This is a genomic window from Shinella sp. WSC3-e, assembly GCF_945994535.1.
GTDB classification, from domain to species: Bacteria; Pseudomonadota; Alphaproteobacteria; order Rhizobiales; family Rhizobiaceae; genus Shinella; species Shinella yambaruensis.
In genome coordinates this window covers 3,846,157-3,932,500 of sequence record NZ_OZ000530.1, presented here as the reverse complement: position 1 = coordinate 3,932,500, position 86,344 = coordinate 3,846,157, and the positions used below count along the sequence as shown (strand labels likewise).

78 protein-coding genes and 2 pseudogenes (2 of these 80 running past the window's edge) are annotated in these 86,344 nt (G+C 65.6%); 38 read left to right on the top strand and 42 right to left on the bottom strand.

Annotation, left to right across the window (positions count from 1 at the left end):
* The 3 genes from hrpB to AABF56_RS19250 form a co-directional block, all read left to right on the top strand.
* Positions 1-1,367 carry the 3' portion of an ATP-dependent helicase HrpB gene (gene hrpB, locus AABF56_RS19260; RefSeq protein ID WP_272807180.1) on the top strand. Its footprint begins 1,102 nt before the window's first position, so the window shows 1,367 of its 2,469 coding nt (coding positions 1,103-2,469); its start codon lies off the left edge, out of view; its stop codon occupies positions 1,365-1,367.
* Positions 1,368-1,578: 211 nt separating this feature from the next.
* On the top strand, positions 1,579-2,880 hold the full coding sequence (locus AABF56_RS19255; RefSeq protein WP_244770814.1) for an ActS/PrrB/RegB family redox-sensitive histidine kinase: 1,302 nt from the start codon (positions 1,579-1,581) through the stop codon (positions 2,878-2,880).
* A gap of 77 nt (positions 2,881-2,957) precedes the next feature.
* Positions 2,958-3,527, top strand: coding sequence for an ActR/PrrA/RegA family redox response regulator transcription factor (locus AABF56_RS19250; RefSeq protein WP_272807179.1), 570 nt, complete (start codon positions 2,958-2,960; stop codon positions 3,525-3,527).
* 105 nt (positions 3,528-3,632) lie between these two features.
* Here AABF56_RS19250 and AABF56_RS19245 read toward each other — a convergent pair whose 3' ends face one another.
* A complete protein-coding gene (locus tag AABF56_RS19245) occupies positions 3,633-4,163 on the bottom strand; it encodes an MmcB family DNA repair protein (RefSeq protein WP_272807178.1) in 531 nt (176 codons plus the stop codon).
* A 367-nt stretch (positions 4,164-4,530) separates the two neighbouring features.
* Between AABF56_RS19245 and AABF56_RS19240 the strand changes: the two genes are divergently transcribed.
* Complete coding sequence (locus AABF56_RS19240) at positions 4,531-5,193, top strand: L,D-transpeptidase (RefSeq protein WP_272807177.1); 663 nt, start codon at positions 4,531-4,533, stop codon at positions 5,191-5,193.
* Positions 5,194-5,448: 255 nt separating this feature from the next.
* On the opposite strand, the gene AABF56_RS19235 is transcribed toward AABF56_RS19240, so the two are convergent.
* Positions 5,449-7,611, bottom strand: coding sequence for a malate synthase G (locus tag AABF56_RS19235; RefSeq protein ID WP_272807176.1), 2,163 nt, complete (start codon positions 7,609-7,611; stop codon positions 5,449-5,451).
* Positions 7,612-7,796: 185 nt separating this feature from the next.
* Positions 7,797-9,803: a hydantoinase/oxoprolinase family protein gene (locus AABF56_RS19230; RefSeq protein ID WP_272807175.1), complete on the bottom strand. Its 2,007-nt coding sequence runs from the start codon at positions 9,801-9,803 to the stop codon at positions 7,797-7,799.
* Between the two features lie 140 nt (positions 9,804-9,943).
* On the opposite strand from AABF56_RS19230, the gene AABF56_RS19225 reads away from it, so the two are divergent.
* A complete protein-coding gene (locus AABF56_RS19225; RefSeq protein WP_272807174.1) occupies positions 9,944-10,498 on the top strand; it encodes a hypothetical protein in 555 nt (184 codons plus the stop codon).
* A 146-nt stretch (positions 10,499-10,644) separates the two neighbouring features.
* Here the strand turns inward: AABF56_RS19225 and AABF56_RS19220 are convergent, their stop codons facing one another.
* The 4 genes from AABF56_RS19220 to hslV all read right to left on the bottom strand — a co-directional run bounded on the left by AABF56_RS19220 (position 10,645) and on the right by hslV (position 14,165).
* Positions 10,645-11,592: a DUF1402 family protein gene (locus tag AABF56_RS19220; RefSeq protein ID WP_272807173.1), complete on the bottom strand. Its 948-nt coding sequence runs from the start codon at positions 11,590-11,592 to the stop codon at positions 10,645-10,647.
* A 176-nt stretch (positions 11,593-11,768) separates the two neighbouring features.
* Entirely contained in the window at positions 11,769-13,079 is a 1,311-nt protein-coding gene (gene hslU / locus AABF56_RS19215) for an ATP-dependent protease ATPase subunit HslU (protein WP_244770806.1), read from the bottom strand.
* Positions 13,076-13,618, bottom strand: a complete 543-nt coding sequence (locus tag AABF56_RS19210; protein ID WP_272807172.1) for a GNAT family N-acetyltransferase — start codon at positions 13,616-13,618, stop codon at positions 13,076-13,078. Before AABF56_RS19210 ends, hslU begins: the two co-directional genes overlap by 4 nt.
* Positions 13,608-14,165: an ATP-dependent protease subunit HslV gene (gene hslV, locus AABF56_RS19205; protein WP_244770804.1), complete on the bottom strand. Its 558-nt coding sequence runs from the start codon at positions 14,163-14,165 to the stop codon at positions 13,608-13,610. Before hslV ends, AABF56_RS19210 begins: the two co-directional genes overlap by 11 nt.
* A 1,089-nt stretch (positions 14,166-15,254) precedes the next feature.
* Between hslV and hisB the strand changes: the two genes are divergently transcribed.
* The 4 genes from hisB to hisA all read left to right on the top strand — a co-directional run bounded on the left by hisB (position 15,255) and on the right by hisA (position 17,776).
* Entirely contained in the window at positions 15,255-15,848 is a 594-nt protein-coding gene (gene hisB / locus AABF56_RS19200; protein WP_244770803.1) for an imidazoleglycerol-phosphate dehydratase HisB, read from the top strand.
* Positions 15,849-15,919: 71 nt separating this feature from the next.
* Positions 15,920-16,390, top strand: a complete 471-nt coding sequence (locus tag AABF56_RS19195) for a DUF2628 domain-containing protein (protein ID WP_272807171.1) — start codon at positions 15,920-15,922, stop codon at positions 16,388-16,390.
* 2 nt (positions 16,391-16,392) lie between these two features.
* Positions 16,393-17,034: an imidazole glycerol phosphate synthase subunit HisH gene (gene hisH, locus AABF56_RS19190; RefSeq protein WP_272807170.1), complete on the top strand. Its 642-nt coding sequence runs from the start codon at positions 16,393-16,395 to the stop codon at positions 17,032-17,034.
* 1 nt (position 17,035) lies between these two features.
* Positions 17,036-17,776, top strand: coding sequence for a 1-(5-phosphoribosyl)-5-[(5-phosphoribosylamino)methylideneamino]imidazole-4-carboxamide isomerase (gene hisA, locus AABF56_RS19185; RefSeq protein WP_272807169.1), 741 nt, complete (start codon positions 17,036-17,038; stop codon positions 17,774-17,776).
* A 135-nt stretch (positions 17,777-17,911) separates the two neighbouring features.
* Here the strand turns inward: hisA and AABF56_RS19180 are convergent, their stop codons facing one another.
* Positions 17,912-18,649, bottom strand: a complete 738-nt coding sequence (locus AABF56_RS19180) for a DUF3800 domain-containing protein (protein WP_244770798.1) — start codon at positions 18,647-18,649, stop codon at positions 17,912-17,914.
* 263 nt (positions 18,650-18,912) lie between these two features.
* On the opposite strand from AABF56_RS19180, the gene hisF reads away from it, so the two are divergent.
* Genes hisF through coaA form a run of 3 tightly spaced genes read left to right on the top strand, consistent with a single transcriptional unit; the run spans position 18,913 to position 21,015 of the window.
* The gene (gene hisF, locus AABF56_RS19175; RefSeq protein WP_244770797.1) at positions 18,913-19,689 is read left to right on the top strand and encodes an imidazole glycerol phosphate synthase subunit HisF; all 777 of its coding nucleotides are present in this window, start codon (positions 18,913-18,915) and stop codon (positions 19,687-19,689) included.
* A gap of 10 nt (positions 19,690-19,699) precedes the next feature.
* The gene (locus tag AABF56_RS19170; protein WP_244770796.1) at positions 19,700-20,020 is read left to right on the top strand and encodes a phosphoribosyl-ATP diphosphatase; all 321 of its coding nucleotides are present in this window, start codon (positions 19,700-19,702) and stop codon (positions 20,018-20,020) included.
* The gene (coaA, locus tag AABF56_RS19165; protein WP_244770795.1) at positions 20,020-21,015 is read left to right on the top strand and encodes a type I pantothenate kinase; all 996 of its coding nucleotides are present in this window, start codon (positions 20,020-20,022) and stop codon (positions 21,013-21,015) included. Before AABF56_RS19170 ends, coaA begins: the two co-directional genes overlap by 1 nt.
* A gap of 37 nt (positions 21,016-21,052) precedes the next feature.
* Here the strand turns inward: coaA and AABF56_RS19160 are convergent, their stop codons facing one another.
* The 4 genes from AABF56_RS19160 to AABF56_RS19145 form a co-directional block, all read right to left on the bottom strand.
* Positions 21,053-21,670 carry an alpha-ketoglutarate-dependent dioxygenase AlkB family protein gene (locus AABF56_RS19160; protein ID WP_272807168.1) on the bottom strand — a complete coding sequence of 206 codons (618 nt, stop codon included), beginning with the start codon at positions 21,668-21,670 and terminating at the stop codon, positions 21,053-21,055.
* Between the two features lie 6 nt (positions 21,671-21,676).
* Entirely contained in the window at positions 21,677-22,192 is a 516-nt protein-coding gene (lysM, locus tag AABF56_RS19155; protein WP_272807167.1) for a peptidoglycan-binding protein LysM, read from the bottom strand.
* 107 nt (positions 22,193-22,299) lie between these two features.
* A complete protein-coding gene (arfB, locus tag AABF56_RS19150; protein ID WP_064332012.1) occupies positions 22,300-22,734 on the bottom strand; it encodes an alternative ribosome rescue aminoacyl-tRNA hydrolase ArfB in 435 nt (144 codons plus the stop codon).
* A gap of 127 nt (positions 22,735-22,861) precedes the next feature.
* On the bottom strand, positions 22,862-24,472 hold the full coding sequence (locus tag AABF56_RS19145; RefSeq protein ID WP_272807166.1) for a phosphoenolpyruvate carboxykinase: 1,611 nt from the start codon (positions 24,470-24,472) through the stop codon (positions 22,862-22,864).
* Positions 24,473-24,784: 312 nt separating this feature from the next.
* Here AABF56_RS19145 and AABF56_RS19140 point away from each other — a divergent pair, with 312 nt between their 5' ends.
* The 12 genes from AABF56_RS19140 (at position 24,785) to trxA (ending at position 42,579) form a co-directional block, all read left to right on the top strand.
* Positions 24,785-25,516, top strand: coding sequence for a response regulator transcription factor (locus AABF56_RS19140; protein ID WP_064332010.1), 732 nt, complete (start codon positions 24,785-24,787; stop codon positions 25,514-25,516).
* Between the two features lie 97 nt (positions 25,517-25,613).
* Positions 25,614-27,410, top strand: a complete 1,797-nt coding sequence (locus AABF56_RS19135) for a sensor histidine kinase (protein WP_244770821.1) — start codon at positions 25,614-25,616, stop codon at positions 27,408-27,410.
* A 148-nt stretch (positions 27,411-27,558) separates the two neighbouring features.
* Positions 27,559-28,020, top strand: coding sequence for an HPr kinase/phosphorylase (locus AABF56_RS19130; protein ID WP_272807165.1), 462 nt, complete (start codon positions 27,559-27,561; stop codon positions 28,018-28,020).
* A 150-nt stretch (positions 28,021-28,170) separates the two neighbouring features.
* Positions 28,171-28,572, top strand: coding sequence for a PTS sugar transporter subunit IIA (locus AABF56_RS19125; RefSeq protein ID WP_064332008.1), 402 nt, complete (start codon positions 28,171-28,173; stop codon positions 28,570-28,572).
* Positions 28,573-28,587: 15 nt separating this feature from the next.
* Entirely contained in the window at positions 28,588-28,860 is a 273-nt protein-coding gene (locus AABF56_RS19120) for an HPr family phosphocarrier protein (protein WP_023514719.1), read from the top strand.
* 155 nt (positions 28,861-29,015) lie between these two features.
* A complete protein-coding gene (ahcY, locus tag AABF56_RS19115; protein WP_272807164.1) occupies positions 29,016-30,416 on the top strand; it encodes an adenosylhomocysteinase in 1,401 nt (466 codons plus the stop codon).
* Positions 30,417-30,706: 290 nt separating this feature from the next.
* On the top strand, positions 30,707-33,160 hold the full coding sequence (locus tag AABF56_RS19110; protein ID WP_272807163.1) for a PAS domain-containing sensor histidine kinase: 2,454 nt from the start codon (positions 30,707-30,709) through the stop codon (positions 33,158-33,160).
* Between the two features lie 6 nt (positions 33,161-33,166).
* Positions 33,167-34,663 (top strand): tRNA (adenosine(37)-N6)-threonylcarbamoyltransferase complex ATPase subunit type 1 TsaE, encoded by a 1,497-nt coding sequence (gene tsaE, locus AABF56_RS19105; protein ID WP_244770786.1) that lies wholly within the window; start codon positions 33,167-33,169, stop codon positions 34,661-34,663.
* Between the two features lie 13 nt (positions 34,664-34,676).
* Positions 34,677-35,411 (top strand): nucleotidyltransferase family protein, encoded by a 735-nt coding sequence (locus tag AABF56_RS19100; protein WP_272807162.1) that lies wholly within the window; start codon positions 34,677-34,679, stop codon positions 35,409-35,411.
* On the top strand, positions 35,408-38,590 hold the full coding sequence (addB, locus tag AABF56_RS19095) for a double-strand break repair protein AddB (RefSeq protein ID WP_272807161.1): 3,183 nt from the start codon (positions 35,408-35,410) through the stop codon (positions 38,588-38,590). Before AABF56_RS19100 ends, addB begins: the two co-directional genes overlap by 4 nt.
* The gene (gene addA, locus AABF56_RS19090; protein ID WP_272807160.1) at positions 38,583-42,140 is read left to right on the top strand and encodes a double-strand break repair helicase AddA; all 3,558 of its coding nucleotides are present in this window, start codon (positions 38,583-38,585) and stop codon (positions 42,138-42,140) included. The genes addB and addA overlap by 8 nt, the downstream gene beginning before the upstream one ends.
* A 118-nt stretch (positions 42,141-42,258) precedes the next feature.
* On the top strand, positions 42,259-42,579 hold the full coding sequence (trxA, locus tag AABF56_RS19085) for a thioredoxin (RefSeq protein ID WP_023513835.1): 321 nt from the start codon (positions 42,259-42,261) through the stop codon (positions 42,577-42,579).
* Between the two features lie 54 nt (positions 42,580-42,633).
* Here trxA and AABF56_RS19080 read toward each other — a convergent pair whose 3' ends face one another.
* The 5 genes from AABF56_RS19080 to AABF56_RS19060 all read right to left on the bottom strand — a co-directional run bounded on the left by AABF56_RS19080 (position 42,634) and on the right by AABF56_RS19060 (position 47,733).
* Positions 42,634-43,977 (bottom strand): bifunctional folylpolyglutamate synthase/dihydrofolate synthase, encoded by a 1,344-nt coding sequence (locus AABF56_RS19080; protein ID WP_272807159.1) that lies wholly within the window; start codon positions 43,975-43,977, stop codon positions 42,634-42,636.
* Between the two features lie 22 nt (positions 43,978-43,999).
* Complete coding sequence (accD, locus tag AABF56_RS19075) at positions 44,000-44,902, bottom strand: acetyl-CoA carboxylase, carboxyltransferase subunit beta (protein WP_244770781.1); 903 nt, start codon at positions 44,900-44,902, stop codon at positions 44,000-44,002.
* Positions 44,903-44,991: 89 nt separating this feature from the next.
* The gene (gene trpA / locus AABF56_RS19070) at positions 44,992-45,831 is read right to left on the bottom strand and encodes a tryptophan synthase subunit alpha (protein ID WP_272807158.1); all 840 of its coding nucleotides are present in this window, start codon (positions 45,829-45,831) and stop codon (positions 44,992-44,994) included.
* Between the two features lies 1 nt (position 45,832).
* Positions 45,833-47,053 (bottom strand): tryptophan synthase subunit beta, encoded by a 1,221-nt coding sequence (trpB, locus tag AABF56_RS19065; RefSeq protein ID WP_272807157.1) that lies wholly within the window; start codon positions 47,051-47,053, stop codon positions 45,833-45,835.
* Positions 47,050-47,733, bottom strand: coding sequence for a phosphoribosylanthranilate isomerase (locus AABF56_RS19060; protein ID WP_272807156.1), 684 nt, complete (start codon positions 47,731-47,733; stop codon positions 47,050-47,052). The genes trpB and AABF56_RS19060 overlap by 4 nt, the downstream gene beginning before the upstream one ends.
* 130 nt (positions 47,734-47,863) lie before the next feature.
* On the opposite strand from AABF56_RS19060, the gene AABF56_RS19055 reads away from it, so the two are divergent.
* Positions 47,864-48,061, top strand: coding sequence for a YqaE/Pmp3 family membrane protein (locus AABF56_RS19055; protein ID WP_064331995.1), 198 nt, complete (start codon positions 47,864-47,866; stop codon positions 48,059-48,061).
* Between the two features lie 2 nt (positions 48,062-48,063).
* Here the strand turns inward: AABF56_RS19055 and AABF56_RS19050 are convergent, their stop codons facing one another.
* The 9 genes from AABF56_RS19050 to AABF56_RS19010 form a co-directional block, all read right to left on the bottom strand.
* Positions 48,064-48,825, bottom strand: a complete 762-nt coding sequence (locus AABF56_RS19050) for a M48 family metallopeptidase (protein ID WP_272807155.1) — start codon at positions 48,823-48,825, stop codon at positions 48,064-48,066.
* 219 nt (positions 48,826-49,044) lie between these two features.
* Positions 49,045-49,479 (bottom strand): DUF2852 domain-containing protein, encoded by a 435-nt coding sequence (locus AABF56_RS19045; RefSeq protein ID WP_244770776.1) that lies wholly within the window; start codon positions 49,477-49,479, stop codon positions 49,045-49,047.
* Between the two features lie 128 nt (positions 49,480-49,607).
* The gene (phaZ, locus tag AABF56_RS19040) at positions 49,608-50,900 is read right to left on the bottom strand and encodes a polyhydroxyalkanoate depolymerase (RefSeq protein ID WP_272807154.1); all 1,293 of its coding nucleotides are present in this window, start codon (positions 50,898-50,900) and stop codon (positions 49,608-49,610) included.
* A gap of 178 nt (positions 50,901-51,078) precedes the next feature.
* The gene (locus AABF56_RS19035; protein ID WP_272807153.1) at positions 51,079-52,101 is read right to left on the bottom strand and encodes a zinc-binding alcohol dehydrogenase family protein; all 1,023 of its coding nucleotides are present in this window, start codon (positions 52,099-52,101) and stop codon (positions 51,079-51,081) included.
* A gap of 1 nt (position 52,102) precedes the next feature.
* Positions 52,103-53,077, bottom strand: coding sequence for an ABC transporter permease (locus AABF56_RS19030; protein ID WP_244770773.1), 975 nt, complete (start codon positions 53,075-53,077; stop codon positions 52,103-52,105).
* A 26-nt stretch (positions 53,078-53,103) separates the two neighbouring features.
* Positions 53,104-54,657, bottom strand: a complete 1,554-nt coding sequence (locus tag AABF56_RS19025) for a sugar ABC transporter ATP-binding protein (RefSeq protein WP_272807152.1) — start codon at positions 54,655-54,657, stop codon at positions 53,104-53,106.
* An 88-nt stretch (positions 54,658-54,745) separates the two neighbouring features.
* Positions 54,746-55,732, bottom strand: coding sequence for an ABC transporter substrate-binding protein (locus AABF56_RS19020; RefSeq protein ID WP_244770771.1), 987 nt, complete (start codon positions 55,730-55,732; stop codon positions 54,746-54,748).
* A gap of 210 nt (positions 55,733-55,942) precedes the next feature.
* Entirely contained in the window at positions 55,943-56,389 is a 447-nt protein-coding gene (locus tag AABF56_RS19015) for an RbsD/FucU family protein (protein ID WP_272807151.1), read from the bottom strand.
* Positions 56,390-56,415: 26 nt separating this feature from the next.
* Positions 56,416-57,435, bottom strand: a complete 1,020-nt coding sequence (locus AABF56_RS19010) for an aldo/keto reductase (RefSeq protein ID WP_272807150.1) — start codon at positions 57,433-57,435, stop codon at positions 56,416-56,418.
* Positions 57,436-57,628: 193 nt separating this feature from the next.
* On the opposite strand from AABF56_RS19010, the gene AABF56_RS19005 reads away from it, so the two are divergent.
* Both AABF56_RS19005 and AABF56_RS19000 read left to right on the top strand, forming a co-directional pair.
* A complete protein-coding gene (locus tag AABF56_RS19005) occupies positions 57,629-58,507 on the top strand; it encodes a GntR family transcriptional regulator (protein WP_272807149.1) in 879 nt (292 codons plus the stop codon).
* Between the two features lie 10 nt (positions 58,508-58,517).
* Positions 58,518-59,624, top strand: a complete 1,107-nt coding sequence (locus tag AABF56_RS19000) for a mannitol dehydrogenase family protein (protein WP_272807148.1) — start codon at positions 58,518-58,520, stop codon at positions 59,622-59,624.
* A gap of 76 nt (positions 59,625-59,700) precedes the next feature.
* Here the strand turns inward: AABF56_RS19000 and AABF56_RS18995 are convergent, their stop codons facing one another.
* Both AABF56_RS18995 and gabD read right to left on the bottom strand, forming a co-directional pair.
* A complete protein-coding gene (locus AABF56_RS18995; protein ID WP_244770766.1) occupies positions 59,701-60,501 on the bottom strand; it encodes an aldolase/citrate lyase family protein in 801 nt (266 codons plus the stop codon).
* A gap of 63 nt (positions 60,502-60,564) precedes the next feature.
* Positions 60,565-62,016: an NADP-dependent succinate-semialdehyde dehydrogenase gene (gabD, locus tag AABF56_RS18990; protein WP_272807147.1), complete on the bottom strand. Its 1,452-nt coding sequence runs from the start codon at positions 62,014-62,016 to the stop codon at positions 60,565-60,567.
* Positions 62,017-62,176: 160 nt separating this feature from the next.
* On the opposite strand from gabD, the gene AABF56_RS18985 reads away from it, so the two are divergent.
* Positions 62,177-62,770 (top strand): nitroreductase family protein, encoded by a 594-nt coding sequence (locus tag AABF56_RS18985; RefSeq protein ID WP_272807146.1) that lies wholly within the window; start codon positions 62,177-62,179, stop codon positions 62,768-62,770.
* Between the two features lie 132 nt (positions 62,771-62,902).
* Here the strand turns inward: AABF56_RS18985 and gyrB are convergent, their stop codons facing one another.
* The 6 genes and pseudogenes from gyrB to AABF56_RS18960 all read right to left on the bottom strand — a co-directional run bounded on the left by gyrB (position 62,903) and on the right by AABF56_RS18960 (position 68,233).
* Positions 62,903-65,335: a DNA topoisomerase (ATP-hydrolyzing) subunit B gene (gyrB, locus tag AABF56_RS18980; RefSeq protein ID WP_272807145.1), complete on the bottom strand. Its 2,433-nt coding sequence runs from the start codon at positions 65,333-65,335 to the stop codon at positions 62,903-62,905.
* Positions 65,336-65,468: 133 nt separating this feature from the next.
* Positions 65,469-65,849: a helix-turn-helix domain-containing protein gene (locus tag AABF56_RS18975; RefSeq protein WP_244770762.1), complete on the bottom strand. Its 381-nt coding sequence runs from the start codon at positions 65,847-65,849 to the stop codon at positions 65,469-65,471.
* Positions 65,846-66,190: pseudogene (locus AABF56_RS37785) on the bottom strand (Smr/MutS family protein); the annotation flags it as partial. The pseudogene AABF56_RS37785 and the gene AABF56_RS18975, both read right to left, overlap by 4 nt.
* A gap of 119 nt (positions 66,191-66,309) precedes the next feature.
* Positions 66,310-66,412, bottom strand: a pseudogene (locus tag AABF56_RS37780) (Smr/MutS family protein); the annotation flags it as partial.
* Positions 66,399-67,514, bottom strand: coding sequence for a murein transglycosylase A (gene mltA / locus AABF56_RS18965; RefSeq protein ID WP_272807143.1), 1,116 nt, complete (start codon positions 67,512-67,514; stop codon positions 66,399-66,401). The pseudogene AABF56_RS37780 and the gene mltA, both read right to left, overlap by 14 nt.
* A gap of 14 nt (positions 67,515-67,528) precedes the next feature.
* Positions 67,529-68,233 carry a Tim44/TimA family putative adaptor protein gene (locus AABF56_RS18960; RefSeq protein ID WP_244770759.1) on the bottom strand — a complete coding sequence of 235 codons (705 nt, stop codon included), beginning with the start codon at positions 68,231-68,233 and terminating at the stop codon, positions 67,529-67,531.
* Positions 68,234-68,387: 154 nt separating this feature from the next.
* On the opposite strand from AABF56_RS18960, the gene AABF56_RS18955 reads away from it, so the two are divergent.
* Together AABF56_RS18955 and secB are read left to right on the top strand one after the other, a co-directional pair.
* On the top strand, positions 68,388-68,846 hold the full coding sequence (locus AABF56_RS18955; RefSeq protein WP_244770758.1) for an FxsA family protein: 459 nt from the start codon (positions 68,388-68,390) through the stop codon (positions 68,844-68,846).
* A gap of 69 nt (positions 68,847-68,915) precedes the next feature.
* Positions 68,916-69,392 (top strand): protein-export chaperone SecB, encoded by a 477-nt coding sequence (gene secB / locus AABF56_RS18950; RefSeq protein ID WP_244770757.1) that lies wholly within the window; start codon positions 68,916-68,918, stop codon positions 69,390-69,392.
* Between the two features lie 83 nt (positions 69,393-69,475).
* Here secB and dnaQ read toward each other — a convergent pair whose 3' ends face one another.
* The 5 genes from dnaQ to AABF56_RS18925 are packed head-to-tail and all read right to left on the bottom strand — an operon-like array spanning position 69,476 to position 73,062.
* Complete coding sequence (gene dnaQ, locus AABF56_RS18945) at positions 69,476-70,180, bottom strand: DNA polymerase III subunit epsilon (RefSeq protein ID WP_272807142.1); 705 nt, start codon at positions 70,178-70,180, stop codon at positions 69,476-69,478.
* The gene (gene coaE / locus AABF56_RS18940; protein WP_272807141.1) at positions 70,180-70,770 is read right to left on the bottom strand and encodes a dephospho-CoA kinase; all 591 of its coding nucleotides are present in this window, start codon (positions 70,768-70,770) and stop codon (positions 70,180-70,182) included. Before coaE ends, dnaQ begins: the two co-directional genes overlap by 1 nt.
* Complete coding sequence (locus AABF56_RS18935) at positions 70,767-71,627, bottom strand: shikimate dehydrogenase (RefSeq protein WP_272807140.1); 861 nt, start codon at positions 71,625-71,627, stop codon at positions 70,767-70,769. Before AABF56_RS18935 ends, coaE begins: the two co-directional genes overlap by 4 nt.
* Complete coding sequence (locus tag AABF56_RS18930; protein WP_244770753.1) at positions 71,620-72,216, bottom strand: Maf-like protein; 597 nt, start codon at positions 72,214-72,216, stop codon at positions 71,620-71,622. The genes AABF56_RS18935 and AABF56_RS18930 overlap by 8 nt, the downstream gene beginning before the upstream one ends.
* 24 nt (positions 72,217-72,240) lie before the next feature.
* Complete coding sequence (locus tag AABF56_RS18925) at positions 72,241-73,062, bottom strand: pyruvate, water dikinase regulatory protein (RefSeq protein ID WP_244770752.1); 822 nt, start codon at positions 73,060-73,062, stop codon at positions 72,241-72,243.
* A 405-nt stretch (positions 73,063-73,467) separates the two neighbouring features.
* Between AABF56_RS18925 and hemE the strand changes: the two genes are divergently transcribed.
* The 8 genes from hemE (at position 73,468) to AABF56_RS18885 (ending at position 82,251) form a co-directional block, all read left to right on the top strand.
* Positions 73,468-74,502, top strand: coding sequence for a uroporphyrinogen decarboxylase (gene hemE, locus AABF56_RS18920; RefSeq protein WP_272807139.1), 1,035 nt, complete (start codon positions 73,468-73,470; stop codon positions 74,500-74,502).
* Entirely contained in the window at positions 74,499-75,038 is a 540-nt protein-coding gene (gene hemJ, locus AABF56_RS18915) for a protoporphyrinogen oxidase HemJ (RefSeq protein ID WP_272807138.1), read from the top strand. The genes hemE and hemJ overlap by 4 nt, the downstream gene beginning before the upstream one ends.
* 186 nt (positions 75,039-75,224) lie before the next feature.
* Positions 75,225-76,490, top strand: a complete 1,266-nt coding sequence (rho, locus tag AABF56_RS18910; RefSeq protein WP_024271281.1) for a transcription termination factor Rho — start codon at positions 75,225-75,227, stop codon at positions 76,488-76,490.
* A 124-nt stretch (positions 76,491-76,614) separates the two neighbouring features.
* Positions 76,615-77,940 (top strand): tRNA uridine-5-carboxymethylaminomethyl(34) synthesis GTPase MnmE, encoded by a 1,326-nt coding sequence (gene mnmE, locus AABF56_RS18905; RefSeq protein WP_272807137.1) that lies wholly within the window; start codon positions 76,615-76,617, stop codon positions 77,938-77,940.
* Between the two features lie 66 nt (positions 77,941-78,006).
* Complete coding sequence (gene mnmG, locus AABF56_RS18900) at positions 78,007-79,896, top strand: tRNA uridine-5-carboxymethylaminomethyl(34) synthesis enzyme MnmG (protein WP_272807136.1); 1,890 nt, start codon at positions 78,007-78,009, stop codon at positions 79,894-79,896.
* Positions 79,893-80,528: a 16S rRNA (guanine(527)-N(7))-methyltransferase RsmG gene (locus AABF56_RS18895; RefSeq protein WP_272807135.1), complete on the top strand. Its 636-nt coding sequence runs from the start codon at positions 79,893-79,895 to the stop codon at positions 80,526-80,528. The genes mnmG and AABF56_RS18895 overlap by 4 nt, the downstream gene beginning before the upstream one ends.
* A 13-nt stretch (positions 80,529-80,541) precedes the next feature.
* Positions 80,542-81,336, top strand: a complete 795-nt coding sequence (locus tag AABF56_RS18890) for a ParA family protein (protein ID WP_272807134.1) — start codon at positions 80,542-80,544, stop codon at positions 81,334-81,336.
* Positions 81,337-81,360: 24 nt separating this feature from the next.
* Positions 81,361-82,251 carry a ParB/RepB/Spo0J family partition protein gene (locus AABF56_RS18885; RefSeq protein ID WP_272807133.1) on the top strand — a complete coding sequence of 297 codons (891 nt, stop codon included), beginning with the start codon at positions 81,361-81,363 and terminating at the stop codon, positions 82,249-82,251.
* 15 nt (positions 82,252-82,266) lie between these two features.
* Here the strand turns inward: AABF56_RS18885 and holA are convergent, their stop codons facing one another.
* The 3 genes in view from holA to leuS are tightly spaced (at most 7 nt apart) and all read right to left on the bottom strand, a layout consistent with a single transcriptional unit that may run on beyond the window.
* Positions 82,267-83,301 carry a DNA polymerase III subunit delta gene (gene holA / locus AABF56_RS18880; RefSeq protein ID WP_272807132.1) on the bottom strand — a complete coding sequence of 345 codons (1,035 nt, stop codon included), beginning with the start codon at positions 83,299-83,301 and terminating at the stop codon, positions 82,267-82,269.
* A gap of 7 nt (positions 83,302-83,308) precedes the next feature.
* A complete protein-coding gene (lptE, locus tag AABF56_RS18875) occupies positions 83,309-83,833 on the bottom strand; it encodes an LPS assembly lipoprotein LptE (RefSeq protein WP_244770743.1) in 525 nt (174 codons plus the stop codon).
* Positions 83,820-86,344 carry the 3' portion of a leucine--tRNA ligase gene (gene leuS / locus AABF56_RS18870; RefSeq protein ID WP_272807131.1) on the bottom strand. Its footprint extends 106 nt past the window's final position, so 2,525 of the gene's 2,631 nt are visible here — the last part of the coding sequence; its start codon lies off the right edge, out of view; its stop codon occupies positions 83,820-83,822. Before leuS ends, lptE begins: the two co-directional genes overlap by 14 nt.

Below are 86,344 nucleotides of genomic sequence, written 5' to 3'. Positions count from 1 at the left end.
TCATGCTCGACCTCGCCCATTGGGGCGTCGGCGATCCGGCCGCGCTGAAACTCGTCGACCAGCCGCCCGCCGCCGCGGTGGAGGAGGCGCGCAGCCTCCTGCGCCTGCTCGGCGCGCTCGACGAGCACGGCGCACTGACGCCGGCGGGAAAACGCATCCGCACCCTCGCACTGCCGCCGCGGCTCGCCGCGATGATCCTTCATGCCGCGGAGGACGGCGAGCAGGTCGCGGCCGCGCGGCTCGCCGTGCTCCTGACCGAGCAGGGCCTCGGCGGGACGGCTGTCGATATCGAGGAGCGCCTGCGCCGCTTCGCCAGCGAACGCGGCGAACGGGCCGAGGCGGCGCGGCGGCTGGCGCAGCGCATGGCCGAAGGGTTCGGCGCGGCGAAGGGCGGCGCCACGCCGCCGGCCGGCGCCTTGCTGCTGCATGCCTTTCCCGATCGCGTCGCCCTGCAGCGGGGCGGCCGGGGACGGTTCGTCATGGCGAACGGGCGCGGGGCGGAGCTGCCGGAGACCGAGCGGCTCGCCGGCGCGGAGATGATCGTCGTCGCCGACCTCACCGGACAGGCCGGGCGGCAGCGCATTCTCGCCGCGGCGGAGATCGACCGCGCGGATGTCGAGGCGGAGCTCGTTGCCAGCATCGTGCGGGAGGACCAGTGCGTCTTCGACCGGGCAAGCCGCCAGGTGCGCGCCCGCCGGGTCGTCCGCCTCGGGGCGATGATCCTGGAGGAAACGCCGCTTGTCCGCCCGAGCGGCCCGAAGGCGGCGCTGGCGCTCGCCGACGGGGTGCGCCAGCTCGGCCTTGCCGTGCTGCCGTTTTCCCGCGAGGCGGCGCAGCTGCGCGACCGCATCGGCTTCCTCCACCGCTCGATCGGCGCGCCCTGGCCGGATACCGGCGACGACGCGCTGCTGGCAACGCTCGACAGCTGGTTCGTGCCGTTCCAGGAAAACACCCGCGGCCTCGAGGAGGTGAAGCCGGCCAGCCTGCAGGAAGGGCTGATGGCGCTGGTGCCCTACGAGGTGCAGCGCGATCTCGCCCGGCTGGCGCCCACCCATTTCGAGGCGCCGACCGGCCAGCGCCACCCGATCCGCTATGACGGCGACGAGCCGGTGCTGGCGATCCGCGTGCAGGAGCTCTTCGGGCTGAAGCAGCATCCGGCCGTGGCGGGCGGGCGGCTGCCGCTGCTGCTCGAGCTCCACTCCCCGGCGCACCGGCTGATCCAGACGACGCGCGACCTGCCCGGCTTCTGGGCCGGCTCGTGGCGCGACGTCCGGGCGGACATGCGCGGGCGCTATCCGAAGCACCCCTGGCCGGAGGATCCGGCGGACGCCCTGCCGACGACGCGCGCCAAGCCGCGCGGGACCTGACAAGCGCGATTTCCGGCGCGTGCCGGAGGTTTCGCGCCGAGAATTGCGGAAAAACAAATCGCTCCCGGCGTTTTCACGGTTTAGGAAAGGCACTAAGCATTTCCAGCCGGAGCGAAGTCGCTTCGGCGTCGGATAATGCGGAATCTAGAGCATTTCCGACCGGAGTTCACCGGAAATGCTCTCGCGGGTTCGCGAACGGAAGGACGGCGGGATGACGGGTTACCAGGACATCGACTTCGAAGGCTCCGGCCGGCGCCTGCGCCTCGAGACGATCATCCGGCTGCGCTGGCTGGCGGTGGCCGGCCAGTCGATCACGGTCATCGTCGTCGGGCTGTGGCTCGATTTCCCGCTGCCGCTGATGCCGGCCGCCGTGCTGATCGCGCTGCTCGCGGCGGTGAACTTCTTTCTCGCCGTGCGCTTCTCGCCGACGCACCGGCTGACGCCGGCGGCCGCCTTCCGGCTGCTCGCCTTCGACCTGTGCCAGCTGACGGCGCTGCTCTTCATCACCGGCGGTCTTGCCAATCCCTTCGCGCCGCTCGTCTGCGTGCCCGTCATCATCTCCTCCTCGCTACAGCCGATCCGCTTCAGCCTGCCGCTCGGGCTGCTCTCGGTGCTCGGCATCACGGCGCTCGCCTTCACGCCCTTCCCGCTACCGTGGTTTCCCGGCACCGTGCTCGTCGTGCCGCCGATCCTGACGGCCGGCTTCTGGTTCGCCATCGTCTCGACCACGGCCTTTGCAGCCTTCTATTCCTACCGCGTGTCGCAGGAGGCGGCGGAGCTTTCCGATGCGCTGGCGGCGACCGAACTCATCCTCCAGCGCGAGAAGCACCTTTCCCAGCTCGACGGCCTGGCGGCGGCGGCGGCGCATGAGCTCGGCACGCCGCTCGCCACGATCAGCGTCGTGGCGCGCGAGATGGAGCGCGAGCTCGGCACGGACGACCGCTTCAAGGAGGACGTGCAGCTCCTGCGCAGCCAGAGCGAGCGTTGCCGCGACATCCTGCGCCGCCTCACCACGCTTTCGGCGGCGGACGAGGCGCATATGCGGGTGCTGCCGCTCTCCTCGCTGCTGGAGGAGGTGCTGGCGCCGCATCGCGAATTCGGCATCCGCCTCAACCTCGTCGAAATCGGCGAGCGCGAGAACGAGCCGGTCGGCAACCGCAATCCCGGCATTCTCTACGGCCTCGGCAACCTGCTCGAAAACGCCGTCGACCATGCGCGCGAGGAGGTGACCATCACCGTCAGCCACACGGCGGAGCGAGTGACCATCGTCATCGAGGACGACGGCGACGGCTATGCGGCGGACATCCTGCAGCGCATCGGCGATCCCTATGTCACCAAGCGCCAGCGCGACGAGCGGGCCGGCGGGCTGGGGCTGGGGCTGTTCATCGCCAAGACGCTGCTGGAACGCTCCGGCGCGAAACTGACCTTTGCCAACCGCACCGGCGACCGGCCGGGCGCGCGCGTGTCGGTCGATTGGCCGCGGGCGCGCATGGAGGCCAAGACCGCAAAATGACTTTACCCGCCCCGGCTTACGGGCGATAAGCTGATCCTCATCAAGTATGGATGACATTCGGCCACGAAAGACGAAAAATGGCAGAAAACACCGACCCCCACGCCGCAGCCGACGATATCGGGCCTGATCCTTCCCTTCTCCTCGTCGATGACGACGCGCCGTTCCTGCGCCGCCTTGCGCGCGCCATGGAGACGCGCGGCTTTACCGTCGACACGGCCGAATCGGTCGCCGAGGGCATCGCCAAGGCCAAGACCAACCCGCCGAAATTCGCCGTGGTCGATCTCCGGCTCGGCGACGGCAGCGGCCTCGACGTGATCGCCGCCATCCGCCAGCGCCGCGACGACACGCGCATCATCATGCTGACCGGCTACGGCAACATCGCGACGGCCGTGAACGCGGTGAAGCTCGGCGCGGTCGATTATCTCGCCAAGCCGGCGGATGCCGACGACATCTTCGCCGCGCTGACGCAACGCCCGGGCGAGAAGGTGGAGCTGCCGGAAAACCCGATGTCGGCGGACCGCGTGCGCTGGGAACACATCCAGCGCGTCTATGAAATGTGCGACCGCAACGTCTCCGAGACGGCCCGCCGCCTCAACATGCACCGCCGCACGCTGCAGCGCATCCTCGCCAAGCGCGCGCCGAAGTAAGAACGTCTCCGGCCGCCTCATCGGGCGCCTCGCGCCACCTTCTCCCCGCCGGGGAGAAGGAAAGAGGAGATGCCGGCACCCTCAGCAAGCTGTTTCAGACGGACATCACGCCGGCTCGTCGCGCTTTCCCGAGACGATAGCGGACATGTCCGGCCCGCCGCCCCGCGTGTCGGCGGCGAATTCCGCCAGCAGCAGCCGGCCCGCGGCGACGCGGGCGAAGGCGAAGGTGACGGATTTTCGCGTCGGCGGCGGCAGCCGGTGCTCCGGCGCCTCGCGCAGGATATGCGCGCCGTAGCCGTCGGAGAGGATCAGGCCGCAATCCTCCGGGAAGATGTCGAGCGGCACGCCCTTGTGCGTGGCGAAGAACAGCCGGTCCGAATGGCGGCGGTAGTCCGGCCATTTGCGGTCCACCCGGAAATCCTCGATCGACGTCTTGATCTCGACGATCCAGATCTCGCCCCGGTCGGAGAGGCTGATGAGGTCGGCGCGCCGGCCGCTCGCCAGCGTCAGTTCGGGCAATACCGCATGGCGCATCTCCGTCAGCATGCGCTGCACGCCGCGGCGCACCATCATCGCACGGTCGGACTGGCGTCCGTCGATCAGCGGATTGTCGTTGTGAATGGAAACGATCGTCATGGGTCAACCTCGGCGAATCGCATTCTACCCGCAAATGCGCGCCGCGAAAAAGTTAAGGGCGCTCGCTGATTCGAACGGCGCGAAAGATTTCCTTAACCGTGCCCCGCGGTTCCTGTGCGGCTTCGGGCCAGCGCTGCGGAAGACCATTGAACGGGCCGGAAAGGCGTGCTTGTCCTGTTCCGGACGCGGCGAAAGCGCCGGGCGGGCAGGTCTGTTGTTGCAAAAAAACAATCACCGGCCTTTTTGCTCAAGCGCAGGCCCGCGCCGGAGCGCACAGACTTGCATTGACCGGTTTAATCGAAAATAAACCATGATCGATGAAAGTTCCGCGGCTCGGAACTTCTTAATTTCCTATCAAGAGACTCACATGCGTTTCCGCAATGCCCTCCTTCTGTGCGGCCTCGCAGCGGCCGTCACGCTCGCCGGCTGCTCCTCCTCCTCGACCTCGCTTCCGGGCGAAAAGGTGGCGACCAACGCCATCTTCACATCGGAATATGGCCCTGTTGAGGACAACGGCTACGCCCTGCCGGGAGTCCCGATCAGCAAGGTGAACACCCGGTTCCACCGCCAGATCGTCGACTACGCGACCAGGGAAAAGCCCGGCACGATCGTCGTCAACACGCCGAACCGCTTCCTTTATTATGTGCTGCCCGGCGGCAAGGCCGTGCGCTACGGCATCGGCGTCGGCAAGGCGGGCTTCGCCTGGCAGGGCGAGGCCTACATCGCCTGGAAGCAGGAATGGCCGACCTGGCATCCGCCGGAAGAAATGGCCGCCCGCCGTCCGGACGTCGCCCGCTACGTCAAGGAAGGCATGGGCCCGGGCCTGAAGAACCCGCTCGGCGCGCGCGCCCTCTATCTCTTCAACGAGAAGGGCCAGGACACGCTGTTCCGCCTGCACGGCACGCCGGAATGGGCCTCCATCGGCACGGCCGCCTCGTCGGGCTGCATCCGCCTGATGAACCAGGACATCATCGACCTCTACAAGCGCGTGCGTCCCGGCAAGGGCGCCCGCGTCGTCGTCCAGCAGTAAGCGGAAAAGATCCGCTTAGGAAAGAAGCCGCCGGATCGCTCCGGCGGCTTCTTTTGTTTTTGCTTTGCAGCGCCCCCTGATGGGCAGCACTCCGGCCTCCCCACCGCCGTCATCCTCGGCCTTGAGCCGAGGATCCACCGCCGTGCCCGGAGCGTGGATGGTCGGGTCAAGCCCGACCATGACGGAAGAGAGGTTCGAGAAATCTTGCCGCGGGCCGATAAGAGCCGTCGGAACCACCAGCCTACGGCTTTTGCATCAGGCCGCGGCGGCCTTCAGCTCCAGGCGGCGGCGGTGCAGGACCGGCTCGGTGTAGCCGTTCGGCTGTTCGCGGCCCTTCAGCACGAGGTCGAGCGCCGCCTGGTAGGCGACCGAGCCGTCGAAATTGCCGGCCATCGGGCGATAGAGCGGGTCGCCGGCATTCTGCCCGTCGACGACGGCGGCCATGCGCTGCATCGTCTCCTCGATCTGGCCTTCCGTCACGACGCCGTGATGCAGCCAGTTGGCCATGTGCTGGGCGGAGATGCGCAGCGTGGCGCGGTCCTCCATCAGGCCGACATCGTTGATGTCCGGCACCTTGGAGCAGCCGACGCCCTGGTCGACCCAACGCACGACATAGCCGAGGATGCCCTGGGCATTGTTGTCGAGCTCGCGCTGGATCTCCTCCGGCGTCCAGTTCGGCCGGACGGCGACCGGCACCGAGAGGATGTCGGAGAGTTTCGCGCGCGGGCGGGAGCGAAGCGCGGCCTGCACCTCGGCGACATTGACCTTGTGGTAGTGCGTCGCATGCAGCGTCGCGGCCGTCGGCGAGGGAACCCAGGCGGTGTTGGCGCCGGCCTTGGGATGGGCGATCTTCTGCTCGAGCATCGCCGCCATCAGGTCGGGCATGGCCCACATGCCCTTGCCGATCTGCGCATGGCCGGACAGGCCGCATGCAAGGCCGATATCGACGTTCCAGTTCTCGTAGGCGGAAATCCAGGCGGCCTGCTTCATGTCGCCCTTGCGGATCATCGGACCCGCCTCCATCGAGGTGTGGATCTCGTCGCCCGTGCGGTCGAGGAAGCCCGTGTTGATGAAGACGACGCGCTCCCTGGCCGCGCGGATGCATTCCTTGAGGTTGACCGTCGTGCGGCGCTCCTCGTCCATGATGCCCATCTTCATGGTGTTGGGCGCCATGCCGATGGCGGCCTCGACGCGGCCGAACAGCTTTGCCGCGAAGGCGACCTCTTCCGGCCCGTGCATCTTCGGCTTGACGACATACATCGAACCTTCGCGCGAATTCTTGCGGCGACCGTTCGGGCCGACGTCGTGCAGCGCGATCAGCCCCGTCACCATGGCGTCCATGATGCCCTCCGGCACCTCGTTGCCGTCGCGGTCGCGGATCGCCGGATTGGTCATGAGGTGGCCGACATTGCGCACCAGCATCAGCGAACGGCACTTGACCTCGAAGGGCGAGCCGTCCGGCGCGGTATAGGTGAAGTCGCTGTAGAGCTTGCGCTCGACCGTCTCGCCGCCCTTCTGGAAGGTCTCCTTCAGGTCGCCCTTCATCAGGCCGAGCCAGTTGCGGTAGACGAGGACCTTGTCCTCGGCATCGACGGCCGCGACCGAATCCTCGCAGTCCATGATCGTCGTCAGCGCCGCCTCGACATTGACGCCGGCAATGCCCGCCGGATCGGTCTTGCCGATCTGCCAGTCGCGGTTGATCAGGATCTCGATGCCGAGGCCGTTGTTCTTGAGCAGGACATGGCGCCAGCCGTCCTTGCCTTCCGCATGGCCGGCATACTGTTCCGGCCGCTTCAGCGAAACGGCGCGGTCGCCGGCGGCAAGGCGCAGCTCCGCCCCCGCCTCGATGCCGGTGAGGTCGGCCCAGCGGGCGCCTTCCAGCGGAACCGCCTCGTCGAGGAAGGCCTTGGCCCAGGCGATGACCTTCTCGCCGCGCTTGGGATTGTAGCCCTTGCCCTTTTCCGCGCCGTCCGTTTCCGGGATCGCATCCGTGCCGTAGAGCGCATCGTAGAGCGAGCCCCAGCGCGCATTGGCCGCGTTCAGCGCATAGCGCGCATTCATGACGGGAACGACGAGCTGCGGGCCGGCGAGGCTGGCGATCTCGGGATCGACATTGTCGGTCGTCACCTTGAAGTCGTCGCCCTCCGGCAGGAGGTAGCCGATCTCGCGCAGGAAGGCCTCGTAGGCCGCCATGTCCGCCGGCGCGCCGTTGGCGCGATACCAGGCGTCGATCTTCTCCTGCAGCGCGTCGCGCTTGGCCAGCAGCGCGCGGTTTTCCGGCGCAAGGTCGTGCACGATGGCGGAGAACTCATCGAAGAAACGCGCAGCGTCCACGCCCGTGCCGGGAAGCGCCTCCGTGACGATGAAATCATAAAGGTCGCGGTCGATCGAAAGACCGGCTTTCTCGATATAGGTCATGTAAAAACTCCGAATGACGGGACGAGGGGGGAGTATCCCGAATGCTGCCACTTTCCGGAGACGGGCATGCATAGTCAATTCGGCAATGACATAAAGAATTTATTCCCGTTCGGATAAAATCATACGATAGGCACGCGATAACCGCCCCGAAAGGCGGCCAGGCGGGGCCGAAAGACGGAAGAACGTCAGCTCTCGTGCGCGATGCGCGGCCGGCCGCTGGCGATCGCCGTGAAGCGCGCCTCCATGAGCTTGCGGCGGCCCTCCACCTCCGGCGCGTCGATCTCCTCGGTGAGCGTCACCGCCGGCTCGTCCGCGCCGTTGATCCGCGCGGCGGTGAGCGCCGCCGTCATGGCCCGCTCCTTCGCCAGCGCGAAGGCCTCGCCTTCGTCGATGAAGCGCACGCTCTCGCCCGTGCCGCCGACGATGAAGATGCCCTCTTCCGGCATGGTCACGAACACCGTGACCATGCTGCGCACCTGGCCGACCACGGCGCCGACCGCATTGGCAACGCCGGCGTCCGCGGGGATGGCCGATTCGGCGCCGAGCATGTCGGCGATGGCGGGATAATAGACCGGCGCCGAGGCGCCGAGGCCAACGAGCGGCCGGTCGAGCGCGACGCGGAACTGCACGATGCCGGGCACGCGGTGCAGCGCGCGGTCGATCGTCAGCGAGTTGACCGGATCGATCGCCCCCGCCCCGTCGTCGGCAAGGCAGGCCGACAGGATGACATCGGCCGACTGCCGGGTGAGGCGATCGACGAGGACGCGCGCCAGCGCCTCGGGGCTGTCGGCGATCGGCCGGCCGGAACCGTCCCGCGTGCGGGCGGCGATCTCCAGCCCGAGGCGGGCGGCCGCCGCATCCCACTGGCCCTGCCCGCCGAGCACATGCATGGCGTCGGACGGCGTGATGCCGCAGATATGCACGAGGCTGCGGGCGACCAGCCGGTCGAGCGTCACCTTCTGCAGCATGGTGGCGAGCAGCCCTTCCAGCGGCAGCGGCACCATGCCGATCTTCTCGTAGAGCGCCTGTTCCTGCGGCTGGAGGCCGCTCGCCAGCCGCTCCGGCACGCCGGTGCGCACGGCGAAGCGGCCGTCGTGCCGCCCGGCATGGGGCGCGCGCAGCTGGCGCTCCAGCACCGGGACGATCGCGCCCGGATGCAGCGCCGAGGCAAGGCTCAGCGGCATGAAGCGGCGCGGCCCGAGTTCGATCTTCGCCTTGAGGCCGCGGTCGTTGATGCGCACCTCCGAATCGCCGCCGAGGCCGAAGGTGCGCATGGCGACCGCCTCGACCATGGTGCGATAGCCGCCGACGACGGCGCCTTCCGCGTCGAGCTTCGGCCGCCCGCCGTCGAGCACCGCCACGTCCGTCGTCGTGCCGCCGATATCGGAGACGACGGCATTGTCGAGTCCGGTCAGGTGCCGCGCGCCGACGAGGCTGGCCGCCGGGCCGGACAGGATCGTCTCGATCGGCCGCAGCCGCGCCTCGGCCGCCGAGATCAGCGCCCCGTCGCCGCGCACCACCATCATCGGCACATGGATGCGGCGCCGGTCGAGATAGTCCTCGCAGGCGCCGATCAGCCGGTCGATCATCGAGACGAGGCGGGCATTGAGCAGCGTCGTCAGCGCCCGGCGCGGCCCGCCGAGCTTGGAGGAGAGTTCGTGGCTGCAGGTGACGGGCAGGTGCGAGACCTCGCGGATGCGCGCGCGCACCCGCTCCTCGTGCGCCGGGTTGCGCACGGCGAAATAGCCGGCGACGGCGAAGGAGGAGACGGTCTCGGCCAGGACCGGCAGGGCGTCGTCGAGCGCCGTCATGTCGAGCGCCGTCTCGTCGCCATGCACATTGTGCCCGCCGGGCAGGAACAGCACGGGATCGTTGCCGAGCGCATCGGCAAGGCCGTCGCGCTTCAGGTCCTCGGGGCTAAAGCCGATCATCACCAGGCCGGCGCGGCCGCCCTGCCCTTCCACCAGCGCGTTGGTCGCCAGCGTGGTGGAGAGCGAGACGAGGCCGATCGCCGAAACGGGGGCCTTGGCCGCCTCCAGCACCGCTTCGACGGCGCCGGAAATGCCGACCGAGAGATCGTGGCGGGTGGTGAGCGCCTTGGCGCGGGCGACGACGCCGGCGGTTTCACTGTAGAGCACGGCGTCCGTGTAGGTGCCGCCGGTATCGATGCCGAGTAACAAATGGTCTGCCACGAGAATTCTTCCGTACCGCCCGCCGTCTCTTTTCAAAGCGCGCCGTGAATGGTGTTATTGCCTATGGTGTTATGACATGTCCGCGCCGAATGCCACCATTCCACCGGCGGCATGCGATGAAAGAACGAGGAGCCTATCCAGTGATCGACCCCACCCTGCGAAAGCCGTTTCTGGCCGCCCTTTTCCTTGGCGCCGCGCTTCTGGCCGGCAGCCAGCCCGCAACCGCCCAGGAAGACGATGACGAGGAGCAATACCAGGCGCAGATCCCGGATGTCTCGATCTACAAGGCGATGCTGGATGCCAACAAGCAGACGGGCTGGGTGCAGTTCCGCAACTTCGCCGACCAGCAGCTCATCTATTTCACGAGCCTGCAGACCATGCATTGCCGCCTGTCGGAGATCCGCTACTCGATCAACAACGACACGCTGGACCAGCGCTTCCCGCTGGCCAAATGCGATCCCGAACTGCCGTTCAACCTGCCCTCGGACGACACGCAGAACTGGATCTATATCAACCTGAAGCCGGGCGAGGCGGAAACCATCGCCGTCCAGGCGGTCTGGGACGACGGCAGCGGCAGCGAGATCGTCGTCTACCAGCCCTGCAAGAACCCGGAAGCGACCTGCGCCTCGATCAAGACGATCAAGAAGGCGAAGAAGCGGGTCGACGAGCCCTCGCCCGCAACGCCAGTCCGCTAGCGGGTTGCAGAAGACGGCGCGGATGATCCCGAGCTTCGAGGGCGGGCGGGACCGGCTCGTCTTGGCGAACGTGAACCGGGAGGCAGGCCAGATTCGGAGCGAGGCCCGCAGGCTTGCAGCGGCCTTTCGCCGGGTGCTGCGAAAAACTACAGCAGACCCTCAAGTTCCGCCAGCTTGTCGTTGATCAGCCAGCCGTAATAGTTCTCTTCCGGCCAGGTCACCTCGCCCGCGGCGCGGCGCGCGGCAAAGGCGGCAGCGCGCGCATCGGGATTGCCGATATTGTAGAGCGTCGCCGTCACGCCGGGATTCTTCGAAATATCGACGCCGGCGATCTTCCTGTAGGCGTCGATCGAGCGGCGGATCGAGGCGGCCATGTAGGCAAGCGAGATGTCGGGATCCATGATCGCCTGGTAGACGCCGGCCGCATCCTTCTCGTCGAGACGGTCATAGCCGGAAATGCGCGCCACGTCGTCGGTCAGCGTCAGCGCCGTCAGCGGGTTGATCTGGCCGAGGCCGAAGGTCTGGCCGGCATAGAAGGGCTGGAAGAACACCGCGCTGAAGCGGTTGTTCGGGAAGGACGTGCCGCCGACCGTGCGGCCCTTGAAGGTCTTGTTCCAGACCGTCTCGCGGCAGGTCCAGAGGGCGTAGGAGCCCTTCTTGTCCGCGCATTTGGCAAATTCCGGCCGGTCGACGAAATCGGCGACGTTCTCGCCGTCATAGGCGAAGCGGAACGAGCCGGTATAGGACGCCGCCTTCACATAGTAGCTCTGCAGGCGGTCATAGGCATCGACATTGTAGGTGTGCTCGCCGACGATCGCGCCGACCATGTGGATGGGGGCGATGCCGTACTTGCCCGCCACCGCCTTGATCTTGCCGGTCAGCTGGCGATCGTTGGCGATGAGATCGCGCACCTTCTCGTATTTGGCGTCGAAGGAGGTCTTGCCCGCCTTGGTGCGGCGCGTGGAGGCACCCGGGATCTGCGGCTGCTCGGCATTGCGGTTGCCGGCGGGCACCATGTCGATGGCCAGCGCCAGCGTCTGGTCCTGAACAAAAAGGGCGGCTGCAAGGGCAAGCACGGAAATGAGCTGTCGCACGGGTCCGGTTCCGTCTTCTCGTGATGTCGGCATGGCGAGACCGATGCAACGCAAACATGTCGGAATGATGCCAAAACGCGTGCAATGCCTAGGCCGCACGGTCCCTTCTGTCGAGAGGCCCCGCCTGCAAAAGTCCGGCACCGGCGGCCGCAAGAGCGGCCACCGGTGCGGAAACGTCACAGAATGTAGCGCGACAGGTCGGTATTGGCCGCAAGCGCCCCGACATGCTTCTTCACATAGTCGGCGTCGATGAGGAGCTTGTTGCCGCCCTTGTCCGGCGCCTCGAAGGAGATCTCGTCGAGCACCCGCTCCATCACCGTCTGCAGCCGCCGCGCGCCGATGTTCTCGACGCTCGCATTGAGCTGCACCGCCACATCGGCCAGCGCGTCGATGCCGTCCTCGGTGAAGTCGAGCTCGACGCTTTCCGTCGCCATCAGCGCCTTGTACTGCCGGATGAGGCTCGCCTCCGTCTCCGTGAGGATGCGACGGAAGTCCTCCTTGGTCAGCGCGCGCAGCTCGACGCGGATCGGCAGGCGGCCCTGCAGCTCGGGCAGGAGATCCGAGGGCTTGGAGACATGGAAGGCGCCGGAGGCGATGAAGAGGATGTGATCCGTCTTGACCGGCCCGTATTTGGTGGCGACCGTCGTGCCCTCGACGAGCGGCAGGAGGTCGCGCTGCACGCCCTCGCGGGACACACCCGCGCCCATGCCGCCGTCGCGCGCGGCGATCTTGTCGATCTCGTCGATGAAGACGATGCCGTCGTTCTCCGCCGAGCGGATGGCCTCGCGCTGGATCTGCTCGTTGTCGAGCAGCTTGTCGGATTCGTCGTCGATCAGGATCTTGTAGGAATCCTTGACCGTCGTCTTCACCTTCTTGGTGCGCCCGCCCATCGCCTTGCCGAACATCTCGGAAAGGTTGAGAACGCCGATATTGGCGCCGGGCATGCCGGGGATCTCGAAACCGCCGGGCAGGCCGCCGCCCGTATCGGCGACGTCGATCTCGATGTCCTTGTCGTCCAGCTCGTTGCCCCGCAGCTTCCTGCGGAAACTGTCGCGCGTCGCCGGCGAGGCCGTCGCGCCGACGAGCGCGTCGAGCACCCGTTCCTCGGCATTCGCATGGGCCTTGGCCGTCACCTCGGCACGCTTCTTCTCGCGCACCAGGCCGATGCCGACCTCGACGAGGTCGCGCACGATCTGCTCGACATCGCGGCCGACATAGCCGACCTCGGTGAACTTGGTAGCCTCGACCTTAACGAAGGGCGCGCCGGCGAGCTTGGCGAGGCGCCGGGAGATCTCAGTCTTGCCGACGCCGGTCGGGCCGATCATCAGGATGTTCTTCGGCATCACCTCGTCGCGCAGGTCCGGTTCCAGCTGGTGGCGGCGCCAGCGGTTGCGCAGCGCGATGGCGACGGCGCGCTTGGCGTCGTGCTGGCCGATGATGTAGCGGTCGAGTTCGGAAACGATCTCGCGGGGGGAAAAGTTGGTCATGATGTCTCGTTCGCTTTCGGGTCGAATTGCATGATCAGCACGTCGTCGCCGGTGCGGCCCAGGAGCTTTTCCACCGGCCGGAAGCCGGCTTTTTCATAGGCGCGAACCGCACGGGCGTTGGCGGGATCGGGATCGATGATGATGGTCTCGTGGCCGAGGCCGCGAAGACGGGCGACGAAGGCGATGAGCGCCGCCGAGCCGATGCCGGTGGAGAGCCTGTCCACCTCGCCGATCGAAAGATCGACGCCGACGGCCTCCTGCGGCAGCTCGAGAAGCCAGGGATTGTCCTTCGTCCACGCCTCGTTCTGGTGATGGCCGAGAAACCAGTATTGTATGTAGCCGACCGGCTTTCCGTCGAGCATGATGAGGAAGGGACGGGTCGTGTCCTTTCCCTCCACCATGTCGCGGATGAAGCCGAGCTCCTCTTCCGGATCGCCCCACCATTCGCGCATGTGCGGCCTGTTCAGCCATGCGTGAAGCAGCGGGTAGTGCCCTTCCCCGACGGGTGAAAAGCCGATCCGGGCGGGATCAATCGGCATCCAGCGTCTCCACCACGACATTCTGGTTGGTGTAGACGCAGATGTCGCCGGCGATCTGCATGGCGCGGCGCGCGATCTCTTCCGCCGACTTGTCCGTGTCCATCAGCGCCCGGGCCGCGGCATAGGCATAGTTGCCGCCCGAGCCGATCGCCATGGTGCCGTGTTCCGGCTCCAGCACGTCGCCATTGCCGGTCAGCGCCAGGGTGACGGACTTGTCGGCGACCAGCATCATCGCCTCGAGGCGGCGCAGATAGCGGTCGGTGCGCCAGTCCTTGGCAAGCTCGACGGCCGCGCGCATCAGCTGGTCAGGATATTGCTCGAGCTTGGCTTCGAGCCGTTCGAGCAGCGTGAAGGCATCGGCCGTCGCGCCGGCGAAACCGGCGATCACGTCGCCCTTGGCAAGGCGGCGGACCTTGCGCGCATTGCCCTTCATCACGGTCTGGCCAAGGCTCACCTGGCCGTCGCCCGCCATCACCACCTTGCCGTCCTTGCGGACGGTGATGATCGTCGTGGCGTGCATGGAAGCGTAGGGATTGTGTTCACTCATTCGATAGACCTCAAAGGCCCTTTTGGGGCGGGGACGCCGCCTGCGCGGCGGCTTCGTTGTGTCCTATGTAAGCAGCGGTTTGAAGATTGCAAACAGAGGGTGAGCCGATGGCGAAAGGGCCTGAAGCAACAAGGACGTGCGCAAGCCCACGAAAGACAAGGCCCCCGCCAAAGCCTCCCGATCTTCGATACGCAAGTGAAGCACGGCGACAGCGCGAAGAAGAAGTGAACTGCGGCGGCGAACGGGAACGTCGGCCGCGTCGGCCAATGACGGTGCCGCCCCTCACCCTAACCCTCTCCCCGCAAGCGGGGAGAGGGGACTTGCCCCACTGAGCGTGAGAGGGGTGGAAACCATCCCGGCATATCCCTTCGCCCCGCTTGCGGGGAGAAGGTGGCGGCAGCCGGATGAGGGGCGAATCACGCCGTTCGCGGCGCTTTTCCAGAAAAGTCCCGGACCGATTTTCCCCACCCCCCAAAACACACCTTATCCTGGCCTTCCTTCTGCCGCCGGACGGATCGCGTAACGTGTCGATGCGGGCGGGAGGAGGCGCTTTCGATTTCCGCCGAAACGTACGGCGGGAACGAAAGAGGCGTGGAGCGTCGTGGTGATCCATGGCCTTTCCCGTGCTCACGGGATCGGGCCGGCGGGTGAGCGCGGCGTCAGAGGCTTCCCCCTTCCCCGGGTCGCGGGGTCGGCTTGGGTCCGCCATGCAAGCAGGATGGCAGCGCCTGTCCCCGAAAAGTGCGGAACGCGGTTTTCGGAAAAGGCACAGGCGCCAACAAACTGCGCAGCGAAGCCCTACCATGCCTGAAGGAGGATGAGACCGCCTCCGAAGAACGCCTGGGCCGCGCGAAAGCGAAGCCGCACCATACCCATTTCCAGAGGCAACGCTTTCGCGCGGTTCTCCGGACGAGGGCAATTCCGGCAAAAGCGCGAAGCGGTTTGGGTCGGAATTGCGAAAACAACGACGTTCCATCACCCCGGCGGCGCGCCGCGCGGGCCGTTTCCCCTTGCGCCGGAAACCCTCGAAAGACTGGCCTTTTGTGAAGAGCCCTGTTAAGGAGCGGCGACACTCTACCGGAGACAGCAATGAGCCGCACTGCCAGCGTTTCGCGCAAGACGAACGAGACCTCCGTCGCCGTCACCGTCAATATCGACGGCACCGGCACGTCGAGCATTTCGACGGGTGTCGGTTTCTTCGATCATATGCTCGACCAGCTGTCGCGCCATTCGCTCATCGACATGGACATCAAGACCGAGGGTGACCTCCATGTCGACGACCACCATACCGTTGAAGACACCGGCATCGCCATCGGCCAGGCCATCGCCAAGGCGCTCGGCGACCGGCGCGGCATCACGCGCTACGCCTCGCTCGACCTTGCCATGGACGAGACGATGACCCGCGCCGCCGTGGACGTGTCGGGCCGGCCCTTCCTCGTCTGGAACGTCGCCTTCTCCGCCCCGAAGATCGGCAGCTTCGACACCGAGCTGGTGCGCGAGTTCTTCAACGCGCTCGCCCAGCACGCCGGCATCACGCTGCATATCCAGAACATCTACGGCGCGAACAACCATCATATCTCGGAGACCTGCTTCAAGGCCGTCGCGCGCGTGCTGCGCACCGCGACCGAGATCGATCCCCGCCAGGCGGGCCGCGTTCCCTCGACGAAGGGTTCGCTGGCCTGAAGCAATTCCAGCAGAAGTGTGCAGCGGTTTTGCATCCGGGATTGCATAGGAAATAATAGCTGGAGGCCGTCATGGCCACGTTCCTCGTTCTGATACCGCCGGGCGCTGCGTCCGGAGACGAAAAAGCCCGGATCATCCGGGACCGCTTTTCCTGGATCGCGCTCTTCCTGCCGGTCCTCTGGCTGCTCTGGCATCGCGCCTGGCTCGCCGCCGCGCTCGCCTTCGCCGTGCAGTCGCTCGGCTCGGCCGTCGCCGATCATCCGCTCTTCGGCCTTGCCGGCCTCGGCATCTGCCTTGCCACCAATCTCCTCGTCGCGCTCGAAGGCCCCTCGATGGTCGTCGCCGGCCTCACGCGCCGCGGCTGGACGGTCGATGCGGTGATCACGGCCGACGACCGCGCCACCGCCGAGGAGATCTACTACATGCAAACCCCGGCCGGCGAGGCAGGGGCGCGTGAAAGCGTCCTCCTGCCGGCCTCCGAAACCTCCCCGCGCCGGCACGCTCCCATGCTCGGCCTCGTCGGTTTCAAGGAAGGACGCTGAGAATGCGCGTTGCAATCATCGACTACGGCTCGGGCAACCTGCGCTCGGCCACCAAGGCCTTCGAGCGCGCCGCCCGCGAGGCCGGCATTGCCGCCGAAATCGACCTCACCGACAAGGCCGAGCGCGTCGCCGCCGCCGACCGCATCGTGCTGCCCGGCGTCGGCGCCTATGCCGACTGCCGCCGCGGCCTCGACGCCGTGCCCGGCATGGTCGAGGCGCTTCGCGACACCGTCGAGGCGAAGGCCCGGCCCTTCCTCGGCATCTGCGTCGGCATGCAGCTCATGTCCTCGCGCGGCCTCGAAAAGACCATCACGGAAGGCCTCGGCTGGATCAGCGGCGACGTCGTCCGGATGACGCCGGACGATCCGGCGCTGAAGATTCCGCAGATCGGCTGGAACACGCTCACCCGCCGATACGCGCACCCGCTCTTCGAGGGCATCCCGGAGACGCTGCACGCCTATTTCGTGCACTCCTACCACCTCGCCGCCGAAAACCCGGACGACGTGGTCGCGACCGTCGACTATGGCGGCCCGATGACCGCCTTCGTCGCGAGCGGCAACAAGGCGGGCGCACAGTTCCATCCGGAAAAGAGCCAGGCGCTCGGCCTTTCCCTCATCAGCAATTTCCTGCGCTGGAAGCCCTGACATGATCCTCTTTCCCGCCATCGACCTGAAGGACGGCCAGTGCGTTCGCCTGAAACTCGGCGACATGGACCAGGCCACCGTCTACAATCCCGATCCGGCCGCCCAGGCGAAAGCCTTCGAGGACCAGGGCTTCGAATGGCTGCACGTCGTCGATCTCAACGGCGCCTTCGCGGGGGAAAGCGTCAACGGCGCCGCCGTCGACGCCATCCTCAAGGCGACGAAGAACCCCGTGCAGCTCGGCGGCGGCATCCGCACGCTCGACCATATCGAAAGCTGGCTGTCGCGCGGGCTTTCCCGCGTCATCCTCGGCACGGTCGCCGTGCGCGATCCGGCGCTGGTCATCGAGGCCTGCAAAAAATTCCCCGGCAAGGTCGCCGTCGGCATCGACGCCAAGGGCGGCAAGGTGGCCGTAGAGGGCTGGGCGGAGGCGTCCGAACTCGGCGTCATCGAGCTTGCCAGGAAATTCGAGGGCGCCGGCGTCGCCGCGATCATCTACACCGACATCGACCGCGACGGCATCCTGACCGGCATCAACTGGACCTCGACGCTGGAACTCGCCGACACCGTCGCCATCCCCGTCATCGCCTCCGGGGGCCTTGCCTCGATGGACGACATCCGCCGCCTCGTCGCCCCCGACGCCCGCAAGCTCGAAGGCGCGATTTCCGGCCGGGCGCTCTATGACGGGCGCATCGATCCCGCGGAAGCGCTCGCCATGATCCGCAACGCCAGATTGGCTAAGTGATTCGTAGGACTCGTTTTTTCGCGTTTGTCAATATAACCTTGACGTTCGCAGTTTGTTCGACTATATTTAGATTAAATGGACAGGGGGTTGTTCCCAGTCGGCGTCTGGCCTCGGTTTATCCGAGGCCTTTCGCTTTCAGGGAAATGTTTTGAGCCCGTAGCCTTTCACCAGCCCTGTTGCACTTCTGCGAAACTTACGCTGGATGATGTCATAGGCCCGGTTCGGCTGATTTGGGCGCAGTTCGGCCAACCCAATCGGGCGGGCGATCAAATCAGAAATCTGAAGTCCGCTTGAATTCGCCGCTTTATCCAGAAACTGGATATCAAGGCAGTTGATCTTTATTCCCTTAAAGTTTCCGCCATCACAGATTCGGCGAAACTCCAGTTCTATCGAAGCGTCTTCCTTTTTTCCCCGCCTCTCAAATATGCAGTATGTTGTGCGTTCGGCCTGTCCTTTTTCGATGAGGAAGCGGTGGAGACGTTCAAGGCAAAACTGCAAGCTCATCTCATAAGGATTGTCCGGCGTCCTGTATCGCCCGTTCAATTTTTCCTTATTGATAACCGTTGCGATCACAGTGAACTCCGACTCGCTGATGAGCGTGTTCACATCACTGTGGAATCGAGCGCGCTTTTCTTCATTCTGCAGAAACTTGAAAGGCACCTGCTGCTGCCGAATCTCGCGTTCATGAAACACCACCGCATCATGGCCAAACCAGCGGAACTTCAATCGCTGAAAATTAGGGACTGTGTGTGTGACATAGCTTTCTTTTTCGAATATGCAGAACGCCAAAACAAATATCGGATAGTGCGGGGATATTTGCGCGAGATTGTGATCCCCACTTTCGTCGATGTAGACAATGTAGTCACTAAACATTCGCCTGGCCCACTACAATCAGCGCGAGAGTAGCAGATACAATATGACCCTCAAAGCCCGTGTCATCCCCTCCCTCGACGTGAAGGACGACCCGCGACGCCCGCAGCCGCAGCGCGGCGAGGACGCGCAAAGCAAAAAGAAGGAGGCCGTCCTTTGACCCTCAAGGCCCGCGTCATCCCCTGCCTCGACGTGAAGGACGGCTCGCGACGCCCGCAGCCGCAGCGCGGCGAGGACGCGCAAGACAAAAAGAAGGAGGTCGTCCTTTGACCCTCAAGGCCCGCGTCATCCCCTGCCTCGATGTGAAGGACGGCCGTGTCGTCAAGGGCGTCAGCTTCGTCAATCTGGTCGATGCCGGCGATCCGGTGGAATCGGCAAAGGCCTATGACGCCGCCGGGGCCGACGAACTCTGCTTCCTCGACATCACCGCCTCCTCCGACAACCGCGACACGATCTTCGACGTCGTGGCGCGCACGGCCGACCATTGCTTCATGCCGCTCACCGTCGGCGGCGGCGTGCGCTCGGTTGCCGATATCCGCAAGCTGCTGCTTGCCGGGGCCGACAAGGTGTCGATCAACTCGGCCGCCGTCGCCAATCCGGATTTCGTGGCGGAAGCCGCCGACAAGTTCGGCAACCAGTGCATCGTCGTCTCGATCGATTCGAAGAAGGTTTCGCAGGAAGGCGAGGAAGACCGCTGGGAGATTTTCACCCATGGCGGCCGCAAGCCGACCGGCATCGACGCCGTCGCTTTCGCGGAAAAGATGGTGGAGCGCGGCGCGGGCGAACTGCTGCTCACCTCGATGGACCGCGACGGCCAGAAGGGCGGCTACGACATCGCGCTGACCCGCACCATCGCCGACCGCGTCTGCGTGCCGGTCATCGCCTCGGGCGGCGTCGGCACGCTCGACCACCTCGTCGAGGGCGTGCGCGACGGGCATGCGACGGCGGTGCTCGCCGCCTCCATCTTCCACTTCGGCACCTACACCGTCGGCGAAGCCAAGCGCTACATGGCCGAGCATGGCATCGCCATGCGGCTCGACTGAGGAGAGGCACATGAGCACCTTCACCCTTGCCGATCTCGAACGCATCGTCGACGCCCGCGCCGCGGCCGATCCGTCGGAAAGCTGGACGGCGAAGCTCGTTGCCGCCGGACAGCAGAAAGCGGCAAAAAAGCTCGGAGAAGAGGCCGTCGAGACCGTTATCGCCGCGATCGAGGGCGAAAAGGCCGCCTTGACGAGCGAAACGGCCGATTTGCTCTATCATCTGATCGTCGTATTGAAAATCGGCGGCGTCCCGTTACAAGATGTCATGGGGGAGCTGGAGCGGCGGACAAGCCAGTCCGGCCTAGCGGAGAAGGCCAGCCGGAAGAGTTGATGATCCAGGCAGTGCGCGACAAGAACCAGACGGATATTCCGGACGATTTCGGCAATCACGACTATTCTCCCTACCGCTTCTTCCCGGCAGACGAATGGGCGCGCTTCCGCGCCGATACGCCGCTGACGCTGACTGCCGACGAGGTGCAGCGGCTGCGCTCGCTGGGCGACCCGATCGATCTCAACGAAGTCAGGCGCATCTATCTGTCGCTGTCGCGCCTGCTGTCGGCCCATGTCGAATCCTCGCAGATGCTCTTCGAGCAGCGCAAGCGCTTCCTCAGCCTCTCGGACGAGGCGAAGACGCCCTATGTCATCGGCATCGCCGGCTCGGTCGCGGTCGGCAAGTCCACCACCGCGCGCATCCTGATGGAACTGCTGTCGCGCTGGCCGTCCAGCCCCAAGGTCGACCTCGTGACGACCGACGGCTTCCTCTATCCGAACGCGGTGCTCCAGCGCGAGAACCTGATGGAGCGCAAGGGGTTCCCGGAAAGCTACGACATCGGCGCGCTGTTGCGCTTCCTCTCGGCCATCAAGGCCGGCAAGAAGGACGTCAAGGCACCGACCTATTCGCACCTCACCTATGACGTGCTGCCCAACACCTTCCGCACCATTGACCGGCCGGACATCCTGATCTTCGAGGGCATCAACGTCCTGCAGTCGCGCAACCTGCCGGCGGACGGCAAGATCGTGCCGATGGTCTCCGATTTCTTCGATTTCTCGATCTATATCGACGCCGAGGAGACGCTGATCCATGCCTGGTACGTGGAGCGCTTCATGCGCCTTCGGGAAACCGCCTTCCGCAACCCGGATTCCTATTTCCATCGCTACGCGACGATCAGCGAAAAGGAAGCGCTTGCGATCGCGGAAAACCTCTGGCGCAACATCAACCTGAAGAACCTGCACCAGAACATCCTGCCGACCCGCCCGCGCGCCGACCTCATCCTGCAGAAGGGCCGGAACCACCTCATCGAGACGGTGGCGCTGCGCAAGCTCTAGTCGTTTTAACCTAATTCCGGACGCAAAACCAAGCCGGCTACGGATTGACCCGGCGAAGCGTCAGGTTGATGCGTCCGGCATTCTTCAACAGCGTCGACGTGCCCGGATAGATCCGGTCGACCCCGTGAAAGATCAGCCGGCTTTCGCCACCGAACACGAAGACGTCGCCGCTCGCAAGACGGAACGACCGCGTCGGATCGCTGCGTGAAACACCGCCGACACGAAACAGGCACTGGTCGCCCAGCGAGACGGACACGACGGGCGCGGCAAATTCGGTCTCGTCCCGGTCCTGGTGCAGGCCCATCCTGGCGTCCGGATCGTAGAAATTGACGAGGCAAGCCTCCGGCGGCTTCTCGAAGCCGGAAACCTCGTTCCACAGGGCAAGAAGCGCATCGGGAATGGCGGGCCAGGGACGGCCGGTCTCGGGATGGACAGGCTGGTAACGATAGCCACCCGCCTTGTCCGTCACCCAGCCGAGCGGGCCGCAATTGGTCATGCGCACCGACATCGGCTTGCCGGTTCTCGGCATGCGCGGCACGAAGAGCGGCGCTTCGACCACGACCTGCCGAATTGCGGCGACGAGGGCTTCCTGCGCCGGACGGTCGAAATGGCCGGGGAAGTAGCAAAGCCCCGGGGCGAGACCGCGCTCAGCCATGCGCGCTCACGCTTCCGCCAGATCCGGGATGCGCAGCACCTGGCCGGGATAGATCTTGTCCGGATGGGTCAGCATCGGCCGGTTGGCGTCGAAGATCAGCGTGTGCCTGGCGCCCTTGCCCTTGCCGTAGTGGGATTCGGCGATCTTCCAGAGATTGTCGCCCTTCTTGACCGTGTAGAGGGTCGGCGCCTGTGCGGGCGTTGCGGCCTCGGCCAGCGCGGTCATGTCGGCCTGGCCGGGCTTGAGGCCGGAATCGGCCGGCACGACCTTGAGGTCGGCGGCCTCCACCCTGGAAATGCCGAGCGTGTTGCCGACGGCGATCACCGCCTTCTCGAAGGCCGTCTGGTCGGCCACGACACCCTTCAGCACGCATTTGTCGCCCTCGACGGAGACTTCGACATTCTGCGTGCCGAGATCGAAGGAATCGAGCTCCTTCTTGACCGCCGCCGCTTCCGGCGCTTCGTCGTCGCCACCGATGCCGAGCTTCTTGCCGGCGGTCTTGATGAAGCTGAAGAGACCCATGGCTACCTCCCTGGTCTTCCTGCCTGGTTTTCCGAACTAAAGCAGAGCCCTTCCGCAAAGGAAAGATTCCGTTTCACGCTCACCGGTAAACGGCCGGGTTGCGGCAATCATTCGCCGCCGGGCTTGGCCCGCATGCGCTTGACGTCCGACCGGCCCGACTTTTCCTTGAGCCGGCGTTCGACCGAACCTTTTGTCGGCTTCGTCTTCTTGCGCACCGGCGGCGGCGGTTCGGCCGCCTTGAGGATCAGCTCCTTCAGCCGTTCGCGCGCATCCTCCCGGTTGCGCTCCTGGCTGCGGAAGCGGTTCGCCTCGATCATCAGCACGCCGTCCTTGGAGACCTTGCGGCCGGCCAGCCTTTCCGCATTGGCCTTCACCCGATCGCTGAGCGAGGGCGAGTTGCGCAGGTCGAAGAAGAGCTGCACGGCCGTCGAGACCTTGTTGACGTTCTGCCCGCCCGGACCGCCCGCCAGCACGAACTGCTCGGTCAGCTCCCAGCCGGCGATCGTGATGGAACTCTTGATGTAGAGGGGCGCGCTGGCCATGGAAATTCCTTTCCCGGCCGTTTTAACCGGCACCGGGCAAAACGGGAAGCCGCCGCCAAAGACGAAAACGCAGACGAAAAACCCGGCCTCAAGGGCCGGGTTTCACGTGAATCATCGCCGATGCACCTTATTCGGCAGCGACCTTCAGGCCCGGCGCGGCATCGCGCACGCCGCCGTCCACATGGTCCTCGAACTTCTCGAAGTTCGTAATGAACATGTCGACGAGCTTGCGGGCCTGCTTGTCATAGGCAGCGCCGTTGGCCCAGGTCGAGCGCGGATCGAGGATCTTCGTGTCGACGCCCGGCACCGAAACGGGGACCTGGAAGCCGAAATTGTCGTCGCGGCGGAAGAGCGCATCCTTCAGGGAGCCGTCCAGCGCGCTGGCGAGCAGGGTGCGCGTCGCCTTGATCGGCATGCGGCGGCCTTCGCCATAGGCGCCGCCCGTCCAGCCGGTGTTGACCAGCCAGCAATCGACGCCGTGCTCGGCAATCAGCTCCTTCAAAAGGTTACCGTAGACCGCCGGGTGGCGCGGCATGAAAGGCGCGCCGAAGCAGGTCGAGAAGGTGGCTTCCGGCTCGGTCACACCGCGTTCCGTGCCGGCGACCTTGGCGGTGTAGCCGGAAAGGAAGTGGTACATGGCCTGGTCGGGCGTCAGCTTGGCGATCGGCGGCATGACGCCGAAGGCATCGGCCGTCAGCATGATGATCGTCTTCGGATGCGGCGCGCGGCCGGTCTCGCTGGCATTCGGGATGAAATCCAGCGGATAGGCGCAGCGGGTGTTTTCCGTCAGCGAGCCGTCGTTGAAATCCGGAACGCCGTTGGCGTCGAGCACGACGTTCTCCAGAACGGAGCCGAAACGCTGCGTCGTCGCGTAGATCTCCGGCTCGGCCTCGGCCGAAAGGCGGATCGCCTTGGCATAGCAGCCGCCTTCGAAGTTGAAGATGCCGTTTTCGCCCCAGCCGTGCTCGTCGTCGCCGACCAGCGTGCGGCTCGGATCGGCCGACAGGGTCGTCTTGCCGGTGCCGGAGAGGCCGAAGAACACGGCCGCGTCACCATCCGGGCCGACATTGGCCGAGCAGTGCATCGGCATGACCTTTTCCGAGGGCAGCAGCCAGTTGAGCACGGTGAAGACCGACTTCTTCATCTCGCCGGCATAGAAAGTGCCCGCGATCAGCACGATGCCGCGCGTCAGGTCGCAGGCGATCATGGTTTCCGTGCGGGCGCCGTGGCGCTCCGGATCGGCCTTGAAGGTCGGCAGGTCGATGATCGTCAGCTTCGGCACGAAGGTCGCAAGATCCTTCTCTTCCGGGCGGATGAGCAGGTTGCGGATGAACAGCGAATGCCAGGCGAGTTCCGTGACGACGCGGGTCGGCAGGGCGTAATCGGCATCGGCGCCGCCGACGAGATCCTGCACGAAGAGGTCGCGGGCGGCCGCATGGGCCAGCATGTCGGCGTGCAGCACATCGAAATGCTCGCGCGAGACGGCCTTGTTGTTGTCCCACCAGATGGCGCCCTCGGTGTTTTCGTCGCGCACGACGAACTTGTCCTTGGGCGAGCGGCCGGTGTGCTGGCCGGTGAGGGCGCGAAGGGCGCCATGGGCCGTCTTGACCGCTTCCCCGCGACCGAGGGCCTCTTCATAGAGAGCCTCTGCTGCAAAGTTGTACCGGACCGTACCGTCGGTGTGGATACCCATCGCGGTGAGCCCCTGAGCGGGGTTGCGAACGCCAAGTTCCTGCATGGTCCAGTTTTCCTCCAAGGCGACAAGACTGGTGTGAATTTTGCGGGAACCTAATGCGCGGCTGTCACAAAGACAAGAGGAAAATAGAAATTAGGCAATGATATCAATTAATTAATCGATTTAAACAATTATGTGACTTTTTTAATCGTTTGAATAATCGATTTAAAAATGACTCGGCCGGCCGGCCCGAAACGTCTCCCTTTATCTTCGCCACAATTTGTTCCACCTTTATCCCCAGGAAGGCGCATCACATCCAGGACAGGAAACGATCCGAGGTCGGGAAAGGCGCCGATGAATATGGAGACTAGCAGGATGCAGACGATCGCACTCGTTGACGACGACCGGAATATTCTGACATCCGTGTCGATCGCTCTGGAGGCCGAAGGCTACAAGGTGGAGACCTATACGGACGGCGCCTCGGCGCTCGACGGCCTTCTTGCCCGTCCGCCGCATCTTGCGATCTTCGACATCAAGATGCCGCGCATGGATGGCATGGAACTGCTGCGCCGGCTGCGCCAGAAATCCGATATCCCCGTCATCTTCCTCACCTCGAAGGACGAGGAGATCGACGAACTGTTCGGCCTGAAGATGGGCGCGGACGACTTCATCACCAAGCCGTTCTCGCAGCGCCTGCTGGTCGAGCGCGTCAAGGCGATCCTGCGCCGGGCCTCGAGCCGCGAGGCCGCCGCCTCCGCCGGGGCCGCCGGCAGCACGGCGAAGGCCGGGGAAGTGGCGGCCCGCTCGCTGGAGCGCGGCCAGCTCGTCATGGACCAGGAGCGCCATACCTGCACCTGGAAGGGCGAGCCGGTGACGTTGACCGTGACCGAATTCCTCATCCTGCACTCGCTGGCGCAACGCCCCGGCGTGGTGAAGAGCCGCGATTCGCTGATGGACGCGGCCTATGACGAGCAGGTCTATGTCGACGACCGCACCATCGACAGCCACATCAAGCGGCTGCGCAAGAAGTTCAAGATGGTCGACACCGACTTCGACATGATCGAAACGCTCTACGGCGTCGGCTATCGGTTCCGCGAGACCGCATAACGCGATTTCGCTTGCATGGACCGCGGCGGCGATGGCATGCCGCGGTCAGGCGGCACCATGCCGCCGGCATGAAGGATGAAGCCGCTTGTTGCAGACAATGTCGGAAAAAGACGGGCCGGAAAAGGATGGGGAAGACGTCGAGGGCCGGCCTGCGCCGCGATCCCTGCGCCGCCGCTGGACCCATCCCTTCACGCTCGCCCGGCGCATCTTCGGCAATGCCGTCTTTTCGAGCCTGACGCGCCGCATCCTGTTCTTCAACCTCGTCGCGCTCGTCGTGCTCGTCGCGGGCATCCTCTATCTCAACCAGTTCCGCGAGGGGCTGATCGATGCGCGCGTCGAGAGCCTCCTGACCCAGGGCGAGATCATCGCAGGCGCGATCTCCGCCTCCGCCTCCGTCGACACCAACTCGATCACCATCGACCCGGAAAAGCTGCTGGAACTGCAGGCCGGCCAGAGCATCACGCCGCTGCCGAACGACGAAGACCTCGAATTCCCGATCAATCCGGAGCGCGTCGCGCCCGTGCTGAGAAGGCTGATCTCGCCGACCCGCACCCGCGCGCGCATCTATGACACGGACGCCAACCTGCTGCTCGATTCGCGGCACCTCTACACGCAGGGCCAGGTGCTGCGCTTCGACCTGCCGCCGGTGGAGCCGGAGAGCACCAGCCTCATCGAGCGCATGAACGTCTGGTTCAACCGCATCCTCCAGCCGAGCAACCTGCCGCAGTACAAGGAAGCGCCCGGCGGCGACGGCTCGATCTATCCGGAAGTGATGAACGCGCTGACCGGCGTGCGCGGCGCGGTCGTGCGCGTCAACGACAAGGGCGAGCTGATCGTCTCGGTCGCCGTGCCCGTGCAGCGGTTTCGCGCCGTGCTCGGCGTCTTGCTGCTCTCCACCCAGGCGGGCGACATCGACAAGATCGTCCATGCCGAACGGCTTGCCATCATGCGCGTCGCGGGCGTCGCCGGCCTCGTCAACATCGCGCTGTCGCTGCTGCTCTCCAGCACCATCGCCAATCCGCTGCGCCGGCTTGCGGCGGCGGCGATCCGCGTGCGGCGCGGGGCGAAGGAGCGCGAGGAGATCCCCGACTTCTCGGTGCGCCAGGACGAGATCGGCAACCTTTCGATTGCACTGCGCCAGATGACGAACGCGCTCTACGACCGCATCGACGCGATCGAGAGCTTCGCCGCCGATGTCAGCCACGAGCTGAAGAACCCGCTGACCTCGCTGCGCAGCGCCGTCGAGACGCTTCCGCTCGCGCGCACGGACGAATCGAAGAAGCGCCTCCTCGACATCATCCAGCACGACGTGCGCCGGCTCGACCGCCTGATCAGCGACATCTCGGACGCGTCCCGCCTCGATGCCGAGCTTGCCCGCAGCGATGCCCGCACCGTCGACCTCGAAAAGCTGCTTGGCGACCTCATCGACATTTCCCGCCAGGTCAACACGCGCAAGAAGCCGGTCACCCTCGATTTCGTGGTGGACCGCAAGGACAATCCGAAGGCGAAATTCGAGATATCGGGCTACGAGCTGCGCATAGGCCAGATCGTCACCAACCTCATCGAGAATGCCCGCTCCTTCGTGCCGGATCCCGGCGGGCGCATCGTCGTGCGCCTGTCGCGCGGGCGGAACGACCGCTGCATCATCCAGGTCGAGGACAACGGCCCCGGCATCCAGGCGGAAAACATCGACCGCATCTTCGAGCGGTTCTACACGGACCGCCCCGCCACCGAGGATTTCGGCCAGAATTCCGGCCTCGGCCTTTCCATCTCGCGGCAGATCGCCGAGGCGCATGGCGGCACGCTGAAGGCCGACAACATCGTCGACAAGGCGACCGGGGAACTGGCCGGCGCCCGCTTCACGCTGTCGCTGCCGACCGGCAACCAGAAATGAGCGGGGTTTCGCGGGCAAAGACGACCCCTGCGGGGAGAGCCACCCCTCATCCCGCTGCCGCGACCTTCTCCCCGCGTGCGGGGAGAAGGGGGGTGTTGCGTCGGTTTCCCAAGGCAGTGGCCCTTGTCGCGGCAGCGGGATGAGGGGCATGCCGAACGCAGCGCCCGTCAACCTCCATGCCACCGCCATCGTCATCGGCACGACGGGGCTTCTGTTCGTCGGCCCCTCCGGCACCGGAAAAAGCGCCGTCGCGCTCCACTGCATCGAGGAGGCCCGCGCCCGCGGCCTTTTCGCCGCCCTGATCAGCGACGACCAGGTTTTCATCATCGAAGCGAACGGCCGGCTCATCGCGCGTGCACCCAAAAGCATCGCCGGCCTGGCGGAGATCCGCGGGGCCGGGATCGTGCCGGTGGGGACGATCGAAGCGGCGGTTCTGACCCGGGCGATCCGGCCGATCGAACCGCCTTTCGCCGAGCGCCTGCCGCCGGAAGGGGAAACCGTCGCGGTCCTGCCGTCGTTCTTGCTGCCGCTTACCCGGCTGCCGCTCTTGCCCGGCGTGAGCGCTTTTTCGACCTTGGCCGCAATTCACCCGGAAATCCTGAAGAGTTGACCCCAAAAGCCCCGTCAAAAAGCGGAATCGGGCATTTTGGGCTTGCACTTGGTCTTTTCATTGACATGATGGCCACCCCAACGGTGGACGAAATTGCTGCATTGCGGTATTCCGCCGTCCGTTTGAGTTGGGAAACTGGAGCGACTGCTGATGATCGGACTGGTGCTTGTCACCCATGGCAAGCTTGCGGAGGAATTCCGGCACGCCCTTGAACATGTCGTTGGTCCGCAAAAGGCGATCGAGACCGTCTGCATCGGCCCCGAGGACGACATGGACCAGCGCCGCCAGGATATCCTGGAAGCGGTGATGAAGGCCGACCAGGGCCATGGCGTCATCATCCTCACCGACATGTTCGGCGGCACCCCCTCGAACCTCGCCATTTCCGTGATGAGCGGCGACGGCATCGAGGTGATCGCCGGCGTGAACCTTCCCATGCTGATCAAGCTTGCCGGCATCCGCGGCGAGAACAACATGGAGAAGGCGCTGATCGACGCCTCCGAGGCCGGCCGCAAATATATCAACGTGGCAAGCCGCGTCTTGAGCGGCAAATAAGGTTCTCCGCCCTCCATGACCGTCTCGAAAGAGCTCCTCATCATCAACAAGCGCGGCCTGCACGCCCGCGCCTCGGCGAAATTCGTCCAGACGGTCGACGGCTACGACGCCGAGGTCACCGTCTCCAAGGACGGCATGACGGTGGGCGGCACCTCGATCATGGGCCTGATGATGCTCGCCGCCAGCCCCGGCTGTTCCGTGCTGGTGACGGCGGTCGGCGTCCAGGCCCGCGAGGTGCTCGACGCGCTCGATGCGCTGGTGGCCGATCGTTTCGGCGAAGAAATGTAGGCCACGTGTCGATATAAGGATATAAAGACTTCTTTATATCCTGTTGCTCCAGCCGGCGTTTCCTGATAGGAAGCGCCATCACGAACAGGATCTGTTCGTTCCACGCATGTGCGCAGGCATCTTCACGACGCACGTGCCAAAAGGCTGGAGACCCCATGACCACCACGCAGGACTACCACGTTGCCGACATCGCGCTCGCCGATTTCGGCCGCAAGGAAATTCAGATCGCCGAAACGGAAATGCCGGGCCTGATGGCCTGCCGCGAAGAATTCGGTGCGTCCAAGCCGCTGAAGGGCGCACGCATCACCGGCTCGCTGCACATGACGATCCAGACCGCCGTGCTCATCGAGACGCTGGTCGCGCTCGGCGCGGACGTGCGCTGGGCCTCGTGCAACATCTTCTCCACGCAGGACCACGCCGCCGCCGCGATCGCCGCCGCCGGCATCCCGGTCTATGCCGTGAAGGGTGAGACGCTCACCGAATACTGGGAATACACCGACAAGATCTTCCAGTGGGCCGATGGCGGCTTCTCCAACATGATCCTTGACGACGGCGGCGACGCCACCATGTACATCCTGCTCGGCGCGCGCGCCGAAGCCGGCGAGAACGTGCTGGTCAACCCCGGCTCGGAAGAAGAGGAAATCCTCTTCGCGCAGATCAAGAAGCGCCTCGCCGCCTCCCCGGGCTGGTTCACCAAGCAGCGCGACGCCATCAGGGGCGTGACCGAAGAGACCACCACCGGCGTCAACCGTCTCTACCAGCTCCAGCAGAAGGGCCTGCTGCCCTTCCCGGCGATCAACGTCAACGACTCGGTCACCAAGTCGAAGTTCGACAACAAGTACGGCTGCAAGGAATCGCTGGTCGACGGCATCCGCCGCGGCACCGACGTCATGATGGCCGGCAAGGTCGCCGTGGTCTGCGGCTATGGCGACGTGGGCAAGGGCTCCGCCGCCTCGCTGCGCGGCGCCGGCGCGCGCGTGAAGGTGACGGAAATCGACCCGATCTGCGCCCTTCAGGCCGCCATGGACGGTTTCGAGGTCGTGCAGCTCGAGGATGTCGTCTCCTCCGCCGACATCTTCATCACCACCACCGGCAACAAGGACGTCATCCGCCTCGAGCATATGCGCGAGATGAAGGACATGGCGATCGTCGGCAATATCGGCCACTTCGACAACGAGATCCAGGTCGCCTCGCTCAAGAACCTCAAGTGGACCAACATCAAGCCGCAGGTCGACATGATCGAGTTCCCGAAGGGCAACCGCATGATCCTTCTGTCGGAAGGCCGCCTCTTGAACCTCGGCAACGCCACCGGCCACCCGTCCTTCGTGATGTCCGCCTCCTTCTCCAACCAGGTCCTCGCCCAGATCGAGCTCTTCACCAAGGGCGAGATCTACAAGAACGAGGTCTACGTGCTGCCCAAGCAGCTCGACGAGAAGGTCGCCCGCCTGCACCTTGCCAAGCTCGGCGCGCGCCTGACGGAACTCTCCGAGGAGCAGGCCGGCTATATCGGCGTGACGACCCAGGGTCCGTTCAAGGCCGAACACTACAGATACTGATCCTTACCCGGGTTATCCACAACATCTAGGGGCTGCGCGCTTGACAAGGCGCGCAGCTTCTTTTTTGGGCGCGTCCCTTCCCGACGATTCTGGAAACAAGTATCGTTTAAAGCATTGATTCGGCGTGCAGATGCGGACCCTTCGCGCCGGATTGGGATGTCTTGTCGATCAGGCGGCAAACGGACGGAGACATACCGGGGATGATGGCGGACAGAAAACGAGGCCGTTCCGGGCAGGCTTTTGCCGTGCCGGAGCGGAACAGGGCGCATTCGCTTGCGCAGAATAAATTTATGGTTAACGAATGGTTTACACGCGGCAGGCGTCGTCTCGTATCGGCACTGTCGGCCGGCTCGGCGCTGACGGCCCTTGCCGGCCCGGCGCACGCCGCCGGCCCCTATCTCGCCACCACGGAGATCGTCACCGTTTCCATGCTGCTCGGCGTGATGTCGGCAGCGATGGTCTCGGCGATCTGGATGATCCGCCAGCGCGGCCGCATGGAGGCGGAAAGCCGCGAACTGAAGGCGCATCTTTCCGACGCCCGCCACAACGTTTCCCGCCTGCAGGCACTGATCGGCGACAAGGACCGGCGCATCGTCGTCTGGGACGGCCTTTCGGAGAAGCCGGAATTCCTGGGCCAGCTGCCGGCGGAGACCGGCGCGCCGCAGGCCGATCGCGATTTTCTCGCCTTCGGCCGCTGGCTGAAGCCCACCTCCGCCGCCGAGATCGAGCGCGCCGTGGAGCGGCTGCGCTCGCAGGCGCAGAGTTTCGACCTGATCCTCGAAACGAGCCGCGAGGAAGTGCTGGAAGCGCAGGGCCGCGTTTCCGGCGGCCAGGCCTTCGTGCGCTTCGTGGCGCTGAACAATCTGCGCGCGGAAGCCGCCGAACTGAAGCTGGAGCGCGACAGGCTGGTCCAGGCGCTCACCACGCTGCAGGGCCTGCTCGACCAGATCGACCTGCCCGTCTGGCAGCGCGCCGCCGACGGCTCGCTTGCCTGGGTGAACGAGGCCTATGCCGAGGCCGTCGAGGCCAGGGACGCCGCCGCCGCCGTCACCGAGGGCCGCGAGCTTCTCCCCACCATCGCGCGCGAAAAAATCCGCGCCGCCAGCACCTATGACGCGCCGTTCCGCGACAAGATCTCCACCGTCGTGCACGGCAACCGCAGCTTCTTCGACGTCGTCGATGCGCGCAGCCCGACGGGCTCGGCCGGCATCGCCGTCAATGTCTCCGATATCGAGGCGGTGCGCGAGGAACTGGTGCGCACGCTGAAGAGCCATGCCGAGACGCTCGATCATCTCGCGACCCCTGTCGCCATCTTCGACGGCGAGCAGCGGCTGCAGTTCTACAACCAGGCCTTCCAGCGCATGTGGGAGATCGACACGGCTTTCCTCGAAGGCAAGCCCGGCAATGGCGAACTGCTCGACCGCCTTCGCGCCGGCGGAAAGCTGCCGGAACAGCTCAACTGGAAACAGTGGAAGGACAACGCGCTTTCCGTCTACCGCGCCATCGACACGCAGACCGACCTCTGGCACCTGCCGAACGGCCAGACGCTGCGCGTCTTCGCCACCGCACGCCCGCAGGGCGGCGCGACCTGGGTCTTCGAGAACCTGACGGAAAAGGTCGATCTCGAAACGCGCTACAACACGCTGGTGCAGGTGCAGGACGAGACGATCGACCACCTCGCCGAGGGCGTCGCCGTGTTCAGCCCGGACGGGCGCATCCGCCTCTCCAACCCGGCCTTCCGCGCGCTCTGGGGCATCAGCGAGGCCGAGGCGAAATCCGGCACCCATATCCGCGCCATCGAGCAGGCCTGCGCGCCGTCCTACGACAAGCCGGACGGCTGGAAGCGCTTCGCCCATATCATCACCAGCTTCGACGACGAGCGCCCCTCCTGCCAGGGCGTGCTGGAGCTGCGCACCGGCCTGGTGCTCGACTTCGCCGTCATCCCGCTTTCCAACGCCCAGACGATGCTGACCTTCGTCAACATCACCGACAGCGTGCGCGTCAGCCGGGCCCTCACCGAAAAGAACGAGGCGCTGCGCAAGGCCGATGCGCTGAAGAACGATTTCGTCCAGCACGTCTCCTACGAGCTGCGCTCGCCGCTAACCAACATCATCGGCTTCGCCGATCTCCTGAAGACGCCGACCATGGGCGAGCTCAACGAGCGGCAGGCCGAATATGTCGACCATATCGCGACATCATCGGCGGTGCTGCTGACCATCGTCAACGACATCCTCGACCTTGCCACCGTCGATGCCGGCATCATGGAGCTCGACTACAGCGAGATCAACCTGACGGACCTGCTCGACGACGTCTCCATGCAGTTCGCCGACCGGCTGCACGAGGCGCAGGTGACGTTGGAAATCACCGCCCCCGACAATCTCGGCACCATCGTCGCCGACCAGCAGCGCCTCAAGCAGATCCTGATAAAACTACTGAGCAATGCCGCGAATTTCGCGCCGGAAGGCAGCTCGATCGGCCTCAAGTGCTGGCGCGAGGGCGCCGACCTCGTCTTCACCGTTTCCGACCGCGGGCCGGGCATTCCGCAGGACGTGCTGCAGACGGTGTTCGATCGCTTCGAAAGCCACGGCCGGCGCGGCGGCGCGGGCCTCGGCCTCTCGATCGTCGAGAGCTTCGTCAGCCTGCACCACGGCACCGTCACCATCGACAGCCGCGAGGGGCGCGGCACGGATGTCACCTGCCGCATCCCGTCTGCGACGATGACCTCCTTCGCCGCGGCGGAATAGGCCCGGATGGCGCTCGACCTCTTCCTTCCCGACGAAGCCGCCACCATCCGCTTCGGCGAGGACATGGCGCTCGGCCTGAAGCGCGGCGACTATGTCGCGCTGTCGGGCGATCTCGGCGCCGGCAAATCGACCTTTTCCCGCGCGCTGATCCGGGCGATCGCCGGCGACGCCGATCTCGAAGTGCCGAGCCCGACCTTCACGCTGGTTCAGAGCTACGACCTGCGCATCCCCGTCGCCCATTTCGACCTCTACCGCATCGCCGATGCCGCGGAGATCGACGAACTCGGCTTCGACGAAGCGCTCTCCGACGGCATCTGCCTCGTCGAATGGCCGGAAAAGGGTTTTGGCGCGCTGCCGGCGGACGGCATCACGCTCACCTTCCTGCATGAGGGGGACGGGCGGCGCGTCACCATCGACGCCCCGGCACCGGCGCTGGCGCGCATTCGCCGCTCGCTGGCGATCCGCGCCTTTCTCGACGAAGCCGGCTACCGAAATGCGGTGCGCCGCCACCTGACGGGCGACGCCTCGGTGCGTGCCTATGAGCATGTCGATGCCGGCGGCGCGCGTTTGGTGCTGATGGATTCGCCGCGCCACGCGCCGGGGCCGATCCTTGCCCATGGCAAATACTACCAGCAGATCGCCCATATCGCCGAGGACGTGAAACCCTTCATCGCCGTCGGCCGCTATCTCGTCGCCCGCGGCCTGCGCGCCCCGGCCATCCATGCGATGGATATCGAGCAAGGCATCATCCTGATCGAGGACCTCGGCAGCGCAGGCGTGCTCGACGAAAACGGGGTGCCGATCGCCGAGCGCTACCGCGAAAGCGCCGCCTGCCTTGCGCATCTGCACGGGGAGGCCGCTGAGCGGGACCTTCCCGTCGCCGGCGACATCGTGCACCGCGTGCCGGACTTCGACCGCGACGCCATGCAGATCGAGGTGAGCCTTCTCACCGACTGGTACCTGCCCTACAAGCGTGGCACGCCGGCAAGCGAGGACGAGCGCCGCGGCTATGTCGCCCTGTGGGACGGACTGATCGACAGCCTTGCCGCCGCCGAGCACAATCTGCTGCTGCGCGACTTCCACTCGCCGAACATCATCTGGCGGCCGGAAGCGACCGGCACCGACCGGGTCGGCATCATCGATTTCCAGGATGCGATGATCGGCCCCTCGGCCTATGACGTCGCCTCGCTGGTGCAGGATGCGCGCGTCGACATGCCGGAGGGCGTGGCGGAAAGCGTGCTCGACCATTACCTGTCGCTGCGGGCTGCGGAGCCCGGCTTTAACCGGGACCGTTTCCTGCGCGACTGGCACGTCATGGCTGCGCAGCGCAACTGCAAGCTCGTCGGCCTCTGGGTGCGGCTGATGCAGCGCGACGGCAAGCCGGCCTATATGCGCCACATGCCGCGCACCCTGCGCAATCTGGAACGGGCGCTCGCCCATCCCGACCTCGCCCCCTTGCGCGAGTGGTGCGAAAAGGCTGGAATCCTCGCGACCGAATCATGATCGCGAGCAGCCGATGAAGATCGAAGACGCCATGGTGCTGGCCGCCGGCCTCGGCACCCGCCTGCGCCCCATCACCGACACGATGCCCAAGCCCCTGGTGCCGGTCGCCGGCAAGGCGATGATCGACTACGGGCTCGATGCGCTGGCGGAGGCCGGCGTCAAGCGCGCGGTCGTCAACGTGCACCATTTCGCCGACCAGATGATCGCGCATCTTGCCGGCCGCGCGGTGCCGCAGATCATCCTCTCCGACGAGACGGAGCGCCTGATGAATTCCGGCGGCGGGCTGGCCAAGGGCCTGAAACTGCTTGGCCGCGACCCCGTCTTCGTGATGAATGCCGACCTCTTCTGGATCGGCGAGAAGCCCGGCGAGCCGAGCAATCTCGAACGGCTGGCGGAGGCCTTCGACCCCCAGCGCATGGACATGCTGCTGCTCTGCGTGAAGCTGGAGGACACGACCGGCCACAACGGCAAGAAGGATTTCTCCATGGACACCGACGGGCGGCTGGCGCGCTACCGGGAGGGCGACGGAACAGCCTTCGTCTATGCCGGCGCCATCGCCATGATGCCGGCCCTCTTCGACGACGCGCCCGAGGACGCCTTCAACCTCAACATCTATTTCGACCGGGCGATCGAAAACGGCCGCCTCTACGGCATCGTGATGGACGGCCACTGGATCACCGTCGGCACGCCGGAGGCGATCGGCGCGGCGGAAGCCGTCATCGGCGCGGCGCGCGAGGCGGCGGCGTGACGCGCGCGCGGGGGCGCATCTATTCCATCCCGGCGAGCCTGCCTTTCTTGAGGACGACCGCCCAGAGCCTTGTCGACGGCCGGCTCGTGCCCGGCTTCACCTATGATCCCGCCGACCCGCTGGCGCTGGCCGACGTCACGATCTATGTGCCGACCCGTCGCTCGGCCCGCGTGCTGCGCTCGGAATTCGTCGATCTCTTCGGCGGGCGCTCGGCCATCCTGCCGGTCATCCGCGCGCTCGGCGAGACGGACGACGACAGCGGCTTCTTCGACGAGGCGGCGCCGGCGCTGCTCGACATGGCCGAGCCGCTGTCCGGCCCGGCGCGCCTTCTCGAACTCGCCCGCCTCGTGCTCGCCTGGCGCAACCAGCTGCCCGCGGCCGTCACCTCCGTGCATGTGGAAAGCCCGCTCGTCGCGCCCGCGAGCCCCGCCGATGCCGTCTGGCTTGCCCGCAACCTCGCCGAGATCATCGACGCGATGGAGACGGAAGAGCTCGACTGGCTGGCGCTCGACAATCTCGACGTCTCCAACCATGCGCTCTGGTGGCAGCTCACCGCCGAATTTTTAAAGATCGCCAGCGAATTCTGGCCGGCGCGGCTGACGGAGCTCAACCGTTCCTCCCCGTCGCTGCGGCGCAACGCGACGCTGCATGCCGAGACGGAACGCTACCGCGCCACGCCGCCCGCCGGCCCCGTCATCATCGCCGGCTCGACCGGCTCCATTCCCGCGACCGCCGGCCTGATCGCGGCCGTGGCGGACCTGCCGAACGGCGTCGTCATCCTGCCGGGGCTCGATCGCTTCATGTCCGACGCCGAATGGCTGCTCGTCGGCCATCAGACCGGCACCGACGGCGCCCCGAAGCCCGATGCCGCCGCCCGCAGCCATCCGCAATACGGCCTCCACCGCCTGCTTGCCCGCATGGGCTGCACGCGCGCGGATGTCGAATTGCTCGGCACGCCGCCCGAAGCGCTGGAATATCGCTCGCAGATCCTCTCCAGCGCCTTCCTGCCGACGCAGGCGACGGCCGGCTGGGGCGAGGTTCGCGGCGCGCTCGATGCGGGCCGGCTGGCCGAGGCCTTCGAGGCCGTGTCGCTCGTCGAGGCGGCCAACGAGCGGGAAGAAGCGGTGGCGATCGCCATTGCGCTGCGCCTGGCGCTGGAGGATGGCGAGGACGCCCAGGCGGCGCTGATCACGCCCGACCGCAAGCTCGGCCGGCGCGTGGCGGCGGAGCTTGCCCGATTCGGCATCGAGGCGGACGATTCGGCCGGCACGCCCTTGCTCTCGACTCTGCAGGGCACGCTCCTGCGCCTCCTTACCGAGGCGGCGCTGCGGCCGGGCGACCCGGTGCCGCTCGTCGCGCTGCTGAAACACCCGCTTGCCCGCTTCGGCCTGCCCGTGGCGGACCTTGCCGAGGCCGTCACGGCGCTGGAGCTGACGGCGCTGCGCGGCGGCACGGCCGAGATCGACATTTCCACGCTCGAACCGCTGCTCGAGGCCGCCCTTGCCCGGCAGGCGCAGGACCGCCACCCGCCGGAATGGCGCACGGCGCTTTCCGAGGCCGCAATCCCGCTTGCCCGCGACCTCGCCCGCCGTATCGCAGAAGCCGTCGAGCCGCTTGCCGGCGCGCTCGTGCAGGAAAGCCGCACGGGCCGGCGCTTTTCCTCGAAGCTCGCGGTCTCCGACTGGTCGGAACGGACGGGACGCGCGCTCGAGGCGGTGGCGGTGGACGAGCACGGCAACCTTGCCGCCCTCTGGTCCGGCGAGGCGGGCGACAGCCTGGCGAACCTCTTCAAGAGCGTGATCGAGACGGACGGGCAGATCGAGGCCGACGGGCCGCAATGGTGCGACATCATCGAGGCCCTGGCGGCCAGCGAAAGCGTCAAGCCGCGCTCCATGCGCCATCCGCGCGTCTTCATCTTCGGCGCGCTCGAATCGCGCCTGCAGAGCGTCGACACCGTGGTGATCGGCGGGCTCAACGAAGGCACCTGGCCGGGGCAGGCGGCGAACGACGCCTTCCTGTCGCGTGTCATGAAGGTGGAGATCGGCCTGGAGCCGCCGGAACGGCGCATCGGCCAGCTCGGCCACGACCTGCAGATGGCCGCGGCCGCGCCGAAACTGGTGCTGACGCGGGCACTGCGCAACGGCACCGCGCCGACCGTCGCCTCGCGCTGGCTGCAGCGGCTGATCGCCGTCGGCGGCCCCACCCTTGCCGCCGACCTCAAGGCGCGCGGAAGGAACCTCATCGACTGGGCGAACGCCATCGACCGCAGCCCGCCCGTGCCGAATGCGCGCCGCCCGGCGCCGCATCCGCCGGCCGAGCTGCAGCCGAGGAAATACTCCTTCAGCGAGGTGGGGCGTCTCCGGCGCGATCCCTATGCGATCTATGCCCGCCATATCCTGCGCCTCGATCCGATCGCGCCCTTCAATCTCGATCCGGGGCCGGCCGAGCGCGGCTCGCTCTACCACCGCATCGTCGACCGCTTCGTGCGCGAAGAGGCGAGCGGCGAGCCCTTCACCCTCATCGGCCACATCCTTGCGGAAGAATTCGACGCCGTCGCCCTGCCCCCGCATATCGACGCCGTCTGGCGGTCGCGCTTTGCCGCCGTCGCCCGCGCCTTCGTCCACTGGCACCTGGAGCGGGCGGGCGGCGTGTATGAGAGCCTGACGGAGGTGCCGGCCTCGCTCGACCTTTCGGTCGGCGGCATCCGCCTGACCGGCATCGCCGACCGCATCGACATCCTGCCGGACGGCAGCGCCGACCTTCTCGACTACAAGACCGGCAGCACGCCGTCGCTGAAGGTGGCGCGGGCGCTGCTCGATCCGCAGCTCGCGCTGGAGGCGGCGGCGATCCGGCGCGGCGCCTTCCGCGGGCCGGGGCTTCGCGAGCCGGCGAACCTTCTCTATGTGCGCCTCAAACCCGGCGAACGGTTCAAGGCCGAACAGGTGAACAACGAGCATGCCAAATCGGCGAACGTCACGCCGAAATCCGCCATCGAGCTTGCCGAGGAAGCCCTGACGGAGCTGGAAAAGCTGCTGACGGGCCTCATCGAGGGCCGCTACGGCTTCGCCTCCCGGCTCATTCCCGAACAGGAACGGGACTATGGCGGGGAATACGACCACCTGGCGCGCGTCGCCGAATGGTCCTCGGCGGAAAGCAACGGGGAGGGCGAGGATGCTTGACGAAGACCGGCCCGCCTCCGCCGAGCCCGCCGCCTGGCTGAGCTGGACCACGCAGAAACAGGCGGCGGCCTCCGATCCCGCGCGCTCGGCCTGGGTTTCGGCCAATGCCGGCTCGGGCAAGACCCATGTGCTGACGCAGCGCGTGATCCGCCTGCTTCTCGCCGGCTGCCGGCCCTCCGCCATCCTCTGCCTCACCTATACCAAGGCCGCGGCTTCCGAGATGTCGAACCGCGTCTTCGAGCGGCTGGCCGAATGGGCGACGCTCTCCGACGAAGCGCTGACCGAGCGCGTGGCGGCGATCGAGGGCAAGGAGCCGGACCTGTTCAAGCTCGCCGAGGCGCGCCGGCTCTTCGCCCGCGCGCTCGAAACGCCGGGCGGGCTGAAGATCCAGACGATCCACGCCTTCTGCGAGGCGCTGCTGCACCAGTTCCCGCTGGAAGCCAATGTCGCCGGCCACTTCTCCGTGCTCGACGACCGGGCCGCCGCCGTGCTGCTGGCCGATGCGCGCCGCACGCTGCTGACGGCGACGACGAACGAGGACGACAGCACGCTCGCCGCCGCCTTCGCCACCGTGCTCGACATTGCCGACGACACCGGGCTGGAGCGGCTGATCGCCGATATCGTGGCGAGCCGCGGACCGATCCGCGACTTCCTGGACGGCGCCGCGAAGGCGGATGGCGTGGAGGCCGTGCTGCGCCGGGAAACCGGGCTCGACACGCACGAGACGGCGGACGACATCCTCGCCGCCTTCTGGCCGCTCGACGGTTTGCAGGGCGCGGTGCTCGATTCCTATCTCGCGGCGGCGGAGAGCCTTGGCAGCGACACGGTCAAGGCCACCGCCGCGGGCCTGCGCGGCGTGGCCCGGCTGGCCGATGCCGAGGCCCGGCGCGCCGCGCTGCATGATCTCTTCTTCACCGGTGCCGGCGCGCCGCGCAGCCTCGACCGGTCGTTCCTGTCGAAGAAGGTTCGCGACAGTGCGCCCCACCTCGAAGCCGCGCTTCTGGCCGCCCAGGCGCATGTGATCGCCTGCGACGACCGGCTACGGCGGTTCCGCATGTACGAGGCGACGCACGCGGCGCTTATCATCGCCGAACGGCTGATCGGCGACTACGAGGACCTGAAGCGTGCGCGCAGCCTGCTCGACTTCGACGACCTGATCGACCGCACCGCGCGGCTGCTCACGCGCGAGCGGGTGAGCGCCTGGGTGCACTACAAGCTCGACCAGGGCATCGACCACATCCTCGTCGACGAGGCGCAGGACACCAGCCCGCGGCAATGGCAGATCGTCAAATCGCTGACGGACGATTTCTTCGCCGGCGAAACGGCGCGGGACCGGGAGCGCACGATCTTCGCCGTCGGCGACGAGAAGCAGTCGATCTATTCCTTCCAGGGCGCCCGGCCGGAGCGTTTCGCCGAGGAGGGCCGCGCGGTTCTTCGCCGCACGCAGGCGGCGAAAGCCGCCTTCAGCCCCATCCGGCTGCTGCTTTCCTTCCGCTCGACGCGCGAGGTGCTCTCGGCCGTCGACCAGGTCTTTCTCGACCCCGCCAATGCGCGCGGGCTGACGCCGGACGGCAGCGAGATCGTGCACGCCTCCAACCGCGGGCGCGAGCCGGGCGCGGTCGATATCTGGGAGGTGATCGCCGCCCCGCCGGGGCTCGACGAGGAGGACTGGACCGCGCCCTTCGACGCGGTGGCCGAGGAGGCGCCGATCAACGTGCTGGCCCGGCGCATCGCCGATATGCTCGCGGCCTGGATCGGCCGGGAGACGGTGACGGAAAAGGGCAAGACACGGCCGATGGCGGCCGGCGACGTCATCGTTCTGGTGCGCAAGCGCGATGCCTTCGTCAATGCGCTGACGCGCACGCTGAAGCAACGGCACAACCTGCCCGTCGCCGGCGCCGACCGGCTGGTGCTGACGAAGCACATCGCCGTGCAGGACCTGATGGCGCTCGGCCGCTTCGCCGTGCTGCCGGAGGACGACCTTTCGCTGGCCGCGCTGCTGAAGAGCCCGCTGTTCAACCTCGATGAGGAGGCACTGTTCGCGCTGGCGGCGCGGCGCGGCGAAAAACAGGGGCTCTGGCCGCGGCTTGTCGCGGCGGCGGAAGAGGACGCAGCGCTGGCCGGCATCGTGCGGCGGCTGAGGGAGATGCTGCGCGATGCGCGGGGCCAGGCCGTGCACGATTTCTATGCGCGCATCCTGGGTGCCGGCGGCGGGCGGCGGGCCTTCCTCGCCCGGCTCGGGACGGAAGCCGGCGAGATCATCGACGAGTTCCTGACATTCGCGCTGGAGCAGGAGGAGAACGGCCTGCCGGGCCTGCAGGCTTTCGTCTCCACGCTGGAGCTCGAAGCCCCGACCGTCAAGCGCGAGCAGGACAAGGCGCGCGGCGAGATCCGCATCATGACGGTGCATGCCGCCAAGGGCCTGGAGGCGCCGGTCGTCTTTCTCGTCGACGGCGGGGCGAAACCCTTCAGCCCCAGCCACATGCCGCATCTGCGCTTCCTTACGGCGCCCGGCCTTGCCGGCGGCCTGCCGGCCTGGCTGCCGCTCAAGGACCTCGGCAACGCGCTGACGGCGGCCGATGCGGAGCGCATCAAGGCCGGCGCGGAGGAGGAATACCGCCGCCTGCTCTACGTGGCGATGACACGCGCGGCGGACCGCCTCGTCGTCTGCGGCTATCGCGGCCGGCTGGAGAACAAGGACACCTGGCATCAGATGATCACGGCGGCGCTTTCTGCCGATGGCGCGCGGTGCGTTGAAAGGACCTTCTCGACGGCGGGCGAGAGCTGGCCGGGATTTGCCTGGCGCGAGGCCGGCGCGGCGACCCTGGAGGCGGTCACCGCGGCTCCTGCCGAGGAGAGAGCGGCGATCGCGCTTCCGGAAGCTCTGGACCGGCCCCTGCCGCCGCAGAAATCGCTGCCCCGGCCGCTCAGCCCCTCGGGCGCGGCGGCGGTGATCGAGACGGATGCGGCGGACCTCCTGGTGCCTTCGGCGCTCTTCGGCCGGAAGGGCGGCATTCCCGGCGCCGGCCTTGCCATGGAGCGGGGACGCATCCTGCACCGTTTCCTCCAGGTCCTGCCCGCCTTTAATGCCGCGGAACGGCCGGCGGCGGCGCGGCGCTATCTCGAACGGGCGGCCGCCCACTGGCCGGAAAGCGCACGGACCTCGCTGGTCGAAGCGGCGCTCGTGGTGATCGGCGACGGGGACCTCGCCGCGATCTTTTCGCCCGCGGCGCGGGCGGAAGTGTCGATCATGGGCACGCTGACGCTCGGCAGCCGGGACTATGCGGTCTCCGGCCGTATCGACCGCATGGCGATCACCGATGCGGCTGTCGAGATCGTCGATTTCAAGACGAACCGCGTGCCGCCGGCCTCGCTAGCCGACATTCCCTTCGAGCACCGGGCGCAGCTTGCGATCTACCGCGCGATCCTCGCGCCGCTCTATCCAGAGCGGGAAATCCGCTGCGGGCTGATCTACACGGAAGCGGCAAAAACCTATTGGCTGGACGCCGGCCTGATGGAGGCGAGCCTTGCCGAACTCGCCTCGAAGTGAGATACCGGACGGGACGGCCGATCGCCCCGCGGGGCGCCGGCAGAGCGGTGCCGGGCCTTGAAAGCGGCCCGCACCTGCATCACATTGGGTACAACGATCACCATCCAAGGAGAGCCTCATGGCTACCGTAAAAGTCGACCAGTCCAACTTCCAGGCTGAAGTTCTCAATTCCGCAGAGCCGGTCATCGTCGATTTCTGGGCTGAATGGTGCGGCCCGTGCAAGATGATCGCCCCCGCGCTCGAGGAAATCTCGACGGAACTCGCCGGCAAGGTGAAGGTCGCCAAGCTGAACATCGACGAGAATCCGGAACTGGCCGCCCAGTACGGCGTGCGCTCCATTCCGACGCTCGCCATGTTCAAGGGCGGCGAAGTCGCCGACATCAAGGTCGGCGCCGCGCCGAAGACGGCCCTTTCGAGCTGGATCTCCAGCGCCGCCTGACCGGCCGCGCGATTTGACCCGATCAAGCCCGGCTTCGGCCGGGCTTTTTCGTGCTCAGGTGGGGGGCGTGCCGTTGTCGGCGAGAACGTCGCCGACGAGATAGAGCGAACCGCCGATCAGGATGCGCGGCGGCACCTCGTCCTCCTCGGTGATGCGGGCGATTTCGGCGAGCGCATCGGCAACGGTCGACAGCGGCTGGGCCTCCAGGCCGGCGCGTGCCGCGTCATCGGCAAGCGCCACGGGATCGAGACCGGCATCGGAGCCGCGGATCGGCACGGTGAAGACCCGTTCGGCGAGGCCGCCGAAGGGCTCGAAATAGCCGACCGGATCCTTGGTGTTGATCATGCCGGTGACGAGAAAGAGCGGGCGCGGCTCGCGCTCCTCGAAATTCGCCATGGTCTCGGCGATGACCTGGCCGGCACCGGGATTGTGCCCGCCATCGACCCAGATCTCGCTGCCGCGCGGGGCAAGCCGCAGGAGCGCGCCGTCCGTCAGCCGTTGCAGGCGGCCCGGCCATTCGACCCGGCCGAGGCCCTGCTCCAGCGCCCGTTCGGAAACGGCAAAGCCGGCGGCCTTGACGGCGCGGATCGCCGCGGCGGCATTGGCATATTGATGGCGGCCGGGCAGGCGCGGCAGCGGCAGGTCGGCAAGGCCGAATTCGTCCTGGTAGACGAGCCGGCCGAATTCCTCATGGGCCATGAAATCCTGGCCGTAGACGGCATGCGGGCAGCCGAGCCGCTCGGCGGTCTCGATCAGCACGTCGCGGGCCGCCTCTTCCGACTGGTAGCCGATGACGACCGGCGCGCCGCGCTTCATGATGCCGGCCTTTTCCGCCGCGATCAGCTCGACGCGGTCGCCGAGATAGGCCTGGTGGTCGAGCGAGATCGGCATGATGACGGAAACGGCCGGGCGCGGGATGACGTTGGTCGCATCGAAACGGCCGCCGAGGCCGACCTCGATGATCGCCACGTCGGCCGGATGTTCGGAGAAGAGCAGGAAGGTGACGGCGGTCAGGATCTCGAAGACGGTGATCTTCTCGCCGCCATTGGCCTCCGCCACGCGGCGCACCGCATCGGCCAGCACGGCATCGCCGACCAGCGCCCCGCGCTCGCCCTTGACGGCGAGACGATAGCGCTCGTGCCAGTTGACGAGATGGGGGGAGGTGTGGACGTGGACGCCGAGGCCCTCGGCCTCCAGGATCGCGCGGCAGAAAGCCGTGACGGAGCCCTTGCCGTTGGTGCCGGCCACATGGATGACCGGCGGCAGTTTCAGGTGCGGATCGCCGAGCGCGGCAAGCAGCCGCGTGATGCGGTCCAGCGAAAGATCGAACCCCTTGGGATGGAGACCGAGAAGCTTCTCGATCTCCGCTGCCGCTTCGCTGGCCGTTACCATGGTCATGCCGCCCTCCGCCGGTCCGCGCCTACTGGGCCGCGATGGCGACCGCGTCATTGGTGACGGACGCGGTCGCCGGCTTCTTCGTGAGGATCTTCAGAAGGCGGGCGAGCGTATCGGGAATGTCATGGCGCTTGACGACGAGGTCGACCATGCCGTGCTCCAGGAGGTATTCCGAGGTCTGGAAACCTTCGGGCAGCTTTTCACGGATCGTCTGCTCGATGACGCGCTTGCCGGCAAAGCAGATCTCGGCGCCCGGCTCGGCAAGGTGGATGTCGCCCAGCATGGCGTAGGAGGCCGTCACGCCGCCTGTCGTCGGGTTGGTGAGCACGACGATATAGGGCTGGCCGGCTTCCTTCAGCATTTCCACGGCGACCGTGGTGCGCGGCAGCTGCATCAGCGAAAGGATGCCTTCCTGCATGCGCGCGCCGCCCGAGGCGGGGAACATGACGAGCGGGCACTTTTCGGCGATCGCCCGCTCGAAGGCCTTGATGATCGCCTCGCCCGCGGCGATGCCGAGCGAACCGCCCATGAAGTTGAACTCGTGCACGACGGCGACGATCTTGACACCGCGCATCCTGCCGACGCCGGCGACGATCGTGTCCTCGAGGTCGGTCTTGGCGCGGCTGTCCTTCAGGCGGTCGGTGTATTTCTTCGAATCGCGGAACTTCAGCGGGTCCTGCGCGACCTTCGGCTGCTGCAGGGCCTCATAGACGCCATCGTCGAAGAGGTCCTTGAGGCGGGCCTTGGCCGGCATCTTCATGTGGTAGCCCGAGGCGGGAATGACCCACTTGTTCTCCTCGAGATCGCGGTGGAACACCATCTCGCCGGTTTCCGGGCACTTGATCCAGAGATTTTCGGGAACATCCCGGTTGGGGCGGCCGAGCATCGAGTTGATCTTCGGCCGAACGTAATTCGTGATCCAGTTCACGCTCTAGTCTCCCGTTAATCTGCGCAATCCCGGGAAAACCGCATCATGCTTTCCCCGGCATCGCCTTTATCCGTTCCCATGTGGGAATTTCACTCCGCTGCCGCAAGGCGCGCGCCGCGCACGCCCGAGGCGAGGCTCATCACCAGCGTCTCGACGCCGGCGACGGTGGCGGCGCTTGCCGTGCCGTCCGCGGTGAGGCTGGAGGCGATCTGGTTGACGATCGCGGTACCCACGACGACACCGTCCGCCGAGGCGCCGATGGCGCGGGCATGCTCCGCCGTCTTGACGCCGAAGCCGACGCAGACCGGCAGCTTCGTATGCGCCTTGATGCGGCCGACCGCGCCGCCGATCAACGCGGGATCCGGCAGGGCCGAGCCGGTGATGCCGTTCATCGAGACGTAGTAGACGAAGCCGGACGTGTTCCTCAGGACGGCCGGCAGGCGCTTCTCGTCCGTCGTCGGCGTCGCGAGGCGAATGAAGTTGATGCCCTTGGCGAGCGCCGGCAGGCAGAGCTCGTCGTCCATTTCCGGCGGCAGGTCGACGACGATGAGGCCGTCGATGCCGGCCTCCAGCGCCTCGTCGAGGAAACGCTCGACGCCGTAGATGTAGATCGGATTGTAGTAGCCCATCAGCACGATCGGCGTCGCGTCGTCGTCCTTGCGGAAATCACGGGCCATCTGCAGCGTCTTGGCCAGCGTCTGGCCACCCTTCAGCGCGCGCTGGCCGGCGAGCTGGATGGCCGGGCCGTCGGCCATCGGGTCGGAGAAGGGCATGCCGAGCTCGATGACGTCGGAGCCGGCCTTCGGCAGCGCCTTCATGATCTCCAGCGAACTGGCATAATCCGGATCGCCACCCATGAAATAAGTGACGAGGGCCGGGCGGCCTTCGGCGGCGAGATCCGCGAAGCGTTTGTCCATGCGTGCGGTCATCTTAGAGCTCCATGCCGAGGATCTTGCCGACGGTGAAGATATCCTTGTCGCCGCGGCCGGAGAGGTTCATCAGGATGATCTGGTCCTTGCCCATCTTGGGCGCCCGCTTGATCACCTCGGCGACGGCATGGCTCGGCTCCAGCGCCGGGATGATGCCTTCAAGCCGGGTAAGGAGCTGGAAGGCTTCCAGCGCTTCCTCGTCCATGATCGGCACATATTCGGCGCGGCCGATTTGGTGCAGCCAGGCGTGCTCCGGGCCGATGCCGGGATAGTCGAGGCCGGCGGAGATCGAATGGCCTTCCTTGATCTGGCCGTCGGCATCCTGCAGCAGATAGGTGCGGTTGCCGTGCAGAACGCCCGGCGAGCCGGCAGTGAGCGAGGCACAGTGCTCGTCGCCGTCAAGCCCCTTGCCGCCCGCTTCGACGCCGACGATCCGGACGTTCGCGTCGTCGAGGAAGGGGTGGAAGATGCCGATGGCATTGGAGCCGCCGCCGACGGCCGCGACCACCATATCCGGCAGGCGGCCTTCGGCTTCCAGCAGCTGCTCGCGGGCTTCCGTGCCGATCACGGCCTGGAAGTCGCGCACCAGCTCCGGATAGGGATGCGGGCCGGCGGCGGTGCCGATCAGGTAGTAGGTGTCCTCAACATTGGTAACCCAGTCGCGCAGCGCCTCGTTCATGGCGTCCTTCAGCGTGCCGTGGCCGGCGGTGACCGGGCGCACCTCGGCACCGAGCAGCTTCATGCGGAAGACGTTGGGCGCCTGGCGCTCGACATCCGTCGCGCCCATGTAGACGACGCAGGGGAAGCCGAAGCGCGCGGCGACGGTGGCCGAGGCCACGCCATGCTGGCCGGCGCCGGTTTCCGCGATGATGCGCGTCTTGCCCATGCGCTTGGCGAGAAGGATCTGGCCGATGCAGTTGTTGATCTTGTGCGAGCCGGTGTGGTTCAGCTCCTCGCGCTTGAAATAGATCTTCGCGCCGCCGAGATGCTGCGTCAGGCGCTCGGCATAATAGAGCGGGCTCGGGCGGCCGATATAATGCGCGCCGAGTTGCTTCAGTTCCGCCTGGAAGGCCGGATCGGTCTTGGCCTTGTTCCACTCATCCTGAAGATCGAGGATCAGCGGCATCAGGGTTTCGGCGACGAAACGACCGCCGAAAATGCCGAAACGGCCGTCCTCGTCCGGACCCTCGCGGTACGAATTCAGGTTGGGTGACTGGTTCACTTGCCTCTCCCTGCGGCGGTCTGGCGTTCCGCTTCCCGTGCCGCTTCAAAAAATGCGTCCATCAGGCCGAGGTCCTTGACGCCCGGGGCGCTCTCGACCCCGGAACTGGCGTCGATGCCCGGCGCGCCGGTCAGCCTTACGGCCTCGGCGAGGTTATCCTTGTTCAACCCACCGGAAAGCATGTAATCGACGCTTCCGTCAAGCAAATGCATGAGCGTCCAGTCGAAGGAGACGCCGTTGCCGCCCGGAAGCTCGGAGCCCGCCGGGGGCTTGGCATCGAAGAGGAACCGGTCGGCGATGCCGATATAGGGATCGATCTTCTTCAGATCGTCCGCCTCGCGCACCGAAAAGGCCTTCATGACGGGCAGGCCGTAGACAGCCTTGACGTTCAGCACGCGCTCCGGGCTTTCGCTGCCGTGCAGTTGAAGGATGTCCGGCGAGAGCTGGTCGACGATCTCGTCGAGGTCGTCATTGTCGGCATTCACCGTGACGGCGACGATCTTCACCCGGCCGCGCACCCGATCCGCGAGGCGCCCGGCGTCGGACGGCTCGATGTTGCGCGGGCTCTTGGGAAAGAAGATGAAGCCGATATGGGTGGCGCCGAGCGCCACGGCCCTGTCGACGGCCTCTTCGGTCTTCAGCCCGCAGATTTTGATGTCGAGTGGCGTTTCACGTTTCATGGGCGCAGGCAGTCGCACGAATCACCGGAAGAGTCGAGCCGAAAGACGGCGCCCAGGCCTCGGGAAGCGCCACCCTTGCGCCCGCTTCGAACGAGCCCATATGGAGGGGAACTGTAGTCTGGAGGTCCCCATGCGGCTCATCATCGCCATCCTTCTGCCCTTTCTCGTGTTCTTCACCATCGGGCGGCCGATTGCCGGCATCATCTGCCTCATCCTGCAGATCACGCTGATCGGCTGGCTGCCGGCGGCCATCTGGGCGGTCTATGCGCTGGGGCAGTACAATACGGACAAGAAGATCCGCGAGGCGCTGGCCGATCGCGGCCGCTGAATTCAGCCGAAATCGACCGCGTGCAGCAGGCTGCCATTGCGCTTCAGCCAGCGCTTGGCATCGGCGGTCGTCGGGCAAAGCTGGTCGCACAGCGCCCAGAAGGCCGGGCTGTGGTTCATTTCCTTAAGATGCGCCACCTCGTGGGCGGCGAGATAATCGATCACGCCGGGCGGCGCCATGGCGATGCGCCAGGAGAAGCTGAGCGCACCATCCGCCGAGCAGGACCCCCAGCGGCTGCGGGTATCGCGCAGCGTCAGCGACTTCACGCGCTTGCCGATGCGGCCGGCATGCACGGCGACAAGGCGTTCCAGCTCCAGCCGGGCCTCCTTCTTCAGGAAATCGCAGATGCGGCGGGGAATGCTCTCCTCCATGCCGCCGACGCGCAGCACCGCCTCGTCGTCGATGACCAGGGCCTCCGTCAGGCCGCGCAACCGGCCGGTCGCCTCGATGCGATGGGAGACGCCGCGGATCATCACATAGCCGCCGTCCATGAGCTCGTTCGTCGTGCGGAACCTGGCGAGCTTCGTCATCAGCCAGCCTTGGTGGCGATCGAGGAAATCGCGGATCTCGCGCTCGGCAATGCCGCTCGGCACCGTCATGCGCAGCGCCCGCCCACCCGGCTCGATACGCAGGGTGAGCCGCGTCGCGCGAAAATCCCGCCTTATGGTGAGCGGCAAGCGCTTGCCGTTGACGTCCATTTCGCGCCGCTCCGGCGGAGGCGGCGTCTTCAGGGCCTTTCTGGGCTTGCGAAGCGAGGGGAACATGCTGCCTTTCATAGCCGATTCGGCCGAAACTGAAACGCCCCGACGAAAAACCGGCGCTCAAGGCGCCGGTCTTTTCCAGGGTCGCGATCCCTTACTCCTCCGTCATCCTCGGGCTCGACCCGAGGATCCACCAGCCGGCGGCATGGATGGTCGGGTCAAGCCCGACCATGACGGAGGGTGTGGGGACGGAATGCCCTATCTCCACGCGGTATCGTCCGCTCAGGTCGCCGGGAAACCCGGCACGTCGCCCTGGCCCTTGGCGCGGCGTTCGCGCATGAAGCGGTCGAATTCCTCCTGGTCCTTGGCGCGGCGAAGCTCGCGGACGTAGGAGTCGAATTCCTCGCGCATCTCGTCGAGCTTGCGGCGTTCCTCGTCGAGGCGGGAGAGTTCGGCATCACGCCAGTCGTCGAAGGCGACGTTGCCGGTGGCGCCGCGGAAGGCGGAACCGGCGCGGCGGCCGAACTTGCCGCGGCAGGAGGCAAACATGCCGTCGACGGTGTCGTTGGCGTCTTTCTTGAAGGATTTCAGACGGTCGCCGAAGATGATGTAGGCGAGCATGGCAAGGCCGAGCGGCCAGAACACCACGAAGCCGAGCACCATCAGGGCGATGGTCGCAGGCGTCCAGTCCGGACGAATAAGCGCTGACTGGTTCATGTGCAATCTTCCTCACGATCGGCGGAAACCACCCTGGTTTCCGGTGAATCCGATGTGGGCAGAGCGCGGATCGCGTTCAAGACAATGCACCGACAATTCGGGCAAGTGCCTGAAAGCGGACCAAAAAATCAGGCGCCCGCGCCAGCCTTGCCGCCCTTGATGACGCGCGGCGTCACGGGCTTTGCCTTTTCGCCGCGGCCATGCTCGCCGATGAAGGACAGGATGCGCGGGGCGATCTCCCGGCGGAAGCGCGAGCCGTTGAAGACGCCGTAATGGCCGACATCCGGCTGCATGTAGTGCATGCGCATGTGGTCGGGGATGTTGGTGCAGATCGTCTGCGCCGCCTTCGTCTGGCCGACGCCGGAGATGTCGTCGTTCTCGCCCTCGACGGTGAGCAGCGCCACCTTGCGGATCGCCGTCGTATCGACCGGGCGCGAGCGGTGCATCATCTCGCCCTTCGGCAGCGCGTGCTTCATGAACACGGTCTCGACCGTCTGGAGGTAGAACTCGGCGGTGAGATCCATGACGGCAAGATATTCGTCATAGAAGTCGCGGTGCTTTTCGGCCGCATCGCCGTCGTTCTTGACGAGATGGGCGAAGAATTCCTTGTGGGCGATGACATGGCGGTCGAGATTCATCGACATGAAGCCCGACAGCTGCAGGAAGCCCGGATAGACCATGCGCATGAAACCGGGCTGCGGCCACGGCACGGGCATGATGACATTGTCGCGGAACCATTCGATCGGCTTTTCTTCCGCCAGCTTGTTGACGGCGGTCGGGTTGATGCGCGTGTCGATCGGCCCGCCCATCAGCGTCATGGTGGAGGGCGACAGCGGATCGTTGTCGGCTTCCATGACCGCGACGGCGGCCAGCACCGGCACCGCCGGCTGGCAGACGGCGATGACATGGGTATCCGGCCCCAGCGCGTGCAGCATCTGGATGACGTAGTCGATATAATCGTCGAGATCGAAGCCGCCGTCCGACAGCGGCACCATGCGCGCATCCACCCAGTCGGTGATGTGGACCTCCGCATGCGGCAGTAGCGCCTCGACCGTGCCGCGCAGCAACGTCGCATAGTGACCGGACATCGGCGCGACGATCAGGATCTTCGGGTCCTTGCGGTGGCCGGCCGGCAGACAGCGCTCGAAATGGACGAGATTGCAGAAGGGGCGCTGCCAGACGACCTTTTCATGCACGGAAACGCTCTGGCCGTCGATAAGGGTGGTCGGAAGGTCGAAATCGGGCTTGCCGTAGCGCCGGGTGCTGCGCTCCAGCACTTCGAAACCGGCGGCCATGGTGCGGCCGAAATAGGTGTGGGTGAGCGGATTGAGCGGGTTGCGGAAGGCGAGACGCATCTGGTCCGCCATGGCGCGCCAGGGTGCCATCACCGCATGGTTGAGTTCGTAGAGCTGATAATACATCGGACGCGATACCCCATTCTGGGTGCGGGGCTCAGAGCCCTCTGCACCGTGTCACCCCGGTTTCCGCAGATGCGAAAAGACTAGCATGTTTTCGCTGCGTGGCAACACGCCGCATGGACATCCTAAACCTGTGAACCTTTCGCGGGCATGAACGGATTTCAGGCTTTTCATCGCGGTTTCAGCTTTCAGGCGATATGCGCACGACGGCCTTGATGAGACCCGATTTTTCGGTCGCCCAGCGGGCAAGGTCGACCGGGACGCGCTCGAGCGTGGTGCGATGGGTCACCAGCGCCTCGACCGGCACGCGGCCCGCGCGGATGTTCGCCATCACATGCTCGAAATCGGCACGCGTGGCATTGCGGCTGCCGATCAGCATCATCTCGCGCTTGTGGAACTCGGGATCGGAAAAGCGGATGTCCTCCTTCACCACGGAAACGAGCACGAGCGCGCCGCCATGGGCGACATGGTGGAAGGCCGCCTCGATGGATTGCGCATAACCCGTCGCGTCGAAGACGGCGTCGAAGCCTTCGCCGCCGGTGGCCGCCAGCACCGCCTCGGCCGCACCGGGGCCGGCAAGGATGCCCTTTGCCAGGCCGAAGCGCTCCGCCGCCATGGCGAGCCGCTCGGCTGAGGTGTCCATCAGGGTGACGTCATGGCCGGCGATGCGCGAGAAGAGCGCCGTGCCGAGGCCGATCGGGCCGGCGCCGATGACGAGGGCGCGCGAACCGGCCGGGGCCAGAGACCGGCGCACCGCATGGGCGCCGATCGCCAGGAACTCCACCGTCGCCGCCGCCTCCAGCGACAGGCCGTCGGCCGGATAGAGATTGTCCGCCGGCAGCAGGATCTCCTCGCAGAAGGCGCCGTCCGTGTGCACGCCGAGCACGCGGATCGCCGTGCAGCAGTTCGGCTTGCCCTGCCGGCAGGCGACGCAGGTGCCGCAGGAGAGATAGGGGTTCACGACCACAGGCGCCCCGGCGGCGAGCGGGCTCGTGCCGGGATCGAGGATGGTCGCCGAGACCTCGTGGCCCATCACCCGGGGATATTCGAGGAACGGATGCTTGCCCTCGAAGATATGATAATCGGTGCCGCAGATGCCGACATGGCTGACGGCGACGCGCACCCAGCCCTCCGGCAGGCCGGCCGGGTTCTCGCGCTCGGCAGCCTCCAGGCGGCCGGGTTCCACACAGACGACAGCTTTCATCTCAACGGCTTCCGCGGCGGCGCAGCTGGTCGAAATAGACGATGACGATGATCAGAAGGCCCGTGATGATGCGCTGCCAGAAGGAGTTGATGTTGAGGAGGTTCGCGCCGTTGTTGATGGTGGCGAGGATGAAGGCGCCGAGCAGCGGCCCGTGCACCGAGCCGACCGCGCCGAAGAGGCTGGTGCCGCCGATGACGGAGGAGGCGATGGCCTGCAGCTCCCAGCCCTCCGCCTGCGTGGCATTGCCGATGCCGATGCGCGAGGCGAGCAACAGGCCGACGAAGGCGGCGCAGGTGGCCGACAGGATATAGGCGAGATAGATGGTGCGGTCGACATTGACGCCGGAAAGCCGCGCCGCCTCCTTGTTCGAGCCGACCGCGAAGAGATAGCGCCCCCAGCGCGAGAGATGCAGGAAGACGAAGGCGGGGATGGCCACCAGGATGACCATCCAGAACAGGCTGGGCACGCCGAGGAAATCGGCGCGGGAGAAGTTCGTAAAGCCTTCGTGGCTGATCGAGATCGTCGCGCCGTTGGTGATGAGCAGGCCGATGCCGCGCAGCGAGGTCAGCGTCGCCAGCGTGATGATGAAGGGCGGCAGGCCCATGCGCACGATGCCGAAGCCATGGAAGGCGCCGATGGCGACGCCGATCAGCAGCGTCAGGATGATCGACAGCCAGAGCGGCACGCCCGCCTGCAGCAGCCAGGCGACGATGACGCTGGTGAAGCCGACGATGGCCCCGACGGAGAGGTCGATGCCGGCCGTGATGATGACGAAGGTCTGGCCGACCGCCAGGATCGCCGTCATCGCCCCCTGACGCAGGAGGTTGCTGATGTTGTTCGGCGTCCAGAAGGCATTGGTGGAGACGCCCAGCAGCAGCCAGAGGAACAGCAGCAGCCCGAGAAGGGTCAGGCCGAGCAGGATGTTCGTGCCCTTCTTGGGTGCGGGTGCGCTTTCCGTCGTCGTGTCCACGCTCATGTTCTTCTCCCTTTTTCGCGCGGCGGTTAGATGCCGATGGCCTGGGTCAGGACGTCCTCATGGGTGGCCGCCCGGTGGTCGTGGCTGGCGACGAGCCGGCCGCCCCTGAAGACGTGCAGCCGGTCGGCCAGTTCATAGACTTCCGGCAGATAGGACGAGATGAGGATGATGCCGGCGCCCTGCTTCAGGAGTTCGCCGAACAGGCGGTAGATCTCCGCCTTGGTGCCGACGTCGACCCCGACGGTCGGCTCGTCGAAGATGAACAGCCGCGCGCCATGGCTCAGCCACTTGCCGATGACGATCTTCTGCTGGTTGCCGCCGGACATGGCGGAGGCGAGCACACGGCGCGACGGCGTCTTGATGCGCAGGTCGCGGATCTGCCGGTCGGCGTTGGCGGCCTCGTCGCCGCGGCGGATCGTCAGGCCCGAACTCAGCCTCCTGAAGACCGGCAGGTTGATGTTGAGGCCGATCGGCAGGTTGAGGCAGAGCCCCTGGTCGCGGCGGCTTTCCGGGGCGAGCGCGATGCCGAGCTCCATCGCCTGGCGCTCGTTGCGGATATCGACCTTCGCCCCGTCCCAGAAGATCTCGCCGGCCGAGACCGGCTGGCGGCCATAGAGGCCGAGGGCGAACTCGCTGCGGCCGGCGCCGATGAGGCCGTAGAGGCCGACGATCTCGCCGGCGCGCACCGACAGCGACACGTCGTTGAAACCCGGTCCGGACAGGCCGCGCGTCTCGACGATGACTTTGCCGGCCGGCACCTTCTCCTTGTGGTAGATCTGCTCGATCGAGCGGTTGATCATCAGCGCGATCAGCTCGTTCTCGTTGGTCTCGCTTATGAGGCGCGTGCCGACATGGGCGCCGTCGCGCAGCACCGAGACGCGGTCGGCCAGCTCGAAGACCTCCTCCATGCGATGGCTGATATAGACGATCGTCACGCCCTGGTCGCGTAGCCGGCGAATGAGCCGGAAGAGCTGGGCGGATTCCTGGCGCGTCAGATAGGCGGTCGGCTCGTCGAAGATGAGGAAGCGGATGCCGCGCATGGCGGCCTTGGCAGTGGCGACCAGCTGCTGCTGGCCGATGGTGAGGCTGCCGAGAAGGGCGGCGGCCGGCAGCTGGAAGCCGAGATCGTCGAGCACCGCCTGGGCCGCGCGCTCCATCGCCGCCTTGCGCATCAGGCCGTAGCGGTTCATCTCGTCGCCGAGGAACATGTTGGCGGCCACGGAAAGATGCGGGCAGAGCACGACCTCCTGGTGCACGGCATTGATGCCGCGGGAAATCGCCTCGTTCGGGGTGGCGAGCTGCACGGGCTTGCCGCACCAGAAGACCTCGCCCGCCGTGCGGCGGATGACGCCGGTCAGGAGCTTGATGAGGGTGGACTTGCCGGCGCCGTTCTCGCCGACGATGGCATGGATCTCGCCGGCGAGGAACGTGACCGTCGCCGGTTTCAGCGCTTCCACGAGGCCGTATTTCTTCTGCAGTCCACGCAGTTCGAGGATGGGCGCGCCGCGCGGCACCGCTTCGGATTCGGCGAGCTTGGCCTCGTCTTCATGCCGATGGCTGAGCTCTTCAAGGCTGCTCATCGCTGTCTCCTCCCGACTGCGTGGAAAGCGTCCCGCCCGGATCATGCGGCCCGGGCGGGCGGATCGTCAAACGCTTCGCGGGAAGCGGTCAGATCTTCGGATTGAGCAGGGCGTCGATCTTCGGATCGGCCATGTTCTCCTGGGTCACCAGGTTCGCGCCCGTGTCGACGAAGGCTTCGACCTTCTCGCCCTTGGAGACCGCGAGCGCCGTTTTCACGCCGTCATAGCCCATGCGGTAGGGATCCTGCACGACGAGGCCGGCCAGAACACCTTCCTTGAGGAAGCCGACGGTCTTTTCATCCGAATCGAAGCCGATGACCTTGATCTTGTCGCCGAGCTTGTTTTCCGCGATCGCCTGGCCGACGCCCTGCGCCATGATGAGGTTGGAGGCAAAGACACCGACGAGGTTCGGATTGGCGGTGATGAGGTCGGTCATCATGTTGAGGCCGGTGGTGGCCTGGCCGTCCGCATACTTGTCCGCCACCACGGTCAGGCCCGGATATTTCGTCTTGACCTGGTCGAGGAAGCCCTCGCGGCGCTGGTCGAGCGAGCCGACGCCCGGCAGGCTGGTGATGATGGCGATCTCGCCCTCTTCCTTGCCCGTGGCGGCCTTGATCGCCGCGGCAAGCCCGTCTGCCGCGATGCGGCCGCCCTGGACGTTGTCCGTCGTCAGGAACGAGGTAAAGGCCTTGGAATCGGCGCCCGAATCGATGCCGATGATCGGCACGGACTTGGCCGCCTCGTCGACCGGCTTGCCGAGTGCCTTGAATTCCGTCGGCGAGATGACGACGGCGGCCGGCCCGCCGGCCACGGCGTTTTCGAGGATGCTGATCTGGCCGTTGATGTCGGATTCCGATTGCGCGCCGAGTTCCGGCACGTTGACGCCGAGATCCTTGCCGGCCGCGCGCGCGCCGGCGAGCACGATCTGCCAGTAGAAGGACGTCGTGTCCTTGACGATGATCGGGATGGTGACGTCCTGCGCGAGGGACGCGGCAGGGCTCATGGTGGCGAGGACTGCGGCACCCGCGAGCGCCGTGAAGGCGCGGCGAGACAGAAGCGATCTTACAATGCTCATCAGGTTTCTCCTCTCAAATGCTTCCCGTTCCTGTTGGGATCGCGTCGCGGGAAGCGGGCAACTCGATCTTTTATCGATAAAAAACATTTTGCAGGCAGGCTACACCTCCCTGCCTTTGCTGGCAAGCGAGGGCGTTTTTCCGAAAATGCTGCGCTCGAAACTGCTCCAGTCCATGCCATCCGTCCTCCCAAACGATGGCCGCCGGGGCGGCTAGACCTGAAATACCTCGTGCGGGTGCACGACACCCTTCTTCAGAATGATATTGCCATAGAGGCGGAACTCCGTCGTGGCGACGATATAGGCCGCCTTCCTCGCCATCTCGTAGAAGGCGAAGCGCTCGACCGCGTGCACCGTGAAATCGCCGGCCAGCCGGTGGACGAGATCCTGGAAGGTCGCGCAGACCTCGGGCACCGCCGCGGGATCGCCGACGACCTCCATGCGCCAGGCGGCCTGCGGCACGAAGGTATCGAGCGGCATATGCGCGAGGATCGCCTCGGTGATCGACACGGCATCGACCCCGTCGGCCCGGATGACCCTCGGGCCGAGGAAACTCGACGGGAAATTGGCGTCGGCGATGACGATGTCGTCGCCATGGCCCATGGTCCGGATGGCGTGCAGCAGATCCGGCCCGAGCAGCGGATGAATGCCTTTCAACATGCCCTGGCGATCCTCCCAGATCGAAATCATTGCCGGACGGCGTTTTCCCCGAGGTCCGGCGCGACCACTGTATGCGGCTCGAAAGCCGGGTAAATGTCCTGCGGCAGGTCCATGCGTGCCAATGCCATGTTGCGGCGCAGGCTCTCCGGCTTCGCGGTGCCGATCAGCACCGAGGCGACGGCCGGGTGGCTCAGCGGAAACCGGAGCGCCGGCGCGGCGAGCGGCACGCCCCCTTGCTGCGCGATCGCCATCATCGCGCCGACCCTGGCCGCGACATCGGACGTTGCCGGCATGTAGTCGAAATGCGCGCCCTCCACCGGTCCCGTCGCCAGGATGCCGGAATTGAACACGCCGCCGACCACCAGGGAAGTGCCCCTCTTCCCGCACAGCGGCAGCAGGTCCGCGACAGCCGAGCGGTCGAGCAGCGTGTAGCGGCCCGCCAGCAGGATGCAGTCGAGGTCGGCGTTCCCGAGCACGTCGAGGCAGACCGGCACCTCGTTGACACCGAGCCCATAGGCCTTGATGACGCCCGACGCCTTCAGTTCCTCCAGCGCCTTCAGGCCGGTCTCAAGCAGCTGGCGCAAATGGAAGGCGTTGCGCTCGGCACCGTGCGTGTAGACGCCGATATCGTGCACATAGAGAATATCGATGCGGTTCAGCCCGAGTCGGGCATGGCTGAGCTCGACGGAGCGCATGATGCCGTCATAGCTGTAGTCGTAGCGCACGTCGAAGGGCAGCGGATCGACATAGCCGTAGCTCGGCACCTTGTCGTCGGCGACGGGAACCATGATACGGCCGACCTTGCTGGACAGCACCCAGCTGCCTTTCGGCTTGTCGCGCAGGAAATCGCCGGCGCGGCGTTCCGCGAGGCCGAAACCGTACCAGGGCGCGGTGTCGAAATAGCGCAGGCCCTCGTCCCAGGCAGCCTGAAGCGTTTCCATCGCCGCGTCACGCGGGCAGGCCCGGTAGAGACCGCCAAGCGCCGCTGTGCCGAAGCCGAATTCGGTCACAGCCAGGCCCGTCCTGCCGATGGTGCGCGTCTTCATTGAGCCTCCCCGCCGGCGTCCTCCCGCCGACGTTTTGTCTTTTATCGACAATAGACAGATTGCCGTCAATGGGTAATATGCGGGAAGGAGGAAACGGGGGGATGACGACGCCGGCGCTTCGGGCGGCCCGCGTCCGGCCTTTCGCCCGGTCAGCCCGCAAGGGACGCAACAGACCAGAGAACCGGCAGCACCCATGGCCAAGCAGAACACCGTCTTCAAGGACGCCTTCAATCGCTGCCTGAAGCTCCTGGAGCAGACGGCAAACCTGCCCTCGGAGCCGGAACTCGGCACCACGCTCGGCGTCAGCCGCACGACCGTTCGCGCGATCCTGACCCGGCTGGAGGAGGTCGGCCTTCTCACCTGGGAGAAGCGGCGCAAGGTCGTGCTGCGCAAGCCGCTCGCCGCCGATTATTTTCCGACCGAGGAAACGGATTCGCTCTCCGAGATCATCGAACGCAGCTTCATGCGACGGATTCTTGCCGGCGGCGCCGAGCCGGGCATGCAGATCAACGAACTGGAACTCGCCCGCGAGATCGGCATCGGCACGACGAGCGTGCGCGAATTCCTCATCCGCTTCAGCCGCTTCGGCCTGATCGAGAAACGACCGAACAGCCATTGGGTGCTGAAGGGCTTCACGCGGGACTTCGCATTGGAGCTGACCGAAGTGCGCGAGATGTTCGAGCTGCGCTCGGCCACCGCCTTCGCCCGCCTGCCGGAGGATCATCCGGCCTGGCGGGAACTCGAGGCGATCGAGGCGGTACACCACGCGATCCTCGCCGATATCGAAAACCGCTACCGGGATTTCTCCGAGCTCGACGAGCGCTTCCACCTCCTCGTGCACCGGGCCTCGAAGAACCGCTTCATCGTCGATTTCTACGACGTCATCGCCATCGTCTTCCACTACCACTACCAGTGGAACAAGACGAATGCCCGCGAGCGCAATGCCCGGGCCCTGGAAGAGCACCTTGCCTATATCGCGGCATTGCGCTCGCGCGATCCGATCGAGATCGAGCTGGCCTGCCGGCAGCATCTGAAATCCGCGCGCGAAACGCTCCTGCAATCGATCAACTGACGAGGACGGCATGGGCACGCCCATCCTGCAATTCGGGACCAGCCGCTTCCTGCAGGCCCATGCGGACCTCTTCATCGGCGAGGCGCTGGAGAGGGGCGAAGCGCTCGGCCGCATCACGGTCGTCCAGACCACGGGCGCCCCGGAGCGCGCGGGCCGGCTTGCCGCGCTCGCGGCGCCGGGCGGCTATCCGGTGATCGTGCGCGGACGCAAGGACGGGCACGCCATCGATTGCGAGCAACGGGTCACCAGCGTTGCGCGCGCGCTTTCGGCGGCAAACGACTGGGACGCGGTGCGGCAGGTCTTTCGCGAGGAGACCGAGGTCGTGCTCTCCAATACCGGCGACACCGGCTACGCAGTGGGGCCGGACGACCTTGCCGGTGCCGTCCCCGCTTCCTTTCCCGGCAAGCTGCTGGCGCTTCTGCACGACCGTTTTTCGGCGAACCGGCGCGGGCTGACCCTCCTGCCCTGCGAACTCGTTTCCCGCAACGGCGACGTGCTGAAGCGGCTGATCCTCGACCTGCAAGCCGATCGTTACCCGGAGTCCGATTTTCGAAGCTGGCTGTGCGAAAGCGTGATCTGGGGCAATACGCTGGTCGACCGGATCGTCTCAGAACCGCTGGAGCCGGCCGGGGCCATCGCGGAACCCTATGCGCTCTGGGCAATCGAGAACCAGCCGGGCCTGACGGCGCCGTGCAGACACGCGGCCATTCTGCTCGTCGACGACCTGACGCCCCATGAAAAGCTCAAGCTGCACATCCTCAATCTCGGCCATACGGTGCTGGCGGACATCTGGATGACGGAGGACAGGCCGGCGGAGGAGACGGTGAGGGCCATTCTCGGCGATGCCGGCGTGCAGCAGAGGCTTCTGGCGATCTACAGCGAGGAGGTCGTGCCCGGCTTTGCCGACCGGGGGCTCGGCAGGGAAGCGGAAGCCTATGTCGCTGCGACCCTGGAGCGCTTCGACAATCCCTTCCTTGAGCACCGCCTCGGCGACATCGCCAGCCACCATGCGGAAAAGCGCGTTCGCCGCATCGGCGACTTCATGGCCTGGACGCCGGGCGTGCCGATGCCGAGGCTGGCGGCGATCGCGGGAGCGGTTCCGGTGAAGTCCGGTTGAGCAATACTGGTATAAATTATTGTTCTTGCTGTATTTCCAGCCGAATCGGTGCATTCGGCCGGAGATGCGGACACGGTCAGTAGCCGCCGCCGCGCTTTTCCGTCCCCTCTTCGCCGAGGAAGGTGCGGCGCAGGGCCCCGGCGGCCGATACGAGGCAATTGACGTCGGTGCCGATCGCCATGAAATCCGCACCGAGATCGCGGTAGACCGCCGCTTGCGGCAGCGACACCGTCATGATGCCCCGCGCCTTGCCGTGGGCCTTCGTGCGCGCGAAGATGTGGGTGATCGCCGCAAGCACCTCCGGCGCGCCGGGATTGCCGAGGAGGCCCATGTCCGCGGCAAGATCCGACGGGCCGATGAAGATGCCGTCGACGCCCTCCACCGCCGCGATCTCGTCGATCGCCGCAAGGCCGGCCCGGCTTTCGACCTGCACGATGAGGCAGATCTCGTCATTGGCGGTCGTCAGATAATCCGGCGTGCGGTTGAAGTCGCTCGCGCGGCCGAGGCCGGCGCCGACGCCGCGGATGCCGTGCGGCGGATAGCGCACCGCGCGCACCAGCGCCTCGGCCTCGGCCGCCGATTCGACCATCGGGATGAGGAAGGTCTGGGCGCCCTGGTCGAGCAGCTGCTTCAGGACCCAGGCCTCGCCCATCGGCGGACGGACCATGGCATGGGTCGGCGAGCGGTGCAGCGCCCCGATCTGCGCGCTGATCAGCGGCATGTCGTTCGGCCCGTGCTCACCGTCGATCAGCAGCCAGTCATAGCCGCTGCCGGACAGGATTTCCGCCGCATAGGCGCTGCCGAGCGCCGCCCACAGGCCGAGCTGGAACCGGCCTTCGCGGAGCGCGGCCTTGAAGGTGTTTTTCGGTGCTGCCACGATTTTCCCTCTCAAACGAAACCGGCCGGACGATGCCGGCCGGGTCTTCCCTGTCCCCTGACCTCAGGCGATGCCGCCGAGGCAGACATATTTGATCTCGGTGAACTCCTCGATGCCGTATTTCGAGCCCTCGCGGCCGAGGCCGGAAAGCTTGACGCCGCCGAACGGCGCTTCCGCCGTCGAGATCAGACCGGTATTGACGCCGACCATGCCGTATTCCAGCGCCTCGGCGACGCGGAAGACCCGCGACAGCTCCTTGGCGTAGAAATAGGAGGCAAGACCGAATTCCGTGTCGTTCGCCTGGGCGATGACGTCGTCCTCATCCTTGAAGCGGAAGAGCGGTGCGACCGGGCCGAAGGTCTCCTCGCGGGCGACGGCCATGTCGGGCGTCACGTCGGCAATGACGGTCGCCTCGTAGAAAGTGCCGCCGAGCGCATGGCGCTTGCCGCCCTGCACCACGCGGCCACCCTTCTTCACCGCGTCGGAAACGTGCTCCTCGACCTTTTCGAGCGCCGCCTGGTCGATCAGCGGGCCGAGCACGACGCCGTCGTCGAAGCCGTTGCCGGTCTTCAGCTTGCCGACCGCGACGGCGAGCTTTTCGGAAAAGGCGTCATAGACGGCATCCTGCACATAGATGCGGTTGGCGCAGACGCAGGTCTGGCCGTTGTTGCGGAATTTTGCGATCAGCGCGCCTTCGACGGCCGCATCGAGATCGGCGTCGTCGAAGACGATGAAGGGGGCGTTGCCGCCGAGCTCCAGGCCGAGCTTCTTGATGGTGGGGGCGCACTGCTTGTAGAGCTCGGCGCCGATTTCCGTCGAACCGGTGAAGGTGAGCTTGCGCACGGTCGGGTTGGCCGTGAGCTCCGCGCCGATCTCGCGGGCAGAGCCCGTGATGACCGAGAAGAGTCCGGCGGGAAGGCCCGCGCGCTCGGCAAGGACGGCGATGGCGATGGCCGAGAACGGCGTCTGCGAGGCGGGCTTCAGCACCATGGCGCAGCCGGCGGCGAAGGCCGGGCCGGCCTTGCGGGTGATCATGGCGTTCGGGAAGTTCCAGGGCGTGATCGCCGCGACGACGCCGATCGGCTGCTTCATCACGAGGATGCGCTTGTCCTTCTGGTGGCCGGGCACGATGTCGCCGTAGAGGCGGCGGGCTTCTTCGGCGAACCATTCGACGAAGCTTGCGCCATAGACGATCTCGCCGGTGGACTCGGCCAGCGGCTTGCCCTGCTCCATCGTCAGGATGCGGCCGAGATCGTCCTTGTTCTCGATCATCAGCTCGAACCATTTTCTGAGCACGGCCGAGCGTTCCTTGGCCGTGCGGGCGGCCCATCCCTTCTGGGCGGCGGCGGCGGCGTCGATCGCCTCCTTCGTCTCCCTGGCGCCGAGCTTCGGCACATGGCCGACAAGCTCGCCCGTTGCCGGGTTCTTCACGGCGATGCCGCTGCCATCCGCCTCGATCCAGCGGGTGCCAACGAGGACTGCCTGGCGCAGCAGGCTCGGGTCTTTGAGGCTCATCGGATATCTCCCATTTCGCGATGCCGTTTCTCACATGTCGGAAGGGTTATATTGCGTCCCCCACCGGTTCGACAATGCGACAGGAACGCGATTTTACCGCTTCGCGCGACGCGCCGCCGGGTCTAAGGTCGGCCGGCCAAACTGACATTCGAGGCTTGCAATGACCCATCCGACCGGCCGCACCGCGGACCACGCCATCGACCCCATCTATCTCGACCGCTGGTCGCCCCGCGCCTTCACCGGCGAGGCGATGCCGCACGAAACGCTGCTTTCGCTGTTCGAGGCGGCCCGCTGGGCACCGTCCGCCGCCAACGGCCAGCCCTGGCGCTTCGTCTACGGCCATCGCGGCACCGAGGCCTTCGAGCGGATCTACAACACGCTGGACGAGGGCAACCGCCGCTGGGCGGACAAGGCCGCCGTGCTGGCCGTGATCATCTCGCAGACCCACCGCCAGAACGCCGCCGGTGAAATGCGCCCGGCCTATACCCACGCCTTCGACACCGGCGCCGCCTGGGCCTATCTTGCGCTCGAGGCGACGCGCGCCGGCTACCATGCCCACGGCATGGGCGGCATCGACCGGGAGAAGGCGCGGGAGGTCCTCGGCATTCCGGAAGGTTTCCGCGTGGAAGCGGCGCTTGCGATCGGCAAGATCGCCCCGAAGGAGTCGCTGCCCGAGGACCTCATGAAGCGCGAGGTGCCGAGCGGGCGCAAGAAGGTGGAAGAGTTCGTCTCCGAAGGGCAATTCGTGCCCTGAAGCGGCTTGCAATGGGCGCACGGCCGCCTAAGCCCCATCCATTTTCGTCATCCTCGGGCTTGACCCGAGGATGACGGAGGAGAGGGCAATATCTTCCCGATAAAGAGCGCCGCCTTTCGGCGGCTCCCTTGCCTAGATATCGAGGTTGGCGACGCTGAGGGCGTTTTCCTGGATGAAGTCGCGGCGCGGCTCCACCTCGTCGCCCATCAGGCGGGCGAAGAGGCCGTCGGCATCCGTCGCATCGGACACCCGCACCTGCAGCAGCGAACGCACGTTCGGATCGAGCGTCGTTTCCCAGAGCTGCTCGGCATTCATCTCGCCAAGCCCCTTGTAGCGCTGCATGGAAAGCCCCTTGCGGCCGGCGGCGAAGACGGCGTCGAGCAGGGCGCGCGGGCCGGAAATCTCGACCTGGCCATCCTTGCGGCGCAGGACCGGCGGCGGCGTATAGATTTCCTGGAAGCGGGCGGAAAGCTGGTCGATATGGCGGGCATCGGACGAGCCGATCAGCGCCATGTCGATATGCGCGAATTCCTTGACGCCGCGCACCATGCGCTCGAAGCGCAGGCCGCCGTCCGTGGCGACGGATCCGGTCCAGCCGCGCTCCGTCTCCTCGGCGATGAGATCGAGCCGGCGGGCGACCTCTTCCGCCTTGGCGGCATAGGCCTCGCGGTCGTGGCTGAGCTCAAGATTGAGCGCGCCGGCAATGGCCGCCTGCTCGATGATCGCGCGATTGTAGCGCGAATGCAGGCCGTCGAGCAGCGTGCGCAGGCGCAGCGCGTCCTGGATCAGCTCCAGGATGTCCTGGCCGGCACGCACTTCGCCGGAGCTGAGCTCCAGCGCCGCATCGTCGAGGCCGACGGCGACGAGGTAATCCTCCAGCGCCTTCTCGTTCTTCAGGTACTGGCTCGATTTGCCGCGCGCCACCTTATAAAGCGGCGGCTGGGCGATGTAGAGATGGCCGCGCTCGATCAGCTCCGGCATCTGCCGGAAGAAGAAGGTGAGCAGCAGGGTGCGGATATGCGCGCCGTCGACGTCCGCGTCCGTCATGATGATGATCTTGTGGTAGCGCAGCTTGTCGGCGTTGAACTCGTCCTTGCCGATCGAGGTGCCGAGCGCGGTGATCAGCGTGCCGATCTCCTGGCTGGAGAGCATCTTGTCGAAACGCGCGCGCTCGACATTGAGGATTTTTCCGCGCAGCGGCAGGATGGCCTGGTTCTCGCGCGAGCGGCCCTGCTTGGCCGAACCGCCGGCCGAATCGCCCTCGACGAGGAAGAGTTCGGATTTCGCGGGATCGCGCTCGGAGCAGTCGGCAAGCTTGCCGGGCAGCGAGGAAATGTCGAGCGCGCCCTTGCGCCGTGTCAATTCACGCGCCTTGCGCGCGGCCTCGCGGGCTGCGGCGGCCTCGACGACCTTGCCGACAAGCGTCCTGGCATCGGCGGGGTGTTCCTCGAACCAGGTGGAGAGCGCCTCGTTGACGAGGTTTTCCACGGCCGGGCGGACTTCGGAGGAAACCAGCTTGTCCTTGGTCTGCGAGGAGAATTTCGGATCGGGAACCTTGACCGACAGCACCGCCGTCAGGCCTTCGCGGCAGTCCTCGCCCTGCAGCGTCACCTTCTCCTTCTTGGTGATGCCGGACGTATCGGCATAGGAGACGACCTGGCGGGTCAGCGCGCCGCGGAAGCCCGCCATGTGCGTGCCGCCGTCGCGCTGGGGGATGTTGTTGGTGAAGCAGAGCACATTCTCGTGGTAGCTGTCGTTCCACCACATCGCGACCTCGACGGTGATGCCGTCCTTCTCGCCCCGGATGGCGATGGGCTTGGAGACCAGCGGCTTCTTCGCCCGGTCGAGATAGGTCACGAAGGCTTCAAGGCCGCCCTCGTACATCAGTTCGTCCTGCTTGATATCCGAATGGCGGCGATCGGTGAGCAGGATGCGCACGCCGGAATTCAGGAAGGCGAGCTCGCGCAGGCGGTGCTCCAGCGTCGCATAGTTGAAGTCGATGTTCGAGAAGGTGTCGGTCGAGGGCAGGAAGGTCACTTCCGTACCGGTCTCGCTGCCGCAGTCGCCGGTCACCGCCAGCGGGCCGTCGGCCACGCCATGGGTGAAGCTCATCTCGTGGATCTTGCCGCCGCGGCGGATCTTCAGCTTCAGCTTGACCGAAAGCGCATTCACCACCGAGACGCCGACGCCGTGCAGGCCGCCGGAAACCTTATAGGAGTTCTGGTCGAATTTGCCGCCGGCATGGAGCTGGGTCATGATGACCTCGGCGGCGGAGACGCCCTCTTCCTTGTGGATATCGGTCGGGATGCCGCGGCCGTTGTCGGTCACCGTCACGGACCCGTCCGGATTGAGCGTGACCGTCACGATGTCCGCATGGCCGGCAAGCGCCTCGTCGATCGCGTTGTCGACGACCTCGTAGACCATGTGGTGCAGGCCCGAGCCGTCATCGGTATCGCCGATATACATGCCGGGGCGCTTGCGCACCGCATCAAGCCCCTTGAGGACCTTGATCGAATCTGCGCCGTACTCGGCCGGGCCGTTTTCGGTCTCGGGTGTGTCAGTCATTCAAACGTCTTTCCAGGGTTCTTTCGGAAGGCAGGAAGCGCGGCGAATCACGGCTTTCCAAGTCCTTGAATATAGGGATTTTGCCCTCAAGTTCCAAATCAGGGAGAGGGCAAACACGGCAGAATTCAGGGGATCAGCCGGGTTTTACCCGGTTATTGCATGCTTTTTCCAGAATACCGGCAAGACGGCGCACCGTCTCGGGCGGCAGGTCGCGGATTTCCGCCGAAAGCCGGTTGGCGAAGGCGGTGTATTCCGGCGGCAGGCCGGCCGTATCCACCACGACGCGCGGATCGGAAATCCGGGCAATGCGGAACAGTTCCTCGGCCTCGTCCCAGATGACGTTGAAGTAACCCGCCACGCGCTGGAGGAAATCGAAGCTCGGCGTGCCGCGCTTGCCGTTCTCCAGCGCCGAGAGATAGGCGGGACTGACGCCGAGCGCCCTGGCCATGTCCTTCTGCGAAACGCCCTTGCGATCGCGCAGGTGCCGTACGGCCTTGCCGAAGGGTGTCGTCATCGTTTTTCTCCCGGGTGCCGGGCAAGCCGGACATAGAGCGCCCCGTCGCCGCCGTGGTTGCGCGCCGCCGGCTCGTAGGAGGAGATCAGCGGCCGGAACTCCGGCAGGGAGAACCACAGCGGCACCGCCCGCTTCAAGGCGCCGTCGCTGCCGAGCGAGGTGCCCTTGCCGGTGATCACGAGCACGTGGCGCAGGCCCCGCTCGTGCGCCCGGATGAGAAAGCCGAGCAGGAAGCCGTGCGCCTCGCTCTGGATCATGCCGTGCAGGTCGATGCGCGCTTCCAGCGCCAGGCGGCCCTTGGCGATCTTGCGCTTGACCGGGCGCTCCAGCGGATGGTGCCGGGTCTCCTTGTCGCGGCCGATGGTGAGCGCGATACCTTCGGCGGGCGGGGCGGACTTCATCTTCTTCGGTTCCGGCTCGGGCTTCTTCCCGGCCTCCGGCTTTTCAAAGGCGGCCTCGAACTCCGTCAGGGCGTCGAGCCTGCCCGGCAGTGCACGCGTGCTGCGCGCCACCTTGCCCCAGAGGATACGGTCCTCGCTCGAGAGCGTCTTATCCTTCGGCATGGAGGTATCGCTCCGCCGCTGCCTTCGGCACGAGGATATGGAAGGTCGCCGCATTGCGCACATGGCCGGCCAGCGCGCCCGCCGCATCGCCCGAACCGGTGAAGATATCGCCGCGCGCCGGGCCGACGATCGCCGTTCCGGTGTCGAGCGCCAGCATCAGGCGGCGGAAGGGCTTGCCGCCATCCATATGGGTGAGGCTGTCGCTCGAAATGAAGAAGGGCAGGCCGAAGGTATGGATCAGCCGGTCGACCGCCAGCGAACGGCCGGCGACGAGCGGCACTTTCGCCGCGGCGATCGGGCCGAGCGACAGATCCGCGACCTCGGCCTCCTTGAAGAAGATGAAGGAGCGGTTGTGCCAGAGCACGGCGTCGACCTGATCCTCGTTGCGGGCCAGCCAGTCACGGATCGAAGCCATGGAGACGGTTGCCGCGTCGATCTCGCCGCGGTCGATCAGCAGCTTGCCGATCGCGGAAAAGGGATGGCCGCTCTTGGCGGCGTAGGTGATTCGCCTGACCGACCCGTCCGGATAGACGAGCCGCACGGCGCCCTGCACATGGGCGAAGAAGACGTCCACCTTCGAGCGGGCATAGGCGATCTCCAGCCCGCGGCCGGCAAGATAGCCACGCTCGATCTCGCCGCGATCGGGATGCTCGACGATCCCGCCGGCCGTCTTGAGCCCGAACGCAAAACCCGGCGGAAAACCGGCCGGGCGATTGTCCTCGTCGATATCGACCAGATCCTCCGGCCGGGCGTAGAAGGGGTGGCGGAACGCGGCGTCCGGCTCCGCCCGCACGGCGACTTCCGGCTCGTAGAAGGCCGTGACGAAACCGGGCGAGCCGTCCGCCTTCTCGATGAGGAAGGGCACGCACTGCGCCTCGAAGAAGGCGCGCACCGCGGCGGGACCTTCCGGCTTCTCGTCGGCCGCCGCATCCAGCAACGCCAGAAGCTCGCCGGCGGTGATGCCGAGCGAGCCCGTCCTGTAGGGTTTTACGGTGCGGATGTGATCGCGACAGCGGGCCATTGCCGAAAGAAGCGCTGTCGGATCATCCTCGTTCCAGCCGGGAAGCGCCGAAAACCGGGCCGGAACCAGGCGATAGTCCATTGGCCTTGCCTCGCTCAGCCTTCCGATTCGGTGGCGATCAGCTTCCAGTTCGGATCGCGCGAACGGATGTCGCGGGCGAAGGTCCACAGGTCGTTGACCTCGGCCACCGTTTCCGCATCGCCCTCGATCAGCGTGCCGGCCTTGTCATAGGTGGCGGAGATCAGCTGGCTGACGATGCGCAGCGTCACATTCGCCTCGCTGTCCTTGACCTCGGCGCTGACGATATCGGCCTTCTCGATGCCGACGAAGCTGGAGCGGACGACCTCGCCGTTTCTCTCGCGTTCCGAGATGGCCGCGTCGAAGCCTTCATAGACCTCGCGCGACAGGAGGTTCTTCAATGCCTTGCGGTCGCCGTCGGCAAAGGCGACGACGATCATTTCATAGGCCATGCGGGCGCCGTTGACGAACTCCTTCGGGTTGAAGGACGGGTCGACCTTGACGATCTGGCGAAGCTGCTCGTTGAGCGGGGTGCCCGGTGCGGCAAAGCCATCGACGGACGCATAGGGATTTTCCTCCTCGTCCGTCCCATCCCGCCGCGGCAGCGTGACCACCTTGCCGCGATCGGCCGAATCAGCCTCGCTGGCGGTCTCGCGCTTGGAATAGGGATCGAAGGGCGGGCGCTCGCTGCCGGTGCGCCGGCCGAGCACGCTGCGCAACTGCAGGAAGATGACCACCGCAGCCACCAGGAAAAAAATCGTTACAAAGTCGAATGAGCCCATTATCGATCCGCAGCCGTTTTCGTTTTTCTTGTTCCTTTCCCATATAGTCCGCAAAACCGGATCATTCAAATGGCGATGACGTGAATGCGATGAAGGCACGCCCAAACAGCGCCGGCAGTATCGGTCCGCGCTAAACTGTGCGACAGTGAAGGCCATGCTGCGACGTCTCATTCCCCTCTTCATTCTCCTGCTGCCGCTGGCGGAAATCGCCTGTTTCATTCTTGTCGGGCGGCGCATCGGCCTTTTTGCCACCCTGTCGCTGGTCGTGCTTTCGGCCGTCGCCGGCATCGTGCTGATGCGCATCCAGGGTTTCGGCGTGCTTGCCCGGTTGCGCCAGGCCGGCCAGGACGGCCGCGCGCCGGGCAAGGAAATGCTCGATGCCGCGATGATCATGATCGCCGGCATCCTGTTGCTGATTCCCGGCTTCCTCACCGATATCGTGGGGCTCGCCCTGTTTCTGCCGCCCGTCCGCACGTTCCTCTGGAACCGGCTGATGCGCAACATCGTGGTCGTCGACATCGGCGGCACGCACCCCGGCAACCGGCCGCAGACAGGCCCCCAGCGCACCATCGATCTAGACGAAAGCGACTTTCATCGCGACGGCCGGCCGTGACGGCGGGTTGTAAGCCCGGGGCCGAAATGCTAGATGGCCTGACTTTCCAGAGTCCCCGAGGATACTTTCATGACCGACGCAGCAACCGAGAACAACGCCGCGAGCCCCTCGCTCAACATCCTGGCGCAGTATGTGAAGGACTTCTCCTTCGAAAACCCGGGTGCACCGCGGTCGCTCCAGGCCCGTGACAAGGCGCCGGCGATCAACATCAGCGTCAACGTCAATGCAAACCCGCTCTCCGAGACGGACTTCGACGTCATCCTTTCGCTGAACGCGGAAGCCAAGGACGGCGACAAGATGCTCTTCAACGCCGAACTCGCCTATGGCGGCGTCTTCCGCGTCGCGGGCTTCCCGCAGGAACACATGCTCCCGGTGCTCTTCATCGAGTGCCCGCGCCTGCTCTTCCCCTTCGCCCGCCAGATCATCGCCGACGCGACCCGCAACGGCGGTTTCCCGCCGCTGATGATCGATCCGATCGATTTCGCGCAGATGTTCACCCAGCGCATGGCCGAAGAACAGGTCAAGGCCAAGGTCAACGCCAACTGAGGCGACCACCGGCTTTCAACGAAAACGCCCGGCCACCTGGTGACCGGGCGTTTTCTTTTGCTTTTTGAAAAGCTGGGCCAGGTTCACGCGCCGTATTTCGCCCAGATCGCCTTGTCGCCCATCTTCTGCACCATGGTGGCATGGGCGGCGCGCTCTTCCTCGGAAAGGCGGGGCGCAAGCGGCTTCGGCCTGACGCCCAGCGGCAGGACGACATCGTCCTCAGCCTCGACCAGCGTCCGCCGGCCGCTCTCGGCCATGCCGAGCCCGAGCGCCGCCTGCCGGCCGCCGATCATCTCGATATAGACCTCGGCCAGAAGCTCGGAGTCGAGCAGGGCGCCGTGTTTCGTGCGATGCGAATTGTCGATGCCGTAGCGCCGGCAGAGCGCATCGAGCGAGTTCGGCCCCATAGGATGCTTGCGGCGCGCCAGCGCCAGCGTGTCCGTCACCTTCTCCTGCAGGACCGGCGGCAGGCCGATGCGCTCGAACTCGGCGTTGATGAAGCCCATGTCGAAGTTGGCATTGTGCGCCACCCAGCGGGCATCGCCGAAGAAATCGAGGATCTGCTGCGCCAGATCGGCAAAGGGCGGCTTGTCCTTCAGGAATTCGTCCGTGATGCCGTGCACGGCAAGCGCATCCGGATGCACCTTGCGGTCGCCCGGGCTGATGAAGAGGTGCAGCGTGCGGCCGGTCGGAAAATGGTTCTCCAGCTCCACGCCGCCGATTTCGATGACGCGGTCGAGCTTGTTGTCGAGGCCGGTCGTTTCCGTATCGAAGATGATCTCGCGCATCAGTGCTCTTGTCCCTTCAAGCTTTCAACGATCTCTTCCACCTGTTTGCGCGCCGCTTCAAGCCCCTTGCCGGTATCGATGAGGAAATCGGCGCGCCGGCGCTTTTCCGCATCCGGCGTCTGGCGTGACAGGATGAGCTGGAATTTCTCCTCCGTCATGCCTGGGCGGGCGAGCACGCGCTGTCTTTGTATGTCCGGATCGCAGGTGACGACCACCACCTTGTCCACCCGCGCTTCCCCCCCGGTCTCGTAGAGCAGCGGGATATCGAGCAGGACGAGCGGCGATCCATGATCCCGCTGCGCATCGAGGAAGGCTTTCTCGCGTGCCCGCACGAGCGGGTGGATGATCGCCTCCAGCGCGGCAAAGCGGTCCGGGAACCGGGCCAGCGTCGCCGACAGTGCCGTGCGGTCGATGACGCCATCGCGCAGCGCTTCGGGAAACCGCGCGGCGACCGGCGCGACGGCCTCCATCCGATAGAGGTCGTGCACCGTCGCATCCGCGTCATGCACCGGCACACCGAGATTGCGGAACATCGCCGCGGTCGTCGACTTGCCTGTTCCGATCGATCCGGTGAGGCCGAGCACGATCATCGATGCGCCTCCATGTCGGCGAGGATCATCCCGCGCAATCGCGCATCGACGGCCGGCCGCACACCGAACCATTTTTCAAAGCCCGGCACCGCCTGATGCAGGAGCATGCCGAGGCCATCCACCGTGGCAAAACCCTGCTCGGCCGCCTGACGCAGGATCGGCGTGACCAGCGGCACATAGACGATGTCCGTCACCACCGCGCCCTCACCCAGGGGCGAGAAGTCGAAATCCGGTGCCGCCTCGCCATCCATGCCGAGCGACGTCGTGTTGACGAAAAGCCCTGCCCCCTTCATGACCTCCGGCAGGGCCGCCATCGGATGGGCGTGCACGCTCGGCCCGAAACGGTCGGCCAGTTCCTGCGCGCGGGCGGCAGTGCGGTTGACGACATGGATTTCCGCAACGCCGCGATCGCGCACCGCCTGGAGGATCGCCCGGCTGGCGCCGCCAGCCCCGAGGATGACGGCCCGGTCCGTCCTGTCCCAGCCGGACGCGGCGGCATCGAGATTGGCGAGAAATCCAAAACCGTCGGTGTTGGTCGCATGGAGCCGGCCGTCCTCCAGCCAGAGCGTGTTCGACGCCCCGAGCTCTTCGCTCAGCGCATCCGGCCGGTCGGCGAGCGCGAAGGCCGTTTCCTTGTGCGGGATGGTGACATTGCCGCCGATGAAGCCGGATTCACCGCTTTTCAAGCGGGAAATGAAGCCGGCGAAATCCTCGGGCGAAACCTCCTGCCGCGTATAGGATCCCTGCAATCCCAGCGTTTCCAGCCAGTATCCATGGATCAGCGGCGAGCGCGAATGTTTGACCGGATAGCCCGTCACGAAGGCATGGCGAGCGACTGTTTCACGTGAATCATGCATCGATGGCACCGAGATCGCGAAGTTTAGCCAGCAAGGGAAGCAGCGGCAGGCCGAGGATGGTGAAATAGTCGCCGTCGATCCGCTCGAAGAGCTGCACCCCTTCGCCCTCGAGCTGATAGGCGCCGACGCTCGCCAGCACCCGCGGTCCGACCCGCGCCAGGTGGCGATCGATGAAATCGCCGGACAGCGGCCGCATCGTCAGATGCGCGATGGAGATGTGGCTCCACAATGTCTCTCCGTCCCGTACCAGGGCGATGCCGCAGTTCAGCGAATGGGTGCGGCCGGACATGGCCTGAAGATGGGTCTTGGCTTCTGCCATGTCGGCCGGCTTGTGAAACACCCGCCCCTCCAGGGACAGCGTCTGGTCGGAACCGATGACGAGGGCGCCGGGATTGCGCCGCGCCACATTCACGGCCTTTTCGATCGCCAGCGCCTGGGCGATCTCCGGCGGCGTCGGGTTGCCGGCCGCAAGCGCGGTTTCGATCGCGCGCTCGTCGAGATCGGCCGCCTCGGTTTCAAAGGCAAGGCCCGCATTGTCCATCAGCATGCGGCGAAAGGGACTTTGCGAGGCAAGGATCAGCGATGTCATGGAAATCTCCGTTTCCCCTCCCGGTTAGCGAAGCTTCGGGCGAAGAGCAACGATGGCGGCGGCCGTTTCCTCGATCGATCGCCGGGTGACGTCGATGATCGGCCAGTTGTTGCGCGCACAGATGGCACGGGCATATTTCAATTCCTCGGAAATCTGCGACCGGTCGACATAATCGTCGCCGCGAAAATCCTGCGTCTGGCCGAGCACCCGATTCTGCCGCACCTGGGCAATGCGGTCCGTGGTGGCGATCAGTCCGACGACCAGCGGTTTCGTCGTCGTCGACAGCCGCTCCGGCAGGGGCACGCCGAGCACGATCGGTACATTGGCGGTCTTGATGCCGCGATTGGCGAGATAGATGCTCGTCGGCGTCTTAGAGGTGCGGCTGATGCCGACAAGGATGACGTCCGCCTCGTCGAGATCGGCCGGCAGCTGCCCGTCGTCGTGGTCCATCGTGAAATTGAGCGCGTCGATCCGCGCGAAATATTCCGCGTTCATCACATGCTGCGCGCCCACCCGCCGGCGCGAAGGCGCACCGAGATAGGACTGGAAGAGGTCGATCACCGGCTCGAGCACGGAGACGCAGGGTACGCCCATCTCCCGGCAACGCTGGTCGATGATCTCCGAAAGCTCCCGGTCGACGATCGTATAGAGCACGATGCCCGGCGCTCCGTCGATGGCATCGAGCACGGGCATGAGCTGCTTGCGGTTGCGGATCAGCGGATAGACATGTTCGAGCGCCTGGGACGACTGGAACTGCGCGGCTGCCGCCCGCCCCGCGGCAATCAGCGTCTCGCCCGTCGAGTCCGATATCAGGTGCAGATGGAAGTAGTTTCTGGTGCTTTCCACAATATCCTCCGCCCCCTGTTGATGAACCGGGACAGCACCGAGCTAAGAACGACAGGGATCGGGAGGCAAGGGGATAACCGCCTTTTTATCCACAATCCGCGGGAGACGGGAACAGGATTCACGGCCCATGTGGATAAGACTCATGACACGGCAAAGTGTCGCGCTTCTCCACATCTCATCCACAGCAAGGCTCTTTTGTCGACGCCGTCGATCGCCTTGATTCGAAAAGGCGAATCCGGTTCTCCGCATTATTCTCAGAAAATCTTCCTGCGGGTTTTGTCTTTTCCGCCCTGCCGCCGGCAAGGCCGGATCCCTGTGGAGAGGATTTAATCCTTGATAGTCACCGACTCTAAGAAATAGAAACCTTTTCAAAGAGATTATTTCATTGATTGGGAGAACCCCGCGGTGTCTGCGAAAAGCCGGAAGATCGTCGATGTCCTGAACGGGAAAACGATCTCCCCCCCTCCCCTCTGGCTGATGCGTCAGGCCGGACGCTACCTGCCGGAATACAGGCAGACCCGCGCGGCGGCGGGAAGCTTCCTCGATCTCTGTTATTCGCCGGAGCTGGCGACGGAAGTGACGCTCCAGCCGATCCGCCGCTATGGCTTCGACGCGGCGATCCTGTTCTCCGATATCCTCGTCATTCCCGACGCCCTGAAGCGCAATGTCCGCTTCGAGGAAGGCCATGGGCCGCGCCTCGATCCGATCGATGTCGATGGCATTCTGGCCCTGAAGGGCGACGGGGTGGCAGATCATCTCCAGCCGGTGATAGAGGCGGTCGGCCGCATCCGGGGCGCCCTGCCCGAGGAAACGGCGCTGCTCGGCTTCTGCGGCGCGCCCTGGACCGTTGCCACCTACATGATCGCCGGCCACGGAACGCCGGACCAGGCTCCCGCGCGTCTCTTCGCCTACAGGGAGCCACGCACCTTCGCACATCTGCTCGACGTGCTTGCCGAACTCTCGGCCGATTACCTTGTGGCGCAGATCGATGCCGGCGCCGATGCGGTGCAGATCTTCGATTCCTGGGCCGGCGTTCTCGGCGAACGCGAGTTTGCCGATTTCGCCGTCCGGCCCGTGCAGCGCATCATCTCTTCGGTCAAGGCCCGCCGACCGCAGGCGAAGATCATCGCCTTTGCCAAGGGAGCGGGCGTGCTCCTGAAATCCTACCGGCAGCAGACCGGCGCCGACGCCATTGGCCTCGACTGGTCCGTACCGCTCTCCTTCGCGGCCGACCTGCAGAAGGACGGCCCCGTCCAGGGCAATCTCGATCCGATGCGCGTCGTCGCCGGCGGCGCGGCGCTCGACGAAGGCATCGACGCCATCCTGCAGGTGCTCGGCAATGGGCCGCTGATCTTCAATCTCGGCCATGGCATCACGCCGCAGGCCGATCCCGACACTGTCGCGCGCCTCGTGGCGCGGGTGCGCGGGGAAAAGCGGTGAGCGAGAAGCAGGCGGGCGAGAGCGCCGGACGCCGGGCGCGGCTGCGCGCCGCGGTGGCGCTTGTCGTCTTCGCGCTGCTTGTGCTCCTCCTCGTCCTCCATCCGCCGGACGATCTCTATCTTTGGATCAAGTCGTTGCACATCATCGCCGTCATCTCCTGGATGGCGGGCCTGCTCTACCTGCCGCGGCTCTTCGTCTATCACACGGATGCCCCGCCCGGCTCGGCCGAGGCGCAGGTCTTCAAGGTGATGGAACAGCGGCTCTACCGGGTCATCATGCAGCCGGCGATGGGCCTTTCCTGGCTGCTCGGCCTTTATCTCGCCTGGTCCGTCTACGGTTTCCAGGGCGGCTGGCTGCATGCCAAGCTCGCCCTGGTCATCCTCATGACCGGCGTGCACCAGTTCTATGGCCGGGCCGTCAAGGCCTTCGCCGAGGACCGCAACACCTGGAGCGGCCGCCAGTGGCGCATCTGGAACGAGGCGCCGGCGCTCCTGATGATCCTCATCGTCATTCTGGTCGTCGTCAAACCGTTCTGAGCCTCTGCGACAAAACGGATGAAATTTCAAAGCCCCCTTGCGGGGCAGCACCGGAACCGCTATTTTCCGCGCATCTCATCTTTCGTGGCATGTGTATTCGTTCAGTGAACTGCACCCGATCCCCCGCAGTTCGGCCTTGACCCGCACGCCTTTTCCCATCCCGATGACACCCAGCATGGACCATTCATGGCCGAAATGAAGCTACAAGACCTCAAGAACAAGACTCCGACCGACCTCCTTGCCTTTGCCGAATCGCTCGAGGTCGAGAACGCGAGCACGATGCGCAAGCAGGAACTGATGTTTGCGATCCTGAAGATGCTGGCCGCGCAGGACGTGGAGATCATCGGCGAGGGTGTCGTGGAAGTGCTGCAGGACGGTTTCGGCTTCCTGCGGTCGGCCAATGCGAACTACCTGCCCGGCCCGGACGATATCTATATCTCGCCCTCCCAGATCCGCCGTTTCTCGCTGAAGACCGGCGATACGGTGGAAGGCCCGATCCGCGGCCCGAAGGAAGGCGAACGCTATTTCGCGCTGCTCAAGGTCAACACGATCAATTTCGACGATCCGGAGAAGATCCGCCACAAGGTCCACTTCGACAACCTGACGCCGCTCTACCCGAACGAGCGCTTCAAGATGGAACTCGAGATCCCGACCTCGAAGGATCTGTCGCCGCGCGTCATCGATCTCGTCGCGCCCCTCGGCAAGGGCCAGCGCGGCCTCATCGTCGCCCCGCCGCGCACGGGTAAGACGGTTCTCCTGCAGAACATCGCCCATTCGATCACCGCAAACCATCCGGAATGTTATCTCATCGTCCTCTTGATCGACGAGCGTCCGGAGGAAGTGACGGACATGCAGCGATCGGTGCGGGGCGAAGTCGTTTCCTCGACCTTCGACGAACCGGCGACGCGCCACGTCCAGGTCGCCGAAATGGTCATCGAGAAGGCCAAGCGCCTCGTCGAGCACGGCCGCGACGTCGTGATCCTGCTCGATTCGATCACCCGCCTCGGCCGCGCCTACAACACGGTGGTTCCGTCCTCGGGCAAGGTGCTGACCGGCGGCGTCGACGCGAACGCCCTGCAGCGCCCGAAGCGCTTCTTCGGCGCGGCGCGCAATATCGAGGAAGGCGGTTCGCTGACCATCATCGCGACGGCGCTGATCGACACCGGCAGCCGCATGGACGAAGTGATCTTCGAGGAGTTCAAGGGTACCGGTAACTCGGAAATCGTGCTGGATCGCAAGGTCGCCGACAAGCGCATCTTCCCGGCCATGGACATCCTCAAGTCCGGCACGCGCAAGGAAGACCTTCTGGTGCCGCGCCAGGATCTCCAGAAGATCTTCGTGTTGCGCCGCATTCTTGCCCCGATGGGCACCACGGATGCGATCGAATTCCTGATCGACAAGCTGAAGCAGACGAAGAACAACGGCGATTTCTTCGATTCGATGAACACATAGCCAATAGGCACGAACGTGCGTAAAGACATGGCCCCGCCGTAAGGCGGGACCATTTTCGTTTCAGGAGAAGAAATCGATTCTCCTCCGAAACGGAATCGCCGATTCGCACCCGGAATGATAAATCATGATGTCCACGGACACGATCTTTGCCTTGTCGAGCGGCGGCTTGCCCTCCGGCGTGGCGGTGATTCGCCTGAGCGGACCTGCAAGCGGCCAGGCGGTGCAAGCGCTGTGCGGCCGCCAGCCCGCGGAAAGACGCGCGTCCCTGCTCTCGATTCGTAACCGGAACGGTGAGAAGCTCGACGCGGGCCTGGTCTTGTTCTTCCCCGGCCCAAACTCTTTCACGGGCGAGGATTGCGCGGAACTTCAGATCCATGGTGGGCGGGCCACGGTCAAGGCTGTTCTTGCGGAGCTCGCCGGCATGGCCGGTCTGCGTGCGGCGGAAGCCGGTGAATTTTCCCGGCGCGCCTTCCTGAACGGCCGTATGGACTTGGTCGAAGTGGAGGGCCTGGCGGATCTCATTGCGGCGGAAACCGAGATGCAACGCCGTCTGGCGGCAGAGCAATCGTCTGGCGGCCCGTCGAAACTCTACGATTCGTGGGCGAAACGACTGACGCATGCGCGCGCCATGATTGAAGCCGAACTGGATTTTGCCGATGAGGACGATGTTCCCGGTTCTATTGCGGATACCATCTGGCGTGACATGCGGCAATTGGAGCAAGAGATCCTTAACCATCTTTCCGGTGTGAGAACCGGGGAGATCGTGCGGGATGGCCTCAAGGTCGTCATCGTGGGTCCGCCCAATGCGGGAAAGTCGAGCCTGTTGAATTATCTCGCAAAACGGGATGTCGCTATCGTTACCGACGTCCCGGGAACGACGCGGGATGTGCTGCATGTCGATCTGGACCTCGACGGCTTCGCCGTTCGGCTCTATGATACGGCCGGCTTGCGCGAGACGGATGACGTTGTCGAGCAGGAGGGTATCCGCCGGACACAGCTTTCCATGGCCCAGGCCCATCTGGTGCTTCTGTTGTCGTCGCTTGCGGAGCCTGATTGGGTCGCGTTCACCGAGGGATATGACGGTCCGGTTATCCGTGTCCAGACCAAGGCGGACAGGCAGGATGCCGCCTGGCGGGATCCGGAAGCTGATGTTAGGATTTCCGTGCGGACGGGTGAAGGCATATCGGCACTTCTGGATCTGGTGAGCGGATACCTCCCGAATCTGGATCAGGGAAGCGCCTTGGCACTTCCTACGCGTCAACGGCATGCGGACAATCTCGCGGAAGCACGCAGCCACATCGGCGCGGCGCTGGCTGCGGGCGGGAACGGTCTCGATATACAGGCGGAACATCTCCGCCTCGCCGGTCAGGCGCTGGGTCGGGTCACAGGGCGGGTGGATGTGGAGAACCTGCTGGACGTGATCTTTTCGGAATTTTGCATTGGTAAGTGATTCACGTGAAACAACACAACGTACACGAGTCGCGCTGGGCGTTTCACGTGAAACAGGTGGTTCGATATGACGACATTGAAGACATATGATGTGGTGGTGATCGGTGGTGGGCATGCGGGTGTCGAGGCTGCTGCCGCCGCCGCGCGGTTCGGCGCGCAAACGGCTTTGCTCACCCACAAGGCCTCGACGATCGGGGTCATGTCCTGCAATCCTGCGATTGGCGGTCTTGGCAAGGGTCACCTCGTCCGGGAAGTGGACGCGCTGGATGGCCTGATGGGACGGGTTGCCGACCGGGCTGGCATTCAGTTTCGCCTGTTGAACCGGCGTAAAGGCCCCGCGGTGCGCGGCCCGCGCAGCCAGGCCGATCGAAAGCTTTATCGCGAGGCCATGCAGGCGGAGATTGCGCAGATTGCCGGCCTGACCGTTGTCGAGGGTGACGCATACGATCTCGATTGCGCAGATGGCCGTATCCACGCGGTGATCCTGAAGGACGGGCGGCGCCTGCCCTGCGGCGCCGTGGTGGTTACCACGGGCACGTTCCTGCGTGGCCTTATTCATATCGGTTCCGAAAAAATCCCGGCTGGCCGCGTGGGAGAAGACCCCTCGCTCGGGCTTTCAGCGACGTTCGAACGTCTCGGCTTCAGGCTTGGCCGCTTGAAGACTGGCACGCCTGCACGCCTCGATGGTCGCACCATCGATTGGAACGCGGTTGGGCGCCAAGCGGCAGATGAGACGCCGGTGCCGTTCTCCTTCATGACCGATCGCATCACGACACCGCAGATCGAATGCGGCGTCACGCGAACGACGGCCGCGACGCACCGCATCATTGAGGAGAATATCGGCCGATCGGCGATGTATTCCGGCCAGATCGAAGGTGTCGGCCCACGCTATTGCCCGTCGATCGAGGACAAGATCGTGAAGTTTGGCGAACGGGACGGCCATCAGATTTTCCTGGAGCCTGAGGGTCTGGACGACGACACCGTCTATCCGAACGGCATCTCGACATCGCTTCCGGCCGATATACAGCAGGCCTTCATTCAGACCATCCCCGGCCTGGAGAGGGTGCGTATTCTGCAGCCAGGCTATGCGATCGAATACGATCATGTCGATCCGCGGGAACTGTCCGCCACCCTGGAAACCCGGCGACAGCCCGGGCTTTTCCTGGCCGGCCAGATCAACGGCACGACCGGTTACGAGGAGGCCGCGGCGCAGGGGCTGGTTGCCGGACTGAACGCCGCCCGGCGGGCCGCGGGCATGGAGGGACACGCCTTCAGCCGCACGGAGAGCTATATCGGGGTGATGCTCGATGACTTGACGTCCCGCGGCGTGACCGAGCCCTACCGCATGTTCACCTCGCGTGCGGAGTATCGCCTTTCGCTGCGGGCTGACAATGCCGACGCGCGGTTGACGGCATCCGGCATGGCGCTTGGCATTGTCGGTGCAGACCGGCGCCGGCGCTTCGAGGAATGGTCGGCGGACATGCAGCGCCTGCGGGAACGGCTCGATACCCTGAAGCTGTCGCCCAATGAGGCGGCCAGCAAGGGGATCCGGATCAACCAGGACGGCGTTCGCCGTTCCGCCTACGATCTGCTCGCCTATCCGGACGTCGACTTTGCGTGGCTGGCGGCCGTTTGGCCTGAGCTCGACGCCTTCTCCCCCCGTGTTCGCGATGCTATCGAAATCGAGGCCGGCTATGCGGTTTACATGAATCGGCAGGCGGCGGATATCGCCGAGGCAAGGCGGGAAGAAGATCGTGGCATCCCCGCTGACTTTGATTTTGCCGCCCTCCCCGGCCTCTCCATCGAATTGCAGCAGAAACTGGCCGCGGCGCGCCCGGCGAATCTTGCACAGGCCGCGCGGGTGGACGGCATGACGCCGGCTGCCTTGACCCTCTTGCTTGCCTATCTCAAGCGCGTGCCCGCCGCGGCAGCGATGGAACGGACGGCCAGCGCATGAAGTCTCTGCCCCGCGAATTTGCCGAGCTGAATGTTTCACGTGAAACCGAGGACAGGCTGAACGCTTTCGTTGCGCTTTTTCAGAAATGGGCGAAAACCATCAATCTGGTGGCTCCCTCGACCTTGGCGGAAGTCTGGAGCCGTCATGTTGTCGATAGCATGCAGATCTATGCTCTATGTCCTGGGCCGCGGATTTGGGCGGATCTCGGTAGCGGGGGCGGTTTTCCGGGCATTGTCACCGGTATTCTGCTGGCCGGCGCGGGAGATGGATGGATTCATCTCGTCGAAAGCAACAACAAGAAGGCCGCCTTCCTGCGAACGGCTATCCGCGAAACCGGTGCGCGCGCATCGGTGCATGCGATTCGCATCGAAGAGGCGCCGGCGGCAATCGCGCATTGCGACGCGATTTCCGCCCGGGCCTTGGCGGACCTCGATCTCCTGATGGATTTCGGCTGGCCATGGGCCGAGCGCAATCCGGATCTACGGTTTTTCCTTCATAAAGGCCGGGATTACCAGCGCGAGGTCGATAAAGCGCTTGGTCGGTGGAGATTCGATCTGGTAAAACATGCCAGTGTCGTCGAGCCGGATTCCGTGGTGCTCGAACTCTCGAAGCTTTCGCGAAGACGCGAGTGATTGGCGGATGCCCATGGCAATCGAAAAGAACCGGATCATCACCATTGCGAATCAGAAGGGCGGCGTCGGCAAGACGACGACCGCGATCAACCTCGCCACGGCGCTGGCCGCGATCGGCGAGCGCGTGCTGATCGTCGACCTGGATCCGCAGGGCAATGCCAGCACGGGCCTCGGCATCGATCGCCGCAACCGCGAACTCTCCTCCTATGACCTGCTGATCGGCAGCCACGGCGTTGCGGAGACGGTGCTGCAGACGGCCGTGCCCAATCTGTCGATCATTCCCTCGACGATGGATCTCCTGGGCATCGAAATGGAAATCGCGCAGCAGAACGACCGCGTCTTCCGGCTGCGGCGCGCCCTCGCCTCGACCGAGGCGCTGTCTTACTCTTACGTGCTGGTCGATTGCCCGCCGTCCTTCAACCTCCTGACGATGAATGCGCTCGCCGCGGCGCATTCCGTGCTGGTGCCCCTGCAATGCGAGTTCTTTGCGCTGGAAGGCCTCAGCCAGCTGCTGGAGACGGTGGACCAGGTGCGCCGCACCGTCAATCCGTATCTGGATATCCAGGGCATCGTGCTCACCATGTTCGATTCGCGCAACAATCTTGCGCAGCAGGTCGTCAATGACGTGCGCACGCATCTCGGTGAAAAGGTCTATCATACACTCATTCCGCGCAATGTCCGTGTGTCCGAGGCGCCGTCCTATGGCAAGCCGGCCATTCTCTACGATCTCAAATGCGCCGGCAGCCAGGCCTATCTTCAGCTCGCTTCCGAGGTGATCCAGCGTGAAAGGCAGCGCCGGGCTGCCTGATTTCAGTATCCGTGAGTAGAACCGATGAATGAAGACAACTCGAAGCGGCGCCTTGGCCGCGGCCTTGCCGCCCTGATCGGTGAAATGGACCAGCTGCCCGCCGCCGATGTCGGCGAGCGCCCGGCGGTCAATCCCGATCGCCTGGTTCCGATCGAATTCGTCGGTCGCAATCCGCGCAATCCGCGGCGCTATTTTGACGAATCGGAGCTGCAGGATCTGGCCTCCTCCATCCGCCAGCACGGCATCGTTCAGCCGGTCGTCGTGCGCACAACGGCTGACAGTCGCTACGAGATCATCGCGGGTGAGCGCCGCTGGCGCGCCGCGCAGCTGGCGGGGCTCATTGACATTCCGGTCATCATTCGCGACGTGGACGACCGCACGGCGCTGGAAATCGCCATCGTGGAAAACGTACAGCGCTCCGACCTCAATCCGCTGGAAGAGGCGATGGGCTATGAGCTGCTGATCGCCGATCACGGTTATACGCAAAACGATCTCGGCGAGATCATCGGCAAGAGCCGCAGCCATGTGGCAAACAGCCTTCGCCTGCTCAAGCTGCCGGAACCGGTACGCGACATGCTGGCCTCCGGTTCGCTATCGGCCGGCCATGCGCGTGCGCTCATCCCGACCTCCGATCCTGTCGCCCTGGCAAAGACCGTTGTGGCAAAGGGTATGTCGGTGCGTGACGCGGAACGTCTTGCACAGAACGATATCAAGGCGCAGGGCGATCCCAATCACGGCCAGACGCCGCGCAAGGACGAGAAGGATGCCGATACGCTGGCGCTGGAGCGCACGCTGTCGGACGTGCTGGGCCTCGATGTGACCGTCAATCACAAGGGAAGTGGCGGGCAGCTGCGAATTGCCTACAAGACGCTCGAGCAGCTCGAGGAAATCTGCCGGCTTCTTGAGCGGCGGTAACATCCTTAGCCGGATTCACCGCCGCGCGGATTGAAGCACGGTCGCCAGCATCGTCTGCATGGCGATCGTGTCCTCCAGGGCCGGACGTTGCCGGCTTTGCAGGATGGCAGCCTGCAGGCGCTGCGTTTCGCGCCGGATCGCCGGCCCCGTCCAGGTTTTCAGGGCATTTTCGACGATCGGCTTGCGGCGGAAATGCAGATGGCGGCCGAGGGTCGCCATGGCTTGGGCGGCCGGTGCGCGTTTTTCATCCATTTCCGCGCGCATCAGCTCCAGAAGCTGGAACTGCCGAAGGCAACCCTGCAGCACCAGGAAGACCGGCGTCTTGGAGGAAACGATCTTCTGGATGGCATGCAGGAAACCGTCCTTGTCGCCCTTGAGGATGGCATCGACGGCATCGTCCGTCGAGATCGCGCTGGCATCGCCGACGATCTCCTCGACATCCTGCTCCTCGATCAGTTCCCTGCCACGGCAATAGAGCGCAAGCTTGCGCACCTCGTTGCGCGAGGCGAGCCGGTCGCCGCCGATGGTTTCCACCAGGCGTGAACGGGCTGCGGGGGAAATGCGCAAGCCCTCGGCGGCGAGCTCCTGGTCGATGAGTGCCTGCAGGGCGCGTCCGTCATCGGCGTAACAGGGGATAGCGACGACTGCGGAACCGGATTCGGCAGCCTTGCGCAGTCCGGCGCCCTTCTTCAGGTCACCTGCCTCGATGATCAGCGTGGATGGCCCGGCCGGCATCTTGGCCAGGATGTCCAGCGCGTCGGAAAGACCCTTCTCGCTGCCGGCATTGCGGACCCAGACGAGGCGATCGCCGCCGAAGAGGCCGATGGCGTTCATCTCGTCGATCAGCCGGCCCGGCTGGCTGCCGACCTCGCCGGCATCGAGTTTCACGACGGAGAAGGCGTCATTGAGATCGACGCCGCTGACCGCCGCCAGTGCGGCCGCCCGCTCGGAAACCAGGCCCCGATCGGGACCGTAGACGAGGAACAGCCGCACGGGCAGCGGTTTGCGCTTCAGGAAACCGTCGAACTCGTGCGACTTGACTTCGGCCATAGCCGGCTCAGCGACGGCCGAGCGCGGACGCGACATCCGCGCGGATCAGCTCCGCCAGCTCGCGGGCAGCACGATCCTCGGCGTCCCGCACGGCGCGCAGCTTGGCGAATTCCTGCACGGGATAATCGACGAGCGCGACCGTGGAGCGCTTTCCGGACGCCAATGTTTCGCCGGAGTCGGTCTGCACGAGATTGTAGTCGGCCGAGACGACGATGCGGCCGGCGCGGGGAATGTCGTCGCGCACGTCGAGCAGCACGCCGACCTTGCGGACGGCGACATTGAGCTCGAGGTGGTAGAGCGCGCTCTGCGTCTCGCCGCCGCCGCCGGAGAAGAGGAAGATCAGCTCATTGCGGACCCTTTGTTCCACGCGGTCGTCGGCCTTCGAGATGGCCACGGAGGCAAGCTTGCCCTCCGTGCCGGCGGGCGTGGAATACAGCGGCCGCACCTGGCAGCCGGCGACGACGCCGAGGATGGCGATGCCGGCGAACGCCTTTGCGAACCGCGAAAGGCCGGTTCCGTCAGACAACAACATTCACGATCCTCTGCGGTACGACGATGATCTTCTTGGGCTGCTGGCCGGCGAGCACGGCCTGGACCGCCTCGAGCGCCAGAACGGCCGCCTGCACGGCAGTCTGGTCCGCATCGCGGGCGATTGTCAAATCCGCACGCTTCTTGCCGTTGATCTGCACGGGCAGCGTGATCTCGTCGTCGGCGACGAGGCGGTCTTCGTAGGAGGGCCAGGGCGTGGTGGCGACGAGGCCTTCCCCGCCGATCTCGCGCCAGCATTCTTCCGCCAGATGCGGCGTCATGGGGGCGACGACGCGGATCAGGATGCCGACGGCTTCGCGCAGGGCGGCTGCGAGGTCTGGCGAGGCCTTGTCGGCAGCGGCGACGGTGAGCGGCGCGGCGAGCGCGTTGACGAATTCGTAGATGCGCGCGACGGCCTTGTTGAAGGCGAGCTTGTCGTAATCGGCCTGCACGGCCTTCAGCGTCTTGTGCGCGACCTGCGAGACGGCGAGCGCTTCGCCCTCCGTGCCGGGACGGCTTTCCGCGGCCTTCAGGGCCGGCGCCGCCTCGGAAACGAGGCGCCAGACGCGCTGGACGAAGCGATGGGCCCCTTCGACGCCGGCTTCCGACCAGATGACGTCGCGGTCCGGCGGCGAGTCGGAGAGCACGAAGAAGCGGGCGGTATCGGCGCCGTAGGAGGCGATGATGTCATCCGGATCGACGACGTTCTTCTTCGACTTCGACATCTTCTCGATCGAGCCGATGGCGATTTCTTCGCCGGATTCGAGATGGACCGCGCGGCGCTTGCCGCCCTCCTCCTCGATGCGGATTTCGGCAGGCGTCACCCATTCGCGCTTGCCGGCGACGCTGCGGCTGTAGGTCTCGTGCACCACCATGCCCTGGGTGAAGAGACCCTTGAAGGGCTCCTTCAGGTCGAGATGGCCGGAAACCTGCATGGCGCGGGTGAAGAAGCGCGAATAGAGCAGGTGCAGGATCGCATGCTCGATGCCGCCGATATACTGGTCGACCGGCAGCCAGGCGTTGGCGGCGGCGGGGTCCGTCGGGTCGTTTTCCCACGGGGCGGTGAAGCGGGCGAAGTACCAGGACGAATCGACGAAGGTGTCCATCGTGTCCGTCTCGCGGCGGGCGTCCCCACCGCACTGCGGGCAGGCGACGTGGCGCCAGGTCGGATGGCGGTCGAGCGGGTTGCCCGGCTTGTCGAAGGTGACGTCGTCGGGCAGCTTGACCGGCAGGTCGGCCTTCGGCACGGGCACCACGCCGCACTGCTCGCAATGGATGACCGGGATCGGGCAGCCCCAGTAGCGCTGGCGCGAAATGCCCCAGTCGCGCAGGCGGAAGTTCACCTTGCGCTCGCCTTGCGGGGCGTTGCCGAGCGTGACGGCGGAGAGGCGGTTCGCGACCTCCTCGAAGGCTTCATCGGTGCCAAGGCCGTCGAGGAAGCCGGAATTGATCATTACGCCGTCGCCGACATAGGCCTCTTCGGCGATAGTGAAGGTGGCCGCGTCGCCATCCTTCGGCATGACGACGGGCACGACCGGCAGGTTATATTTGCGGGCGAAGTCGAGGTCGCGCTGGTCGCCGGAGGGGCAGCCGAAGATGGCGCCCGTGCCGTAGTCCATCAGCACGAAGTTGGCGATGTAGACGGGGAGCTTCCAGGCCGTGTCGAAGGGATGGCGCACGCGGATGCCGGTGTCCATGCCTTTCTTCTCCGCCGTTTCCAGCGCCGCGAGCGAGGTGCCGGCGCGGCGGCATTCCTCGGCGAAGGCCATGATCTCGGGGTTCTTCGCAGACGCCTCCCGGGCAAGCGGGTGGTCGGCGGAGATGGCGATGAAGGAGGCGCCGAACAGCGTGTCGGGACGGGTCGTATAGACGGTGACGTCCTTTTCGCCCGTCAGGCCCGCGCCTTCGGAAATTTCCCAGCGCACCAGCATGCCTTCGGAACGGCCGATCCAGTTCTTCTGCATCAGGCGGACTTTTTCAGGCCACTGGTCGAGCGTTTCCAGCGAATCGAGCAGGTCCTGGCTGAAATCGGTGATGCGGAAGAACCATTGCGTCAGCTCGCGCTGCTCGACGAGCGCGCCGGAGCGCCAGCCGCGGCCGTCGATGACCTGCTCGTTGGCAAGCACCGTATGGTCGACCGGGTCCCAGTTCACCTTGGACTGCTTGCGGTAGACGAGGCCCTTTTCCAGGAAGTCGAGGAAGAGGTGCTGCTGGCGGTGGTAATATTCCACGTCGCAGGTGGCGAATTCGCGCGACCAGTCCAGCGACAGGCCCATGGACTTCAACTGGTTGCGCATGGTCGCGATGTTGTCGTAGGTCCAGCCCTTGGGGTGCACCTTGTTCTGCATGGCGGCGTTCTCGGCGGGCATGCCGAAGGCGTCCCAGCCCATCGGATGCAGCACGTTGTAGCCGCGGGCGCGCTTGTAGCGCGCGACGACGTCGCCCATCGCATAGTTGCGCACATGGCCCATATGGATGCGGCCCGACGGATAGGGGAACATCTCGAGGACGTAGT

What these genes read in the sequence shown, in the direction of transcription:
- AABF56_RS19255 (WP_244770814.1), top strand. Translation starts at nt 1,579, where the DNA reads ATGACGGGTTACCAGGACATCGACTTCGAAGGCTCCGGCCGGCGCCTG.
- AABF56_RS19250 (WP_272807179.1), top strand. Translation starts at nt 2,958, where the DNA reads ATGGCAGAAAACACCGACCCCCACGCCGCAGCCGACGATATCGGGCCT.
- AABF56_RS19245 (WP_272807178.1), bottom strand. Translation starts at nt 4,163, where the DNA reads ATGACGATCGTTTCCATTCACAACGACAATCCGCTGATCGACGGACGC.
- AABF56_RS19240 (WP_272807177.1), top strand. Translation starts at nt 4,531, where the DNA reads ATGCGTTTCCGCAATGCCCTCCTTCTGTGCGGCCTCGCAGCGGCCGTC.
- AABF56_RS19235 (WP_272807176.1), bottom strand. Translation starts at nt 7,611, where the DNA reads ATGACCTATATCGAGAAAGCCGGTCTTTCGATCGACCGCGACCTTTAT.
- hslU (WP_244770806.1), bottom strand. Translation starts at nt 13,079, where the DNA reads ATGACCAACTTTTCCCCCCGCGAGATCGTTTCCGAACTCGACCGCTAC.
- AABF56_RS19210 (WP_272807172.1), bottom strand. Translation starts at nt 13,618, where the DNA reads ATGCCGATTGATCCCGCCCGGATCGGCTTTTCACCCGTCGGGGAAGGG.
- hslV (WP_244770804.1), bottom strand. Translation starts at nt 14,165, where the DNA reads ATGAGTGAACACAATCCCTACGCTTCCATGCACGCCACGACGATCATC.
- hisB (WP_244770803.1), top strand. Translation starts at nt 15,255, where the DNA reads ATGAGCCGCACTGCCAGCGTTTCGCGCAAGACGAACGAGACCTCCGTC.
- AABF56_RS19195 (WP_272807171.1), top strand. Translation starts at nt 15,920, where the DNA reads ATGGCCACGTTCCTCGTTCTGATACCGCCGGGCGCTGCGTCCGGAGAC.
- hisH (WP_272807170.1), top strand. Translation starts at nt 16,393, where the DNA reads ATGCGCGTTGCAATCATCGACTACGGCTCGGGCAACCTGCGCTCGGCC.
- hisA (WP_272807169.1), top strand. Translation starts at nt 17,036, where the DNA reads ATGATCCTCTTTCCCGCCATCGACCTGAAGGACGGCCAGTGCGTTCGC.
- AABF56_RS19180 (WP_244770798.1), bottom strand. Translation starts at nt 18,649, where the DNA reads ATGTTTAGTGACTACATTGTCTACATCGACGAAAGTGGGGATCACAAT.
- AABF56_RS19170 (WP_244770796.1), top strand. Translation starts at nt 19,700, where the DNA reads ATGAGCACCTTCACCCTTGCCGATCTCGAACGCATCGTCGACGCCCGC.
- coaA (WP_244770795.1), top strand. Translation starts at nt 20,020, where the DNA reads ATGATCCAGGCAGTGCGCGACAAGAACCAGACGGATATTCCGGACGAT.
- AABF56_RS19160 (WP_272807168.1), bottom strand. Translation starts at nt 21,670, where the DNA reads ATGGCTGAGCGCGGTCTCGCCCCGGGGCTTTGCTACTTCCCCGGCCAT.
- lysM (WP_272807167.1), bottom strand. Translation starts at nt 22,192, where the DNA reads ATGGGTCTCTTCAGCTTCATCAAGACCGCCGGCAAGAAGCTCGGCATC.
- arfB (WP_064332012.1), bottom strand. Translation starts at nt 22,734, where the DNA reads ATGGCCAGCGCGCCCCTCTACATCAAGAGTTCCATCACGATCGCCGGC.
- AABF56_RS19145 (WP_272807166.1), bottom strand. Translation starts at nt 24,472, where the DNA reads ATGCAGGAACTTGGCGTTCGCAACCCCGCTCAGGGGCTCACCGCGATG.
- AABF56_RS19140 (WP_064332010.1), top strand. Translation starts at nt 24,785, where the DNA reads ATGCAGACGATCGCACTCGTTGACGACGACCGGAATATTCTGACATCC.
- AABF56_RS19135 (WP_244770821.1), top strand. Translation starts at nt 25,614, where the DNA reads ATGTCGGAAAAAGACGGGCCGGAAAAGGATGGGGAAGACGTCGAGGGC.
- AABF56_RS19130 (WP_272807165.1), top strand. Translation starts at nt 27,559, where the DNA reads ATGCCGAACGCAGCGCCCGTCAACCTCCATGCCACCGCCATCGTCATC.
- AABF56_RS19125 (WP_064332008.1), top strand. Translation starts at nt 28,171, where the DNA reads ATGATCGGACTGGTGCTTGTCACCCATGGCAAGCTTGCGGAGGAATTC.
- AABF56_RS19120 (WP_023514719.1), top strand. Translation starts at nt 28,588, where the DNA reads ATGACCGTCTCGAAAGAGCTCCTCATCATCAACAAGCGCGGCCTGCAC.
- ahcY (WP_272807164.1), top strand. Translation starts at nt 29,016, where the DNA reads ATGACCACCACGCAGGACTACCACGTTGCCGACATCGCGCTCGCCGAT.
- AABF56_RS19110 (WP_272807163.1), top strand. Translation starts at nt 30,707, where the DNA reads ATGGTTAACGAATGGTTTACACGCGGCAGGCGTCGTCTCGTATCGGCA.
- tsaE (WP_244770786.1), top strand. Translation starts at nt 33,167, where the DNA reads ATGGCGCTCGACCTCTTCCTTCCCGACGAAGCCGCCACCATCCGCTTC.
- AABF56_RS19100 (WP_272807162.1), top strand. Translation starts at nt 34,677, where the DNA reads ATGAAGATCGAAGACGCCATGGTGCTGGCCGCCGGCCTCGGCACCCGC.
- addA (WP_272807160.1), top strand. Translation starts at nt 38,583, where the DNA reads ATGCTTGACGAAGACCGGCCCGCCTCCGCCGAGCCCGCCGCCTGGCTG.
- trxA (WP_023513835.1), top strand. Translation starts at nt 42,259, where the DNA reads ATGGCTACCGTAAAAGTCGACCAGTCCAACTTCCAGGCTGAAGTTCTC.
- AABF56_RS19080 (WP_272807159.1), bottom strand. Translation starts at nt 43,977, where the DNA reads ATGACCATGGTAACGGCCAGCGAAGCGGCAGCGGAGATCGAGAAGCTT.
- trpA (WP_272807158.1), bottom strand. Translation starts at nt 45,831, where the DNA reads ATGACCGCACGCATGGACAAACGCTTCGCGGATCTCGCCGCCGAAGGC.
- AABF56_RS19060 (WP_272807156.1), bottom strand. Translation starts at nt 47,733, where the DNA reads ATGAAACGTGAAACGCCACTCGACATCAAAATCTGCGGGCTGAAGACC.
- AABF56_RS19055 (WP_064331995.1), top strand. Translation starts at nt 47,864, where the DNA reads ATGCGGCTCATCATCGCCATCCTTCTGCCCTTTCTCGTGTTCTTCACC.
- AABF56_RS19050 (WP_272807155.1), bottom strand. Translation starts at nt 48,825, where the DNA reads ATGTTCCCCTCGCTTCGCAAGCCCAGAAAGGCCCTGAAGACGCCGCCT.
- AABF56_RS19045 (WP_244770776.1), bottom strand. Translation starts at nt 49,479, where the DNA reads ATGAACCAGTCAGCGCTTATTCGTCCGGACTGGACGCCTGCGACCATC.
- phaZ (WP_272807154.1), bottom strand. Translation starts at nt 50,900, where the DNA reads ATGTATTATCAGCTCTACGAACTCAACCATGCGGTGATGGCACCCTGG.
- AABF56_RS19035 (WP_272807153.1), bottom strand. Translation starts at nt 52,101, where the DNA reads ATGAAAGCTGTCGTCTGTGTGGAACCCGGCCGCCTGGAGGCTGCCGAG.
- AABF56_RS19030 (WP_244770773.1), bottom strand. Translation starts at nt 53,077, where the DNA reads ATGAGCGTGGACACGACGACGGAAAGCGCACCCGCACCCAAGAAGGGC.
- AABF56_RS19025 (WP_272807152.1), bottom strand. Translation starts at nt 54,657, where the DNA reads ATGAGCAGCCTTGAAGAGCTCAGCCATCGGCATGAAGACGAGGCCAAG.
- AABF56_RS19020 (WP_244770771.1), bottom strand. Translation starts at nt 55,732, where the DNA reads ATGAGCATTGTAAGATCGCTTCTGTCTCGCCGCGCCTTCACGGCGCTC.
- AABF56_RS19015 (WP_272807151.1), bottom strand. Translation starts at nt 56,389, where the DNA reads ATGTTGAAAGGCATTCATCCGCTGCTCGGGCCGGATCTGCTGCACGCC.
- AABF56_RS19010 (WP_272807150.1), bottom strand. Translation starts at nt 57,435, where the DNA reads ATGAAGACGCGCACCATCGGCAGGACGGGCCTGGCTGTGACCGAATTC.
- AABF56_RS19005 (WP_272807149.1), top strand. Translation starts at nt 57,629, where the DNA reads ATGGCCAAGCAGAACACCGTCTTCAAGGACGCCTTCAATCGCTGCCTG.
- AABF56_RS19000 (WP_272807148.1), top strand. Translation starts at nt 58,518, where the DNA reads ATGGGCACGCCCATCCTGCAATTCGGGACCAGCCGCTTCCTGCAGGCC.
- gabD (WP_272807147.1), bottom strand. Translation starts at nt 62,016, where the DNA reads ATGAGCCTCAAAGACCCGAGCCTGCTGCGCCAGGCAGTCCTCGTTGGC.
- AABF56_RS18985 (WP_272807146.1), top strand. Translation starts at nt 62,177, where the DNA reads ATGACCCATCCGACCGGCCGCACCGCGGACCACGCCATCGACCCCATC.
- gyrB (WP_272807145.1), bottom strand. Translation starts at nt 65,335, where the DNA reads ATGACTGACACACCCGAGACCGAAAACGGCCCGGCCGAGTACGGCGCA.
- AABF56_RS18975 (WP_244770762.1), bottom strand. Translation starts at nt 65,849, where the DNA reads ATGACGACACCCTTCGGCAAGGCCGTACGGCACCTGCGCGATCGCAAG.
- mltA (WP_272807143.1), bottom strand. Translation starts at nt 67,514, where the DNA reads ATGGACTATCGCCTGGTTCCGGCCCGGTTTTCGGCGCTTCCCGGCTGG.
- AABF56_RS18960 (WP_244770759.1), bottom strand. Translation starts at nt 68,233, where the DNA reads ATGGGCTCATTCGACTTTGTAACGATTTTTTTCCTGGTGGCTGCGGTG.
- AABF56_RS18955 (WP_244770758.1), top strand. Translation starts at nt 68,388, where the DNA reads ATGCTGCGACGTCTCATTCCCCTCTTCATTCTCCTGCTGCCGCTGGCG.
- secB (WP_244770757.1), top strand. Translation starts at nt 68,916, where the DNA reads ATGACCGACGCAGCAACCGAGAACAACGCCGCGAGCCCCTCGCTCAAC.
- dnaQ (WP_272807142.1), bottom strand. Translation starts at nt 70,180, where the DNA reads ATGCGCGAGATCATCTTCGATACGGAAACGACCGGCCTCGACAACAAG.
- coaE (WP_272807141.1), bottom strand. Translation starts at nt 70,770, where the DNA reads ATGATCGTGCTCGGCCTCACCGGATCGATCGGAACAGGCAAGTCGACG.
- AABF56_RS18935 (WP_272807140.1), bottom strand. Translation starts at nt 71,627, where the DNA reads ATGCATGATTCACGTGAAACAGTCGCTCGCCATGCCTTCGTGACGGGC.
- AABF56_RS18930 (WP_244770753.1), bottom strand. Translation starts at nt 72,216, where the DNA reads ATGACATCGCTGATCCTTGCCTCGCAAAGTCCCTTTCGCCGCATGCTG.
- rho (WP_024271281.1), top strand. Translation starts at nt 75,225, where the DNA reads ATGGCCGAAATGAAGCTACAAGACCTCAAGAACAAGACTCCGACCGAC.
- mnmE (WP_272807137.1), top strand. Translation starts at nt 76,615, where the DNA reads ATGATGTCCACGGACACGATCTTTGCCTTGTCGAGCGGCGGCTTGCCC.
- mnmG (WP_272807136.1), top strand. Translation starts at nt 78,007, where the DNA reads ATGACGACATTGAAGACATATGATGTGGTGGTGATCGGTGGTGGGCAT.
- AABF56_RS18895 (WP_272807135.1), top strand. Translation starts at nt 79,893, where the DNA reads ATGAAGTCTCTGCCCCGCGAATTTGCCGAGCTGAATGTTTCACGTGAA.
- AABF56_RS18890 (WP_272807134.1), top strand. Translation starts at nt 80,542, where the DNA reads ATGGCAATCGAAAAGAACCGGATCATCACCATTGCGAATCAGAAGGGC.
- AABF56_RS18885 (WP_272807133.1), top strand. Translation starts at nt 81,361, where the DNA reads ATGAATGAAGACAACTCGAAGCGGCGCCTTGGCCGCGGCCTTGCCGCC.
- holA (WP_272807132.1), bottom strand. Translation starts at nt 83,301, where the DNA reads ATGGCCGAAGTCAAGTCGCACGAGTTCGACGGTTTCCTGAAGCGCAAA.
- lptE (WP_244770743.1), bottom strand. Translation starts at nt 83,833, where the DNA reads ATGTTGTTGTCTGACGGAACCGGCCTTTCGCGGTTCGCAAAGGCGTTC.